The 115343-nt window shown below is 54.6% G+C and carries 107 protein-coding genes and 5 tRNA genes (2 of these 112 running past the window's edge); 73 read left to right on the top strand and 39 right to left on the bottom strand.

Going from position 1 to position 115343, the window contains the following annotated elements:
* The 7 genes from WFL93_RS02505 to WFL93_RS02475 form a co-directional block, all read left to right on the top strand.
* A protein-coding gene (locus WFL93_RS02505) for a DNA internalization-related competence protein ComEC/Rec2 (RefSeq protein ID WP_336777183.1) crosses the window boundary here: on the top strand, positions 1–1889 show its 3' portion. It extends 370 nt beyond the left edge of the window; the window shows 1889 of its 2259 coding nt (coding positions 371–2259); the start codon falls outside the window, past its left edge; its stop codon occupies positions 1887–1889.
* Between the two features lie 34 nt (positions 1890–1923).
* Positions 1924–3672 carry a lipid A ABC transporter ATP-binding protein/permease MsbA gene (gene msbA / locus WFL93_RS02500; protein ID WP_007887429.1) on the top strand — a complete coding sequence of 583 codons (1749 nt, stop codon included), beginning with the start codon at positions 1924–1926 and terminating at the stop codon, positions 3670–3672.
* Positions 3669–4670 carry a tetraacyldisaccharide 4'-kinase gene (gene lpxK / locus WFL93_RS02495; protein ID WP_180823356.1) on the top strand — a complete coding sequence of 334 codons (1002 nt, stop codon included), beginning with the start codon at positions 3669–3671 and terminating at the stop codon, positions 4668–4670. Before msbA ends, lpxK begins: the two co-directional genes overlap by 4 nt.
* Before the next feature lie 22 nt (positions 4671–4692).
* Complete coding sequence (locus tag WFL93_RS02490) at positions 4693–5910, top strand: winged helix-turn-helix domain-containing protein (protein WP_336777182.1); 1218 nt, start codon at positions 4693–4695, stop codon at positions 5908–5910.
* A 90-nt stretch (positions 5911–6000) separates the two neighbouring features.
* Positions 6001–6183 (top strand): Trm112 family protein, encoded by a 183-nt coding sequence (locus tag WFL93_RS02485; protein ID WP_007887424.1) that lies wholly within the window; start codon positions 6001–6003, stop codon positions 6181–6183.
* Positions 6180–6929, top strand: coding sequence for a 3-deoxy-manno-octulosonate cytidylyltransferase (gene kdsB, locus WFL93_RS02480; protein ID WP_336777181.1), 750 nt, complete (start codon positions 6180–6182; stop codon positions 6927–6929). The genes WFL93_RS02485 and kdsB overlap by 4 nt, the downstream gene beginning before the upstream one ends.
* 110 nt (positions 6930–7039) lie before the next feature.
* Positions 7040–7933: a YcbJ family phosphotransferase gene (locus WFL93_RS02475; protein ID WP_180823358.1), complete on the top strand. Its 894-nt coding sequence runs from the start codon at positions 7040–7042 to the stop codon at positions 7931–7933.
* On the opposite strand, the gene elyC is transcribed toward WFL93_RS02475, so the two are convergent.
* Positions 7913–8698, bottom strand: coding sequence for an envelope biogenesis factor ElyC (gene elyC, locus WFL93_RS02470; RefSeq protein WP_336777180.1), 786 nt, complete (start codon positions 8696–8698; stop codon positions 7913–7915). The genes WFL93_RS02475 and elyC overlap by 21 nt on opposite strands.
* Positions 8699–8822: 124 nt before the next feature.
* Here elyC and cmoM point away from each other — a divergent pair, with 124 nt between their 5' ends.
* From cmoM to WFL93_RS02435, 7 genes are all read left to right on the top strand, one after another.
* The gene (gene cmoM / locus WFL93_RS02465; RefSeq protein ID WP_180823360.1) at positions 8823–9608 is read left to right on the top strand and encodes a tRNA uridine 5-oxyacetic acid(34) methyltransferase CmoM; all 786 of its coding nucleotides are present in this window, start codon (positions 8823–8825) and stop codon (positions 9606–9608) included.
* A complete protein-coding gene (gene mukF / locus WFL93_RS02460) occupies positions 9605–10927 on the top strand; it encodes a chromosome partition protein MukF (RefSeq protein WP_007887410.1) in 1323 nt (440 codons plus the stop codon). The genes cmoM and mukF overlap by 4 nt, the downstream gene beginning before the upstream one ends.
* The gene (gene mukE / locus WFL93_RS02455) at positions 10908–11642 is read left to right on the top strand and encodes a chromosome partition protein MukE (RefSeq protein WP_336777179.1); all 735 of its coding nucleotides are present in this window, start codon (positions 10908–10910) and stop codon (positions 11640–11642) included. Before mukF ends, mukE begins: the two co-directional genes overlap by 20 nt.
* Positions 11639–16108: a chromosome partition protein MukB gene (gene mukB / locus WFL93_RS02450; protein WP_336777178.1), complete on the top strand. Its 4470-nt coding sequence runs from the start codon at positions 11639–11641 to the stop codon at positions 16106–16108. The genes mukE and mukB overlap by 4 nt, the downstream gene beginning before the upstream one ends.
* Positions 16109–16264: 156 nt before the next feature.
* Positions 16265–18094: a L,D-transpeptidase gene (gene ldtD / locus WFL93_RS02445; protein WP_049851025.1), complete on the top strand. Its 1830-nt coding sequence runs from the start codon at positions 16265–16267 to the stop codon at positions 18092–18094.
* 187 nt (positions 18095–18281) lie between these two features.
* The gene (locus WFL93_RS02440; RefSeq protein WP_007887399.1) at positions 18282–18833 is read left to right on the top strand and encodes a YcbK family protein; all 552 of its coding nucleotides are present in this window, start codon (positions 18282–18284) and stop codon (positions 18831–18833) included.
* Between the two features lie 36 nt (positions 18834–18869).
* Positions 18870–19502, top strand: a complete 633-nt coding sequence (locus WFL93_RS02435; protein WP_336777177.1) for an MBL fold metallo-hydrolase — start codon at positions 18870–18872, stop codon at positions 19500–19502.
* A gap of 143 nt (positions 19503–19645) precedes the next feature.
* Here WFL93_RS02435 and WFL93_RS02430 read toward each other — a convergent pair whose 3' ends face one another.
* From WFL93_RS02430 to pncB, 4 genes are all read right to left on the bottom strand, one after another.
* The gene (locus WFL93_RS02430; RefSeq protein ID WP_049851027.1) at positions 19646–20836 is read right to left on the bottom strand and encodes an amino acid aminotransferase; all 1191 of its coding nucleotides are present in this window, start codon (positions 20834–20836) and stop codon (positions 19646–19648) included.
* 199 nt (positions 20837–21035) lie between these two features.
* Positions 21036–22148, bottom strand: a complete 1113-nt coding sequence (gene ompC, locus WFL93_RS02425) for a porin OmpC (protein WP_049851028.1) — start codon at positions 22146–22148, stop codon at positions 21036–21038.
* Between the two features lie 299 nt (positions 22149–22447).
* A complete protein-coding gene (gene asnS / locus WFL93_RS02420; protein WP_049851029.1) occupies positions 22448–23848 on the bottom strand; it encodes an asparagine--tRNA ligase in 1401 nt (466 codons plus the stop codon).
* Between the two features lie 147 nt (positions 23849–23995).
* Positions 23996–25201 carry a nicotinate phosphoribosyltransferase gene (gene pncB / locus WFL93_RS02415; protein ID WP_336777397.1) on the bottom strand — a complete coding sequence of 402 codons (1206 nt, stop codon included), beginning with the start codon at positions 25199–25201 and terminating at the stop codon, positions 23996–23998.
* Between the two features lie 253 nt (positions 25202–25454).
* Here pncB and pepN point away from each other — a divergent pair, with 253 nt between their 5' ends.
* Positions 25455–28070 carry an aminopeptidase N gene (gene pepN / locus WFL93_RS02410; RefSeq protein WP_336777176.1) on the top strand — a complete coding sequence of 872 codons (2616 nt, stop codon included), beginning with the start codon at positions 25455–25457 and terminating at the stop codon, positions 28068–28070.
* 68 nt (positions 28071–28138) lie between these two features.
* Here the strand turns inward: pepN and ssuB are convergent, their stop codons facing one another.
* The 5 genes from ssuB to ssuE are packed head-to-tail and all read right to left on the bottom strand — an operon-like array spanning position 28139 to position 32405.
* A complete protein-coding gene (ssuB, locus tag WFL93_RS02405) occupies positions 28139–28930 on the bottom strand; it encodes an aliphatic sulfonates ABC transporter ATP-binding protein (protein ID WP_049851031.1) in 792 nt (263 codons plus the stop codon).
* Positions 28927–29715, bottom strand: coding sequence for an aliphatic sulfonate ABC transporter permease SsuC (ssuC, locus tag WFL93_RS02400; RefSeq protein ID WP_007887383.1), 789 nt, complete (start codon positions 29713–29715; stop codon positions 28927–28929). The genes ssuB and ssuC overlap by 4 nt, the downstream gene beginning before the upstream one ends.
* A gap of 11 nt (positions 29716–29726) precedes the next feature.
* The gene (ssuD, locus tag WFL93_RS02395; protein WP_336777175.1) at positions 29727–30872 is read right to left on the bottom strand and encodes an FMNH2-dependent alkanesulfonate monooxygenase; all 1146 of its coding nucleotides are present in this window, start codon (positions 30870–30872) and stop codon (positions 29727–29729) included.
* 2 nt (positions 30873–30874) lie between these two features.
* A complete protein-coding gene (locus WFL93_RS02390; protein ID WP_336777396.1) occupies positions 30875–31843 on the bottom strand; it encodes a sulfonate ABC transporter substrate-binding protein in 969 nt (322 codons plus the stop codon).
* A 10-nt stretch (positions 31844–31853) separates the two neighbouring features.
* Positions 31854–32405, bottom strand: a complete 552-nt coding sequence (ssuE, locus tag WFL93_RS02385; protein ID WP_007887375.1) for an NADPH-dependent FMN reductase — start codon at positions 32403–32405, stop codon at positions 31854–31856.
* 754 nt (positions 32406–33159) lie between these two features.
* Between ssuE and WFL93_RS02380 the strand changes: the two genes are divergently transcribed.
* From WFL93_RS02380 to WFL93_RS02360, 5 genes are all read left to right on the top strand, one after another.
* The gene (locus WFL93_RS02380) at positions 33160–33987 is read left to right on the top strand and encodes a hypothetical protein (RefSeq protein ID WP_336777174.1); all 828 of its coding nucleotides are present in this window, start codon (positions 33160–33162) and stop codon (positions 33985–33987) included.
* 98 nt (positions 33988–34085) lie between these two features.
* Positions 34086–35603 (top strand): lipopolysaccharide biosynthesis protein, encoded by a 1518-nt coding sequence (locus WFL93_RS02375; protein WP_049851034.1) that lies wholly within the window; start codon positions 34086–34088, stop codon positions 35601–35603.
* Between the two features lie 2 nt (positions 35604–35605).
* Positions 35606–36607: a glycosyltransferase gene (locus WFL93_RS02370; RefSeq protein ID WP_336777173.1), complete on the top strand. Its 1002-nt coding sequence runs from the start codon at positions 35606–35608 to the stop codon at positions 36605–36607.
* A gap of 119 nt (positions 36608–36726) precedes the next feature.
* Entirely contained in the window at positions 36727–37737 is a 1011-nt protein-coding gene (gene pyrD / locus WFL93_RS02365; RefSeq protein ID WP_007887371.1) for a quinone-dependent dihydroorotate dehydrogenase, read from the top strand.
* Positions 37738–37884: 147 nt separating this feature from the next.
* Positions 37885–38427: a cell division protein ZapC gene (locus WFL93_RS02360; protein WP_007887369.1), complete on the top strand. Its 543-nt coding sequence runs from the start codon at positions 37885–37887 to the stop codon at positions 38425–38427.
* 5 nt (positions 38428–38432) lie between these two features.
* On the opposite strand, the gene WFL93_RS02355 is transcribed toward WFL93_RS02360, so the two are convergent.
* The gene (locus tag WFL93_RS02355; protein WP_336777172.1) at positions 38433–39542 is read right to left on the bottom strand and encodes a YcbX family protein; all 1110 of its coding nucleotides are present in this window, start codon (positions 39540–39542) and stop codon (positions 38433–38435) included.
* A 105-nt stretch (positions 39543–39647) separates the two neighbouring features.
* On the opposite strand from WFL93_RS02355, the gene rlmKL reads away from it, so the two are divergent.
* From rlmKL to rmf, 6 genes are all read left to right on the top strand, one after another.
* Positions 39648–41765 carry a bifunctional 23S rRNA (guanine(2069)-N(7))-methyltransferase RlmK/23S rRNA (guanine(2445)-N(2))-methyltransferase RlmL gene (rlmKL, locus tag WFL93_RS02350; protein ID WP_336777171.1) on the top strand — a complete coding sequence of 706 codons (2118 nt, stop codon included), beginning with the start codon at positions 39648–39650 and terminating at the stop codon, positions 41763–41765.
* A 5-nt stretch (positions 41766–41770) separates the two neighbouring features.
* Positions 41771–43681, top strand: a complete 1911-nt coding sequence (locus tag WFL93_RS02345) for an ABC transporter ATP-binding protein (RefSeq protein WP_336777170.1) — start codon at positions 41771–41773, stop codon at positions 43679–43681.
* A 15-nt stretch (positions 43682–43696) separates the two neighbouring features.
* Positions 43697–44980 (top strand): membrane integrity-associated transporter subunit PqiA, encoded by a 1284-nt coding sequence (pqiA, locus tag WFL93_RS02340; protein ID WP_049851039.1) that lies wholly within the window; start codon positions 43697–43699, stop codon positions 44978–44980.
* Positions 44952–46595 carry an intermembrane transport protein PqiB gene (pqiB, locus tag WFL93_RS02335; RefSeq protein WP_049851040.1) on the top strand — a complete coding sequence of 548 codons (1644 nt, stop codon included), beginning with the start codon at positions 44952–44954 and terminating at the stop codon, positions 46593–46595. Before pqiA ends, pqiB begins: the two co-directional genes overlap by 29 nt.
* Positions 46592–47158, top strand: a complete 567-nt coding sequence (pqiC, locus tag WFL93_RS02330) for a membrane integrity-associated transporter subunit PqiC (RefSeq protein WP_336777169.1) — start codon at positions 46592–46594, stop codon at positions 47156–47158. Before pqiB ends, pqiC begins: the two co-directional genes overlap by 4 nt.
* A gap of 269 nt (positions 47159–47427) precedes the next feature.
* Entirely contained in the window at positions 47428–47595 is a 168-nt protein-coding gene (rmf, locus tag WFL93_RS02325) for a ribosome modulation factor (RefSeq protein WP_007887362.1), read from the top strand.
* A gap of 66 nt (positions 47596–47661) precedes the next feature.
* Here rmf and fabA read toward each other — a convergent pair whose 3' ends face one another.
* Together fabA and WFL93_RS02315 are read right to left on the bottom strand one after the other, a co-directional pair.
* Positions 47662–48180 (bottom strand): bifunctional 3-hydroxydecanoyl-ACP dehydratase/trans-2-decenoyl-ACP isomerase, encoded by a 519-nt coding sequence (fabA, locus tag WFL93_RS02320; protein WP_007887361.1) that lies wholly within the window; start codon positions 48178–48180, stop codon positions 47662–47664.
* 67 nt (positions 48181–48247) lie between these two features.
* Entirely contained in the window at positions 48248–50110 is a 1863-nt protein-coding gene (locus tag WFL93_RS02315) for an AAA family ATPase (protein ID WP_007887360.1), read from the bottom strand.
* A 53-nt stretch (positions 50111–50163) separates the two neighbouring features.
* On the opposite strand from WFL93_RS02315, the gene matP reads away from it, so the two are divergent.
* Complete coding sequence (gene matP / locus WFL93_RS02310; RefSeq protein WP_007887358.1) at positions 50164–50631, top strand: macrodomain Ter protein MatP; 468 nt, start codon at positions 50164–50166, stop codon at positions 50629–50631.
* A gap of 72 nt (positions 50632–50703) precedes the next feature.
* Here the strand turns inward: matP and ompA are convergent, their stop codons facing one another.
* Together ompA and sulA are read right to left on the bottom strand one after the other, a co-directional pair.
* On the bottom strand, positions 50704–51774 hold the full coding sequence (gene ompA, locus WFL93_RS02305) for a porin OmpA (protein ID WP_049851043.1): 1071 nt from the start codon (positions 51772–51774) through the stop codon (positions 50704–50706).
* A gap of 350 nt (positions 51775–52124) precedes the next feature.
* On the bottom strand, positions 52125–52616 hold the full coding sequence (sulA, locus tag WFL93_RS02300) for an SOS-induced cell division inhibitor SulA (RefSeq protein WP_007887356.1): 492 nt from the start codon (positions 52614–52616) through the stop codon (positions 52125–52127).
* A gap of 222 nt (positions 52617–52838) precedes the next feature.
* On the opposite strand from sulA, the gene WFL93_RS02295 reads away from it, so the two are divergent.
* Positions 52839–53468 carry a TfoX/Sxy family DNA transformation protein gene (locus tag WFL93_RS02295; protein ID WP_049851044.1) on the top strand — a complete coding sequence of 210 codons (630 nt, stop codon included), beginning with the start codon at positions 52839–52841 and terminating at the stop codon, positions 53466–53468.
* Here WFL93_RS02295 and yccS read toward each other — a convergent pair.
* Positions 53465–55603, bottom strand: a complete 2139-nt coding sequence (yccS, locus tag WFL93_RS02290; protein ID WP_336777168.1) for a YccS family putative transporter — start codon at positions 55601–55603, stop codon at positions 53465–53467. The genes WFL93_RS02295 and yccS overlap by 4 nt on opposite strands.
* 9 nt (positions 55604–55612) lie before the next feature.
* Positions 55613–56056 (bottom strand): YccF domain-containing protein, encoded by a 444-nt coding sequence (locus WFL93_RS02285; protein WP_336777167.1) that lies wholly within the window; start codon positions 56054–56056, stop codon positions 55613–55615.
* Positions 56057–56179: 123 nt separating this feature from the next.
* Here WFL93_RS02285 and helD point away from each other — a divergent pair, with 123 nt between their 5' ends.
* Positions 56180–58234: a DNA helicase IV gene (helD, locus tag WFL93_RS02280; RefSeq protein WP_336777166.1), complete on the top strand. Its 2055-nt coding sequence runs from the start codon at positions 56180–56182 to the stop codon at positions 58232–58234.
* 3 nt (positions 58235–58237) lie between these two features.
* Here helD and WFL93_RS02275 read toward each other — a convergent pair whose 3' ends face one another.
* Positions 58238–58699, bottom strand: a complete 462-nt coding sequence (locus tag WFL93_RS02275; RefSeq protein ID WP_007887351.1) for a methylglyoxal synthase — start codon at positions 58697–58699, stop codon at positions 58238–58240.
* Positions 58700–58767: 68 nt separating this feature from the next.
* Positions 58768–59394 carry a YccT family protein gene (locus tag WFL93_RS02270; RefSeq protein WP_007887350.1) on the bottom strand — a complete coding sequence of 209 codons (627 nt, stop codon included), beginning with the start codon at positions 59392–59394 and terminating at the stop codon, positions 58768–58770.
* 177 nt (positions 59395–59571) lie between these two features.
* On the opposite strand from WFL93_RS02270, the gene WFL93_RS02265 reads away from it, so the two are divergent.
* A complete protein-coding gene (locus WFL93_RS02265) occupies positions 59572–59985 on the top strand; it encodes a CoA-binding protein (RefSeq protein WP_007887349.1) in 414 nt (137 codons plus the stop codon).
* 30 nt (positions 59986–60015) lie between these two features.
* On the opposite strand, the gene hspQ is transcribed toward WFL93_RS02265, so the two are convergent.
* A complete protein-coding gene (gene hspQ / locus WFL93_RS02260) occupies positions 60016–60333 on the bottom strand; it encodes a heat shock protein HspQ (RefSeq protein WP_336777165.1) in 318 nt (105 codons plus the stop codon).
* A 59-nt stretch (positions 60334–60392) separates the two neighbouring features.
* Entirely contained in the window at positions 60393–61583 is a 1191-nt protein-coding gene (rlmI, locus tag WFL93_RS02255) for a 23S rRNA (cytosine(1962)-C(5))-methyltransferase RlmI (RefSeq protein WP_007887347.1), read from the bottom strand.
* An 85-nt stretch (positions 61584–61668) separates the two neighbouring features.
* Here rlmI and yccX point away from each other — a divergent pair, with 85 nt between their 5' ends.
* The gene (yccX, locus tag WFL93_RS02250) at positions 61669–61947 is read left to right on the top strand and encodes an acylphosphatase (RefSeq protein WP_007887346.1); all 279 of its coding nucleotides are present in this window, start codon (positions 61669–61671) and stop codon (positions 61945–61947) included.
* Here the strand turns inward: yccX and tusE are convergent, their stop codons facing one another.
* Both tusE and yccA read right to left on the bottom strand, forming a co-directional pair.
* Entirely contained in the window at positions 61948–62274 is a 327-nt protein-coding gene (gene tusE / locus WFL93_RS02245) for a sulfurtransferase TusE (protein ID WP_049851047.1), read from the bottom strand.
* Between the two features lie 100 nt (positions 62275–62374).
* On the bottom strand, positions 62375–63028 hold the full coding sequence (gene yccA / locus WFL93_RS02240; RefSeq protein WP_007887332.1) for an FtsH protease modulator YccA: 654 nt from the start codon (positions 63026–63028) through the stop codon (positions 62375–62377).
* 222 nt (positions 63029–63250) lie between these two features.
* On the opposite strand from yccA, the gene WFL93_RS02235 reads away from it, so the two are divergent.
* From WFL93_RS02235 to agp, 3 genes are all read left to right on the top strand, one after another.
* A tRNA-Ser gene (locus WFL93_RS02235) sits at positions 63251–63338 on the top strand.
* A gap of 35 nt (positions 63339–63373) precedes the next feature.
* Positions 63374–63461, top strand: a tRNA-Ser gene (locus WFL93_RS02230).
* A gap of 256 nt (positions 63462–63717) precedes the next feature.
* Positions 63718–65340, top strand: a complete 1623-nt coding sequence (gene agp / locus WFL93_RS02225) for a bifunctional glucose-1-phosphatase/inositol phosphatase (RefSeq protein WP_336777164.1) — start codon at positions 63718–63720, stop codon at positions 65338–65340.
* Positions 65341–65395: 55 nt separating this feature from the next.
* Here agp and WFL93_RS02220 read toward each other — a convergent pair whose 3' ends face one another.
* From WFL93_RS02220 to wrbA, 3 genes are read right to left on the bottom strand one after another with little or no spacing between them, the layout of a single operon-like run.
* The gene (locus tag WFL93_RS02220; protein WP_049851049.1) at positions 65396–66769 is read right to left on the bottom strand and encodes an NAD-dependent succinate-semialdehyde dehydrogenase; all 1374 of its coding nucleotides are present in this window, start codon (positions 66767–66769) and stop codon (positions 65396–65398) included.
* Positions 66770–66826: 57 nt separating this feature from the next.
* Complete coding sequence (locus WFL93_RS02215) at positions 66827–67057, bottom strand: YccJ family protein (RefSeq protein WP_007887329.1); 231 nt, start codon at positions 67055–67057, stop codon at positions 66827–66829.
* A gap of 21 nt (positions 67058–67078) precedes the next feature.
* Positions 67079–67678, bottom strand: coding sequence for an NAD(P)H:quinone oxidoreductase (wrbA, locus tag WFL93_RS02210; protein WP_336777163.1), 600 nt, complete (start codon positions 67676–67678; stop codon positions 67079–67081).
* 297 nt (positions 67679–67975) lie between these two features.
* Here wrbA and WFL93_RS02205 point away from each other — a divergent pair, with 297 nt between their 5' ends.
* Both WFL93_RS02205 and WFL93_RS02200 read left to right on the top strand, forming a co-directional pair.
* Positions 67976–68140, top strand: coding sequence for a general stress protein (locus tag WFL93_RS02205; protein WP_007887327.1), 165 nt, complete (start codon positions 67976–67978; stop codon positions 68138–68140).
* Positions 68141–68249: 109 nt separating this feature from the next.
* Positions 68250–69164, top strand: coding sequence for a DMT family transporter (locus tag WFL93_RS02200; RefSeq protein ID WP_049851051.1), 915 nt, complete (start codon positions 68250–68252; stop codon positions 69162–69164).
* Here WFL93_RS02200 and rutG read toward each other — a convergent pair.
* The 6 genes from rutG to rutA are packed head-to-tail and all read right to left on the bottom strand — an operon-like array spanning position 69161 to position 74111.
* The gene (gene rutG / locus WFL93_RS02195) at positions 69161–70486 is read right to left on the bottom strand and encodes a pyrimidine utilization transport protein G (protein WP_049851052.1); all 1326 of its coding nucleotides are present in this window, start codon (positions 70484–70486) and stop codon (positions 69161–69163) included. The two genes, WFL93_RS02200 and rutG, sit on opposite strands and share 4 nt — an antisense overlap.
* 45 nt (positions 70487–70531) lie before the next feature.
* Positions 70532–71053: an NADH-dependent FMN reductase RutF gene (gene rutF, locus WFL93_RS02190; protein WP_007887323.1), complete on the bottom strand. Its 522-nt coding sequence runs from the start codon at positions 71051–71053 to the stop codon at positions 70532–70534.
* A 15-nt stretch (positions 71054–71068) separates the two neighbouring features.
* Complete coding sequence (rutD, locus tag WFL93_RS02185) at positions 71069–71872, bottom strand: pyrimidine utilization protein D (protein ID WP_336777162.1); 804 nt, start codon at positions 71870–71872, stop codon at positions 71069–71071.
* A complete protein-coding gene (gene rutC / locus WFL93_RS02180) occupies positions 71872–72267 on the bottom strand; it encodes a pyrimidine utilization protein C (RefSeq protein ID WP_007887321.1) in 396 nt (131 codons plus the stop codon). Before rutC ends, rutD begins: the two co-directional genes overlap by 1 nt.
* 42 nt (positions 72268–72309) lie before the next feature.
* Positions 72310–73020, bottom strand: coding sequence for a pyrimidine utilization protein B (rutB, locus tag WFL93_RS02175; protein WP_007887320.1), 711 nt, complete (start codon positions 73018–73020; stop codon positions 72310–72312).
* A complete protein-coding gene (gene rutA / locus WFL93_RS02170; protein ID WP_049851054.1) occupies positions 73020–74111 on the bottom strand; it encodes a pyrimidine utilization protein A in 1092 nt (363 codons plus the stop codon). The genes rutB and rutA overlap by 1 nt, the downstream gene beginning before the upstream one ends.
* A 306-nt stretch (positions 74112–74417) precedes the next feature.
* Here rutA and rutR point away from each other — a divergent pair, with 306 nt between their 5' ends.
* Positions 74418–75053 carry an HTH-type transcriptional regulator RutR gene (gene rutR, locus WFL93_RS02165; protein WP_180823387.1) on the top strand — a complete coding sequence of 212 codons (636 nt, stop codon included), beginning with the start codon at positions 74418–74420 and terminating at the stop codon, positions 75051–75053.
* 23 nt (positions 75054–75076) lie between these two features.
* Entirely contained in the window at positions 75077–76051 is a 975-nt protein-coding gene (locus WFL93_RS02160) for a metal-dependent hydrolase (RefSeq protein WP_336777161.1), read from the top strand.
* A gap of 43 nt (positions 76052–76094) precedes the next feature.
* Here the strand turns inward: WFL93_RS02160 and cycA are convergent, their stop codons facing one another.
* Complete coding sequence (cycA, locus tag WFL93_RS02155; protein WP_007887316.1) at positions 76095–77486, bottom strand: D-serine/D-alanine/glycine transporter; 1392 nt, start codon at positions 77484–77486, stop codon at positions 76095–76097.
* A gap of 408 nt (positions 77487–77894) precedes the next feature.
* Here cycA and WFL93_RS02150 point away from each other — a divergent pair, with 408 nt between their 5' ends.
* Positions 77895–78593, top strand: coding sequence for an extensin-like domain-containing protein (locus tag WFL93_RS02150; protein ID WP_007887314.1), 699 nt, complete (start codon positions 77895–77897; stop codon positions 78591–78593).
* Here WFL93_RS02150 and WFL93_RS02145 read toward each other — a convergent pair whose 3' ends face one another.
* On the bottom strand, positions 78594–79268 hold the full coding sequence (locus tag WFL93_RS02145) for a DUF4396 domain-containing protein (RefSeq protein ID WP_007887312.1): 675 nt from the start codon (positions 79266–79268) through the stop codon (positions 78594–78596).
* Positions 79269–79835: 567 nt separating this feature from the next.
* Here WFL93_RS02145 and sdiA point away from each other — a divergent pair.
* Positions 79836–80558 carry a transcriptional regulator SdiA gene (sdiA, locus tag WFL93_RS02140; RefSeq protein WP_007887307.1) on the top strand — a complete coding sequence of 241 codons (723 nt, stop codon included), beginning with the start codon at positions 79836–79838 and terminating at the stop codon, positions 80556–80558.
* 121 nt (positions 80559–80679) lie between these two features.
* The gene (locus WFL93_RS02135; RefSeq protein ID WP_007887305.1) at positions 80680–81291 is read left to right on the top strand and encodes an acyl-homoserine-lactone synthase; all 612 of its coding nucleotides are present in this window, start codon (positions 80680–80682) and stop codon (positions 81289–81291) included.
* A 32-nt stretch (positions 81292–81323) separates the two neighbouring features.
* Here WFL93_RS02135 and WFL93_RS02130 read toward each other — a convergent pair whose 3' ends face one another.
* A complete protein-coding gene (locus WFL93_RS02130) occupies positions 81324–81551 on the bottom strand; it encodes a DUF2594 family protein (protein ID WP_007887303.1) in 228 nt (75 codons plus the stop codon).
* A gap of 430 nt (positions 81552–81981) precedes the next feature.
* Here WFL93_RS02130 and uvrY point away from each other — a divergent pair, with 430 nt between their 5' ends.
* The 6 genes from uvrY to WFL93_RS02100 all read left to right on the top strand — a co-directional run bounded on the left by uvrY (position 81982) and on the right by WFL93_RS02100 (position 85642).
* The gene (gene uvrY, locus WFL93_RS02125) at positions 81982–82641 is read left to right on the top strand and encodes a UvrY/SirA/GacA family response regulator transcription factor (RefSeq protein WP_007887302.1); all 660 of its coding nucleotides are present in this window, start codon (positions 81982–81984) and stop codon (positions 82639–82641) included.
* Complete coding sequence (uvrC, locus tag WFL93_RS02120; RefSeq protein WP_336777160.1) at positions 82634–84466, top strand: excinuclease ABC subunit UvrC; 1833 nt, start codon at positions 82634–82636, stop codon at positions 84464–84466. Before uvrY ends, uvrC begins: the two co-directional genes overlap by 8 nt.
* A gap of 68 nt (positions 84467–84534) precedes the next feature.
* Positions 84535–85083: a CDP-diacylglycerol--glycerol-3-phosphate 3-phosphatidyltransferase gene (gene pgsA, locus WFL93_RS02115; protein WP_007887300.1), complete on the top strand. Its 549-nt coding sequence runs from the start codon at positions 84535–84537 to the stop codon at positions 85081–85083.
* 270 nt (positions 85084–85353) lie between these two features.
* Positions 85354–85429 (top strand) — tRNA-Gly (locus WFL93_RS02110).
* A gap of 42 nt (positions 85430–85471) precedes the next feature.
* Positions 85472–85545: transfer RNA gene (locus WFL93_RS02105), tRNA-Cys, on the top strand.
* 11 nt (positions 85546–85556) lie between these two features.
* A tRNA-Leu gene (locus WFL93_RS02100) sits at positions 85557–85642 on the top strand.
* Positions 85643–86112: 470 nt separating this feature from the next.
* Here the strand turns inward: WFL93_RS02100 and WFL93_RS02095 are convergent.
* Both WFL93_RS02095 and WFL93_RS02090 read right to left on the bottom strand, forming a co-directional pair.
* The gene (locus WFL93_RS02095; protein ID WP_007887296.1) at positions 86113–87612 is read right to left on the bottom strand and encodes a SulP family inorganic anion transporter; all 1500 of its coding nucleotides are present in this window, start codon (positions 87610–87612) and stop codon (positions 86113–86115) included.
* Positions 87613–87764: 152 nt separating this feature from the next.
* The gene (locus WFL93_RS02090; RefSeq protein ID WP_007887295.1) at positions 87765–88022 is read right to left on the bottom strand and encodes a biofilm/acid-resistance regulator YmgB/AriR; all 258 of its coding nucleotides are present in this window, start codon (positions 88020–88022) and stop codon (positions 87765–87767) included.
* A 484-nt stretch (positions 88023–88506) separates the two neighbouring features.
* Between WFL93_RS02090 and WFL93_RS02085 the strand changes: the two genes are divergently transcribed.
* From WFL93_RS02085 to WFL93_RS01970, 24 genes are all read left to right on the top strand, one after another.
* On the top strand, positions 88507–88938 hold the full coding sequence (locus tag WFL93_RS02085; protein WP_007887294.1) for a MarR family winged helix-turn-helix transcriptional regulator: 432 nt from the start codon (positions 88507–88509) through the stop codon (positions 88936–88938).
* Positions 88939–88940: 2 nt separating this feature from the next.
* On the top strand, positions 88941–90611 hold the full coding sequence (locus WFL93_RS02080) for an MFS transporter (RefSeq protein ID WP_082204266.1): 1671 nt from the start codon (positions 88941–88943) through the stop codon (positions 90609–90611).
* Positions 90608–91699, top strand: a complete 1092-nt coding sequence (locus tag WFL93_RS02075; RefSeq protein ID WP_007887292.1) for an HlyD family secretion protein — start codon at positions 90608–90610, stop codon at positions 91697–91699. The genes WFL93_RS02080 and WFL93_RS02075 overlap by 4 nt, the downstream gene beginning before the upstream one ends.
* Positions 91696–93066, top strand: a complete 1371-nt coding sequence (locus WFL93_RS02070) for an efflux transporter outer membrane subunit (protein ID WP_049851060.1) — start codon at positions 91696–91698, stop codon at positions 93064–93066. Before WFL93_RS02075 ends, WFL93_RS02070 begins: the two co-directional genes overlap by 4 nt.
* Before the next feature lie 230 nt (positions 93067–93296).
* On the top strand, positions 93297–93689 hold the full coding sequence (locus WFL93_RS02065; protein WP_336777159.1) for a hypothetical protein: 393 nt from the start codon (positions 93297–93299) through the stop codon (positions 93687–93689).
* Between the two features lie 190 nt (positions 93690–93879).
* On the top strand, positions 93880–94611 hold the full coding sequence (locus tag WFL93_RS02060; protein WP_336777158.1) for a beta-ketoacyl synthase chain length factor: 732 nt from the start codon (positions 93880–93882) through the stop codon (positions 94609–94611).
* On the top strand, positions 94601–95398 hold the full coding sequence (locus WFL93_RS02055; protein ID WP_049851062.1) for a lysophospholipid acyltransferase family protein: 798 nt from the start codon (positions 94601–94603) through the stop codon (positions 95396–95398). Before WFL93_RS02060 ends, WFL93_RS02055 begins: the two co-directional genes overlap by 11 nt.
* 3 nt (positions 95399–95401) lie before the next feature.
* Complete coding sequence (locus tag WFL93_RS02050) at positions 95402–95659, top strand: phosphopantetheine-binding protein (protein ID WP_007887282.1); 258 nt, start codon at positions 95402–95404, stop codon at positions 95657–95659.
* 11 nt (positions 95660–95670) lie between these two features.
* Positions 95671–95925 carry an acyl carrier protein gene (locus WFL93_RS02045; protein WP_336777157.1) on the top strand — a complete coding sequence of 85 codons (255 nt, stop codon included), beginning with the start codon at positions 95671–95673 and terminating at the stop codon, positions 95923–95925.
* A gap of 8 nt (positions 95926–95933) precedes the next feature.
* A complete protein-coding gene (locus tag WFL93_RS02040) occupies positions 95934–96494 on the top strand; it encodes a hypothetical protein (RefSeq protein ID WP_336777156.1) in 561 nt (186 codons plus the stop codon).
* Positions 96491–97819: an AMP-binding protein gene (locus tag WFL93_RS02035; protein WP_336777155.1), complete on the top strand. Its 1329-nt coding sequence runs from the start codon at positions 96491–96493 to the stop codon at positions 97817–97819. Before WFL93_RS02040 ends, WFL93_RS02035 begins: the two co-directional genes overlap by 4 nt.
* Positions 97806–98153: a 3-hydroxyacyl-ACP dehydratase FabZ family protein gene (locus tag WFL93_RS02030; RefSeq protein WP_336777154.1), complete on the top strand. Its 348-nt coding sequence runs from the start codon at positions 97806–97808 to the stop codon at positions 98151–98153. The genes WFL93_RS02035 and WFL93_RS02030 overlap by 14 nt, the downstream gene beginning before the upstream one ends.
* Positions 98154–98203: 50 nt before the next feature.
* Positions 98204–99847, top strand: a complete 1644-nt coding sequence (locus tag WFL93_RS02025) for a glycosyltransferase family 2 protein (protein WP_442955878.1) — start codon at positions 98204–98206, stop codon at positions 99845–99847.
* Positions 99840–100256, top strand: a complete 417-nt coding sequence (locus WFL93_RS02020; protein ID WP_336777152.1) for an acyl-CoA thioesterase — start codon at positions 99840–99842, stop codon at positions 100254–100256. Before WFL93_RS02025 ends, WFL93_RS02020 begins: the two co-directional genes overlap by 8 nt.
* 26 nt (positions 100257–100282) lie before the next feature.
* Positions 100283–100864, top strand: coding sequence for an outer membrane lipoprotein carrier protein LolA (locus tag WFL93_RS02015; RefSeq protein ID WP_336777395.1), 582 nt, complete (start codon positions 100283–100285; stop codon positions 100862–100864).
* A complete protein-coding gene (locus WFL93_RS02010; protein ID WP_336777151.1) occupies positions 100830–103151 on the top strand; it encodes an MMPL family transporter in 2322 nt (773 codons plus the stop codon). Before WFL93_RS02015 ends, WFL93_RS02010 begins: the two co-directional genes overlap by 35 nt.
* The gene (locus tag WFL93_RS02005) at positions 103148–103723 is read left to right on the top strand and encodes a DUF3261 domain-containing protein (RefSeq protein ID WP_336777150.1); all 576 of its coding nucleotides are present in this window, start codon (positions 103148–103150) and stop codon (positions 103721–103723) included. The genes WFL93_RS02010 and WFL93_RS02005 overlap by 4 nt, the downstream gene beginning before the upstream one ends.
* Positions 103720–104877, top strand: a complete 1158-nt coding sequence (locus tag WFL93_RS02000) for a beta-ketoacyl-[acyl-carrier-protein] synthase family protein (RefSeq protein WP_336777149.1) — start codon at positions 103720–103722, stop codon at positions 104875–104877. Before WFL93_RS02005 ends, WFL93_RS02000 begins: the two co-directional genes overlap by 4 nt.
* A complete protein-coding gene (locus tag WFL93_RS01995; RefSeq protein WP_007887263.1) occupies positions 104870–105358 on the top strand; it encodes an ApeP family dehydratase in 489 nt (162 codons plus the stop codon). Before WFL93_RS02000 ends, WFL93_RS01995 begins: the two co-directional genes overlap by 8 nt.
* Complete coding sequence (locus tag WFL93_RS01990; RefSeq protein ID WP_336777148.1) at positions 105355–106086, top strand: 3-ketoacyl-ACP reductase FabG2; 732 nt, start codon at positions 105355–105357, stop codon at positions 106084–106086. The genes WFL93_RS01995 and WFL93_RS01990 overlap by 4 nt, the downstream gene beginning before the upstream one ends.
* The gene (locus tag WFL93_RS01985; RefSeq protein WP_336777147.1) at positions 106083–107318 is read left to right on the top strand and encodes a beta-ketoacyl-ACP synthase; all 1236 of its coding nucleotides are present in this window, start codon (positions 106083–106085) and stop codon (positions 107316–107318) included. Before WFL93_RS01990 ends, WFL93_RS01985 begins: the two co-directional genes overlap by 4 nt.
* Before the next feature lie 197 nt (positions 107319–107515).
* The gene (locus tag WFL93_RS01980; protein WP_336777146.1) at positions 107516–109717 is read left to right on the top strand and encodes a TonB-dependent receptor; all 2202 of its coding nucleotides are present in this window, start codon (positions 107516–107518) and stop codon (positions 109715–109717) included.
* Positions 109718–109847: 130 nt separating this feature from the next.
* Positions 109848–109991: a hypothetical protein gene (locus WFL93_RS01975; protein WP_007893692.1), complete on the top strand. Its 144-nt coding sequence runs from the start codon at positions 109848–109850 to the stop codon at positions 109989–109991.
* 39 nt (positions 109992–110030) lie between these two features.
* Positions 110031–110204 carry a hypothetical protein gene (locus WFL93_RS01970; RefSeq protein WP_007893690.1) on the top strand — a complete coding sequence of 58 codons (174 nt, stop codon included), beginning with the start codon at positions 110031–110033 and terminating at the stop codon, positions 110202–110204.
* On the opposite strand, the gene WFL93_RS01965 is transcribed toward WFL93_RS01970, so the two are convergent.
* Entirely contained in the window at positions 110201–111349 is a 1149-nt protein-coding gene (locus WFL93_RS01965) for a hypothetical protein (protein WP_007893688.1), read from the bottom strand. The genes WFL93_RS01970 and WFL93_RS01965 overlap by 4 nt on opposite strands.
* Before the next feature lie 153 nt (positions 111350–111502).
* Between WFL93_RS01965 and WFL93_RS01960 the strand changes: the two genes are divergently transcribed.
* The gene (locus tag WFL93_RS01960) at positions 111503–112966 is read left to right on the top strand and encodes a phospholipase D-like domain-containing protein (RefSeq protein ID WP_049851074.1); all 1464 of its coding nucleotides are present in this window, start codon (positions 111503–111505) and stop codon (positions 112964–112966) included.
* 30 nt (positions 112967–112996) lie between these two features.
* On the opposite strand, the gene mdoC is transcribed toward WFL93_RS01960, so the two are convergent.
* A complete protein-coding gene (gene mdoC / locus WFL93_RS01955; RefSeq protein ID WP_336777145.1) occupies positions 112997–114121 on the bottom strand; it encodes a glucans biosynthesis protein MdoC in 1125 nt (374 codons plus the stop codon).
* Positions 114122–114399: 278 nt separating this feature from the next.
* Here mdoC and WFL93_RS01950 point away from each other — a divergent pair, with 278 nt between their 5' ends.
* Positions 114400–115343, top strand: partial view of a glucan biosynthesis protein G gene (locus WFL93_RS01950; protein WP_180823737.1) — the 5' portion only. The gene runs 592 nt beyond the window's last position; only the first 944 of its 1536 coding nucleotides appear in the window; the start codon lies at positions 114400–114402; the stop codon falls past the right edge of the window.

Below are 115343 nucleotides of genomic sequence, written 5' to 3'. Positions count from 1 at the left end.
AGTCATTCTGTTCCGGTCAACGCTGGAAAATGAAACTTAAGTTGCGGCCTGTCCATGGAAGATTAAATGAAGGTGAGTTCGATATTCAGCGCTTTGCTATGTCTAATCATATGCCGCTGCAAGGGCGCATCATCGGCCAGCAGTCAGAATCATTATCTTGTAGCTGGCGGACAGCCTTGATCAATTACCATTGGCCCGCATTTGCAACGCTTCAGCATCCCGCGATTATTCAGGCACTGGCGTTTGGTATACGCACCAACATGACCGAAGAGCAGCGACAACTGCTGCGAGAAACGGGTACTGCTCACTTAATGGCAATCTCAGGTATGCATATTGCGCTGGCCGCGAGCGTTGGGTGGCTATTGGCACGTGCTATTCAGGTAATTTTACCCGCCCATCTAATTGGTTATCTATTTCCGCTCATAGTGAGCGTGATCACTGCGGCGACTTACACTTGGGTGTCAGGCAGTCATGCTCCGGCTCAGCGTGCGATAGTTGCGCTGATTCTATGGATCGGGATTCGCGCGGCCGGCTGGCAATTAACTGGCTGGCAAGTATGGACATTATGTATAGGCGGATTACTGGCGCTTGATCCGCTAACTGTATTATCCGAGAGTTTTTGGTTATCGGCACTTGCAGTCGCTATGTTGATCGTCTGGTATCAATGGTTTTCTTTACCGCCTCGTTTTCGCACGCAGCGTCGATGGCTGTTGCTCCAATTGCTGCATTTACAGCTCGGCATGATGATTCTGATGGCACCGTTACAAATTTTCCTGTTCCAGGGCTTAAGCCTGAGTGCGTTAGTGGCCAATTTGATGGCGGTACCGGTGGTGTCATTCATCACCGTACCACTGATATTACTGGCAATGCTGCTGCCTGCGCCGGTTATATCAAGTGGATTATGGAGCCTGGCTGATCTTTCGATTACTACAGTGATGAGTGGGCTGCAGTCGTTACCTGCAGGCTGGTGGGCATGGAGTGATACGCTCCCCGCTATTGTGCTGCTTTGGGTGGGAATGCTGTTTTGGCGTAGCGGGTTGGCACATCGCAGCGTAATGCCTTGCTTGAGTCTGGTCATCGCGATCATCGTCTGGCGCAATAATGCGCAACGTGATGATTGGCAGATAGACATGATTGATGTAGGGCACGGTTTAGCCATTGCTATTACGCAGGGTAATGAAGTGGTGCTGTATGACGTCGGCCCAGCCTGGAAGCAGGATGATGCCGGTGCGCGCGTGCTTCTGCCATGGCTGCAATATCAAGGACGGAAGCTTCATTCACTGATACTGAGCCATAAACATCTTGATCACCGTGGTGGACTACACTCAGTGCTCAACGCGAATCCAACAATAAAAGTTCGCAGTGCATTGGGGGAAGAGGGGCACTTGCCCTGCCATCGTGGTCAAAAGTGGCAGTGGGGAAAACTGCAATTTACGGCGTTGTGGCCGCCGGCAAATCAAACGCAAGGGCAAAATAACGATTCATGTGTTATTCACGTCGATGACGGTAAAATTAGTCTGCTGCTGACCGGTGATATTGAGTTAGAAGCGGAGAGAAAAATCGTCGCACTCGAACATGATGCGCTGAAGGCAACATTTTTACAGGTCCCACATCACGGCAGTCGCACCTCTTCAGGTTCATTACTGTTACGTAATGTTGCAGGTCAGGCTGCACTTGCTTCACTGGCACGTTATAACGCCTGGCGTATGCCGGCACCCGCGGTGGTAGAACGCTATCGTCAACAGGGTTACAGGTGGTACGACACGGGGCAATCAGGGCAGATTCATATCGCTATCAGACAGGGGCATTGGCAAATTAAGGGCTTACGAGAGCAAATAATGCCCCGCTGGTATCATCAGTGGTTTGGCGTCAAACGCGAATCCAGGTAGAATGAGCGGCTATTTCAAACAGCGTGAATAAATAATGCATCAAGATAAAGATCTCTCAACGTGGCAGACATTCCGTCGACTCTGGCCGATGATTGCACCCCACAAGGCTGGCCTGTATGTGTCAGCGATAGCGCTGATTATCAATGCGGCAGGCGACACCCTGATGCTCTCTCTGTTGAAACCTTTACTGGATGATGGCTTCGGTAAAGCTGACAGATCCGTAATGCTGTGGATGCCACTGGTCGTTATCGGCCTGATGCTGGTACGCGGCGTGACCAGTTATATTTCCAGTTATTGCATCTCATGGGTTTCCGGCAACGTGGTCATGAACATGCGTCGCCGTTTATTCGGTCATATGATGGGCATGCCAGTCACCTTCTTTGATCAGCAATCTACCGGTACGCTTTTGTCACGTATTACCTATGATTCTGAGCAGGTTGCCTCTTCCTCTTCAAGTGCACTGGTTACCGTCGTGCGTGAAGGCGCTTCGATCATTGGCCTGTTTATCATGATGTTCTATTACAGCTGGCAGTTGTCATTGATTCTCATCGTGCTGGCTCCCATAGTTTCTTTTGCAATTCGCACCGTCTCAAAGCGTTTCCGCAGCATCAGTAAAAATATGCAAAACACCATGGGTCAGGTCACCACTAGTGCTGAACAGATGCTGAAAGGGCATAAAGAGGTGCTGATCTTTGGTGGGCAAGATGTAGAAGCGAAGCGTTTTTCTCAGGTCAGCAACAGAATGCGTCAGCAAGGCATGAAGTTGGTGTCGGCTTCCTCCATCTCTGATCCGATTATTCAGCTAATCGCATCGCTGGCATTGGCTTTCGTACTTTATGCCGCCAGCTTCCCAAGCGTAATGGAGACGTTAACTGCCGGTACCATCACTGTCGTGTTCTCTTCCATGATCGCTTTGATGCGTCCACTGAAGTCACTAACCAACGTCAATGCGCAGTTCCAGCGTGGTATGGCTGCTTGTCAGACGCTGTTCTCAATTCTCGACAGCGAGCAGGAAGTTGACAATGGCAAGCGTGAATTGGAACGCGCAAAAGGTGATGTTGAATTCCGCAATGTGACATTTACCTATCCTGGTCGTGATATTCCCGCGCTGCGTGATATCAATCTGTCGCTGCCTGCAGGTAAAACCGTAGCATTGGTAGGACGCTCAGGCTCCGGTAAATCTACAATGGCCAGCTTGTTAACGCGCTTTTATGACATTGACAGCGGTGAGATTCTGCTGGATGGACATGATTTGCGTGAATACACCCTACGTTCGTTGCGCAATCAGGTGGCATTGGTTTCTCAAAACGTGCACCTTTTCAACGACACCATTGCTAATAACATCGCCTATGCTCGTAACGGCCAATATACGCGTGAGCAAATCGAACAGGCTGCAACCATGGCGCACGCAATGGACTTTATCCAGAAAATGGATAATGGCCTCGATACGATCATTGGTGAGAACGGCGTACTGCTTTCTGGTGGACAGCGTCAACGTATTGCGATTGCGCGTGCGCTTCTTCGTGACTGCCCAATTTTGATTCTTGATGAAGCGACTTCAGCGCTGGATACCGAATCAGAACGTGCCATTCAGGCTGCGCTGGATGAGTTGCAGAAAAACCGCACCTCATTGGTTATTGCGCACCGCCTGTCGACCATTGAAAAGGCCGATGAGATTGTTGTGGTTGAAGATGGGCGCATTGTAGAGCGCGGCACTCACACCGTTCTGCTGGAACAGAAGGGCGCGTATGCGCAACTTCATAAGATGCAGTTTGGTCAATGATTGAACGCATCTGGAGCGGGCGATCGCCGTTATGGCTGCTGCTTTGGCCGCTAAGTTTGCTGTATGGGGCGATCACCTGGCTGATTCGCCTTAGCTTTATACGCGGATGGCGTAAAAGCTGGCGCGCACCTTGTCCGGTAGTTGTAGTGGGTAACCTTACCGCCGGCGGCAATGGTAAAACGCCAGTGGTGATTTGGCTGGTGCAGGCCCTGCAACAACGCGGATTACGTGTTGGCGTGGTATCGCGTGGTTACGGCGGTAAAGCCGAACGTTATCCCCTGCTCGTCACCGCTGAGACAGCAACGTCGCAAGCAGGCGATGAACCGGTGTTAATCGCACAGCGTACTCAGGTGCCGGTTGCGGTTGCGCCGCAGCGCCGTCTGGCGGTCGAAGGCTTACTTGCTGTGCATGACCTTGATGTGATCATCACTGACGATGGCCTGCAGCATTATGCATTACAGCGCGACCGCGAAATTGTGGTGGTGGATGGCATACGCCGTTTTGGCAATGGCTGGTGGTTACCGGCTGGACCGATGCGCGAGCGCGCTTCCCGTTTGCGTGAGGTCAACGCGGTAATCGTCAATGGTGGTGATACGCAAAGCAACGAAATTGCCATGACATTACAACCCGGGCTGGCTGTTAATCTGATTAGCGGCGCCACCGCCTCGCTGGAACAGCTGCCAGAAATTGTGGCGATGGCTGGTATTGGACATCCACCGCGCTTCTTCAATACCCTTAAACAGCAAGGCGTTAAGCCGGTGGCAGAAATTGCTTTCGCCGATCACCATGCTTATAGCGAAGACGAATTGCGTCGTTTGACTCAGGCAGAACAGTGCTTGCTGATGACGGAAAAAGATGCAGTGAAGTGCCGCAGCTTTGCTCGCCCCAATTGGTGGTATCTGCCAGTCGATGCGCATCTGCAAGGAGCGAGTGTGGCAACCCTGTTAGACGATATCACCCAACTCGGCCTCACCGCACGCGAAGCCCGTTCGCGCTAAACATCTGAAAGGGAATTAAGCCATGAACCTTTCCGCTTCCCTCTCGCTGCAAACTGCTCGTCATCTCCATTTGGCCGCTCAGGGACTGCTGCGTCCTTTGGGCCGCCGCGCGCGCTTTGCCGATATTCACGCGACCGTGCGTCAGATGTCGCTGCTGCAAATTGACACCATTAATGTTGTCGCGCGGAGCCCTTATCTGGTGCTGTTCAGCCGGCTTGGTAACTACCCCGCCAACTGGCTGGAAGAGGCGCTGGCGTCAGGGGCGTTGTTTGAATATTGGGCGCATGAAGCCTGTTTTATTCCCTTCGAAGATTATCCTTTGCTGCGCCATCGTATGCTGCAGCCACAGCGACTTGGCTGGAAATACAGCGCCGATTGGGTGGCAAAGCATCAGCAGGAAATTGCTGATCTGTTAGAGCACATTGCCACCAACGGGCCAGTTCGTGCTGCCGATTTCAGTAACGACAAACAGACTAAACCTGGCTGGTGGGCATGGAAGCCGCATAAACGTCATCTGGAAAACTTGTTCAGTGCGGGTGAATTGATGGTAGTCGAGCGGCGCAACTTCCAAAGGGTTTATGATCTGCATAGCCGTGTCATGCCAGACTGGATTGACGAACAGCATGCGCTGAGTGAAGCAGAGGCTGTTATGCAAATGTTGAATCACAGTGCACGCAGTCTCGGGATTTTCCGCGGCAGTTGGTTAGCGGATTACTATCGCCTCAAGCATGCACCGCTCAAGTTGTGGCTAGCCGATGCCGCAGCACGCGGCGAGATTGTCCGTGTTGAGGTGGAGCAGCTGGGCGAAATGTGGTTACACCACACATTATTGCCAATGCTGGAAAAGCCGCTTTCTGCTACACATACGGCTCTGCTATCGCCCTTTGATCCTGTGGTTTGGGATCGGCGGCGCGCGCTGGAGCTGTTTAATTTTGATTACCGCATTGAGTGCTATACGCCAGCAGATAAGCGCAAATATGGTTATTTTGTCCTGCCAGTTTTGCACCGCGGAGCACTAAAAGCGCGTATTGACGCCAAAATGGATCGTCAGGCACAGCAATTAGTGATTCGTACATTCTGGCTGGAACAGGGCACGCGCGTTAGTAATGCTTTTCTCAATGATGTACAAAAAGCCATTAATCGCTTTGCTCATTGGCAAGGCGCCAATGAAGTGATGATCGAAAATGCGCCTGCAGAACTTCTGGCGGCTTGGTCAAATCGCTGGTCGATCAGCGAATAAATCCGCAAAGAGTCTGGCTTTAGTGCGTCATTAACGCGCACGCTATTATGATATGCTAACCGCCTGAAGCGGTCCTGAAAGGAGAAGATTATGGATCACCGTTTACTCGAGATCGTTGCCTGCCCGGTTTGCAACGGAAAACTGTATTTCAACAAAGAGCAGCAAGAGCTGATCTGTAAACCCGACGGCCTGGCCTATCCAGTACGCGATGGTATTCCGGTGTTACTGGAAGTGGAAGCGCGTACGCTGTCTGTTGAAGAGATCCATCCATGAGTTTTGTGGCCATTATTCCTGCGCGTTACGCTTCAACGCGTCTGCCAGGCAAGCCGCTGGTGGATATTCAGGGCAAACCGATGGTGCTGCACGTGATGGAACGCGCGCGCGAATCGGGCGCCGATCGTGTGATTGTCGCCACCGATCATCCGGATGTCGCTGCGGCGGTGACGGCGGCGGGCGGAGAAGTATGCATGACGCGCGTCGATCATCAATCCGGCACTGAACGCCTGGCAGAAGTGATCGAGAAATACCAGTTTGCTGACGATACTATTATCGTCAACTTGCAGGGCGATGAGCCGATGATCCCGGCGGAAATTGTACGCCAGGTGGCGGGTAATCTGGCGCAGTCTGAAGCCGGAATGGCTACGCTGGCGGTGCCAATTACCGATGCTGAAGAGGCCTTTAACCCAAACGCGGTGAAAGTGGTTATGGACGCGAAAGGGTATGCACTGTACTTTTCACGCGCCACCATTCCCTGGGATCGCGAGCGTTATGCTCGTTCGCGTGAGCAGATCGGCGACACGCTACTGCGCCATATTGGTATCTATGCCTACCGCGCCGGTTTTATCCGTCGCTATATCGCGTGGGAGCCCTGCCCGCTGGAGCACATTGAGCTACTCGAACAGTTACGCGTGCTGTGGTACGGTGAAAAAATTCACGTCGCGGTGGCAAAAACTATCCCAAGTGTTGGAGTAGATACGCCGGATGACCTTGAGCGCGTTCGTCTCGCTATGCAGGGTTAATCTCCGACCGGCCAGCGGCTCTCGCTGGCCTAAAAGTTTGATCTGGCGCTAAGTTTCGCGTCGCCATCACCTCCAGCATATTCTAGCCCTTTGACATCGGAGGATATCGCATGGAACAGCTCCGTTCAGAACTTGCCTTGGTGCTGGGTGAAAGCATCAGCCGTCTCGAAACCATTAGCGAGCAGGCGCAAACGCGGCTGTACGCACTCTATGATGACGCCGGTAAACCGATGCCGCTGGTAGCGAAGTATTTTCGCCATCAGGGACGTGCTGCGCTGGAAGCCAAAAAACTCACCATGCTCGGTCACGATGGTTTGATCGCTGTGCCAGCGGTATTTGGCTTGGTGCTAAGTCAGCAGAAGCCCGCGCATGAGATGTTGCTGATGGCGCGTTTTAATGGCGTGTCGGCAGAAGCTCCAACGCGCAATGCTGCGCGCTGGGAACAACTGTGCGAACAGATTGTGGAAGGTGTGTTGGCCTGGCATCGCATCGACAGTCAGGGCTTAGTCGGCAGCGTAGACAGCGTGCAGGAAAACAACTGGCCAGCGTGGTATCGCCAACGGGTTGATGTGTTGTGGTCGACGTTGGGTTATCTGTCGCCACCGTTTTTCACCATGGAAGATCGTCAAATATTGTTCCGCAGTCGCCAGCTGCTTCCACGTTTGTTCAACGGTTTTAACGATGCCTGCGTGTTGATGCACGGTAATTTACGTTTGGCCAGCGTGTTAAAAGATGCGCACAGCGACCAACTGATTGCGATGATGCAGCCGGGAAATATCCTTTGGGCGCCGCGGGAATACGATCTTATGCGGCTGGCAGATAGCGGGGCAGAAGCTTCGCTGCTGCAACACTATTTGCAGCGTGCGCCTGTGGCGGAGGGTTTTCTTTGGCGACGCTGGTTGTATCAGCTGTGGGATTGCGTCGACACGCTGGTCAGCAGCGGACAGTTTGATCGTCCGCGCTTTGATCATGCCCGCGCGCAATTACTCCCCTGGCTGGGTTGAGGTGAGTTCGTCACCGCGCAGCTGCTGCCAGATCTGTCCCAGCGATTCATAAACGGCACGCTCACTGTGGGCGAGCCAAACTGGCGATGGAATAACGCGTTCCCACCCGTTTAACGGCGATGTTATTGCCAGCTGATTTGCCGGTGCTGCCAGCGGATTCATGCCTGCGCGCTGGAAAAAGTGCATCGCACGCGGCAAATGGTTAGCAGATGTCACCAGCAAAAACGGATGTTCACCAATCGCCTGTTTTACCGCCCGCGCTTCGCCAAGCGTATCTCGTGGTTGATCCAGCTGAATAATCGCTTCACGAGGAACGCCAAGGCTCTCTGCTACCTCGGCAGCCACGCTGGCACTGCTGCGTGGGTTTTTGCCCGCTGCTGCGCCAGTAAAGATCATTTTCGCCTGCGGATAGCGCTTCCATTGCCGAACACCTTCCGTCACGCGCGGCAAGCTGTTGTTAATAAGATTGGAACTCGGCGCCCAATTCGGATTGAAGGTGTAGCCGCCGCCGAGCACCACGATATAATCGACCGGCTCGTTACCGTTCCAGGTGGGATAGTGGTTTTCCAATGGTAACAACAGGCGATCGGCGATCGGCTGCAAACTTAGCAGTAGCAGTAACAACCAGCTACAAGAGATGATAATTTTGCCGCATTTTTGCCAGCGACTGAACCAGAGCAGCAAAAGTCCCGCTGCCATGAGCAATAACAGCAGTGGCAAGGGTAGCAACATCCCGCCAATGACTTTTTTAACAGTGAAAAACATCGAAAATTGCTCCTTTTGTCCGAAAAAACAGCAGCCAAACAGTTACGGTGGCATGAAAGGTTCATTCTTGTTGAGCCTGTGACAAAATAGCACAAGTTGAATGCAGCAAAGCGGAGCCATCATCATGCAGGATCGTAACTTTGACGATCTGGCGGACAAATTCTCACAGAACATTTATGGCACGCGCAAAGGCCAGGTGCGCCAGGCGATCGTCTGGGATGAACTGGAAGCACTGTTACCCACGCTGCCCGCTGGACCGCTCGCGGTGCTGGATGCCGGTGGCGGTGTGGGACAAATCTCAAGCGGCCTGGCTGCACGTGGTCATCAGGTGCTGCTGTGCGATCTCTCTGCCGAGATGCTGAAGTTGGCCGAAGCACATGCGCACAACGCGGGTGTGAGCCACAACATGCAATTCAAACAAATTAGCGCCCAGCAGGTGGGCGAACATTTGGATACGCAGGTTGATCTGGTATTGTTTCACGCGGTGTTGGAATGGGTCGCACAGCCGGAAGAGGTGCTGCAAGCGTTGTGGCACACGTTGAAGCCTGGCGGCGTGCTGTCGCTGATGTTCTACAACGCGCATGGCTTAACTTTCCGCACCCTAACGCTCGGTAATTTCGGCTATATGCGCGCCAATATGAGCAAACGCAAAAAGCGCACGCTGTCGCCGGATTTCCCTCGCGATCCCGATGATGTGACGCGTTGGCTGACAAACTGCGGATTTGAAATTGAACGGCGTGCGGGCATTCGCGTCTTCTGTGATTACATGAAGCCGCAACCCGGCGCAGGGAAGAGCGTTGAGGAAATCATTGAGATGGAACGGCGTTTCTGTCGCCAGGAGCCCTTTTTGAGTTTAGGGCGCTATATCCACGTGACCGCGCGCAAACCCAGTCAGAAGGATCAACTATGAGCGAATTTTCCCAGACGGTCCCCGAATTGGTGGCATGGGCGCGCAAGAACGACTTTTCGCTTGCGTTGCCGGTAGAACGTCTGGCCTTTTTGCTGGCTATCGCCACCTTAAACGGTGAGCGCATGGACGGCGAGATGAGCGAAGGCGAGCTGATTGACGCGTTTCGTCACGTGAGCAAGGCTTTCGAACAAACCCATGAAACCGTGCAGGTGCGTGCCAATAACGCCATTAATGACATGGTGCGCCAGCGCTTGCTCAACCGCTTTACCAGTGAGCTGACGGAAGGCCACGCCATCTATCGTCTGACGCCGCTCGCCATCGGCATTACCGACTACTACATTCGCCAGCGTGAATTCTCCACGTTGCGTCTCTCGATGCAGCTGTCGATTGTGGCGCAGGAGCTTAAACGCGCGGCGGATGCGGCCGAAGAAGATGGTGACGAATTCCACTGGCATCGCAACGTCTTTGCGCCGCTGAAATATTCGGTGGCGGAAATTTTCGATAGCATCGACATGACGCAACGTCTGATGGATGAGCAGCAACAGGCGGTGAAAACCGATATTGCCGATCTGCTTAACAAAGATTGGCGTGCGGCGATCTCCAGCTGTGAAATGTTGTTGTCAGAAACCTCCGGCACCCTACGTGAGCTGCAGGATACGCTAGAAGCGGCGGGCGATAAGCTGCAGGCCAACCTGCTGCGTATTCAGGACGCCACGCTGAGCAGCCCGGATCTCGGCTTTGTCGATAAGCTGGTGTTTGATCTGCAAAACAAGCTGGATCGCATCATCAGCTGGGGCCAGCAGGCTATCGATTTGTGGATCGGCTATGACCGCCACGTACATAAGTTTATTCGTACCGCCATCGACATGGATAAGAACCGCGTTTTTGCGCAGCGTTTACGCCTGTCGGTGCAGAACTATTTCGACCAGCCGTGGGCGCTAACCTACGCCAATGCCGATCGTCTTTATGATATGCGCGATGAAGAGATGACGCTGCGCAATGACGAAGTGATGGGCGAGCTGCCGCCGGAAATGGAATATGAAGAGTTTAATGAGATTCGCGAACAGCTGGCCGCGATGATCGAAGAGGCGCTGCAGATCTACAAACAGGAGCAGAAACCGCTCCATCTGGCGACGGTTATGCGCGACTACCTGTCGCAGTATCCGCGCGCGCGCCACTTTGATTTGGCACGTATCGTCATCGATCAGGCGGTACGACTCGGCGTGGCCGAAGCTGATTTAGCCGGCCTGCCTGCGCAATGGCAGGCCATTAATGATTACGGAGCCAAGGTGCAGGCACATGTCATCGACAAATATTGAACAAGTGATGCCAGTCAAACTGGCATTGGCTCTGGCAAATCCGATTTTCCCGGCGCTCGATAGCCAGTTACGCGCGGGTCGCCACATTGGCATTGAAGAGCTGGATAATCACGCCTTCCTGATGGAATACCAGGAATACCTCGAAGAGTTTTACGCGCGCTACAACGTTGAACTGATCCGCGCGCCGGAAGGCTTTTTCTATCTGCGTCCGCGTTCAACCACATTGATTCCGCGCTCGGTACTGTCCGAGCTGGATATGATGGTGGGCAAAATTCTTTGCTACCTCTATCTCAGTCCGGAACGTCTGGCCAATGAGGGAATTTTTACCCACCAGGAGCTGTACGACGAGCTGCTGTCGCTGGCCGATGAGAGCAAACTGCTGAAGCTGGTGAACCAGCGTTCCACCGGTTCCGATCTCGATCGCGCTAAGCTGCAGGAAAAAATGCGCGCCTCGCTGAGCCGTCTGCGTCGTCTTGGCATGGTGTGGTTTATGGGCAATGACAGCAGCAAATTCCGCATCACCGAATCGGTGTTCCGCTTTGGTGCTGACGTGCGCAGCGGTGACGATGCGCGTGAAGCGCAGCTGCGCCTGATTCGTGACGGTGAAGCGATGACGCTGGAAAGCGCGCCGGCTGCGACAGAGAACGATGAAGCAGATAATGATATTGACGCTGAAAGCGACGCGAGTGATAACGCGGAGGATGAGCAAGCATGATTGAACGCGGTAAATTTCGTTCGCTAACGCTGATCAACTGGAACGGCTTCTTTGCCCGTACTTTTGATCTCGATGAGCTGGTGACCACGCTATCGGGCGGTAACGGTGCCGGTAAATCTACCACCATGGCGGCCTTCGTCACGGCGATGATCCCTGATCTAACGCTGCTGCACTTCCGAAACACCACCGAAGCTGGGGCGACATCGGGTTCGCGCGATAAAGGGCTGCACGGCAAACTGCGCGCCGGCGTCTGTTATTCGGTGCTGGATGTGGTCAACTCACGCCATCAACGTGTGGTGGTTGGGGTGCGTCTGCAGCAGGTGGCCGGGCGCGATAAAAAGGTCGATATCAAGCCATTCAGTATTCACGGTTTACCGACGGATTCGCAGCCAACCGACATGCTGACTGAAATCCTCAACAACCGCCAGGCGCGCGTCTTGCCGCTGACGGAAGTGAAGGAGCGCGTTGAAGCGCAGGAAGGCGTGCAGTTCCGCCAGTACAACTCAGTAACGGACTATCATGCGGTGCTGTTCGAGCTCGGCGTAGTGCCGCGTCGTCTGCGTAATGCCAGCGATCGCAGTAAGTTCTATCGCCTGATTGAAGCTTCCTTGTATGGCGGTATTTCGAGCGCCATTACCCGCTCACTGCGCGACTACCTGCTGCCGGAAAACGGCGGCGTGCGTAAGGCTTTCCAGGATATGGAAGCCGCGCTGCGTGAAAACCGCATGACGCTGGAAGCGATTCGCGTCACCCAGTCCGATCGCGACCTGTTTAAGCATCTGATCTCTGAAGCCACCAGCTATGTTTCTGCCGACTACATGCGCCACGCCAACGAGCGTCGTATTCACCTCGACGGTGCGCTCCAACTGCGTAATGAATTGTTCACCAGTCGCAATCAGCTGATTTCCGAGCAGTATCGTCACATTGAGATGGCGCGTGAGTTGTCTGAGCACAACGCTGCCGAGAACGACCTGGAAACCGATTATCAGGGTGCCAGCGATCACCTGAATCTGGTGCAAACCGCGATGCGTCAGCAGGAGAAAATCGAGCGATACGATGCCGATTTGGAAGAGTTGACCTATCGTCTGGAAGAGCAGAACGAAGTGGTTGCTGAAGCGCGTGACGTGCAGGAAGAGAATGAAGCGCGCGCCGAAGCGGCTGAAATCGAAGTGGATGAGCTGAAAAGCCAGCTTGCTGATTTTCAGCAGGCACTCGATGTGCAACAGACGCGGGCGATTCAATATCAGCAGGCATTGCAGGCGTTGGAAAAAGCGCGTACGCAGTGTCAGCTGCCCGATTTGAGTATCGATAATGCTGCCGAATGGCAGGAAACCTTCCAGGCGCGGGAAGAAGAAGCCACCGAGCGATTACTGCGTCTGGAGCAGAAGCTGAGCGTCGCCGAAGCGGCACACAGCCAGTTCGAGCAGGCGTTAAGCCTGGTCACCAGCATTGCCGGTGATGACGTCGGCCGTCAGGATGCCTGGCAAGTGGGGCGCGAATTACTGCGCGATGCGGCTAATCAGCGTCATCATGCCGATCAGCTGTCATCGCTGCGTTTGCGTCTCAACGAGCTGGAAACCCGTCTGCGTGAGCAGCATGATGCCGAGCGCCTGCTGGCGGACTTCTGTAAACGTCAGGGCCAGCAATACGATGCGGATGCACTGGACGGTTTGCAGCGTGAACTCGAAGCGCAAATCGAACAGCTTAACGAAAGCGTCTCGGATGCGGGTGAACGCCGCATGCTGATGCGTCAGGAGCTGGAGCAGCTGCGTGAGCGTATTACCGCATTGACCGCGCGCGCGCCACATTGGCTGGCAGCGCAGGAGATCCTCACCCAACTCAGCGAGCAAACCGGCCAGGAGCTGACCAGCAGCCAGCAAATCACCGAGTTTATGCAGCAACTGCTGGAGCGCGAGCGCGAAACCACCGTTGAGCGCGATGAGCTGGCGGCGCGTAAGCGTGAAGTCGAACAGCAAATTGAACGACTGAGCCAGCCGGGCGGAGCGGAAGATGCGCGCCTGACGCAGCTGGCGGAACGCTTTGGCGGCGTGCTGCTGTCGGAAATTTACGACGATGTCACGCTGGATGACGCGCCGTACTTCTCGGCGTTGTATGGTCCATCGCGTCACGCCATCGTGGTGCCAGATTTGTCGCTGGTGCGCGAACTGCTCGACGGTTTAGATGAGTGCCCGGAAGATCTCTACCTGATTGAGGGCGATCCGCAAGCGTTTGACGATAGCGTCTTTAGCGTCGAAGAGCTGGAAAAAGCGGTGGTGGTGAAAGTGGCTGAGCGTCAGTGGCGCTACTCACGCTTCCCGAAAGTGCCGCTATTTGGTCGTGCGGCGCGTGAAAATCAGCTTGAGCTGCTCAACAACGAACGTGAACAGCTGGCTGAGCGTTACGCCACGCTGTCGTTTGATGTGCAGAAAACGCAACGTCTGCATCAATCCTTCAGCCGCTTTATCGGTAGCCACTTAGCGGTGGCGTTTGATGAAGATCCGGAAGCACTGATTCGCCAGCTCAACAGCCGCCGTGGCGAACTGGAGCGTGCGTTGGCGCAGCATGAAAACGACAATCAACAGCAGCGCGCACAGTTTGAGCAGGCAAAAGAGGGCGTGAGCCAGCTGAACCGCCTATTACCGCGCGTCAATCTGCTGCTCGATGATACTCTCGGCGATCGTTGTGAAGAGATTCGCGAGCGCGTGGAAGAGGCGCAGGAAGCCGCGCGTTTCCTGCATCAGCACGGCAGCAAACTCAGCAAACTGGAGCCGTTGATTGCGGTACTGCAAAGCGATCCGCAGCAGCACGATCAGTTGCAGCGCGATTATCAGCAGGCACAGCAACAGCAGCGCGATGCACGTCAGCAGGCCTTTGCCCTGACCGAAGTGGTGCAGCGCCGTGCGCATTTCAACTATGAAAGCTCGGCTGGCATGTTGGGCGGCAACAGCGATCTCAATGAACAACTGCGCCAGCGTCTCGAGCAGGCAGAAGGCGAGCGCAGCCGCGCGCGCGAACGTCTGCGCGGGCATCAGGCGCAGCTGACGCAGTATTCACAGGTGCTGGCGTCGCTAAAAAGTTCTTACGATGCTAAGCGCGACATGCTGAAAGAGCTGCAGCAAGAGATGCAGGATATCGGCGTGCAGGCGGATGCCAGCGCGGAAGAGCGGGCGCGCATTCGTCGTGATGAGTTGTACAGTGCGCTTAGCCATAACCGTGCGCGTCGCAATCAGCTGGAAAAACAGATCACCTTCTGTGAAGCCGAGATGGACAGCCTGCAGAAGAAACTGCGCAAGCTGGAGCGCGATTATCACCAGATTCGTGAGCAGGTGGTTACTGCCAAAGCGGGCTGGTGCACGGTGTTGCGTCTGGTTAAAGAGAACGGCGTTGAGCGTCGTTTGCATCGTCGCGAACTGGCGTATCTCAGCGGCGATGAGCTGCGATCCATGTCGGATAAGGCGCTGGGTGCGCTGCGTCTGGCGGTGGCGGATAACGAACATCTGCGCGATGTGCTGCGCATGTCTGAAGATCCGAAACGTCCGGAACGCAAGATTCAGTTCTTTATCGCGGTGTACCAGCATCTGCGTGAACGTATTCGTCAGGACATCATTCGTACCGATGATCCGGTCGAAGCTATCGAACAGATGGAAATTGAGCTGAATCGTCTGACTGAAGAGCTGACCGCGCGCGAGCAAACGCTAGCCATCAGTTCACGCAGTGCGGCGAACATTATTCGCAAAACGATCCAGCGCGAGCAGAACCGTATCCGCCAACTGAATCAGGGCTTGCAGGCCGTAAGCTTTGGTCAGGTGCGCAGCGTTCGCCTGAACGTTAACGTACGTGAAGCGCACTCAACGCTGCTGGATACGCTGTCAGAAGAGCATGAGCAGCATCAGGATCTGTTCACCAGTAATCGCCTGACCTTCTCAGAAGCGCTGGCGAAACTTTATCAGCGCCTGAATCCGCAGATCGATATGGGCCAGCGCACGCCGCAAACCATTGGTGAAGAGCTACTCGACTATCGCAACTATCTCGAGATGGAAGTGGAGGTTAACCGTGGTTCTGATGGCTGGCTGCGTGCGGAAAGTGGCGCACTTTCTACCGGTGAAGCGATTGGTACCGGGATGTCGATTCTGGTGATGGTGGTCCAGAGCTGGGAAGAGGAGTCGCGTCGTCTGCGTGGCAAAGATATTTCGCCGTGCCGTCTGCTGTTCCTTGATGAAGCGGCGCGTCTGGATGCACGTTCAATCGCTACGCTGTTTGAGCTGTGCGAACGTCTGGAGATGCAGCTGGTTATTGCAGCACCGGAAAACATCAGCCCGGAAAAAGGGACCACCTACAAGCTGGTGCGTAAGGTGTTTAACAACACTGAGCACGTGCATGTCGTTGGTCTGCGCGGTTTCTCAGCGGACCCATCGCCGGTGAAAAATGAAAATTCCAGGCTCGGTCTGGAAACGGAAAATAGCTAACGCTGAATCTGGTTAAAAAACAGCACTGCGTTTAATCTATAAGCGGCATTTGCACTGAGAGGCAGATGCCGTTTTTTATTCGTATACTCAACATTAAGAGTATGGCTGTACATGGCGATCACAGGGCGCTGTGTCATTGGTGAGAAGGGGGCAGGGATGTTGCTAAACAATAAGAGCAAAATGAGTCGTGCTGCAGTAGCACTCGGTTTGTCATTGGTATTATCGCCGTTGACGGTAAGCTATGCGGCCATCACCTCCACGCTACCCCACTCTACGCACAGTACAATGTCAGTTGCTGCCAGCCAGCAACAAATTCAGCAGGCCTTTAGCGCCACTGAGCAACCTTTCTACTTGCCGGGCTTAGCCGGCATTTACGCATCGCGTGACATGGCACCGCTTTGGCAAGACCCTCAAGCGGTGCAGGCGTTTCAGCAACAGCTGGCGGAAGTGGCGCTCTCCGGCGTGCAGCCACAATTTACCCGCTGGGTGGAGCGGCTGACCAACCCTAATATCAAAGGGCTGGCGCGCGATATCGTGCTGAGTGATGCCATGCTAGGCTACCTGCAATTCGTTGCCAACGTGCCGACGCAAGGCGAAACCTGGCTCTACAGCAATGTGCCGTATAAGCTGACCATGCCAGCGCTAGCGGCGATCAATCAATGGCAGAATGCGGTTAACGCCGGTGGTAGCCGCACGTTCGTGTTGTCATTGCAACCACAGCATCCGCAATACCTGCCGATGCATAACGCACTGAAAGCCCTGCTGACTGATAATAATCCATGGCCGCAACTGCGCGACAGCAGCACCCTGCGCCCGGGCCAGATCAGTAATGATGTGCCGGCGCTGCGTGAGATTCTGCAACGTACAGGCATGCTCACCGCTAGCCACAGCAGCACGCCAACACCTGCAGAAGATGCAGTACCCACAGCGCCGGTTCCCGTAAGCCAGAGTAATCAACCGGTGGCGGTGAGTCCGTCCGCTGCAAACTTTGATGATATTGATGCAGCGCCTGCTCTCGCTGCTTCTCCTGACGTGGCCAATAATAATGTGGCTGCTACTCCGACGGCATCCGGTCCCAATGTCTATGACACTGCGCTGGTCGAGGGGGTCAAGCGCTTCCAGCATTGGCAGGGATTAGCTGATGACGGCGCGATTGGTCCGCGTACGCGTCAATGGTTGAATGTGCCGCCGCAGCTGCGTGCCTCGCTGCTGGCACTGAACATCCAGCGTCTGCGCCTGCTGCCGGATGATATGCATAACGGCATCATGGTGAATATCCCGAACTATTCACTGACCTACTACAACAACGGTGCCACCATTCTGTCATCCCGGGTGATTGTGGGACGTCCTGACCGCAAAACGCCATTGATGCGCAGCGCACTGAATAATGTGGTGCTGAATCCACCGTGGAACGTTCCGACTACTCTGGTACGCCAGGATATTGTGCCAAAAGTGAAGCAGGACCCGACTTACCTGTATAAGCATGGCTACACGTTGCTGTCCGGCTGGAGCGCTGATGCCGAAGTGATTGATCCGTCGATGATTGACTGGCATATGGTGTCGGCAGCGAGTTTCCCATATCGCATTCGCCAAGCGCCAGGCGCGACCAACTCACTTGGGCGTTATAAGTTCAATATGCCAAGTTCGGATGCCATTTATCTGCACGATACGCCCAACCACACGCTGTTCCAGCGTGATATTCGGGCGCTTAGCTCGGGCTGCGTGCGCGTGAATAAAGCGTCAGAGCTGGCCGATCTCTTGCTGCAGGATGTGGGCTGGAACGACGGACGTATTTCGGACACATTGAAAGAGGGCAACACGCGTTATGTGTCGATTCGCCATCGGATTCCGGTCAACCTCTATTATTTAACCGCCTGGGTCGCCGATGATGGGCAACCACAGTATCGTACAGATATTTACAATTATGATAATCCCGCGCGTTCCGGCAGTCAGGTATTGCATAAAGCAGGACAATTACTGCTTTAGTCATTGATTTGACGCTCCTCCTTTTACATTTCATTAACCAAGACCAGTCGCGAAAATTTGATTTTGCGCTGGTTTTGGCCGTCTGCGCCATATTCTGGGTTGACTGAGCTTTTGCCTGCGGTTAATGTTCGGCCTTGTGTACTTTTCGCACATATTTTATCCGCTTTAGATTAGGTAACCCCGTTTCATGGCTAATTTTGATTCTCAACGTCGTCGATTACTCTTGATTGGAGGCGCAGCAGCAGGTTTGGCGATGCTTCCAGGCTCCGCTCTGGCTTCGCTTTCCACTGCCCGCCCACGAGTATTGACGCTTAGTAACCTTCATACCGGTGAAACCCTCAAAACAGAGTTTTTTAACGGTAAGCGTTATGACAAGGATGAGTTAGCACGTTTAAACCACTTCTTCCGTGATTTTCGCGCCAATCAGGTGAAGAATATCGATCCCCATCTTTTTGATCAGCTTTATCGTTTGCAGACATTGCTGGATACGCGTAAACCGGTGCAGCTGATCTCGGGTTACCGTTCTCTGGCAACCAACAATATGTTGCGTGAGTCCGGTCCGGGCGTGGCGAAAAAAAGCTATCACACTAAAGGACAAGCGATGGATTTCCATATTGAGGGAATTTCGTTGAGCAATGTTCGCAAAGCGGCGTTATCTATGCGCGCCGGTGGTGTAGGATATTACCCGCGCAGCAACTTCGTACACATTGATACCGGGCCTGCAAGGCACTGGTCCTGATACCGGCAGCGCTGCGTGTGTCGGTCATGGAGCGCTATGAATTACCAAATTATTCCGGTTACGGCCTTTTCCCAGAACTGTTCAGTTATCTGGGATGACGATACGCAACAAGCCGCACTGGTCGATCCCGGCGGTGATGCGGAAACTATCAAAGCAATATTGGCTGAACGTGGTTTAACGCCGTCGCAAATATTGCTCACTCATGGTCATCTCGATCATGTTGGGGCCGCTGCAGAATTGGCTGCACACTATCAGGTCCCGATCGTCGGTCCCCATCCGCTTGATGCTTTCTGGTTAGATAATCTGCCGACGCAGAGCCGTATGTTTGGCTTACCGGAATGCGCACCGCTGACGCCGGAACGCTGGCTGGAAGAGGGCGAAACCGTGCAGGTTGGCAATGTCGTACTGGAAGTGCTGCTTTGCCCCGGCCATACGCCAGGCCATATTGTGTTCTTCGACCGTGCGGGACGTCTGCTGATTTCGGGGGATGTGATATTTAACGGGGGCGTTGGACGCACCGATTTCCCGCAGGGCAGCCACAGCGACTTGATTAATGCGATTAAAACCAAGCTGCTGCCATTAGGCGATGATGTGACATTCGTGCCGGGTCATGGACCAGTCTCGACGTTGGGGCGCGAGCGCGTTAGCAATCCTTTCCTGCAAGAATAGAAAATGGGCCATTCCGGCCCATTTTTTATCCGTTTCATGTTGCAGGCGCGTTTGCTGCTCTCGTTCGCCCAATCGCTTACTAATGTAAGCTCATCGGGACTCTCTCGTTTGCCGCCTGCCTGCATCATGAATTATTTAACGGATTATAAAACCGCGACTATCGCCTCGCACAGCGCCGACATATTGTCTGGCGTCATACCAGCCACGTTAACGCGACCAGAATTCACCGCATATACACCGAACTCCTCACGCAGACGCACCACCTGATCTTTAGTCAGCCCGCTGAATGAGAACATGCCGTTCTGCTTAATGATAAAGCTAAAGTCTTGGTTAGCCCCTTTCTCCGCCAGGGTATTCACAAACAGCTGACGCATGCGCTGGATGCGCTGACGCATATCGGTCAGTTCCTGAATCCAGATAGTACGCAGCGCATCATTGCTGAGAATGGTGGCGACTACCGCAGCACCGTGTGATGGTGGATTCGAATAGTTGGCGCGAATGGTGTATTTAACCTGACTGAACGCGGTTTTCGCCACGTCGCTACTCGCTGCAACCAGCGTCAGGGCGCCGACGCGCTCATTATACAAGCCGAAGTTCTTAGAGTAGGAGCTGGCAACAATCAGTTCCTGATGTGACGCTGCAAAAATACGCAGGCCTTCAGCGTCTTCATCCAGACCGCGAGCAAAGCCCTGGTAGGCGAAATCGAACAGTGGCAGCCACCCTTTTTCTTGCGACAGTTTCGCCAGTTGTTGCCACTGATCGGCCGTTGGATCGACGCCGGTTGGGTTATGGCAGCAGCCATGGAATAACACTACATCGCCCGCTTTGGCTTCCTGCAGTGATGCCACCATGCCGTCAAAATCGAGGCTGTGACTTGCTGCGTCATAATAGTGGTAATCACACACTTCGAGGCCCGCGGCGTTGAACACATTATTATGGTTCGGCCAGGTTGGATTACTCACCCAAACGCGCTTCACGTCAGTTTGATTTGCCAGGAAATCTGCCGCTACGCGCAGGGCGCCGGTGCCGCCGGGCGTCTGTGCTGTGCAGGCGCGGCCCGCTGAGATCAATGGGCTCTCTTTTCCGAATAGCAATTCCTGCGTACAACGCGCGAAATCCGCCAGACCATCAATGCTCAGATAGTTTTTGGTGGTTTCGTTTTCCAGCAGATACTGCTCAGCTTTTTTAACACTGGTGAGTACCGGCGTTTTACCGGTTTCATCTTTATACACACCAATGCCAAGATTGATTTTCGTCGGGCGGTCATCGGCGCGAAAAAGGTCAGCCAGTCCCAGAATAGGATCGGCGGGTGCGGCAGAGATCGATTCAAACATGAGTCAGTTCCGTTTGGGTGAACTTTAGCGAAATGAGCTATCAGGTTAGCGTTAGACGGCACGCTTGCCAACCGTTGATATAAAAAAGAAATAGGGCGGGTGCTGAAAGTAGAAAAGCTAATTGCGAAGCCGATCACTGAAATGCAAAACGGAGCCCGAAGGCTCCGTTTTTAGGTATTACGCAACTCTAATCGGATGATTAGAACTGGTAAACCAGGCCAACGCCAACTACGTCGTCGGTGCTTACGCCCTGAGCACGGGTGTAATCGTTGTCATCCAGCAGGTTGATTTTGTAGTCAACATACGCAGACATGTTTTTGTTGAAGTAGTAGTAGGTGCCCACTTCGATGTATTTAACCAGGTCAGCGTCGCCACCAGCGAAGGTCGCACCGTTGTCGGTGTTAGTGTTGCCATTCAGCTGCTTGCCTTTAGACTGCAGGTAAGCGATGGATGGGCGCAGACCGAAATCGAACTGATACTGTGCAACCACTTCGAAGTTCTGAGTTTTGTTAGCAGTCTGACGAGCGAAGCTACCGTAAGCAGTGGTGTTACGTGATTCACCGTAGAATGCTGCCAGGTATACGTTGTTCGCGTCATATTTCAGACCGAAACCGTATGCGTCAGCTTTGTCGCCGTTGCCATCTGCAACTTGATCGTTGGTACGGTCAGAAGAGAAGTAAGAACCGACAGCGCTGATGCCCATACCGGTGTCATACGCTACAGAAGTACCCCAGCCGTCGCCGTTCTGTGCCAGTGGGTCACGAGAACCTTCGTTTTTGCCCTGGTACTGTGCTGCGAAGCTCAGGCCTTCAACCAGACCGAAGAAGTTGCTGTTACGGTAAGTAGCCAGACCGCTTGAACGACCAATCATGAAGTTGTCGTTGTCTTGATACAGGGTATCATCACCGAACACTGGCAGTTGGTCAGTGTAAGACATTGCGTCATAGATAACGCCGTAGTTACGACCGTAGTCGAATGAACCTGCATCACCAAATTTCAGACCGGCGAAGCCCAGACGGGTTTTGTTGCCGTCTTGCGCATCAGCGCCTTCAGTGTTGTTAGCCTGAACGTTGTATTCCCACTGGCCATAACCGGTCAGCTGGTCGGTAATCTGAGTTTCACCCTTGAAGCCGAAGCGAACATACGTTGCATCGCCATCATTACCAGCGTCATCAGAGAAAGTGTGACGTGCATCAACTTTACCGTACAGGTCCAGTTTGTTGCCGTCTTTGTTATAAATTTCTGCTGCGTTTGCTGCGCCTGCAGCTAACAGAGCTGGGATAACCACTGCAAGAATGTTGCGCTTCATCATTTTTTATTACCCTCATTGGAGTTATTTGGACATCTGCCACTGCTGCCAAGAAATCTTTACAGAACCTTGAAAGAAGTTTGATGTCTCCTGTGTCTGCACGCATCTTTCCATCACGGGGTTGCTAATTCTAGCCCGAAGATGATTCAAATCTCGCAATTGAGTATCAAAAGGAAAAATTGTATTACAATTTGTAAAATATCGGGAACTTTGTGAGAGAACTCTAAATTTACAAAAATAAAAAAAGGCCGGCTAGGCCGACCTCTTTATATATATGAATTACTTATAATTAATCGCTAATTTTAGAAATTCGCATTGCGTGGGGTACGTGGGAAGGGGATAACATCCCTTACATTTTGTACGCCGGTGACATAGGCGATTAATCGTTCGAAACCTAATCCGAAGCCTGCATGTGGAACGGTGCCGTAACGACGCAGGTCACGATACCACCAATAATCTTCTTTATTCAGGCCCATTTCTGCCAGACGCGCATCCAGTACATCCAGACGCTCTTCACGCTGCGAACCACCGATGATTTCGCCGATACCCGGCGCGAGAACATCCATCGCTGCCACGGTTTTGCCATCGTCGTTCATACGCATATAGAAAGCTTTGATGTCTTTCGGATAGTTTTTCACTACCACCGGTGCTTTAAAGTGCTGCTCGGCAAGGTAACGCTCGTGTTCAGATGAGAGATCCACGCCCCATGACACGGGGTTCTCGAAGGTTTGGCCGCTTTTCAGCAGGATCTCTACCGCATCGGTGTAATCTACCTGTGCAAAATCGGTCTGAACAAAACGTTCCAAACGGGCAACTGCATCTTTGTCAACGCGCTCCGCAAAGAAAGCCATGTCATCCGCGCGCTCATTCAACACCGCCTGGAACACGTATTTCAGCATGGCTTCAGCCAGGGCTGCGGCATCATCCAGCGTTGCGAAAGCCACTTCTGGCTCAAGCATCCAGAATTCCGCCAGATGGCGGCTGGTGTTGGAGTTTTCAGCACGGAAGGTTGGGCCAAAGGTATACACCTTAGAGAGCGCACAGGCATAGGTTTCGGCATTGAGCTGACCAGATACGGTCAGGAACGCTTCTTTGCCGAAGAAATCTTTATCGAAATCGATTTTGCCCTGCGGATCGCGCGGCAGGTTTTCCATGTCGAGCGTCGACACGCGGAACATCTCGCCAGCACCTTCCGTATCCGAAGCGGTGATCAGCGGAGTGGAGACCCAGAAATAACCGTTTTCGTGGAAGAAGCGATGCAGCGCCTGCGCCAGCGTATGACGTACGCGAGCCACGGCGCCAACCAGGTTGGTACGCGGACGCAAATGCGCCACTTCGCGCAGGTATTCGATGCTGTGACGTTTTGCCGCCATGGGATAGGTATCTGGATCGTCAACCCAGCCGGTGACTTCAACCTGGGTCGCCTGCAGCTCAAATGCCTGGCCTTCGCCCGGTGATTCCACCACTTTGCCTGTAATGATCACGGAACAGCCGGTGGTCAGACGCAGCACTTCATCCTGATAATTATTCAGAGAATTATTGACGACGGCCTGAACGGGATTAAAGCAGGAACCGTCGTAAACGGCGATAAAGGAAAGACCAGCTTTGGAATCTCTTCGGGTACGCACCCAACCACGTACGGTGACTTCACTGTCAACCGCGACACGGCCGTGCAGTACATCCGCTACAGGCACAACGCTCATAAAGTTCTCTCTATATATATAGTGGATAAAAGCCCTTTTTCGGGGTTTTGCTATGTTACTTGCGAGCCAACAGGAAACAAGCAAAATTGGCAGGTGAAAGGGAGATTTGTTGACGAGAAGCAGGGTGCAAGCACCCTGTAGTAGGAATCAGCTGGCTCTTTTGACCAGCGGCAGATCGAAGGCTTTGCGCAAGGCACGCACGAAGGCTTTATCCTGGCATATGGTTTTGCCAGGGCTATCAGAAAGTTTTGCCACCGGTTTGCCATTGCAGCTCACCAGTTTGATCACGATATTCAGTGGCGTAACGCCGGGAATATCGCAGGACAAACGCGTACCTATGCCGAATACCACGTTGGCGCGTTGACCAAAATGACGATAGAGCGCCAGCGCTTTGTCCAGATTGAGGTTATCTGAGAACACCAGCGTTTTGCTTTTCGGGTCGATATCCAGACGCTGATAGTGCGCAATGGCTTTCTCGCCCCATTCCACCGGATCGCCGGAATCGTGACGCAAACCCTGATAACGATGGGCGAAGCCTGGCCCAAAGTCGCGCAGGAAGGCGTCCATCGTGATGCAGTCCGTGAGTGCGATGCCTAACTGATCATCGTACTCATCCAGCCACGATTGCAGCGCGGCGCGTTGGCTATTCGCCAGCACCGGGCTAATCTGCTGATGCGCCTGGAACCATTCATGCGCCTGAGTACCCACCGGATTAAGCTGCAGACGGCGCGCCAAATCGTAGTTACTGGTGCCAACCAACCACGGGAATTCGGCTTTTAGCGTGCTGACAATCGCTTCCTGCACCGCTTTGGAGTAGCGGCGACGCGTGCCGAAATCCATCAGTTGGAAGCGCGACATATCCAAATCACCCACCTGCTGACGGAACGCCACCAGCTTGTCATGCAAGTGCGCTACCGCCTGGTCCACACCCATCTGCGGCGTGCGATGACGATGCACGACTTCACTGATCAACGCCAGCAACGGCACTTCCCACAGAATCACTTCACGCCACGGACCATGAATCTGAATCGTCAGATGGCCATTGTCGTTGCGGACATTTACCTGTGATGGATCGAGGCGGAACTGGCGCAGCCAGTTGAGGTAATCGGTTTGAAAGAAGGGTAGCCCGCTAAGGTAGTGATACTCATCGTCACTAAGGGCAAGCGTTTGCAGGGTTTCAATTTGTGCGCGGATCTCGTCCGCATAAATACCCAGCAGTTCATCGCCACGGCAGCGAAATTCCGCCGTAACCGGGACATCATAATAGCGATGATAGACGGCCTGCTGCATATGAAGCTTGTACGCATCGGTATCAAGCAGCGTGGTCAAAATCGGGGAAGCATGTCCAGTCATGGTGCGTTTCAGCATCCTCTTCCGCGGAGCAGAGCCCGGTGTTCAACAAAGTCATAAAGACGCAGGAGTATAAAACAGTAATGACCGCGATCACACCATAATTGCGGGTGGCAGGTCGAGGGTCATTTGTGCCATTGTTAATGAATTGTAGCCTTTTCAACGAAGGTACGCATTGTGCGTGGCAACGAAGGCACAACCCGCTTAGACTTTGACGGGTCAACATATTAACGATTAAAAGATGCGAGAAGGACTTATGACGCAACAGCCGCAAATTAAATATCGCCACGATTACCGTGCGCCGGATTACACCATTACCGACATCGACCTGACGTTTGATCTGGATGCCGCCTCGACGCGCGTTACGGCGGTCAGTCAGGTCAAGCGACTGGGTGCTGCGGATGCGGAGCTGCGCCTTGATGGTGAAGACCTCACGCTGGTGTCGCTGGCGGTGGATGGCAATCCATGGTCGCATTATCGCGAAGAAGAGGGCGCGTTGTTCATTAGCCAGGTGCCGGACAACTTTACCCTGACCATCATTAATGACATCCATCCGGATAAAAACACCGCGCTGGAAGGGTTATATCAATCTGGCGAAGCGCTTTGTACCCAATGTGAAGCCGAAGGTTTCCGCCACATCACCTGGTATCTCGACCGCCCGGATGTGCTGGCGCGCTTTACCACCACCATTATTGCCGATGCCGCACGCTATCCTTATTTACTCTCGAACGGCAACAAGCTGGAGAGCGGGCGCCATGAAGATGGCCGTCATTGGGTGAAGTGGCAAGATCCCTTCCCGAAACCCTGTTACCTGTTTGCGCTGGTGGCCGGTGATTTCGACGTGCTACGTGACAGTTTCACCACCCGCTCAGGCCGCGATGTGGCGCTGGAGATCTTTGTCGACCGCGGCAATCTGGATCGCGCCGATTGGGCGATGACCTCGCTGAAAGCCAGCATGAAGTGGGATGAAGAGCGCTTCAACCTCGAGTATGACCTCGACATTTTTATGATCGTTGCGGTGGATTTCTTCAATATGGGCGCGATGGAGAACAAAGGTCTCAACGTCTTCAACTCCAAATATGTGCTGGCGAAAGCCGAAACGGCCACCGACAAAGATTATCTCGGCATTGAAGCGGTTATTGGACATGAGTATTTCCACAACTGGACGGGTAACCGCGTCACCTGCCGCGACTGGTTCCAGCTCAGCCTGAAAGAGGGCCTGACGGTGTTCCGCGATCAGGAGTTCAGTTCAGACCTCGGTTCACGTGCGGTCAACCGCATTGATAATGTGCGCGTGATGCGTGGTGCGCAGTTTGCCGAAGATGCCAGCCCAATGGCGCATCCGATCCGTCCGGATCAGGTAATCGAGATGAACAACTTCTACACCTTGACGGTATACGAGAAAGGTTCGGAAGTGATCCGCATGATGCACACTTTGCTCGGCGAAGAGAATTTCCAGAAGGGCATGCAGCTCTATTTCGAGCGCCACGATGGCAGCGCCGCCACCTGTGATGATTTTGTGCAGGCGATGGAAGATGCCTCCAACGTTGATCTTTCTCAGTTCCGCCGCTGGTACAGCCAGGCGGGCACGCCGATCCTGACGGTGCGCGATGACTACAATCCTGAGCTTGAGCAGTACACGCTGCATGTCACCCAGCGTACGCCGGCCACCGCCGAGCAGAAAGAGAAACTGCCGCTACACATTCCGCTGGATATCGAACTGTACGATAACGAAGGCAACGTGATCCCGCTGCAGCACAACGGACATCCGGTGCATCACGTGCTGAACGTCACCGAAGAGTTCCAGACTTTTATTTTCGACAAAGTCTATTTCCAGCCGGTGCCCTCACTGCTGCGTGAATTCTCCGCGCCGGTGAAGCTCGACTATAAATGGAGCGATGCGCAGCTCACCTTCCTGATGCGTCACGCGCGCAACGATTTCGCTCGCTGGGATGCGGCACAGAGTTTGCTGGCCACTTATATTCGTCTGAATGTGGCGCGCCATCAGCAGGGGCAGCCGCTGTCGCTGCCGCTGCATGTCGCCGATGCATTCCGCGCGGTGCTGCTGGATGAGCAGGGCGATCCGGCGCTGAAAGCGTTGATTCTGTCGCTGCCCTCTGAGAATGAAATTGCGGAACTGTTTGATGTCATCGATCCGCTGGCGATCTCGGCGGTGCGCGATGCGCTGGTACGTACGCTGGCTAAAGAGTTGAGTGATGAATTCTTTGCCCTCTATCTGGCCAACCAAAGCAGCGAATACAAAATTGAGCATGCAGAAATTGGCAAGCGCACGCTGAAAAACGTCTGCCTTGGCTATCTGGCGTTTGCCGATGCGATACAAGCAGACAAGCTGGTGCAGGCGCAATATCAGCAGGCGAACAACATGACCGACGCGTTAGCGGCACTGGCCGCGGCCGTAGCGGCGAATCTGCCGTGCCGCGATACCTTGTTAGCCGCATACGACGAGCGCTGGCATCAGGATGGTTTGGTGATGGATAAATGGTTTGTGCTGCAAGCCACCAGCCCGGCGGCGGATGTGCTGAGCAAGGTGCGCGAACTGCTGCATCACCGATCATTCACCATGGGCAACCCGAACCGTATTCGTTCGCTGATTGGGGCATTTGCTTCTGCTAATCCGGCGGCATTCCACGCCAAAGATGGCAGCGGCTATCAGTTCCTGGTGGAGATGTTGACCGATCTCAATACGCGTAACCCGCAGGTGGCCGCGCGGATGATCGAGCCGTTGATTCGTCTGAAACGTTACGATGCTGACCGTCAGGCGTTGATGCGCAAGGCGCTGGAGACGTTGAAAGGGTTGGATAAGCTGTCTGGCGATCTGTACGAGAAGATCACTAAAGCATTGAACGCGTAATCATAGTGGTCGCCATAAATGGCGACCCTACGCGTATTTCACAGGGTGCGCATTTATGCGCACCTTTTTTAACTCTGCTGTGCAAACTTCAGCGGCTGCTCCGATGAACCTCGCTTCATCACGCGATCCAGCACTTCGGCCTCCAGTTCCGCCAGACGCGCAGATCCGCGACGGCGCGGACGCGGCAAATCGACCAGCAAATCCAGCCCAATCTGTCCCTCCTCAATCAGCAGTACGCGATCGGCGATCGCCACCGCTTCGCTAACATCGTGCGTCACCAGCAGCACGGTGAAGTTATGCTGCTGCCATAGCGACTCAATCAATCCCTGCATTTCAATACGCGTTAATGCATCCAACGCACCCAGCGGTTCGTCGAGCAGCAGCAAACCGGGACGGTGAATCAGCGCACGCGCCAGCGCCACGCGCTGTTTCTGCCCGCCGGACAAGGCTGCGGGCCACTCATTGGCGCGGTCGGCCAAACCAACGGCATCCAGCGCTTCTAGTGCGGCGGCACGCCATTCGCGGCCTTTCAGTCCCAGTCCAACGTTATCAATCACCTTTTTCCACGGCAGCAGGCGTGAATCCTGGAACATCAGCCGCGTGTCTTCACGTGCTTGCGATAACGGCGCATTTCCGGCCAGTAAGGCACCGCGCGTGGTGGATTCCAGGCCAGCTAACAGGCGCAGCAGGGTACTTTTGCCACAGCCGCTGCGGCCAACAACTGCAACAAACTGTCCGGACGGAATGTGCAGATCAATATTGTTCAGGATGGTGCGATCGCCATATTGCTTGCTGACGCCCTTTACGCCAACCGGTGTACCGCGATTCAGGCGCGCCGGATTTAGGGTTGCGTTGCTCATGCGTTCTCCTTCAATTGATAGGCCGGATGCCAGCGCAGCCAGACGCGCTCCAGCAGTTGTGCCGCGACGTCAGCCAGTTTGCCGAGCAGGGCATAGAGAATGATGGCCACCACCACCACATCGGTTTGCAGGAATTCACGGGCGTTCATTGCCAGATAACCAATGCCGGAGTTAGCGGAAATGGTCTCGGCGACAATCAAGGTCAGCCACATCAGGCCGAGAGCAAAACGCACGCCGACCATAATGGACGGCAGCGCACCCGGCAAAATCACCTGAATGAATAAGCTCCAGCCGGATAAACCATAGCTGCGCGCCATCTCCACCAGACCACGATCAATGTTACGAATACCGTGATAAGTGTTGAGATAAATCGGGAACAGAGTACCCAGCGCCACGAGGAAAATCTTGGCGGATTCGTCAATACCGAACCACAAAATCACCAGCGGAATCAGTGCCAGATGCGGTACGTTACGCAGCATCTGCACCGAGGTATCCAGCAAGCGTTCACCCACGCGTGAAGTGCCGGTAATCAAACCCAGAATCAAACCAATCGAACCGCCAATGGAGAAGCCGATAGCGGCGCGCCAGCTGCTGATCGCCAGGTTCTGCCACAGTTCACCGCTTACCGTCAGCTTCCAGAAGGTGATGAGGATATTTTCCGGTGACGGCAGAATGCGCGTCGACAGCCAGCCCACCTGCGATGCAAGTTGCCACACCGCAATCAGCACCACCGGCAAAACCCAGGGCAGTACCGCATTCGTCAACCTGGTTTTAACGTTCGCCATCATCTGCTCCTTTAGCTCTGCGACACTTTTTGTGGCGTGAAATCATTGGCTACCGCTTCCCCATGCGCTTGCACCACGCGTGGTTGCGGGACGTCCGGAATGGCCAGATCGAGGTGCGGGAACAGCAGCTCACCCACGCGATACGCCTCTTCCAGATGCGGATAACCGGAGAGAATAAAGGTCTCGATGCCGAGATCGCTGTACTCCCGCATGCGCGCCGCCACGGTTGGACCATCGCCCACCAGTGCGGTGCCGGCGCCACCACGAACTAAACCTACGCCAGCCCACAGATTCGGGCTGATCTCCAGCTTGTCGCGGCGGCCACCGTGCAGCGCGGCCATACGTTGCTGACCGACCGAATCAGTGCGTGCAAACGCCGCCTGCGCTTTGGCAATGGTGGCATCGTCGAGATGGGCAATCAGGCGATCTGCTGCCTGCCACGCTTCTTCATTGGTTTCACGCACAATGACGTGCAGACGAATACCGAAGCGAACGGTGCGACCTTGTGCCGCCGCTTTGGCCCGCACCTGCTCAATCTTCTCTTTTACTAAGGCTGGCGGTTCGCCCCAGGTGAGATAAACATCGACCTGCTCGGCGGCCAGATCCTGGGCCGCATCCGACGATCCCCCAAACCACAGCGGTGGACGCGGCTGCTGCACCGGTTTAAACATCAGGCGCGCACCGCGCACCTTCACGTGCTTGCCATCGTAATCGACGGTTTCGCCTTCGGTGACCCGACGCCAGACGCGGGTAAACTCAGCGGACTCTTCATAGCGTTCACGGTGATCAAGGAACACGCCATCGCCGGCGAGCTCTTCCGGATCGCCGCCGGTGACCAGATTAAACAGCGCACGACCATTCGACAGACGATCGAGCGTGGCCGCCTGACGCGCAGCCTGAGTTGGTGATATCACGCCCGGACGCAGCGCGACCAGGAAGCGCAGGCGCTGCGTGACCGGAATTAAAGATGCCGCTACCAGCCAGGCATCTTCACAGGAGCGACCAGTGGGAATCAGCACGCCGCCGAAACCGAGGCGATCCGCCGCCTGCGCAATCTGTTGTAGGTAGCCGTGATCAACCGGGCGCGAGCCTTCCGCCGTGCCGAGATAGTGACCATCGCCGTGAGTCGGGAGAAACCAGAATACGGATACGCTCATGATTAATTTCCTTTAGGCTGGGCGGATTGTGGCTGCCAGATGCGATCGGCGATATTCACTTTTACCGGCATCAGATGATTGGCATAAAACAGATCGGCCGTTTGCTGTTGGGCCTGCGCGGTATGGGCGCTGACCGGCGTAATGGTGGTCGGTGGACGATGGTCGAGATAGCTGGCAATCACCGGCTTCGGTAAGCCCATCGCCTGCGCCAGCAGATCGATACTCTGGTCGCGCTGGCTGTGGGTTAATGCATCGGCATCGCTGAAGGTGTTTAGCACCTGCTGCACGAATGCGCCGTTAGCCTCGGTGTATTTGCGCGTGGCTAGATAGAAGGAACCGGTTTGATTGAGCTTGCTGCCATCGACCAGCACACGCACGTTGCCCTGCAGCAGGGCGGCAGAGTAGTAAGGATCCCAAATCGCCCAGGCATCCACGTCACCTTGCTGGAAAGCCGCGCGCGCATCGGCGGGGGTTAAATAGGTGGGTTGAATGTCTTTAAAACTCAGTCCGGCTTGTTCCAGGGCGCGCAGCAGAAGATTGTGCGAGCTGGAGCCTTTCTGGAACGCCACCTTATGGCCTTTCAGATCGGCTACGCTGTGAATCGGGCTCTCTTTCGGCACCAGAATCACTTCCGCCTGCGGTTTTGGTGGTTCAGATCCGACATACAACAGATCGGCGCCAGCAGCCTGGGCAAACAGTGGCGGGATATCGCCGGTGCTACCCAAATCAATACTGTCGACGTTGAGCGCTTCCAGCATTTGCGGCCCAGCCGGGAATTCCACCCACTTTATCTGCGTGTGGGGAAAGCGCTGCTCCAGCAGCTTATGGCTTTTCGCCAACACCATGCTGACCGAACCCTTTTGATAACCAATGCGTAGCTGTTCCGGTGCATTAGCGGCCTGGGCTGTAACGCTTAAAGCCAGTAGTCCCGCTACAGCGGGGAGCAGCAAGCCCGTCAATATCCGTTTCATCATGCTTCCTTTATACCGCTTGTGCGTAGGGTTGATGGCGACGATGCAGCGCGTGCCAGAAGGTATCCAGCGCCTCATCAATGCGTTGCGACAGCAGCGGATCTAACAGCGGCTGGCGATCGTAATCGGTAATCTGGCCGTCAGTGGCGAATACGCCGTGCAATACTTCCTGCGCTTTCAGCGCGTTGAGCACCGGCTTCAGCGCATAATCGACCGCCAGCAGGTGTGATGAACTTCCGCCGCTCGCCAGTGGCAGGACCACTTTGTGTTCCAGTGCGCGCTCGGGCAGCAGATCAAGCAAGGTTTTCAACGCACCGGAAAACGAGGCTTTATAGATAGGAGTGGCGACGATTAATCCATCTGCCAGCGCCAAATCAGCTTTCAGAGCGGCTAACGCGGGGGAGTCGAAGCGTGCATACAGCAGATCTTCCGGCTGGAAGTTGTGAATATTCCATGGAATGACGTCAACACCGCGTGCCTCCAGCGCGTGCTGGCACAGGCTGAGTAGTGCAGTAGAGCGTGAAGGGAAGCGAGGGCTGCCCGCCAGCGTAATAACCCGCATAGTCACTCCTTATAACTGAAAGTTATTGATTATCTAATATTCAGAACCGATCTGTTCAATACTGTCAGAGCGGGGGGCGAGGCTTAAATGATTTATCTGGTAATCCTAAGTCGTAAAATGGGATAGCCAGAGACATATAAAGGAAGACGAATACAGGCCGGTTAGCATGCTTAGGGTTAATCCGAAAAGCCGGGAAAAAACGGCGTAGTTATATTAACCAGCACAGCGTGTTTATCTCGGTTAATGGTTAAACACATTGATGAAAGGGTTTAATAGAGGCGTTAACGCGGATACAGATTTGCACAGATGGCAACATGATACCGCGCTGGCGGACACTGGCATTGAATCACAAGAAGAAAAATGCCGATTCAATCTTATTCTACCCATCTGGAATCGGAATTAGCTTAGGAGGAGCCTACTATTTCCTATTAATGAATGGTTTTTATTTAAGCGGGTGGTTGCGAAAAAGCCTACAAAGATTAATTACAAGACGGTTCTTATCTCTAGTAGCAAAACTTATTGTTACTTTTTGCCCGGCGATTTACTTTTTACTCAAGTTATATTGAACAATTATGAGCTTCATAAACGCAACGTAAAAGGTCGACGATGGAATTAAATCTCTCAGCCTGTTTATAATTGGTTGAGCTAATTTCCGCTAGAACTCAATAACGATACTGCGCTTATTTAATTAACAGCCACCTTTTGTGGCGTGTAATGCCGTTGTGGCAAACCAATTTTCCCCAGGGAGATGAATATGGAAAGAGCATCACGTGCTCAGGAATTTACTGAGCAGCAGGCTGCGCCTGTCACGTTTAATCGCCTCACGCCATCCAGTAAAATTGCAGAGGAGTTGGTGTGTTATTGGCTACAGGCTGATGCTGCGTCAGCCCATTTTACCTCTTCGCTGTTGCCCACCTTTCCGCACAGTACACCGTCCGACGATGATTTTCTGCTGTTCAGTGCAGAGCGCGGTGCCTTGCCCGCCAGCCTGCTACAGGATGTCGCGAAACTCAGCGATCAACGGCCTGAGCTAAACTGTTTCATTGTCTCTCTGGCAAAGCGCGAGCTGGCTGCCGGCTTGCATTCGTCTACCCAGCTGTTTCAGCAACTCCATGAGCAGCGCTGGTGGCAACAAGGCGCCTTTGCTGTGGTCTTGCGCGCGGGCCTGGCCCGGAGCGGTGCGCCACTAAACCGGATTCAGGATGTGATGCTGGCGGGATTACTCCATACCCAAACCGCATGGGTGCTCGACTACGCCAGTGAAACGGCGCTTGCAGCGAACGTAAATGCCTCTCAGCCCTTCACTTATCAGCAATTTATTACTGATTATGAAAAACTCACACGTTTGTCACACTTTATTCCGGAGCGAAACCGCTACCGTGAAATTTATTTACGCAGCGGTTTATTACAATTAGTCCAGCAGGAGTTGAGTAGCGCAGATAAATTCTCAGATAATATCCGTCATGCGTTGACTTACTTTGCAGATAATTTTCCAGTGCAGGGTGCAATGGAAAAACTTATGTTGAAACAACCTGACATCTATTTCTCTATTATGAAAATGAGAAAAAGGCTGGGCGCTTAGCGCCAACTTTAATTTTAAGAATAACTCCGGTGTGCGCGTGAATGCTTTTATGTCACGCTTAAGGCCACTGAGATAAATCCCCAGATGCCAAAACACCTATGTCTATAAAACGTAACGCGATTGCCAACTACGTTGGCCAGATCTATCTGACGCTGTCAGGTATTTTGGTTGTACCCCTTTATATTCAACACTTAGGAATGGAAGCCTATGGATTAGTCGGCTTCTTTTCGATCTTATTAACCTGGCTGCAATTACTGGATGCCGGTGTTTCCACGACCTTAATGCGCGAAGCGGCGCGCTACCGGGCTAACCAGGCGGAATTTGTCTGGTTTCCTGCGCTGTTTGCCACCCTCACCAAATTCTTCCTGTTCTCGACCATCGTGCTGGTGGTGTTGGGCTGGCTGGCAACGCCATGGATAGCGACCCACTGGCTGGATGCAAAGCATCTTCCGTCAGGTGATGTGGTGATTGCGGTGGCAATCATGGTGATCACTGCTGCAATCCGCTGGCGCACCAGTCCTTATCGCAGTGTGATTGTCGGCTTTGAGCATCAGGTATGGCTGAACGGCGTTAACCTGATCATCACCACGTTGCGTACCTTCGGTGCGGTGCTGGTCATTCAGTTCTTCTCTAATCCGGTATTGGCCTTCTTTGTCTGGCAACTGCTGGTGTCGATTGCCGAGGCGGCCTGCTGCATTTACAAATCCTGCCAGCTGATCCCCCGAGCGGCACGCAAAGAGAAGCGCGGCGATCTCAAAGAGGTGCTTAAACCCTTCATTCGTTTTGCCCTCAGCGCGGCATTTTCCAGCGCGGTGTGGACCTTTATTTCGCAAATCGACCGTTTGGTCCTGTCCAAGACGCTGCCGTTGAGCGAATACGGTTCATTCACCGTGGTAGCAACCGCGGCTACCGGGATTCTGCTGCTGAGTAGTCCGATTATGCAGGCCATTGTGCCGCGCATGACCGGCATGAAAACGCGTAAAGAGGGCGATGCGGAGTCGCTGAAGCTCTATCGCTACACCACGCAAGCGGTAGCGATCTTCATGGCGCCGCTCAGCATTACCATTGCCTGCTATGCCGGGCCGCTACTGTGGGCGTGGACGCAGAAGAGCCAGATTGTTGATGAGATGTCGTTTGTCCTCAGCCTGTACGCGTTGGGGAGCGGTATTCAGGCAATCTGTGGCTTGCTCTATCACCTGCAGTACATCAACGGCAATCTCAAGCTGCATATGAAAGGGTTCACCTGCTTTGCCGTGCTGCTGGTGCCGCTCAATATCTGGTGCGCTATTCACTATGGCGCGTTGGGCACCGGTTGGCTGTGGCTGGGCCAGAACATTTTCTATCTGGTGGGTTGGGCGTGGCTGGTGCATCGCCGCTTCGCACCAGGCATTCATTTCACCTGGTTAACCCGCGACGTGATGCTGATTTGGGCGGTTTCTGCGGCAATTGCCTGGCTGAGTACCTTGTTGCCTATCGAGTGGAATCAAAATCGCTGGATCAACCTGCTGTGGCTGGCGGTGATAGGTGCCTTCAATCTCGGCGTGTGCTGCTTACTGCATAGCGTAGTGTTGAAGCGCCTCAGAATTCCGTTGTTTAACGTTGAGGAAAGAGGATGAGCATGATGTCATCTCACCGTATCCCTACGGTTTCGGTCATCATTCCGAACTGGAATTGCGCGCCCTGGCTGCCAGAGGCGATGAGTTCACTGCTGCGTCAGTCATCGCCGCCGGAACAGATCATTGTTATCGACGATGGCTCCAGTGATAACAGCGTTGCCTGGTTAACGGAATTTGCTGAGCAGCACCCGCAGGTGGTACTGCTCAGCGGCGAACGCGGTGGCGTCAGTGCGGCACGCATGAAAGGGCTGTCTGTCGCCACCGGCGATTTCGTTTACTTTATGGATGCGGACGATTTTGTCTCCACCGATCTGTTCGCCGATTTCCGCCGCGTACAGGCGCGCCATGACGATATCGATCTGTTCTGTTTCGGCGCGAAGATGTTTTTTGATCTGCCTGCGGCACAGCGGCACTATCAAACCATTCATCAGCGTCATGTTAGCGGGCTGTTGCCCGGCGGCAGCACCAGCTTGCGTACCTTGATGCAGCATCAATCGGCACATCGCGTGGTGTGGAGCAGCATTATTTCCCGCCGGTTGATTGATCAGCTGGCGCTACAGTTTCTGCCGATCCAAAACCATGAAGATGCACCATACATGTTTGCGCTCTATCTGCAGGCGCGCAACATCTACTGCACCAGCCAAAGCTACTACTACAAACGCTTTATGCTGACATCGCTGTCGCAGAGCACCCGCGATTTTTCCTATGTGAAAAACTACTTTATTGCGCGCGCCAGTAGCGAGCAGTTCTTACGCGATCATCAACTGGCGGTCGATGCAACGCTGCTGGATAGCTATTACCAAACGGTGATGCAAAGCTGTTTAGCGCAAATTCGCAAAAATCATATGGTGATTCCCACAGATTGGCAGCCGCAGGTGAATCAGCTGGTGCGCAATGTGTTGCAGCACAGCGCGCGTCTAAAACTGATGTGGTACTGCCCAACGATTTACAGTGGGCTACAGGTGTGTCGCGAGCAGCTTGGACGCTATTCTGCCCGGCGCTGATACCGATCAATTAGTGATGCAGTAGAACAATTTACTTTTGCGCCAGAGCACCTTACCATTCTGGCGCACAAATTCCCGTGCACCCCGACTTCCCTGATATCCGTCTTTGAGGAGAGTGCATGTTATATCCTATCGTCCGGCCGGCGCTGTTTAAGCTTGATCCTGAGCGTGCGCACGAACTCACCTTTCAACAACTGCGTTTTATCAGCGGTACGCCGCTGGAAGGGCTGATTCGCCAGTCGCTGCCTTCACGTCCGGTTACCTGTATGGGATTGACGTTCCCGAACGCACTCGGTTTAGCCGCCGGTCTCGATAAAAATGCGGAGTGCATTGACGCCTTCGGTGCAATGGGCTTTGGTTTTGTTGAAGTCGGAACTGTGACGCCACTTGCCCAGCCGGGCAACGACAAACCGCGCATGTTCCGTCTGGTGGCGGCGGAAGGGATTATTAACCGCATGGGCTTTAATAATCACGGTGTTGATCATCTGATTGCGAACGTTAAAAAGTCGCGCTTTAAAGGCATTCTCGGTATCAATATTGGTAAAAATAAAGATACGCCGGTCGAAAAAGGCAAAGACGATTATCTCATCTGCATGGAAAAGGTGTATGCCCACGCCGGTTATATTGCCATCAATATCTCCTCGCCGAACACGCCAGGATTACGCACGCTGCAATATGGCGAAGCGCTGGACGATCTTCTTTCCGCCATCAAATTAAAGCAAAAAGAGCTGCAAGAACGGCACCTTAAATATGTGCCAGTGGCGGTTAAGATCGCACCGGATCTTTCAGAAGAAGAATTGATTCAGGTGGCGAACAGTTTGGTGCGCCATGAAATTGACGGAGTGATTGCGACGAATACCACGCTCGATCGTTCGCTGGTAACCGGCCTTAAATATGCCGACGAGGCGGGCGGATTAAGTGGCCGTCCGGTGCAGTCGCGCAGCACCGAAGTGATTCGCCGCCTGGCGCAAGAGCTTCAGGGACGCTTACCTATTATTGGCGTAGGTGGCATTGATTCGCTGGTATCTGCGCGTGAAAAAATCGCCGCGGGTGCAACATTAGTGCAGATATACTCCGGATTTATTTATAAAGGCCCGGGTTTAATTAAAGATATCGTGACTCACCTCTAAGACATTTCCCACTTTACTGCGCCGAGGGGTTTATTTATCCCTTCGGCTCGTTTATATTTTGTCCTGCTGGTGCATTTTCAGCCTTTTCTCAGATTTATTTTTTTAATTAAGCGCCATTTAGCGCAGCGATAAACCACAGGGCAGATCATGAAAATCAAACCTGATGACAACTGGCGTTGGTATTTCGACGCCGAGCATGACCGCATGATGCTGGATTTAGCGGATGGTATGTTATTTCGCTCGCGCTTTTCGCGTAAAATGCTCACGCCCGATGCCTTTAATGTCAGCGGTTTTTGCGTTGATGACGCCGCGCTCTATTTTACTTTTGAGGAGCGCTGCCGCCAAAGTGGATTAAAGGGCGATCAGCGCGCTGAATTAGTTTTAAACGCCTTAGTCGCGAGCCGTTTTCTCAAACCGTTAATGCCTAAGAGCTGGCATTTCACCAATCATGCGCACAGCTGGCAGCCAGCCGCGGGTGAGATGGTTGCCGTGACGCTGGCCGATAGCGGTGAACAAGCACAGCTGTTTGTGGTTGAAAGCGGTGAGAATGCGGCGCTGTGCTTAGTCGCGCAAAACGCGCTAACCGTGGCAGGTAAAGGTATGCAGTTGGGTGATGCGATTAAGATCATGAACGATCGTTTACGTCCGCAGCAGCAGGAGCAAACCGCCCACTTTGCGCGGGCGGTATAATCGGCTTAGGCCAGTTCGATATCGCCTGCGGGAATACAGCTGCAGCTCAGGATAGTGCCATCTGCGCGCACCGCGCTTTTCTTTAATGCCTTCACTTCGCCCGCCACCAGCTTTACTTTGCAACTGCCGCAAATGCCGGCACGACACGAGTAGGGAATGCGAAATCCCTGCATCTCTAACTGCTCCAGCAACACTTGCTGATTGTCGCCGCTAAAGGCGGTGCCCTGATAATCAATGGTCACTTCGCTGTGGCTGCTGGTGGTCGGTGCCAGGGTTTCAACGACCGCACCGGCACCATACGCGCGCGGCGTTTGCTTCTCTATAATGGTCACCGCATCGCCGACGCGAATAATACCGCTATTCAGCGCGATCAAATTCAGGCCGAAATCGATATCACCGCTGCCATCCTGCGCACTGCGAAAACGCTGTAAAGTGCTGAGCGGCTCGCCCTCAGGATGTTTACGGCCGCTTTCGGTGCCCACGGTAGTAAACACGCAGCGACTGCACGGCTTCGGCATCTCAAAAACGATTTCGCCAATCTGCAGACGTTTCCAGCTGTCCTCTTCCCACGCGGCTGCGCCGCTCACCACCAGATTGGGGCGAAACTGCTCGACGCGCACGCTGGCCGGGCAACGCTGCTGCAGATCCTGCAACGAGGCCATATTCACCAGCAGGAACGGAAAACCATCGGCAAAACTCAGCGGCACGTGATCAAAGCGCTTTACGCGACGCGTGGGTTCCACGCCGGTCCAGCGCAGTTGTACCGGACGCGGGAAGAATGCGCTCAGCCAGCTGTTGATCTCTTCGGGAGCGATACGCGCGGTAAAATGGTTGCCCCATACTTCGGTTGGCGCCTGCTCAGTGGTGAAGTCGGCAAAGCGGATCAGCGCTTGTGTTCCATCGGGCGCCTGCAAAAACAGGCCGTCCGGCAGCAGCGCCGGCGTAAAGCGCACCATCTCCGGATACTGACGTGCCGTAATAAAGGTGCCGTCCAGCTCGGTCACCATAAAGATGCGATCAAAACCCAGACCGCTCTCCAGCACCTGCGCATGCGACAGCTGCAGGCCGCGCATCGATTTAACGGGATGGATAAAAAGGCGAGATAACGTGATCATGGCGTTCCCGATAAAGGTATTTGTCAAAAAGAAGCTAACTTTATGACATAGCACGCTGATTCGCTATAATGCGCAGCAATTTAAGCAAGAGTAAAAAGTGACGATATGAATTCTCTGTTTGCCAGTACGGCGCGTGGGCTCGAAGAGCTGTTGAAAAGTGAGCTAGACGCGCTGGGTGCGCAGGATTTGCAGGTGGTGCAGGGCGGCGTCCACTTTCAGGCCGACGACCATGTAATGTACCAAAGCCTGCTGTGGAGCCGTCTGGCTTCACGCATTTTGCTGCCGCTGGGAGAATTTGGCGTCTGGAGCGATCTCGATCTTTACGTGGGCGCGCAAAGCATTCCCTGGACCGAGATGTTCGATAGCAACACCAGTTTTGCCATCCACTTTAGCGGCACTAACGAAGTGATCCGCAACAGCCAGTTCGGTGCACTGCGTATTAAAGACGCCATCGTCGACAGCTTCACCCGCCAGAACCTGGAGCGTCCGAATGTCGATCGTGAACAGCCGGGCATCCGTATCAATGCGTGGTTGAATAAAGATCGCGTCAGCATCGCCCTGGATCTGAGCGGTGATTCTCTGCATCAGCGCGGCTATCGCCAGCAAACCGGCGCCGCGCCGCTAAAAGAGACCTTGGCCGCGGCGATTGTGATGCGTTCCGGCTGGCAGAGCAGCACGCCACTGGTCGATCCAATGTGTGGTTCCGGTACGCTGCTGCTGGAAGCTGCGTTGATCGCCTGCGATCGCGCACCTGGCCTGCTGCGAACCCATTGGGGCTTTAATCGCTGGAAGAAACACAACCAGGCGGTTTGGCAGGAAGTACACGCGCAAGCGAAGGAGCGCGCACGCGTCGGTACCGCCGCGGCGACCGCCCGTTTCTTTGGCTATGATAACGACAGCCGCGTGCTGGAATCTGCGCGCGCGAACGCCCGTCGTGCAGGCGTGTTCGAGCTGTTCACCTTTGCGCAGCAGGATGTCATCAAGCTGAAAAATCCGCTGGCTGGACAGGAGATTACCGGCACGGTATTGAGCAACCCGCCGTACGGTGAGCGTCTGGAAAGTGAGCCGGCACTGATTGCGCTGCACAGCCAGCTCGGTCGTATCATGAAGCAGAATTTTGGCGGCTGGAATCTGTCACTGTTCAGCGCATCGCCAGAGCTATTAAGCTGTCTGCAACTGCGTGCCGATCGCCAGTTTAAAGCCAAAAACGGGCCGCTGGAGTGCGTACAGAAAAACTACCAGCTGGCCGCGACCAGCGCCGAAGGCGGCGCGCAGATTGCCGAAGATTTTGCTAACCGTCTGCGTAAGAATCTTAAGAAGCTGGATAAGTGGGCGCGTCAGTCAAATATCGACTGCTATCGTCTGTACGATGCCGACCTGCCTGAATACAACGTGGCAGTTGATCGCTACGCTGATTGGGTGGTGATCCAGGAATACGCGCCCCCGAAAACCGTGGACGCCAACAAAGCGCGTCAGCGTCTGTTTGATGTGATCAGCGCCACGCTGAGCGTGCTGGAGATCCCGGCAAACCGTCTGGTGATGAAAACGCGTGAACGTCAGAAAGGCAAAAGTCAGTATCAAAAGCTGGGCGAGAAGGGCGATTTCTTTGAAGTGCAGGAATTTGATGCCCGCCTACTGGTGAATCTCACCGATTATCTGGATACTGGCCTGTTCCTCGATCACCGTATTGCGCGTCAAATGCTCGGCAAAATGAGCGCAGGTAAAGATTTCCTTAATCTGTTTGCTTACACCGGCACCGCCAGCGTGCACGCCGGTCTGGGCGGAGCGAAAACCACCACCACCGTGGATATGTCGCGCACCTATCTGGAGTGGGCTGAGCGCAACCTGCGTCTAAACGGGTTGACCGGACGTCAGCACCGCCTGATGCACGCGGACTGTTTGAGCTGGCTGCGCGAGAGTGACGAACAGTTCGATTTGATCTTTATCGATCCGCCGACGTTCTCTAACTCTAAGCGTATGGAAGACGATTTCGACGTGCAGCGCGATCACATGATGCTAATGCAGAACCTAAAACGTCTGCTACGTCGCGGTGGCACCATTATGTTCTCCAACAATAAGCGCGGCTTCAAAATGGATCTCGACGGTTTAGCTCGTCTTGGTCTGCAGGCGCAGGAAATTACCCAAAAAACGCTGTCGCAGGATTTCGCGCGCAACCGTCAAATTCACAACTGCTGGCTGGTTAGCCACGCCGGTAAGGAATAAGTTTTATGTCACTGATCAGTATCCATGGCGCTTACCTCTCATTCAGCGATGCGCCGCTGTTGGATAACACCGAACTGCATATCGAAGAGGGCGAACGCGTCTGTCTGGTTGGCCGTAACGGCGCCGGTAAATCGACGCTGATGAAAATCATCAACGGTGAACAACCGCTGGATGACGGCCGCATCATTTATGAGCAGGATTTGGTGGTAGCGCGTCTGCAACAGGATCCGCCACGCAACATCACCGGTTCTGTCTACGACTTCGTTGCCGAAGGCGTAGCCGAGCAGGCTGAACATCTCAAGGCTTATCACGCTATTTCCCATCTGGTGATGGAAGATCCGAGCGAGAAGAACCTGAACGAGATGGGTCGTCTGCAGACCATTCTGGATCACCAGAACCTGTGGCAGCTGGATAGCCGCATCAACGATGTGCTGCTGCAGATTGGCCTCGATGCCGATACGGAGTTGTCTTCACTCTCCGGCGGCTGGCTGCGTAAAGCGGCATTGGGACGCGCGTTGGTGAGCAACCCGCGTGTGCTGATGCTTGACGAACCGACTAACCACCTCGATATCGAAACCATCGACTGGCTGGAAACTTTCCTCAAGACCTTTAGCGGCAGCATTGTCTTCATTTCGCATGACCGTTCGTTTATCCGCAACATGGCGACGCGCATTGTCGATCTCGACCGCGGCAAGCTGGTTTCCTGGCCGGGCAATTACGATCTGTTCCTGACCGGCAAAGAAGAAGCGTTGCGCGTGGAAGAGATGCAGAACGCAGAATTCGACCGCAAGCTGGCACAGGAAGAAGTGTGGATTCGCCAGGGCATCAAAGCGCGCCGTACGCGTAACGAAGGCCGCGTACGTGCTCTGAAAGCGCTGCGTAACGAACGTTCTGCGCGTCGCGAAGTGATGGGCAAGGCCAACATGCAGGTCGGCGAAGCGGCACGCTCGGGCAAAATTGTGTTTGAGATGGAAGATGTCAATTACAGCGTGGGTGGCAAAACCCTGGTGAAAGACTTCTCAACTCAGGTGCAGCGCGGCGACAAAATCGCCCTGATTGGCCCGAACGGATGCGGTAAAACGACCTTGCTGCGTTTGATGCTGGATCAGCTAGAAGCCGACAGCGGCCGCGTGCATTGTGGCACCAAGCTGGAAATTGCTTACTTCGATCAGCATCGCGCTGAGTTGGATCCGGATCGTACCGTGATGGATAACCTCGCCGAAGGTAAGCAGGAAGTGATGGTAAACGGTAAGCCGCGCCACGTGCTCGGCTATCTGCAGGACTTCCTGTTCCACCCGAAACGTGCCATGACGCCGGTGCGTGCGCTGTCCGGCGGTGAGCGTAACCGCCTGCTGCTGGCGCGTCTGTTCCTTAAGCCAAGCAACCTGCTGATCCTCGATGAACCGACCAACGACCTCGACGTCGAAACGTTGGAGCTGCTGGAAGAGCTGGTGGATGGTTATCAGGGTACCGTGATGCTGGTGAGCCACGATCGTCAATTCGTTGACAACACCGTGACGGAGTGCTGGATTTTTGAAGGCAACGGCGAGATCGGCACCTTTGTCGGCGGCTATCACGATGCACAGCAGCAGCGTGCGGCTTATAAACAAGGTAAAGCCTCTCAGGCGAAATCCGCTGCACCGGTGAAAACCGCAGAGAAAAGTGAAGCCACCAAACGTCCCGCCAGCAAGCTAAGCTATAACCTGGCACGTGAACTGGAACAGCTGCCGCAAAAGCTGGAACAACTGGAAACACGTATCGGTGAATTACAGGCCAAAATGAGCCATCCGGACTTCTTCAGTCAGCCACATGATGAAACCCAGCCGGTATTGGATGCGTTAGCGCAGACCGAACAGGAGCTGGAAGTGGCGTTTGAACGTTGGGAAGAGCTGGAAGCGCTGAAAAACGGCGCGTAATCGGAAGGAGTCAGCATGTGTGCAGCGGATCAGGCGCATCAGTGGAGTCTTTGTCCACAGTGTGATTTAACAGTAAAGCTGCCCGCTGTCCCGGTCGGCAGCCGTGCGCGTTGCCCGCGTTGTCACACCACGCTGCTGGCCAACTGGCAGGAGCCGCGTCGACGTCCGACCGGCTACGCCATTTCGGCGTTATTTATGCTGGTGCTGGCCAATCTGTTTCCTTTCATCAATATGCACGTCGCGGGTTTGAGCAGCCAGATATCGCTGCTCGAAATCCCGCAAGTCATGGATCGCGAAGACTATCGTAGCCTCGCGACCCTGTTTCTGCTGTTTGTGCAAGGCATCCCCGCCTTCTGCATGATCACCATTATCCTGCTGGTCAACAACGTCCGCATGCCGCATAACCTGCGGTTGGGTTTAGCGCGCATTCTATTTCAGCTGCGTAGCTGGGGCATGGCCGAAATTTTTATGGCGGGCGTGCTGGTCAGTTTCGTGAAGCTGATGGCTTACGGTGAGATTGGTCTCGGCAGCAGTTTCTGGCCGTGGTGTCTGTTTTGCGTGCTGCATTTGCGCGCGTTTCAGTGTGTCGATCGTCGCTGGGTATGGCAGCGCATTGATCCGATGCCGCCGTTGCCCAAGGTTCCGCAGGCTGGAATCAGCGGCCTTAAGCAAGGTTTGCGCAGCTGTCCTTGCTGTACTGCCATTCTGCCGGCTGCCCAACTTGCTTGCCCACGTTGTGGGGTAAAAGCGCATGCACGCCGCAAGCACAGTTTGCAATGGACGCTGGCGCTGTTGATCACCTCGGTGATGCTCTACATTCCCTCCAATATCATGCCGATCATGGTGACCGAAACGCTCGGTTCGCAATATCCTTCGAACATTATGGCCGGGGTGATTTTGCTGTGGAGCGATGGATCATGGCCGGTGGCTTTGGTGATTTTCATCGCCAGTATTATGGTGCCATCGCTGAAAATGCTGGCGATTGCCTGGCTGTGCTGGCACGGCAGCGGACGCGGTGGGCGCGATGATGAAAAGATGCACGTGGTTTATGAGGTGGTTGAATTCGTTGGCCGCTGGTCAATGATTGATGTGTTTGTAATCGCCGTTCTCTCCGCATTGGTGCGGATGGGAAGGTTGATGAGTGTGTATCCTGCGCCGGGCGCGTTACTGTTTGCCATGGTGGTGATTCTTACCATGTTTGCAGCAATGACCTTTGATCCGCGCCTGCTGTGGGATCGACAACGGGAAACTGAACGTAAGGAGCCGCGTCTTGACGGACAACCATCACGAGACTGCTAAGGTCGACCAGATTAAACGCTGGTCACCGGTGTGGATTGTACCCATCGTTACGCTGTTAATCGGCGGATGGATTCTTTTTTATCACTTTAGCCATCAAGGCCCGGAAGTGACGCTGATTACTGAAAATGCCGAAGGCATTGAAGCCGGTAAAACGACCATCAAAAGCCGCAGCGTAGACGTTGGGGTGGTGGAGAGTGCGGTGCTTACCGATGATCTTCACCATGTGGAAATTACGGCACGCCTGAACTCCGGCATGGAGAAGTTGTTGCAGGGAGACAGCGCTTTCTGGGTGGTAAAACCTCAGATCGGACGCGAGGGCGTTACCGGTCTTGGTACGCTACTTTCGGGCGCCTACATTGAGCTGCAGCCAGGCTCTAAAGGCGTTAAACCAGAGCGTTACCAACTGCTGGATGCTCCGCCGCTGGCACCCCCTGATGCAAAAGGTATTCGCGTCACGCTCGACAGTAAAAAAGCCGGTCAGCTTAATGCGGGCGATCCGGTGCTGTTCCGCGGTTATCGCGTCGGTACGGTAGAAGCCAGTAACTTTGATACCGATAAACGCATGATGACCTATCAACTGTTTGTCGCCGCGCCTTACGATCGCCTAATTACCACTAACGTACGTTTTTGGAAAGACAGCGGCATTGCCGTGGATATGTCGGCTTCCGGTATGCGGGTGGAAATGGGATCGCTCACCACGCTGTTTAGCGGAGGCGTCAGCTTCGATGTGCCGGACGGCGCTGAACTGGGTCGAGCTGCGGAGAACAAAGCGGAATATCATCTGTTCGACGATCAACGCAGCATCCAGGATTCGCTGTATACCAATCACACCGATTTCCTGCTGTTCTTCACCGATTCGATTCGTGGCCTGCAGGTTGGCGCGCCGGTTGAGTTCCGCGGCATTCGTCTGGGTACCGTCTCGCAAGTTCCGTATATGATTCCTGGCGTCAATCAGGCGCTTAATAACGACTATCGCGTGCCGGTGTTAATTCGCATTGAACCCGACCGCTTTGTTAATCGTCTGGGTGGAGATTTCAATCTTGAGCAGCATCTGCAGGAAGGTAAAAAACGCGGTCTGCGTGCCACGCTGAAGACTGGTAGCCTGTTGTCGGGCGCGCTGTTTATCGATCTCGATTTCTACGATAACGCGCCGGCTTATAAAGGTCCGAACGAAGTTGCCGGATTGGAAGTGATTCCAACCGTCAGCGGTGGCCTGGCGCAGATTCAGCAGAAACTGATGGCGGCACTGGATAAGATCAACGGCCTGCCACTCAATCCTGTGCTGAATGAAGCGACCGGAACCTTGAAAGAGAGCCAGCGTACCCTGCAGCAACTGCAAAAAACATTGGATAACCTCAATCAAGTCACGGCGAATCCAGCAATGAAAACCTTGCCTTCAGACATGCAGCAAACCCTGCGCGAACTGAATCGCAGCATGAAAGGGCTGCAACCGGGATCGCCGGCTTACAGCAAGCTGGTGGGCGATATGCAGCGGCTGGATCAGGTGCTACGTGAATTGCAGCCGGTGCTGAAAACGCTGAATAGCAAAAGTAATGCGCTGGTGTTTGAAGCCAAACCGGGCCAGGATCCACAGCCAAAGAGGGCGAAACAGTGAAAAAAGGGCTAATTATCGGTGCGTTGCTGCTGTTAGCAGGGTGCAGCAGCACCATTGAAAACACCTATTATCAGCTGCCTGCGGGCAGCAATGTGGCGCGCGTTGAGAGTGCTGGAGGAACTGGCCAACCCATGATTTGGGTCGAGCAGGTAACGGTGCCGGATTATATGGCGGGTAACGGTTTGGTTTATCAGACCAGCGATGTGAAATACGTGATTGCTGCCAATAACCTCTGGGCCAGTCCGCTCGACCAACAGCTGCAGCAAACGCTGATCAGTAATCTCAGCAAAGCGCTGCCCGGCCGACTGGTCGCCGGTTCGCCGCTTGGCGAAACTCACGACACGCTTTCAGTCAACGTTACTGGTTTCCAGGGACGTTATGATGGACAAGTGGTGGTGAGTGGTGAGTGGTTGTTGCAGCATCAAGGGCGCCTAATCAAACATGGCTTTAATCTGACACTGCCGCAAACTGAAGATGGCTATGATGCGCTGGTGCGCACTTTGGCTCTCGGTTGGCAGCAAGCAGCGCAACAAATTGCGAATAGTGTCGTTTCGCTAAATTAAGATTTGTTCGAAGCTTATGCTAAGTCCTTGATTTGCTGTAGTGTGATCGCAGTCAAATCAGGGGCTTTTTTTATTGGCTAATCAGCCAGATATACAATCAACTGACAATTCCAGATGTCGAATTGACGTCAAATTCATGACATTGGCGTGAATTTTGCGCATTGACCTTTCTTCTGCATCGGGTTAGAACATTACTGTGGTTGAACATTATATCGCCACTCTTTCTTTCCACCCAGATTCCACCAGACCTGAAATGAGGGAAACGAGGCATGAAGAGACAGAAGAGAGACCGCCTGGAACGAGCACATTCACGAGGCTATCAAGCCGGTATTACGGGCCGCTCGAAAGAGATATGCCCTTATCAAATGATCGATGCGCGGTCTTACTGGTTGGGAGGTTGGCGTCAAGCCATGGAGGACAGGTCGGCGGTGGCCTAGCATTGCCGGATGTCTATCATTAAGGAAGAAACCTCCGCTGCGTGCGGAGGTTTTCGTTTGGAAGGATTAGAAAGCTGACGTGTCTTTGAACAGACCCACTTTCAAATCAGTCGCGGAGTAAATCAGGTTGCCGTCGACGAACACTTCACCATCTGCCACGCCCATTACTAGCTTGCGGTTAATGACACGCTTGAAGTGAATTTTGTAGGTCACTTTTTTAGCGGTCGGCAGAACTTGTCCAGTGAACTTCACTTCGCCCACGCCCAATGCACGGCCTTTGCCTTCAGCACCCAGCCAGCCGAGGTAGAAACCAACCAGTTGCCACATGGCATCGAGGCCGAGGCAGCCAGGCATTACCGGGTCGCCAATGAAGTGGCAGTCAAAGAACCACAGGTCAGGGCGGATATCCAGTTCGGCTTCTACGAAACCTTTGTCGAATTTACCGCCGTCTTCGGTCATCTTGACCACGCGGTCCATCATCAACATGTTGTTGGATGGAAGCGGCGGTCCATTTTCGCCAAACAGTTCGCCGCGACCCGAGGCAACCAAGTCTTCTTTACTATAGGATTCGCGTTTATCTACCATGTTCTCAATATGCCTTCTTTTAGTGAAGCCCGAATATTAGCGAACAGTTGTACGCTGAGCAATGTTATCAGCTGTGGTTGAACCAGTTGAGCCAACGCAGTGGCCACGGACGCAGGCGTGCTTCCTGCTGATTCAACTGCGTAATACGTTCCTGAATGGTGCTAAGCAGTGATTCGCCGCTTTCACTTTGCCAGGCAATCCCGGTCAGTAGCGGCAGCGCTTCATCTACACTCTCAATGGCCCAGAGATGGAATTGTCCGGCCTTCACCGCTTCCACCACTTCCTGATTCAGACTGAGATGGCGCGCATTACTGGCAGGGAAAATCACACCTTGCTTGCCGGTCAACTCACGGGAATTACAGATGTGGAAGAAACCTTCAATTTTTTCATTCAGGCCACCGACCGGCTGCACGTTACCAAACTGATCGACTGAACCGGTTACCGCAATCTGTTGGTTAACCGGCTGGTTAGCCAACGCACTGATTAGCGCGCACAGTTCAGCCAGCGAGGCGCTGTCGCCATCCACTTCTGAATAGGATTGCTCAAACACCAGCGAGGCGGAGAAGGGCAGCTGCTGCTCCAGTTCCAGTTCAGCAATCAGGTAGGCCTGCATAATCATCATGCCTTTCGCATGAATATTGCCACCCAGTTCGGCTTTACGCTCCACGTCAGTGAACTCGCCATCGCCTGGATGGACCACACAGGTAATACGCGACGGTTCGCCCCACGGACGTGGATGGCCCGGAAACTCAACCACGGAGAGGCCATTGATTTGCCCAACCACTTCGCCTTCCGTTTCAATCATGATCTGATTGAGCAGGATTTCATCACGCATGCGGTCGGCAAGGAAACCTTCACGCCACTGGCGCGCTTCCAGCGCTTCTTTTAACGCTTCACCATTCAGGCTATCGCCATGCAGTGCGGTTTCCTGCAACTGGCGGCGCAGCCAGCGAGGGCACAGTGGCAAGGTGTCCTGATCGCCCGTCATTCGCGCCGCTTCCGTAATAAGGACTGGCCAGAAATCCGCTTCGGGCTGTGCTAAACCAGCCTGCTCGGCTTGAGTCAGCGTCCACTGGCACCATGACGTCATGTCATCTTCGTCCAGCACCTGCAGACTCTCTTCGAATTCGCTATACAGTGCCATCTCGTGGACTTCAACATCCAGTTCCTGGAAGGCGGCCAGTGCATCACGATCGCCGCATAACACCAGGCGCAACTGCAGCGGAAGCGGTGGAATAGCCACCGGTAGCGGTTGACGTTCATCCTGCGAATACCAGTCGAAGCGACCTTGTTCGATACACTTGCGCAGGCGCAACCAAAGCAGCGGTTGTGCCAGAAGGGTGTTCACAGCGAGGATCAGCGTGCCGCCATTGGCGCGATGCAGCAAACCAGGTTCAGGTTGCACGCGGTCTTTATATTGGCGGACACAACCAAAAAGTTGTTCATACTCAATCCAGTCGGCAAAATGTACACCGCCCTGGCTGGTGAACGGGCGATTGCTATCGCTCGGTGGCAGCAAACTTACGGTATCGCCCATTACATGGTAGTCACCGCCGTATAGCGAAACCTCGTCTGGCTGGAAGCGTTGCGCAGCCTCGGCGATGCAGGCAAGGTAATCGCTGTTTTCCTGACTGCGCAGTAACAGCAGGGGAAAACCTAACGTTTGGTGATGTAAATGCGCCAGCGCATTCAGCAGACGCGGCTGAACCGCGGCAAGGCTATCGCAATCTTCCAGTGAGACATTTGAGAAAATGGATTGGTAGCGGTCGCTATCCGGCTGCAGGGCTTGCCACGTAATTTGAGTGCTGGTCAAAATATTCGCATTAGTCTGTTTTAGGAAAAGCGCGATTATACAGGATTCGACCCGGTTAATCACGGCGGAGTTCTGGCCCGAATTGTGACACCAGCAACATGTTTTTCCTTGCTGCATCCAGGAAAAAAGCTGTTATTCTTAGTTTGTTACGTGATCACGATGAGATTCCGATGAAATACCAGCAACTTGAAAATCTTGAAAGTGGATGGAAGTGGAAATACCTGGTGAAAAAGCATCGGGAGGGTGAACTGATCACTCGTCATCTTGAGCTCAGTGCGGCGCACGCTGCGGTGGATGCGCTATTGTCGATGGAGAATAGTCCGGTTGATGTTAACGAGTGGATCGCGCAGCATATTCATCCCGATCTTGAGAATCGCCTAAAGCAGACGATACGTGCCCGCCGTAAACGACACTTTAATGCTGAGCATCAGCACACGCGCAAGAAATCGATCGATCTGGAATATTTGGTTTGGCAACGTCTGGCGGGATTAGCACAGCGTCGCAGCAGTACGTTGTCAGAAACCATTGTGCAGTTAATTGAAGATGCAGAACGCAAAGAGAAGTACGCCAGCCAGATGTCCACTTTGAAGCAAGATCTGCAGGCAATTCTGGGAAAAGGCAGCTCGGACGGCGAGTAAAACTTCTCGCTGCCACTGATTTTCAGCCATAAAAAAACCCCGCCGAAGCGGGGTTTTTTATTGCGTGATAACTTAAGCCTGTGGCTGAGTTACAACGTCTTTGATACCTTTCACGTCAATTTCAACGCGACGGTCTGGCGCCAGGCAGTCGATCAGGGCATTACGGCCTTTCACGCTGTCACAGGTGTTGCCAGTAACTGGGTTAGATTTGCCCATACCGCGTGCAGAGATCTTGTTAGACGGGATACCTTTAGATACGAGGTAATCGACAACAGACTGAGCGCGTTTCTCAGACAGTTTCTGGTTGTACTGCTCTGAACCGATGCGATCGGTGAAGCCCAGTACTACAACAGAACCGTCTTTCGGATCCATTGAGCTCAGCTGGCTGTACAGCTGATCCAGAGCCTGCTGACCTTCTGGCTTCAGAGTTGCCTTGTTGAAGGTGAACAGAACGTCAGACTTCAGGGTGAAACGCTTGGTTTCAACAACTGGAGCTGGAGCTGGAGCCGGAGCTACAACTGGTGCTGCATCATCTTCCTGACCGAAGCGGTAAGAAACGCCGACACTCAGCATGCTGTTGTCTGGACGTGCACCAACGGTACCTGCGTCACCGATGTTGTTAACCCACTGATAGTCCAGGCGAGTTGCCCAGTTTTTGGTCAGTGCGTATTCAACACCAACAGCAGCCAGCGGAGAAACGCCGGTGTCATGGTCGCTGATGCGGCCAGTAGTTGGGTTGGTCTGAGTAGAGTCAGCACGCCATACCATACCACCCAGACGGGTGTAGACATCGAAGTCTTCGGTGATTGGGTAGCTCAGTTTAGCAGCCAGCTGAACGCCTTGTGCTTTGAACGCGCCATTGGTCACGCTGCCTTTGTTAGGCATGCGGCCTAACCAGTCGTAGCCCAGCTCGAAGCCCAGGTACGGGTTAGCCTGATAACCCATGAACGCACCAGCACCCAGCTGAGATTCGTGAGTTGGACCGTTGTTGTTCTCGTAACCGTTACCGTAGTAACCAGTATCGTGATACTGAGACCAGCCCAGTTTAGCACCGGTATACCAGGTGTTATCTTTAGGTGCGGCCTGCGCTACGGTAGCGAAGCCAGCCAGTGCCACTGCAATTGCGATAGCTGTCTTTTTCATTTTTGCGCCTCGTTATCATCCAAATAGGCAATGAGCAAAAAGGTTGCTCTTTGTGTTAATCCTTCGCCGGGTCTAAACGCTCGCTTTTGACTCTACCGAAAAAACGGAGGTTATTGAGCACCCTGGCGAGCTAAAGTCTACAACGAGATTGGAAACTTACAAGTATGATGTGACGCCGTGCAGCAAAAAAACAGGGATTTATACACACATTTTAACAAATCGCATGGCAAAATCTTCGCCATCAGAAAAGAAAAAAGCGGCTAAACCATTGTCATAGCTGGCGGGAAAAGAATCAGTGGCTTAGCGGCAACTTATGCAAAAAAAATGCTGAGAAAATTCCTGGAATTTACTTAATGAAACAAATCTGACGGAATTTTTGCGGCTTTGGGTTGTCTGGAGAGAGCATATTGGTGTCCCTGAGGACGCAAAATCAGACCAAGCGCTTCACCTTCGGCCGCTGCTTGTTCCAATTCCAGGCGCTCTTCATCACTCAATTCGTACGGAATCCAGGCTAGAACCACGCTATAATTACCCGTGCGCAATGCTTTCACCATACTTTCTACCGTATTAAAGCGCTCAGATTCAGTGATATGCATACTCTTTTCTAACGGCAATCCCGACTGCTGCATCCAGCTGCGGTTCAGTTTATGAGCTGGCGTTAGCCATAACTGCCAACGTGATTGTTCGCTCAGCTGTTTTAACACCGGCAGCAGCATAAGTTGCATCATTCCAGGCTGTTCGCTGGAACGCAGTTCAGTGATTCCACCCAGCGAAGGCTTCGCTAAACTTGATGAAGCGTAACGATGAGAACGATCAGCAGGGCCAGAGAAATGAGTACGCATAATTTAATCACTCAGTAATGAACTGTATGAATATACAGTAATGGCTTCCTGGATAAAGATCAACCTCAATTTCTGAAAACGCCTCGCAATTTCTGCACAAGATTCCTTTCACACGCTTTTATTCATTGAACAGCTAAATCGTTTTTCATATCTTCTAAGCAGATGAATCAAAGAGCTTTTATAGGAAATTTCCCGTCCATGGAATGAAAATAAGGGAGAGTTATGAAAAGAAATAACCCGGTAGTTGAACAATCAAAAGCACAGTTAGCTGCATTAGGAAAAATCGAATCACGAACCCAGTTCGGTGGTTATGCACTGACTGTTGAGAAGGTGATCTTTGCCTATATCAATGAGGATGCGCTCTATTTACGAGCCAGCGAGGCGCTTCACGTCTACAACGCACAGCGTTCACTCGAACCCCTGGTATACCGCAAACGTGGCATGCCGGTGACCTTAAGCTACTTCAAAGTTGATAAGCAATTGTGGCAAGACTCTGAGCGATTACTGCAGTTATCGGCCAGCTCTCTTCGGGCTGCTCAGGATGAAGCCGCGACAAGACTTGTCTCGCTGCGGTTGAAAGATCTGCCCAATCTTAGCCTGCGACTGGAGCTCATGCTGCATAAGGTGGGGATCTGCTCAGTGCGGCTACTTTGTGAAACGGGATCGCGGCAAAGCTGGCTGAAACTGCGAGCGTTGAATAAGCATATTGGGTTGAAAACGCTGCTGGCGCTGGAAGGCGCGATATCAGGACATCACGAAGCAGCACTGCCCAGTGAAATTAGAGAGGAACTCTACGCCTGGTATTTAAAAACGCTCCGCCAGCATGCGGCGGCGGAGCATTTACAGCGTTAGTTATTGACAAGGGTACGGCGCAGCCGGGCAATCTCAGGCATTAATGCGACCAACAATCCCAATTGTTGAATGACAAGGGGTGCGCGTGTATCGGGGCTGGTTTTCATCTCGCTCAAGCGCATCATTAATTTGTGCTGCATATCTGTGGCTTGAGCATCTGTGACACGTTCAATCTGCAGCACATCTTCAATGAAGCAGACCGCATCATCCAGCAAAGTAAGCAGCGTATTATCCGCCAGACGCTCGCGATGCGCTCCTAGCGCAGAGATATAGCTTAGGAAGGAGTGATTCAGGCATAACAGCCGAAACGCATTTTCACGTAGTGGTTGTTGAAGCTTGAGCTCACCACTGATGTTGGAAACCACGGAGGCGAGCTCAGCATCGGCATTGTGCGCATCGCGACGCGCCACACGATAATCGAGGCGATTATCTTTACCTTGATGGTATTGCAGCATGATCGCATCCAGATAGCGGCAATTGGCGTCAAGTGTCCGGTCGGCCACGGCGGTAATTTTACGAAAGCGCCAATCGGGCCAGACAAACGCAACAGCCAGCCATGCCAGTCCGCAGCCTAGCAAGGTATCGACTACGCGCGGTAACGCTACTTCAAACCCTTCACCCAGTAGGTTAAAGCACAGCAATACCAGCAGGGTGATAAACAAGGTGGCTTGAGCATACTGAATCTGGCGAAAGGCGAAGAACAACACGCCGCTCAACACAATCAGCACCAGTTGGCCTTCGATGGACGGCACCAGCCACAGCACCGGTAAGCCAATAGCGATACCGGCGAGTGTACCGCCGATACGCAACGCCAGGCGCCGTCGGGTCGCGTTGTAGTTAGGTTGGCAGACAAACAGGCTGGTGAGCAATATCCAGTAGCCGCGATCAACACCGGTGATTTGAATAAAGGCATAGCCGACACAAAGCACCAGTGACATGCGCACCGCATGGCGAAACAGCGCGGAATGCGGACTGAGATGACGACTTAGTCGCAAGCGGATATCGGCCCAGCCGCTGAGTCCTTCACGTGAAAGATGGTTATCACTTTGCGGTGAAGGCTCCGCCAGCATCTGCTCCGACTCAATGGATGCCAGTTGCGCATCAATAGCCCGCAGATTACGCAGCAGCCAAAACAGCGCATGGATGTGCGGGTCCTGTGGCTCATTTTGCTGCAGCCGTTGCAGGGCGGTTTCCAGTCGTTCGAAGGTGCGTTCAAAATGGCTGTCGTGATGCCAAGGCTGACGCAGCAGAATGGTTTCTGCCAGTTGACGACAGGCCCGCGCCTGCATATTCATTAAACGCTGGAAACGGAATAGCACTTCATTGTAACGCCAGTTATCGCGCAGCAGATGGTATTGCAGATGCGAGGAGCTGGCACGTTCATGAATATCCTGCGCGACAAAATAGTAATGCAGGCTGCGGCGGGTGCTGCGTGAACCACGGTCGCCGCGGAGCCGACTCTGAATGGTGCTTTTGGTGAGGTTAAGCTGTGCTACCAATTGGCTATTGACCATCGCGGTGGCGACTAAAGTGGCATCATCATGCTCACCGCCATCGGGATCAAACAGGTTAGCTTTAGCTTCGAGATAACGCGCCAGCTGTGAAAAGCTAGCCGCCAGTTGTTCCTGTACCGGACGCACCGGGAACATTAAATGGCCGATGAAGGTTAACAGGTTGTACCAAAGGGCCCCAATCAATAGCAGCGACGGTTGCATCCACCATTGCGGGAATAAGCCAATACCCAACATGGTGTAAACCGCAATTAACAGAGCGCCGAAGGCGATGGTGGCATAACGCTGCCCCAGCGCACCGAGCAAAATGAAGCCCCAGCTGGAGAGTGCTAAACCCAAACCGAACGCCCAGGGATGCGGAAACAACAACTCCACCGAAACGGAGGCGATGCAGAAACACACTAATGTGATTACAAGATTGCGTACGCGCCCAACCCAGCGATCGTCGAGGTCGGCCAGCGCTGCAGCAACCACGCCAAGGGTCAGCGGGATCGTCCACTCGATTTGGTGTAGCCACCACGGCACTGCCGCGCATCCTGTCAAAGCAAAGAAGATGCGCAGCAGATAGCGCAAGCTGCTGTTAAACAGATAACGTCGCCAGCCTGGCAAAGCGTCATGCATCATTGAACGGCCTCAGTGACGGCGACGCGCATTGGCTTCACGCGCGGCCTGAGCTTCTTCAACGGATACCACGCGACGGCCTACTGGCCACAGCGCAATGGCAGCGATTTTGAAGTTAGCGATGCCAACCGGAATGCCGATGATGGTCAGACATTGCACAATACCTGCTGAGATGTGGGCCAGACACAGCCACCAGCCAAACAGCAGCAGCCAAAAGATATTCAGGAAAGTGCCGCCGGTGTTCATCACGTGGCTTTTGCTGTCTGGACGCAGCACATCAACATGTACCGCTTCATTGCCGAACGGCAGCAGCGATAATTTGGTGATTTCCCAGCAGGAGCGCGTCAACGGCAGCGTAAAAATCAGCACAATGCTGACTAATGTGGCAAACAGCCAGCTCAGCGTGGTGAAAAAACCACCGAGAATGAAATTCAGAATATTTAAAACGGTACGCATAACGCGATTTTCCTTTTGCAATCCGCAATATGTGGCGCCAAGTTTAGCCTGTTTTAAGGCTGGAGCGCCAAGAGTCTGACAGGTAAACTGCGCGATAATCGAATTCCTCATGACGGTGCGGACATGGAACTGAAAGCAACATCAATGGGTAAACGTCTGGCACAGCATCCCTATAACCGGGTTCGCCTGTTGGCGGCTGGCGTAGAAGTCAGCGGCGATCGCCATGAATATCTTATTCCGTTCAATCAGCTGCTCAACATTGCCTGCAAACGCGGCATGGTGTGGGGCGAGCTGGAATTTTTGCTGCCAGAAGAAAAAGTCGTGCGCCTGCATGGAACTGAATGGCAGGAAACTCAGCGTTTTTTCCACTACTTACAACATGCCTGGCAGCATTGGAGCCAGGAGATGAGCGAGGTAAGCGCTGAGGTGCTGGTGGCGTTGGAACAGGAAATCCTCGCCTTTACGGAGCAGGACCGCTGGCTAAAACGCAGTGAGCTCAGCGCGGTGAAAGAGAGCATTAGCCGTCAGTTCTCCGCCTTACCATTACCTCTCGAACGGATTGCCGAGTTCGATAACTGCCGTGAACGCTGGGCGTTCTGCCAACAATGGCTGGAGCAAGGTGAAACGGCCATCCGCCAACGCAATCGCGCATGGACCAGCAAGATCCTCAAGGATTATCAGGAATTCTTCTCCACGATCGAAACCACGCCGCTCAATCCATCGCAATGTGAAGCGGTGGTCAACGGCGAAGATGCGCTGCTGGTGCTGGCGGGGGCGGGCAGCGGCAAAACCTCGGTGCTGGTGGCACGTGCAGGCTGGCTGCTGAAGCGCAAGCTGGCGCAACCCGATCAAATTCTGCTGCTGGCGTTTGGACGCCAGGCGGCGGAAGAGATGAATGACCGCATTCAAACTCGCCTTGGCGAAAGCGCCATTCAGGCGCGTACTTTCCATGCGCTGGCGCTGCACATCATCCGCGAAGGCAGCAATAAACAACCGGTGATCAGTAAACTGGAGAGCGACAGCAAAGCGCGTCGACAGTTGCTGATCGAGACCTGGCGTGAACAGTGCAACAGCAAGAAGGCGCAGGCCAGCGGCTGGCGCCAGTGGTTGCAGGAGGAGTTGGAGTGGGAAATCCCCGAAGGCCCATTCTGGCAAGATGACAAACTGGCGCAGCGTATCGCCTCGCGTATGGAGCGTTGGCTCGGATTAATGCGCATGCACGGCGGCGCGCAGGCGGCAATGATCGCGGATGTGGCGGAAGAGCAGCGCGACAATTTCAGCAAGCGCGTCAAACTAATGGCACCGCTGCTAAAAGCGTGGAAAAGCGCGCTGAAAGAGGAGGGAGCGGTCGATTTTTCCGGGCTGATTCATCAGGCGATTGCCATTCTGGATAAAGGGCGTTTTATCAGCCCGTGGAAACATATTCTGGTCGATGAATTTCAGGATATCTCACCGCAGCGCGCCGCACTGCTGACGGCACTGCGTCAGCAAAATAAGCGTACCAGCCTCTACGCAGTAGGCGATGACTGGCAGGCGATCTATCGCTTTAGCGGGGCCGAGATGAGTCTGACCACCGCGTTCCATCACTATTTTGGCGATGGCGACCGTTGTGTGCTGGATACCACTTATCGCTTTAACGATCGCATTGGTGAGATTGCCAATCGTTTTGTGCAACAAAACCCGCATCAACTGCGCAAACCGCTTAATAGTCTGAGCAAAGGTAATAAGAAATCGGTGACGTTGCTGCCGCACGAGCAGCTGGAGCCGCTATTGGATAAATTAAGTGGCTATGCCAAATCGGATGAGCGTGTGCTACTGCTGGCGCGGTATCACCATTTGCGTCCCACTGTGCTGGATAAAGCCAAAACGCGCTGGCCGAAACTGCAACTGGATTTCATGACCATTCACGCCAGTAAAGGTCAGCAGGCAGATTTCGTCATTGTGCTGGGCCTGCATCAGGGACGCGACGGTTTCCCGGCAGAAGCGCGTGAATCGATCATGGAACAGGGTTTGTTGCCGCAGCCGGAAGATTTTCCGGATGCGGAGGAGCGACGTTTGGCGTATGTCGCAATGACGCGTGCACGCCAACAGGTGTGGCTGATGTTCGATAAAGATCGGCCTTCGGTTTTTGTCGAACACTTCCGCGGGCTGGGTGTACCGCAAAGCCGCAAGGCCTGATGATTACGATTTCAGGCGATCGGCGAGGTAACGCTGATAGTCTGGAATCTGGATCTCAATCTGCTCGGCAAACTTCGGTGACTGGATAATAAAATCTGCAGTGGTGCGATTATTGGCCACCGGGATGTTCCACACCGTTGCCAGGCGGAGCAACGCTTTTACATCCGGATCGTGCGGCACAGCGTTCAACGGATCCCAGAAGAAAATCAACACATCAATTTTGCCTTCCGAAATCAACGCACCAACCTGCTGATCGCCACCCATCGGCCCGCTCAGCATGGCGTTAACATCCAAACCGGTATGACGATTTATCAGGTTACCGGTCGTACCGGTGGCGTACAGCACATGAGTTTGCAAGGTACTTTGGTTGATTTGCACCCACTCCAGCAGCGAGGCTTTACAGTGGTCATGTGCAACGAGGGCGATATGTTTTTGAACCTGAAGGGTACGAACGGTCTGCTCCATAGGGCTTCCTGTTTCTTCTCATGCATTATTTGTTAATGCAGGAGTTTACCCCTGGCGTTTCGTTACTATCAACTTGCGCGTAAGGTTTTCATCCAGCTAATAAAACGCAAACGGGTTGCAGCATCAAAACGCTTGAACCAGCCTTGCAAAGCGGGTAGATCGCTGACGTCTTGCCAGGCGTAATCGAGATTCAGCTGTGCTTCATTAGCACTGAGCGAATGGAGGGCAAAGCGTGGCACCGAAGCTGCGTGCGCATCGCGATTGTAATTCACCATCGCTTTTTCAAAATCGTTATCACTTGCCCGCGGCAGGTGGTCGCGCAGGCTAGTAATTTCGATGCCTCGCTCATCAATCAGTTGAAAGTTCAAGGTTTTATCAAAAGCGTTGCGCTCACGACGGTTATTTAAGGCAGGTAAGCGGATAGCAACAGAATGGGCGTTGGCATTAAAAGTGACAATCATGGGCACCGACTGAAAATGCGTGGCATCGGCAGCGGGTTTTTCTACACGGAAGAGAAACTGATGCTGTCCACGTTCCAGCTCAAGACTTCCAGCGCCTTTCAATAATGAGCCGGAAATTTTTCGACCGTCTAACACTAAAAGTTCGATCTCGGGATCGAGCTTAAGCGTAATGGCATGACAGGATGCTGATACGAGCAACATGAGTAAACCCGTAGCAGTAAAGGACAGCTTCATTGCAACTCCCGGCAAAAGGGGGGTAATCGAATATGTGTAGCAAAGTATTACATTATGGCAGTAAATTTACATTTTTACATATTTATTCGTGCGGCTGCGCAAACTTCTGGTGCGCAGCCTTAGCAGCGTAAAGTGCAATGCCAACTACACTTAGGCGAATGAACCAGGAGAAAAAAGATGAATGATCAAACAATTCGCGATGTGCTCACCAAAACTAAACGTATCGCATTAGTAGGCGCCAGCGATCGCCCCGACCGACCAAGCTATGGCGTAATGAAATATCTGCTCGATCAGGGCTACGAGGTGATTCCGGTCAGTCCGAAACTGGCTGGTCAGCAGCTTCTGGGCCAAACGGCTTATGCCACGCTGGCAGATGTTCCGGGAAAAGTGGATATGGTAGATGTGTTTCGCAATGCCGAAGCGGCATGGGGCGTGGCGCAGGAAGCGATCGCCATTGGTGCGGATACCTTGTGGCTACAGCTGGGCGTGATTAATGAGCAGGCTGCCGTATTAGCGCAGGACGCGGGTATGACGGTGATTATGGATCGTTGTCCGAAAATTGAAATTCCGCGATTGGGAATAACGCACTAAAAGTAACGGCGACCTGAGTCGCCGTTTTGATTAATGGCGCAGGCTGGGTGCCTGTAGCTGCTGCCGAATTGAAGCGGCCAGCTCATCCATGGAAGGTTGTTCAGGATGTTCGAACGAGGTTTCACCTGCCAGCTGAACCTCAGCCACGTAAGTGTGCACTTGATCGCCTTCTTCATTTTCCATCACCACGTGATACCAAGGCGCGGCGCGTAATGTTTCGCTAGAGGCGACATCATCCACCTCTGGCTCATCAAGCGAAAACTCCGGATCGACATCCACAATAACGCCGAGCACCCCGGAGAGACGGTGTCGGACCTGCTGTCCAATTCCAAATTTAGTCGTAATCATTGTGACCTCCCAAAAGACTGCCCTGTTACCAATATGGAGGCAGGGACAGCGTTTTCAAGTCACAGCACGCGGCAGGCAAAACCTTTCAGATAAAGCCCTTCAGGATAGCTGGCAATCACTGGATGGTCGGCTGCCTGACGGAACTGCTCTATAAATTGTACATCACGACCGGCATCAACGGCGGCGTCAGCGATGATTTTCTGGAACAAATCGGTTGGCATCAAGCCGGAACAAGAGAAGGTGAGCAAGACGCCGCCGGGATTCAACAGCTGGATCGCCAGCATGTTGATATCTTTATAACCGCGGCACGCACCCATCAGTTGGTTCTTATTCTCGACGAATTTCGGCGGGTCCATCACGATCACGTCGAACTTCTCACCGCTGTCGCGATAGCGGCGCAACAGTTTAAATACATCGTCGCGTACAAACTGCGCGCGCGACACATCGAGGCCATTCAGCTCAACGTTTTGTTTTGCCACATCGAGCGCATCCTGCGAGGTGTCGACGCTGATCACTTCACGGCAGCCGCCCAGCAATGCTGAAACCGCAAAACCACCGGTATAAGAGAAGCAATTCAGTACGCGGGCGTTCTCTGCGTAGCGACGTGTCGCCAGGCGGCTGTCACGCTGATCAAGGTAATAACCGGTTTTATGACCGCCCTGAATATCCACCAACAGCTTCATGCCGTGCTCAGTGATAGGCAGCAGCGGCGGCGGCAGTTCACCTGAAACTGGACCTTGCGCCAGTTCCAGTCCCTCTTTTTTACGCACCGCGACGTCTGAACGATCGTAAATAGCGCAGTCAGGGAAGCACTGTTGTAAAGCGGAGACGATGGCTGGACGCTGATACTCTGCGCCCGCTGACAACAGTTGCAGCACGAGGAAGTCACCGAAGCGATCGATGGTGACGCCCGGCATGCCGTCGGACTCACCGGCGATCAGACGATAGCTATCCAACCCATCGCGTTTTGCCAGCCAGTCGCGCCATAGCTGTGCTTGCTCAAAGCGGCGCACGAAGAAGGTGATGTCGATTGACTCATCCTGCTGCCAGCTCCAGACGCGTGCGCGAATTTGTGATTGCGGAGAGTACGCGGCGCGAGCCAGCCATTTGCCATTGCTGTCGCAGACATCAATGGTCTCACCAGACTGGGCTTTACCTTCCATACGTGCAACGGCACCTGAGAACACCCACGGATGGCGGCGGAGCAGGGATTTTTCACGTCCCTTTGCGAGAATCAATCGAACGGTCATAGTTTGCTATGCTTACCTGAAAAAATGAGGCGCCATTTTCCGGCGGATGGCCGCAAATTGCAACGCACAGTGATGGGAGAACGTAATGGCAACCACTTGCTGCAAAATCTGGGTGCACGGCATGGTGCAGGGCGTGGGATTCCGTTATCACACGCAAACGCAGGCCAGAGCATTGAATATCAACGGCTATGCGCACAATTTAGCGGATGGCAGCGTTGAAGTGCTGGCGTCCGGTGATGCGCAACAGGTCGATGAATTAATCAGCTGGTTAAAAGCGGGTGGGCCGCGCAGCGCGCGCGTCGACAAAGTGCTGGTGGAACCGCATCAGCCGGCGGAGCTTCCCACCCGGTTTACCACTGGATGATTACAAACATTTAGCCGGTTTTGGCAAACCCGCAATTTTAGTCGCCTGTTTTGCTGGACCTTCAGGAAACAGGCGGAATAGGTAGCGGCTGTTACCTTTCTCCTCGCCATATTTTTGCGCCATGGCTTTTACCAGCATGCGTACCGCCGGTGAGGTATTAAATTCCTGATAAAACGCCCGGACAAAGTGCACCACTTCCCAGTGAGCTTCACTCATTACGATCGCTTCCTGCTCCGCGATGGCGACAGCCAGCGGCTCGCTCCAGTCCGCGCTATTTTTTAAATAGCCTTCCGCATCGGTGGCAATCTCTTTACCGGCAAAAATCACAGTTCTTCCTCATCACGTTAATCGGCACATTGTAAATTCGCCCGGCCATAAAAAGCAAAAACCCTGCCGAAGCAGGGTTTGAAAGACTATTGCGAACAACTTAATCGCGGTTAGCGAAGCCCAGAAGGCTGAGCAGGCTAACAAAGATGTTATACAGCGAAACATACAGGCTTACGGTGGCGCGAATGTAGTTAGTTTCGCCGCCGTGAATGATGTTGCTGGTTTCCCACAGGATGGCACCGGCAGAGAACAGGATAAACAGAGCGCTGATCGCCAGATGCAGCGCAGGCAGTTGCAGGAAGATGTTAGCAACAACCGCTACCAGCAACACCACGAAGCCCGCCATCATCATGCCGCTCAGGAATGACATATCGCGACGCGTGGTCAGCACATATGCCGAGCAACCAAAGAACACCAACGCGGTACCGCCCAGCGCCATGGCAATCACATCACCCATGCCTGCGGTCAGGAACGAGCTGAGGATCGGGCCAAGGCAATAACCGAGGAAACCGGTAAAGGCGAAGGCAGCCAGAATACCTGCCGGGCTGTTAGCCAGTTTATGCGTCAGGAACATCAAACCATAAAAGCCAACCAGCATCAGAATCAGGCCCGGCGAAGGCAAGGCAAACACGGTGCTGAGTGTGGCGGTGACCGCCGAGAAGGCTAGTGTAAAGCCAAGTAACAGATAAGTATTGCGCAGCACCTTGTGGGTGCTGACTAACGATTGCTGCGACGAGCTAAAAATTCTTTCCATCATGCGCTCCTTAAAGAGAGAAACACCAAATATGGCACGAGGATACGCAGCGTCTGAAAGACAGAAAAGGCGTTTTACCCATCTTTACGCGATAAATTGCTGTTTCGCTGAGCAGAATGGCGAATTTGACGCCGAAAAAATAAAATTTGGCTGTTTTTCAGCCGAACGATTCAATGCAGGCTTTACATCGTTCGGGGGGATGTTTATAGTGCGCCTCATTGCGGAGGGGTGGCCGAGTGGCTTAAGGCAACGGTCTTGAAAACCGTCGATGGGAAACCATCCGAGAGTTCGAATCTCTCCTCCTCCGCCATTCACTCTTGCAGAGTGACGCAACACAAAATCCCCGGAGGGATGGCCGAGTGGCTTAAGGCAACGGTCTTGAAAACCGTCGATGGGAAACCATCCCAGAGTTCGAATCTCTGTTCCTCCGCCATATTAAAGAAGCCCGCAACAATGCGGGCTTTTTGCTTTTCAGCATTCACAGATTCCGAAAAACATCGCGTTGCTTTTCAATCTGCTGCCGTTACCCGACGGCACGCGCGTTTACTGCTATATTCCATTCACGGTTTTTGCAAACATCTGGCGATTTTCCGATGCAAGCTGGGTTACACTGTGCGGTAATTCGCTCTTTGGCGTGCTAATCGCTTGAAAGCCAGAGTGTTTCACTGATGAATTATGGAATAGGCACAATGATCAAGAAACTGAGTCTTTGCGCGTTGTCAGTCATCGCTGCGCTCCCGATGGGCATGTCCGCGTACGCGGCGGATGGAGATATGCAACTCCAGCAGGTGCTGATGTTAAGTCGGCATAACCTGCGTGCGCCGTTAGCCAATAATGGTAGCGTGCTGGAGCAATCCACCAAAAAAAGCTGGCCGCAGTGGGATGTCGCGGGTGGCGAGCTGACCACCAAAGGTGGCGTGCTGGAAGTCTACATGGGTAACTACACCCGTCAGTGGCTGGCACAGCAGGGGCTGGTGCAAAACGGCACCTGCCCGGACAGCAGCAATATCTTCGTTTATGCCAACAGCCTGCAGCGCACCGTCGCTACCGCGCAGTACTTTATCACTGGCGCCTTCCCGGGCTGCGATATCGCGGTAACCCATCAGGATGCGATGGGTACCATGGATCCTATCTTTAATCCGGTTGTTACCGACGGCAGCGATGAGTTCAACAAAAAAGCGCTGGCTGCCATGACCGCTGCCAATGAAAAACTGGCGTTAAAGCCGGCCTTCCAGCATCTGGAAAAAATTGTTGATTACAAATCTGCTCCTGCCTGTAACGGCAAAAAACAGTGTGATCTGAGCAGCGGCGACAACACGTTCAGCGCAGATAACGGCAAAGAGCCGAACGTCAGCGGCCCGCTGAAGATTGGCAACTCGCTGGTGGATGCGTTCACGCTGCAATATTACGAAGGTTTCCCGGCCGATCAGGTGGCGTGGGGCCAGATCAAAACGCCTGAGCAGTGGAAAGAGTTGGCGTCGATCAAAAATGGTTATCAGGATGCGTTGTTCGCCTCGCCTGAAGTGGCGCGCGAAGTGGCCGCACCGCTGGTGGATTATATCCGTAGCCAGTTAGTCGATCAGGATAAAGCCAACGCGCCGAAAGTGACGTTGATGGTCGGTCATGACTCCAATATCGCCTCCTTGCTCAGTGCGTTGCAGGTGAAGCCTTATGAGCTGCCAGGCAATGATGAGAAAACGCCCATTGGCGGCCAGGTGGTATTTGAACGCTGGCACGATGTGAAGAACAACAAAGATCTGCTGAAAATTGAGTACGTTTATCAAACCGCCGATCAGCTGCGCGATGCCGATGTGCTGAGCCTGAAAAATCCGCCGAAACGCGTCACGCTGCAGCTGGCGGGTTGTGAAACAGATGCCAACGGCTACTGCAGTTGGGATCAGTTCACTGGCGCGTTGAATGGCGCTCTGCAAGGTACGCCACTGCAGCCTGCAGCTGCACCGGCTCCGACAGAACAGCCAGCCCCAGCCGCTGCAGCACCTGCTGCCGATGATGCTAAGCAGAAAGCCGATCAGGCCGCTGCAGACAAAGCGGCTGCAGACAAAGCGGCTGCAGAAAAAGTCGCAGCGGATAAAGCCGCGGCGCAGAAAGCGTCTGATGCGAAAGCCGCTGACGAGAAAGTGAAAGCGGATAAAGCGGCAGCGCAGAAAGCCGCTGACGAGAAAGCTAAAGCGGAGAAAACCACTGCTCAGAAAGCAGCGGATGACAAAGCCAAGGCCGATGCGGCAGCCGCGCAGAAAGCGCAAGCGGATGCGACGCCAGCAGAACCGGCTAAACCGGCGACCAGCAATTAAGATTGACGCAAAAGAAAAACCCCGCCGCGGCGGGGTTTTTTGTATCTGTTAACCGTTAACCGGCGACCACCACCAGTTTTTGGTTGGCAAACTCTTTAATACCCAAATCCGACAGTTCGCGTCCGTAACCGGATCGCTTCACGCCACCAAACGGCAGCTCTGCGGAGGTATCGCTCTGCGAATTGATGAATACCATGCCAGTTTCAATTTGCGATGCCATCTTACGACCACGTGCAATATCTTTGGTCCAGACTGAACCGCCAAGGCCATAGTTCGAGTCATTCGCCAGCGCGACGGCAGCACGATCGTCGGCCACCACATACACTTGCGCCACCGGACCAAAGAACTCTTGATAGTAAGCCGGGTTATCCGGCGTCAGACCGGTGAGCACCGTTGGCTGGTAATAGCAGCCGACGCCTTCAATCGCACGACCGCCAAACTCCAGGCGTGCGCCGTGCTTAACCGCATCATCAACCTGCTTCACTAAACGATCGCGTGCATCTTTAGAAGATAGCGGACCCAGCGTGGTTTTCTCATCCAGCGGATCGCCCGGCGTGGCCGATTGCAGTGCCGCGCTGAATTTCGCCATAAAGGTATCGGCGATTTTTTCATGCAGAATAAAGCGTTTGGCCGCAGTACAGACCTGGCCGCAGTTGCTGAGGCGGCCCTGAGCGCCCTGGCGAACCGCTTCATCAATATCGGCATCGTCCAGCACCACGAACACATCATTACCGCCCAATTCCAGCGTTGATTTCTTCAGATGTTTGCCAGCTTGCTCTGCTACCGCGCTGCCGGCACGTTCGGAACCGGTCAGCGCCACGCCCTGCACCCGTGAGTCGGCAATCAAATCCGCGACCTGATCGGTGGAGATAAACAGATTGGTCCACGCACCTTTTGGCGCGCCAGCTTCTGCCACCAATTTTTCAAACACGTCTGCACAGTGCGGCACGATATTGGCATGTTTCGCCAGTACCGGATTGCCAAGCGCCAGGTTTGGCGCCAATACGCGCATCAGCTGGTAGTAGGGGAAGTTCCACGGTTCAACCGCGACGATCACGCCAATCGGATGATACTCAAGCCAGGCGTCGCCCACTTCGCTGGCATAAGGTTGCGGCTGCAAAAAGGTGGCAGCATGTTCAGCGTAATAGCGGGCAATCTGCGAACAAATTTTCACTTCACCACGGCTTTGCCCAATCAGCTTGCCCATCTCTTTACTGGCGATAGTTGCCAGCTCTTCGGCACGTTGGTCGATCAAATCGGCTAAACGATGCAACACCTGTAGACGTGGCTGAATATCGCCTTTGCTCCAGCTGGAGTGATAAAGCTCATCCGCGGTTTTCAGCGCCTGTTGCGCATAAGCATCATCGTGTTCGTCCCAGGCTTTGAGCAGTTGGTTGTTGGCCGGATTGATACTTTGATAAGTTGACATATATGGCTCCCTGAAAATCTAAAAGATAGCGAAGGCGGGACAAGGCCCGCCTGCAATTCAAACGTTTTTGCGCTCAACGGTTTTGTCGTCCCAGGTCAGAACGTCCTGGTCGGTCTTTTTGAAAGCGCGAATCAGCACTTCATCACTGCCTTGCTGACTCCAAATCTGCTCTGCCAGACGTTCGTCGTAGTTGGCTACCTCAAAAATGGCTTCAGCAATTTCGCGCGATGTATGGCGCAGTGAAGCCCATTCGCCCACGTGATGCTCTTTCGACTGTTCTGTTGTCATAAAGGTCTCCTGTTGTGGATTTTATCCTTGCAGCTTTACCGCCAGTCCGGCGACGTGTTGGCCCTGATAACGGGCTATATCCAGTTCTTCCGCCGAGGGTTGACGCGATCCATCTCCGCCAGCCAGCGTGGTTGCGCCATAAGGCGTGCCGCCGCGCGCATGCGAGATGTCGAAAAGTTCTTTGGTGCCGTAGCCGATGGGAACAATCACCATGCCGTGGTGGGCGAGGGTGGTCCAGACAGAGGTGATGGTTTGTTCCTGGCCGCCGCCGGTACCGGTTGAAGCAAAGACGCTGGCGATTTTGCCGTACAGCGCGCCCGAGGCCCACAGTCCGCCGGTGCGATCCCAGAAGTTACGCATCTGGCCGGCCATATTGCCAAAACGGGTTGGGGTGCCGACGATGATGGCATCGTACTGAGGCAAATCCTCCGGTTTAGCCTCAGGCGCCGCCTGATTCACTTTGCCGCCAACCTGGGCGAAACGCTCCGCATCCATGCTTTCCGGCACGCGCAAAATGGTGACTTCTGCGCCACTTACGCTCTTTGCTCCTTCGGCCACGGCCTGCGCCATGGTTTCAATATGTCCGTACATCGAATAGTAGAGCACCAAAATCTTTGCCATAGTTTTCATCCTGCTGGAGGTGATGAGTAATCAGAAGTATAGAAGAGCCTGCGCAGGCTGCTGTACAGAGCTTGAGCAGGTGCTAATAATTGGCGGATAACTCGTTGTAACGCGGCGGTAAATTTGGTTTTTTGCAGCTAAATGAGTGAATTATCTGTTTCAAAATATGAACAGCAGGCGGGTTTATCGGTGGGTTGTCTATTCTTTAAGCAGGTGAGCGGAACATTCGCCACCCTGCTTTTCACAGTTGCAACGTGATGAGTCCTCAAACTGGATGCTCAATCTCTGGAGGAAATGATGGCACAACATCGTGGAGGTTCCGGCAATTTCGCAGAAGACCGTGAAAGAGCTGCAGAAGCGGGCCGCAAAGGCGGTAAAAACAGCGGGGGTAATTTCAGAAACGACCCACAGCGCGCTTCTGAAGCCGGTGAAAAAGGGGGACGCAGCCGCGCTAAAAAATAGTGCTCCTGCCCATTCATCCCCGGCCGCCGGGTTCGCCCGGCGGTAACAAGCATTGCAATTTCCCATATCTCTGCGCAAACTGACCGCCAATTGACTATTTTGGTGCGTTATGTCCGCTTCATCTTCCCGTCTCAGCCTGCGAATTTCGCGTCAGGAGCTGGTACTCATTTTCATTACCATGGTCTGGGGTGGCACTTTTTTGGTGGTGCATCGGGCGATGGCTCATTCCGGCCCGTTTTTCTTCGTTGGGCTGCGTTTTGCCACGGCTTCACTACTGCTGGCATTTTTCTTCCGTCGTTACCTTAAACAGGTAACCTGGCTGGAAATCAAAGCTGGCGCGCTGATTGGTTTGTCGATCGCTGGCGGCTACGGCTTGCAGACCTGGGGCATGCAGACCATTTCCAGCAGTCAGTCAGCGTTTCTCACCGCGCTGTATGTGCCGGTGGTGCCGTTATTGCAATGGGTGTTTCTGCGGCGTCCGCCGGGATTAATGGCGTGGCTGGGTATTCTGCTGGCATTTACCGGCTTAGTGCTGGTGGCGGGTCCACAGGATGGCAGTTTGACGCTGAATGCCGGCGAAATCGCCACCTTACTCAGTACGCTGGCGATTGCGGCGGAGATCATCCTGATTAGCCGCTATGCCGGGCAAGTCGATGTGCGCCGTGTGACGCTGATTCAGCTGATGGTCGCATCCGCCTGTGCCTTTGTCTTGATGATCCCGAATGGCGAATCGGTTCCTGCCATGTCCACGCCACTGCTGCTCAGCGCGCTGGGTTTAGGTGCGGCCAGTGCATTAATCCAGGTGACGATGAACTGGGCGCAACGTAGCGTATCGCCAACGCGTGCCACGGTAATCTATGCCGGTGAACCGGTTTGGGCGGGTGTAGTAGGGCGTATCGCGGGGGAACGTTTGCCTGCCGCTGCGCTGTTGGGCGCGGCACTGATTGTGTGCGGGGTCATCGTTAGCGAGCTGCGTATTCGCCGTAAGAAAGCGGTGCCCGATGAGGCACCGCTCGAACCTTAAGGATGTTGCCGTGCCGCCTGGTTCACCCGTGCGGCACCGCGTCGTTGCAGAATGGCGTTGAGGATGATGGCACCAAAGGTCGCGGTGCCAATACCGCCAATTGTGAAGCTACCAATCTTCAGCGCAAAATCACCGGCACCGAGCACCAGCGTGGTCGCCACCATGATCAGATTACCGTTCTGATTGAAGTCCACATGGTTCTGCACCCAAATACGTGCCCCTGCCACCGCAATCAAACCAAACACCACAATTGATGCACCGCCAATCACCGGGCCGGGAATGGTGTGGATCAGCGCGCCAAATTTTGGTGAGAAGCCGAGCACCAGTGCAATGACTGCCGCCGCGACGAATGCTAAGGTCGAATAGACTTTTGTCACCGCCATCACGCCGATATTTTCCGCATAGGTGGTTACGCCGCTGCCGCCCATCGAGCCGGATAGCATGGTTGCTAATCCATCGCCGACGAATGCGCGGCCCATCCACGGATCGAGGTTGCGTCCGGTCATACCCGCCACCGCTTTAATGTGACCGAGGTTTTCCGCCACCAGAATGATCGCCACCGGTGCAATCATCACGATGGCCTGCATATCAAAGATCGGCGCGGTGGTGTGCGGCAGACCAAACCACGGCGCATTGGCAAGACCGCTGAAATCCACCGGCTTGCCAAAGCCCATCACGTTGGTCAGCAAGGCGTAGATTGCCCATGCCACTATCAGCCCGACCAGGATCAGCAGGCGCTGAATCATCCCACGGGTAAACACCGCCACCAGGCCGATGCACAACACCGTCATCACCGCCATCCAACTGTCGAACATCGAGCCGGAGACGCCGTGCACGGCTATCGGGGCCAGGTTCAGACCAATCGCCATCACCACCGCACCCGTCACCACTGGCGGCATCAGGCGCTCGATCCAGCCGGTGCCGACTTTCATCACCACCAGACCAATCAGCGTATAGAGCGCACCGCAAGCGATCACGCCGCCGAGCGCCAGCGCCAGATTAGGATTAAGTCCCTGGCCGTTAAAACCGGTTACCGCAATTATCACACCCACAAACGCCGCGCTGGAGCCGAGATAGCTGGGCACGCGTCCGCCGGTGACGACAAAAAACAGCAGCGTACCGATGCCGGAAACCAGAATCGCCAGATTGGGGTCCAGTCCCATCAGCAACGGCATCAATACCGTTGCGCCAAACATTGCCACAGCATGCTGCAGGCCAAGGACGACCGTCTGCGCAAACGGCAGCGTTTCATCCGGCGCAATCAGCCCATCATCGGTCAAGGCTGACTTTTTCTGCCAGCGGGGGAACCAGGAACTCGCCATCGTCATCTCCAGGGTGTCAGTGAAAGCGGGCCGCACAGCGCGGCGTTAGCGGGCGTCCTGCCGTAAAAGGTGATGATATCCACGGTCAAACCATGCCAGGCCGTGCGTTTCATCATTGCGCACCAGCGCCAGCACTTCGCAAAACAGGATGTCGTGTGTCCCGACGCTGACCACCTGCGACACTTTGCAATCAAACGACACCAGCGCGCCGTCTAACAGGGGGGCACCGCTGGCAAGCGTCTGCCAACCGGCGGCGGCGAAGCGTTGATCCATCGGCGTTTTGCCACCAAACAGCGTCGAAAGTTCTTCATGCCCGGCGGCCAGCGTGTTGACGCACAGATAGCCGTTATCGCGAAAAATCGGCCATACCGACGCTGAGCGGTTAAGGCAGACCAGCAACGTCGGCGGCGTATCCGTCACGCTGCACACCGCTGAAGCGGTAAAACCGGCGCGTCCGGCGGGGCCATCGGTGGTGATGATATTCACCGCTGCGCCTAGGCACGCCATGGCGTTACGAAACGCATCGCGCTCCACAAGGGGTAAAACAGGCAGTTCGTGCACGCTCATCAGCGGCTCCTGTGATTAGCTGGCCGCACGTTGGGCAGGCGCAGCCGTATCGGCCAGCCAGCGCAACAGCAGCGCGTTAAAGTTGTCGGCATCCGTCACGCTCATGGCGTGTCCACCCCAGGCCATCTCAATCAGGCTGCCGTTAGGCAATGCCTGCGCCAGCTGCGGCGAGCAGCTCCACGGCACCAGCAGGTCGTCCTGACTGCAAATCGCTAATACCGGCTGCGTGATACGCGCTATCTGCGCACGGAAGTCGGCGCTTTTCAGCGCGTGCAGACGACGCAGCAGATTTTCCATACCCTGAAAATGGGCCACATGGTGCGCATCTTCCGCCGTAATGCGCGCCTGATTACGCGCCAGCCATTCGGCAGGATAGAGGAACAGCGGCTGAGCGCGTACAAAGGCTTCAACGCCAACGTTCATCAGCAGATCCTGACGCACCTGGAAGCAGCGTTGCGTATGCGCATCCAGCGACAGCCAGCCGTTGATCACGACCACGCGGCCAACGCGTGCGGGGAAATCCAGCGCCAACTGCAGGCCAATCAAACCGCCCAGCGCATGGCCGATAACGTCGTAATGTTCAATGCCCCGTTGTTCCAGCGCAGCGGCCAGTTCCGCCGCCATCATCGCCATGCTGTAGCCTTCCGGCAGCGTGTCGGCACTGCGACCGGTACCGCGCTGATCGTAAGTCACCACGCGAAAGTGTGGCGTCAGCGCCGCCAGCTGCGGCTGCCAGAAACCGGCAACGCCGCCTAAGCCAGAAGCCAGCACCAGCGTCGGCGCATCTGCGGCGGTTAACCCCTGAATCTCCAGATGCATCACGCCTCCTGCTTGCCGATATGGGCAACGGTGGCGATTTCAATCAGCGCATCCGGTTTCACCAGCCCACACTGAATGCAGAAGCGCGCCGGTTTATCGCCGGGGAAATATTCGGCATAAATCTGGTTAATCGCCGCGTAGTTGCTCCAGTCGGTGAGAAAGATCGAGTTGAACGTGACGTCATCCATGGTGCCGCCTGCGGTTTCAATCACCTTTTTGATGGTGTCCAGCACGTGGCGTGTTTGCGCTGCCGCATCACCGACATGCACTACATTGTTGTTAGCATCGAAGGGCAAGGTGCCGGAGACGTACACTACGCCATCGGCTAAGGTGCCGGGCACGAATGGAGCGATGGGTGTTCCAGTGCCGGGCGGAATAATCACACTTTTAGGCATGGCGAAATCCTCTTCTTATCGGTTTGCAGGCGAAGCGGTACGTTAGCTTTTTAGCGCTTCACAGAACGTGTCGGTATTGCTGACCCAGCCAAAGAACGTCTCGATATTAAAAATGGCCGCCTGCTGGGCAAACGCAGGTCCTGCCTGATAAGTGGCGTCTTCCAAAACCACGCCGAAATACTCGAGGAAGAAGCCGTCACGCAGCGTTGATTCCACGCAGACGTTGGTAGCAATACCGGTAAACACCAGATGGCGAATACCTCGGCTGCGCAGCATGCTGTCGAGCGGGGTATTGAAAAAGCCGCTGTAACGCGGTTTCGGCAGCACAATATCGCCAGCCTGCGGCACCAGTTCATCCACCAGCGCATAATCCCAGCCGCCTTTCGACAGCAGCGTGCCCTGCAGCTCCGGGCGCTTGCGCATAGTTTTCAGTGCATTGGATTTGTGGAAATTGGGTGAACCGGCATCCCCGGCTTCAACGTATTGATCGTCCCAGCCATTCTGGAACCAGATAATCTGCATACCTGCTGCTCGCGCAGCGGTCACCGCCTGATGAATTTTGGCAATTACCGGTTTAGTGGCAGAGACATCAAAGCCCGCCAGGTCGAGATATCCGCCTTCGGTGGCGTAAGCATTCTGCATATCCACCACAATCAGCGCACTTTGCGCGGCGGGCAGCGCGATAGCTTCCGGACGCGCGGGCAAGGTGATGTTAGGTAAACTTTCGCTATGGGCACAAACAACGGTACTCATCAGGCAACCTCCTGCTGTGATGCAATTAAATCGTGACGGCACTGCATTAATGGCTGAATACGCTCACCGAAATCTTCAATGCCTTGCAGGAAGTCATCAAAGGTCAGCAAGACGCCTTGGGTGCCGTCGACTAATGCAACTTCATCCAACATTCGTGCCACATTGGCGTAAGAGCCAACCAGCGTGCCCATATTGATGTTGACCGCTGAGGTCGGATCGGCCATCTGGCGCACGTTGGTGTCGCTGCCGGACTTGGTGTCCTGCTGACTTTGCGTGGTGAGCCAGGCGAGCGCCTCTTCATCGGCACCGGCTTTGTAGTGCTCCCATTTGGCGCGTGCGGCTTCGTCGCTTTCGGCGGCGATAATCATAAACAGCACATAGGAACCAACATCGCGACCGGCTTTATCGGCGGCCTGTTTCATGCGCGCGGCGGTCGGGGCGAAGGCGGTTGGCGTGTTGACGCCTTTGCCGAAGCAGAAGTTGTAATCGGCGTGCTGCGCCGAGAACGCCATGCCGGCATCGCTCTGACCGGCGCAAATCACCTTCATCGGTTTTTGTGGCTGCGGGCTGACGCGGCAATCGTTCATGGTGAAGAATTCACCTTTGAAATCGCTCTGGCCGGTGCCCCATAAATCGCGCAGCACGGTGACGTATTCGGTCAGATATTGGTAGCGGCTGGAGAAGTAGGCATCGCCTGGCCACAAGCCCATTTGTTCATACTCGGGTTTCTGCCAGCCGGTAACCAAATTGACGCCAAAGCGGCCATTGGAGATGGAATCAATGGTGGATGCCATGCGCGCGACAATCGCGGGCGGTAAGGTCAGCGTGGCGGCGGTAGCGTAGATCTCAATGCGTGAGGTCACTGCCGCGAGGCCCGCCATCAAGGTGAAGGATTCGAGGTTGTGATCCCAAAACTCGGTTTTACCGCCGAAGCCGCGCAGCTTGATCATCGAAAGCGCAAAGTCGAAATGATAATGCTCCGCTTTCAGCACGATCTCTTTGTTCAGTTCAAAGGTGGGCTTGTACTGCGGCGCATGGGTGGAGATCAGCCAGCCGTTATTACCAATCGGGATAAAGACGCCAATTTTCATGTGAAACCTCTCTGCATTAGACGGGGATTGCTTCACGCGCTGCGCTGCTTCCTGCACGCATCCTGCGGGCGGCGCTCCATCACAAATCTGCAAAGCCTGTGCCACATTTTAAAAGGGCTTATATAACAATGCGTTAAAATTTACGTGGCGTGTAAACTGGAGTAATTGGTCCAAATCAGACCGTTTGGTCAAAACGGCTGCACGTTTTTCATGCGCGGCGTGGTCAAAAAAGGTGCAGGCGGCGAATTAGGCAGGAAAGGAGGCCTTTGTTATGATGCGGTTAAGCAGGACGGATGAGGTAACAGTGTGAAAAGCGATGAAAAAAAACCGGGACGCCGTTCGCGTGCGGTCGCCGCTAAGCGGGCAGCTATTCTTGAAGCGGCTTTAGCCTTCTTCTCGCAATACGGCATTCACGGCACCAGCCTGGATAAAGTGGCCGAACGTGCCGATGTCTCCAAAACCAATCTGCTCTATTACTTTCCGTCAAAAGAAGTGCTGTATGTGGCGGTTCTGAAAGAGATTCTTGATGTGTGGCTGGCGCCGCTGCGTGCGCTGCAGCACGATCACGATCCGCTGACGGCCATTCGCCAATACATTCGTCTGAAACTGGAGGTCTCGCGCGACCATCCGCAAGCCTCGCGCTTATTCTGCCTCGAGATGTTGCAGGGCGCGCCGCTGTTAAAAGGCGAACTGGCCGGTGATTTAAAGGCGCTGGTGGATGAAAAGGCGGCGATTATCGAACAGTGGATCGCCGAAGGTCGACTGGCGGGCGTGCAGCCACAGCACCTGTTTTTCCTGCTGTGGGCCACCACCCAGCACTATGCGGATTTCGCCTCGCAGGTTGAAGCGATTACCGGCCAAACGTTGAACGATGCGGCGTTCTTTGAACAGACGCTGGAAAACGTGCAGCGCATGATTATTGAAGGGATCCGCGTGCGCTGATCCCGCTTTTTCAAGGAGAGTGCATGGATTCATTATCGCAACTGACGTTAGGCGCGGCGGTAACCGTCGCCGTGATGGGCAAACGCGTGCCGGTGTGGCAGGCGGCGCTGGTGGGCGCGGTCGCCGGCACCTTGCCGGACCTCGATGTGTTCATCGATCACGGCGATGCCATCCGCAATATGACGCTGCATCGCACCGAAAGTCATGCGCTGATATTTCTCACCTTGATTGCGCCGCTGCTCGGCTGGCTGGTGGCGGGCGCGATGCGCAGTCGAACTCACTGGCGCGGCTGGACGCTGGCAATCTGGCTGGCGCTGGTGACGCATCCGCTGCTGGACCTCACCACGGTGTATGGCACGCAGCTGGGTCTGCCGCTCACCGATTTCCCTTATGCCATTGGCAGCATGTACATCATCGATCCGCTGTATACCTTGCCCCTGCTGATTGCACTGCTGGTCGCCTTATGGCGGCGCGATGCCCGAGGCTTACGCTGGAATCAGGCGGGGCTATTGGTGAGTACGCTGTATCTCGCCTGGAGCATGGTGATTCAAAGCATGGCGACGCAGCATATTGAGCAACAGTTGACGCAGCAATCGGTGCAACCTGAACAGCTGTTGGTGACGCCGACCGCGTTCAATACGCTGGTATGGCGCACGGTGATTATCACGCCAGATCGCTATGGCGAAGCCTATTGGTCGCTGCTGTCGTCGCAGCGTCCGCTGCAGATTAGCTGGCACGATCGCAAACCTGAGTTGTTTGCCCCGTTTAAAGGCCAATGGCATGCCGAACGCGTGGCGTGGTTTAGCCATGGTTTCTACGCGATGCAGCAGCAGGGCGATGATACGTTGATTAGCGATTTGCGCATGGGCGAAGAGCCGAATTACACCTTCACCTTTAATCTGGGATCGCCGCAGTCGCCTGAGGTGGCGCCACAACGTGAACCTTCGCTGCGTCCCGCGTTAGGTGAAGCGTGGCGAAAATTGCTGGAGAGGTTATAACGAGAAAGGCCCGGTGAAATCACCTGGCCTTTGGCTGTGCAAATCAGGCCTTACGACGACGCAACAACCATCCCATCGTCAGAATCACAAACCATAATGGTGTGATCATCAGCGCCTGGCGGGTATCTTCCTGTAGCGTCAGCAGTACCAGCACAAAGGCGAAAAACGCCATGCACACCCAGCACATAAACTTGCCCAGCGGCATCTTGAATTTCGATTCCGCATGACGCTGTGGATGCTGCTTACGGTAAGCCAGATAGCTGCACAGGATGATCGTCCAGACGAACATAAACAGAATCGCCGATACGGTGGTGACCATGGTAAATACGGTCATCACATCCGGAATCAGGTAAATCAGCGCCACGCCAGCCAGCAGGCACAGGCAGGAGAAGAACAGTCCGGTCGTCGGCACCGCACGCGCCGAGAGGCGACCAAAGGATTTATGCGCCACGCCCTGTTCTGCAAGGCCATACAGCATGCGGCTGGTAGAGAAGATACCGCTATTGGCAGACGAGGCCGCCGACGTCAGCACCACAAAGTTAACAATGCTGGCGGCTGCAGGCAGGCCAATCAGCACAAACATTTCTACGAACGGGCTGCGATTCGGCAGCACCTGATTCCACGGCGTCACCGCCATGATCACCATCAGCGCCAGCACGTAAAACATAATGATACGCAGCGGAATGGCATTAATCGCACGCGGTAAAACTTTGTGCGGATCTTTAGTTTCTGCCGCGGCGGTGCCGACCAGTTCAATGCCGACAAAGGCGAACACGGCAATCTGGAAGCCGGCAAAGAAGCCACTCAACCCTTTCGGGAACATGCCACCATGATCCCAGATATTACTCAATGCTGCGCTGCCGCCGTTCGGAGACGGATAATGCATGCTCACCAGCACAATACCGGTGATGATTAGGGCGACAATGGCGACGATTTTGATAATCGCAAACCAGAATTCCATCTCGCCGAACAACTTCACCGTGGCAATATTCAGCGCCAGGAAGACGAAGACGCACAGCAGGGCGCTCATCCAGATGGAGAAGTCCGGGAACCACAGTTGGAAATAGGCGCTAATGGCAACCACGTCGGCAATACCGGTCACCACCCAACAGAACCAATAGGTCCAGCCGGTAAAATATCCCGCCCACGGGCCAAGGAGATCGGCAGCAAAATCGCTAAAGGATTTGTATTCGAGATTCGACAGCAGCAGCTCGCCCATGGCGCGCATCACGAAGAACAGCATAAAGCCAATGATCATATACACGAAGATGATCGATGGGCCGGCAAGGCTAATGGTTTTTCCCGAACCCATAAACAGTCCGGTGCCGATGGCGCCACCAATGGCAATGAGCTGGATGTGACGATTATGCAGATTACGCTGGAGTTTATCCGGCTGTTCGGCCTCGTTGAGCGCCTCTTTAGATTGATCAACCATAAATTTTTCTTTCCTGTCGGGGATGTTGTGTCAGCTCTAATGGCTGATTTGCCCGTCATACTTCAAGCCGCAGATGCGTTGGCTGCGCATGTTCACCCCAGTCACTTACTTAAGTAAGCTCCTGAGGATTTACATACTTGCCGCCTTCCTGCAGCTCGAATTATTTAGGGCATTGTTAGGTGCCCTTTATAGGGCAAGGGGCATAAGATAGTGGAAAGGCAGGCAGTTTCGATAATGGTTTTTCCCCCTTTGTGACCTTTTACGCGCTTTGCTCTGTCAGTAATTATTTACAGTGTTTAAAGCGCAGTCATTTTGCGTAAATCTTCAGCAATTAAGCCATTTACGTCACTCTCCCCGCGCGCGACCTCTACACTTGTTAGTTCATTTCATCAGGAAAAGTGAGGCATTGTGCGCGCTTTGTTAGCCGTCGCGTTGCTGGCCGTTTGCGGCTGGTTAAGTCTGCCGTGGTTGAAAACCCATCTGCCACCGCAGTGGAATCCGTTTACACCACTTAAAGTGACCGACCCGCCGGGTTGGATGACGCGTTATAAGCTGAAGAAGTTGAGTGGCGATCCTGCGGCCTGCATGGCGGTAATGCGTCAGGCAAGTGAACAGCGGCTGGTGCAGTTCCGTGCGTTGCCGCCGATGCAAGGCGGTTGCCCGCTTGAGCAGCCGCTGCGCATCAGTGGCTACGGCGACGTCACGCTCAGCAGCAGTTTTCTCGCCAGCTGTCCAATGGCAGTCACCAGCACCATGTTCGTGATCAATAGCGATAGCGCATTGCGCCAGGCGGGAATTAATAGCTCGCTTAAGCGGATTTCTCACGTTGGCAGTTATGCCTGCCGCAATATTTATCATCGTCAGGAAGGTCGCTTGAGCGAGCATGCCAGCGCCGATGCCTGGGATGTCACTGGGTTTCAACTCGCGAATGGGCGCTGGTTACAGGTGGGAAAGAACTGGCAGCAGCCGGAAGAGGCAGCGGCAGGACTGCATGCGCTGTGGCGTAATGGTTGCGCCACTTTTGGCAACGCGCTGGGGCCCGACTACAACGCGGCGCACGCCACTCATTTTCATCTTGGCATGCGCGGCTCGGGTTACTGTCGATAACTACACGGCGGGATTAAGTCCACGTTTTATCAGGAAATGATTAGCTGGCCACGAGAAAACAAAGCCAATCAATATTGCTAATTGCAGCATAAACCAGAATGCTGCCAGCAGCGGGTCAATCTGCTGGTTTAGCACAAATTTTAGGGCCAGCGCCATAAAGATAAAGATCCCTAATTGGTAAATGAGTAAGGGAAAAATTTCGGTTTTCAGCGCGAGTAATAATGCGCGGACGAATGAAAGTTTTTCACGTTGGCGAATAGCCAGAAATTGAAAGAGTAATCCGATAAACAATGAAACGATCACGCAAATAATTGCCTGCATCCATAGCGTCGGATTAATAGCAAATTGTTTTAGTAAGGTGATTATCGGGATTGTGATGATATCGCCGAATATACAGGCCGCAGCGGATAATGAAGTGGAAATAAATATGGTTTGCCAGCCGGCATTGCCCGCTATTTTTTGCGAAACCAGCAGCGCAAGTTTTTGCTGGCGCGAAGGTTTACGGCCCAGGTACCACCAGGCGATCCAGCCAATAAATGGCATATACAACCCGGTTACAGGCCAAATAATATTCATCACCCGCACAGGATGTGGATGGCGAAAAAGATCTTTTAAAATCATCAGGGCAGTGCAGCCACCCAAGACAAGGAAAGGTAATGCAAACTGGTTCAACATAGTCAGTTCCGCTAAAACGCCAACCTACGTGCGACAATGCGCCTGATGAGTGCTGCGCCACTGTCTCCCCTTGCAAACTCGCCGTGCATGATTCTGCTCTCACCGATTAAGCGTAGCCGGAAAAGAGCCTGAGAGAGATCATACCGCAGCGTATTACATTATCTTAACCGCATAAATAAGTGGGATTAAGATTAAGTCGAAACTAATTCACCCCCTATAATCCTTTCATGACAAAAGAATCTGCTCTGACCATGACTAATTTTAGTTAATGTCGATGCTAAAAATTTATCAATCTAATGATCATTTTCGATGAATAGGGTGATTGAAAGTACTTCAGAAAAATCCTATTCTAATATGCTGAGGAATTAACGTTGTGAACCTGTTAAAAAAATAGCGCGAACTCACACTCTCCCATTAGGTTAACGCATTGACATTAAGAGAGTTATGCTTGCTGCTAGTAGATTTGCTCTCTTTTCAATCAATATTTTTTGTCTGACTAATTTATTTTTTTGCGTTAGCAACAATGAATTTCAGGATGTAAAAGCGTGAAACAGCGCTAAGGCAATAATGACGACCGATAATTATTTCGTCTGGCGAGGCGAAATGGAAAATGAATTTCTGGCGCTCAAAGAAGTGATGCAATTGAAATCGCTATTGCAAAAGCAGATTGAAGCGTTGGGTTTTGATTACTTCGCTTTTCTGGTTCAGCATCCGGTGCCTTTTACCCGGCCGCGGCTCTTTTTGTTTAGTAGTTATCCAGAAAGCTGGGTAAAACGCTACGAAAGTGAGAACTATTATGCAGTCGATCCGGTGCTATTACTTTGCCAGCGACCAGGCCGCGGCGTGGAGTGGACGCGCGATTTATTTACCGGTGCGGGTAATTTATGGGCGGAAGCCAACGCGGCAGGATTAATGAGTGGCTTTTCCTGCTCAGCAATGGCGCCAAATCGTACCATTGGTATATTATCTATTGCATCGAAGCTTCACAGTAAGACCCAACACTTACGAATCCAGCTAGAGGTGAAACTGCATCTTCTGGCGGAACTGAGTTTGCGCGTGCTGGAGCGTCTGAACGATAGTTCAATGGTGGTTTTATCTAATGATTTTAGTCAGCGTGAGTTGGAAATTCTGAAATGGACGGCAGAAGGGAAAACCTCTGCGGAAATTTCACTTATTTTAGCCATATCTGAACATACGGTGAATTTTCACCAAAAGAATATGCAAAAGCGTTTTAATGTTTCCAATAAAACGCAGATTGCTTGTTACGCCGCAGCGGTTGGCCTGATATAGCGAAAAGGCAACTACTAATTTTAGTAGTTCCTTCTGCCGTGTCAGTTGTCTACCCTGCGCGCAACGTTGCCAGGCTGGCTCAAAGAAATCATTGCATACATGAGGATGTCAGAGGCGCATGATGAAAGTAATTCAAACACAGCTTAAGGATATGCCGTCCTCACTGTTGGCAGAACTGGGAACGTATCGTTACAGCGTATTTGCGCGTGGCGAAGGGTGGTCAATTCCACCACGATTGAGTACCCCGGGGCAGGAGTATGACCGTTTTGATCGCTCGGATGTCACATGGCTGATTGCCTGGAACGCGCGACAGGGTATTTGCGGTTGCGCGCGTTTATTACCCTGGCATGAACCTGAAGTGCCTGAAGGCTTTGTTCTGCCTTTTGATCAGGAAAAGGTCTGGGAGATGTCGCGCTTTTCGGCGCGCCTCGAAGTTGATGCGGAGCTGCCGCTGAGTATTTTGTGGCACTCGGTGCAGTTAGCCGAATTGAACGGCATGGAGTATTTGATCAGCTCGGCCACGCCGATGCTGGAGAAGATGTTTGAGCAGCATCAGGTGGTGTACGAGCCGCTGTCGCCAGGCTTGATCCAATCTGAAGATAATCTGTTCGCCATTCGCATCCCGGTTAATCAGCCGGCGCTGGCGGAGAAGTATCGTGGTACGCGCCGCTTTAGTCCGGAAGAGGTATTGCCGTCGCTGGGCGTATCGGTGAACTGGCAATCACACAGCTAACTACCCCGCGCATCGCGCGCGGGGCATAGCGCTTATTGACGGTAAGCGGTTTTGATCTGACGAATAGTATTGTTAAATACTTCCGCCTGCGGCTTATCGCCTAACGAAGCTTGCACATAACGCTCCATGTTGATGATCACCTTACCGGCATCGGCTTGACCCATCCCTTTCAGAATCAGCGTCACCATCATTTTCAGACAGGCTACTTCGTCTGCCAGCGCCTGCGTGTCTCGTGAAGTTGCAAAATCTTCATCACTCATCATTGACTCCTTGGTGGTGTTACTCAGTGTTGACACATTCTTCCTGTGCGTAAAAAAGAGAGTATATCATATGGTTGTCAGCCGAATTTTAATCAAGCCGAAGCGGTTAACGGAGATTGCTTTTTAATTGTTCATTGCGCTATTTATCTGCAAACAGAAAAGACGTTTACGCGTTATTTATGCGGCAAATCGGCTAAACGAATGAAAATGAGCTATAAATTATAACTTAATGATATTAGTCACAATTTCACATTTGGGTTTTCGCATGTTATTGCCATTTGTTAAAAAAACAGGATCAAAGCAATCTAATTGATTTGTATCATTTCATTTGAGATTTATCTGTGGCGATAGATGTTTTTTCCACCTGAAAACCGGTAAGATAACGGCTCTGTAATATATTTCCCTTTCTTAACCTGCGGAGTACGTCCCGTTGATCAGCCTGCTTCTTGTTGATGACCATGAACTGGTACGCGCCGGTATTCGCCGTATTCTTGAAGATATGAAAGGACTTGTGATTGCCGGTGAAGTGGCCTGCGGTGAAGACGCGGTAAAATGGTGTCGTAACCATCCCGTCGACGTGGTGCTGATGGATATGAACATGCCGGGTATCGGTGGTCTGGAAGCGACGCGTAAAATCGTCCGTTTTAATCCCGATATCCGTATCATCATGCTCACTATCCATACTGAAAATCCACTGCCTGCCAAAGTGATGCAGGCGGGAGCCGCCGGTTATCTCAGCAAAGGCGCCGCGCCGCAGGAAGTGGTAAGCGCCATCCGCTCGGTACACTCAGGTCAGCGCTACATTGCTTCGGATATCGCCCAGCAAATGGCGCTAAGCCAGATCGAGCCGCAAAAAGCCGAATCACCGTTCAGCTGTTTGTCGGAAAGGGAATTGCAGATTATGCTGATGATCACGCGCGGGCAGAAAGTGACGGAAATATCCGAACAACTTAGTCTCAGCCCGAAAACCGTTAACAGCTACCGTTATCGCATGTTCAGTAAGCTGAATATCAGTGGTGATGTAGAGTTAACGCATTTAGCCATTCGACATGGTCTATTCAATGCGGAGCCGTTAATCAGTAGTGAGTGACGTTTTCAATTCCAAAGCCTTTCTCAGCACCGTGACCAGTCAACCCGGCGTCTACCGCATGTACGATGCGACCGGCACGGTGATCTATGTTGGTAAAGCCAAAGACCTCAAAAAGCGCCTAACCAGCTACTTCCGTACGCAGGTGGGCAGTCGCAAAACTGAAGTGCTGGTAAGCAACATCCACAACATTGACGTCACTGTGACGCACACCGAAACAGAAGCGCTGCTGCTGGAGCATAACTACATCAAGCTCTACCAGCCGCGCTATAACGTGCTGCTGCGCGATGACAAATCGTATCCCTATATTTTTCTTAGCGGCGATAGTCACCCGCGTCTGGCGATGCATCGCGGGGCGAAGCATGCCAAAGGCGAGTACTTTGGGCCGTTCCCCAATGGCTACGCGGTGCGTGAAACGCTGGCGTTGCTGCAGAAGGTGTTTCCAATACGACAGTGCGAGAATAGCGTTTACCGCAACCGTTCGCGCCCATGTTTGCAGTATCAGATTGGCCGCTGCCTTGGCCCGTGCGTCGCGGGTTTGGTGAGCGAAGAAGAGTATGCGCAGCAAACTGAATACGTGCGGCTGTTTCTCGCCGGCAAAGATGATCAGGTGATCAATCAGCTGGTTAACCGCATGGAAATTGCCAGTCAGGAACTGCGATTTGAAGAGGCGGGAATTTTACGCGATCAAATCCAGGCCGTGCGACGCGTCACCGAGCGACAGTTTGTCTCCAATCAGGGCGACGACCTCGATGTCATGGGTGTGGCGTTTGATGCCGGAATGGCCTGTTTGCACGTGCTGTTTATTCGTCAGGGCAAAGTGCTGGGGAGCCGAAGCTATTTCCCTAAAGTGCCAGCCGATACCGAACTGACCGAAGTGGTGCAAACTTTTGTTGGGCAATTTTATCTGCAGGGGAGTGAAGCGCGCACCTTGCCGGCGGAAATCTTGCTGGACTTTACTCTGCCAGAACGTGAGTTACTGGCCGAATCGCTCAGCGTTTTGGCGGGACGCAAGGTGAACATTCAAAGTAAGCCGCGTGGTGACCGTGCGCGCTATCTGAAACTGGCGCGCACTAACGCGGCAACCGCGCTGACCACCAAGCTTTCGCAGCACTCGACTATCCAGCAGCGTCTGGCGGCGCTGGCGACGTTCCTTGAGCTCGACACCATCAACCGCATGGAGTGCTTCGATATTAGCCATACCATGGGCGAGCAGACGATTGCGTCGTGCGTGGTGTTTAATCGAGATGGTCCGCTGCGTTCCGATTATCGTCGCTACAACATAGAAGGTATCACGCCTGGCGATGATTATGCTGCGATGAATCAGGTGCTGCGTCGTCGTTACGGTAAAGCGCTGGAAGAGGATAAAATCCCCGACGTGATCATCATCGACGGCGGTAAAGGTCAGTTGGCCCAGGCGAAACAGGTTTTTGCTGAGTTAAATGTTCCCTGGGATAAAGATCGCCCAATTTTACTCGGTGTTGCTAAAGGCAGCGATCGTAAAGCCGGGCTGGAAACGCTGTTCTTTGAAGCGGAAGGCGAGGGCGTTTCCTTGCCGCCTGACTCGCCTGCGCTGCATGTCATTCAGCATATTCGTGACGACTCTCACAATCATGCGATTTCAGGTCATCGGAAAAAACGCGCCAAAGTGAAGAACACCAGTGCGCTGGAAAGTATCGAAGGCGTAGGACCAAAACGCCGCCAGCAGTTGCTTAAGTACATGGGCGGCCTGCAACCATTGATGAATGCCAGCGTGGATGAAATCGCCAAAGTGCCGGGGATTTCTACCGCCCTGGCGGAAAAAATATACTACTCACTGAAACACTAACGTTGAAACAGGGTGGGCAATGTAGGAACATACGTGAAATCCTACTCACACCAGACAGTTACTGGCATATGCAATTTAACATTCCGACGTGTCTTACCCTGTTTCGAGTCGTACTTATTCCCTTCTTTGTCCTGGCGTTCTATTTGCCATTTCAATGGGCTCCCTTTGCCACTGCACTGATCTTTGTGATCGCTGCGGTAACTGACTGGTTTGATGGTTTTTTGGCGCGTCGCTGGAAGCAAACGACGCGTTTTGGCGCGTTCCTCGATCCGGTTGCGGATAAAGTGCTGGTGGCCATTGCGCTGGTGCTGGTCGCTGAGCATTTTCATGCGTGGTGGATTACGCTGCCCGCAGCAACCATGATTGCGCGTGAAATCATTATCTCTGCACTGCGTGAGTGGATGGCGGAGATTGGCAAGCGCAGCAGCGTGGCGGTGTCGTGGATCGGTAAAGTGAAAACCACCGCGCAGATGTTCTCGCTGTTTGCGTTGTTGTGGCGTCCAGAAGCTACGGTGGTGGGCGTTGGGGTGATTGCGCTGTACATCGCGGCAGTGCTGACTTTCTGGTCAATGTTCCAGTATTTGAGCGCGGCGCGCGGCGATTTGCTCGATAGCTGATCGATGCGATTTAAAAAGCAGCAAACGGACGCAGTGTGTGGATAATTCTATTGACTCACTGCGTCAGATAAGTAGAATGCATCGCATCGAACGGCAGCGAGTCTGCAAGAAGCTGAATAAAATCAGCAAGTTTGATAAAGAAATACCAAAACCGAGTAGTTGAGTTGGTAATAACGCGGCAACTAAACAATTCCCTGAAAGCTTACACAAGTAAGCGGTCTGGATGAGTGAAAGAAGCTATGCAGTGACAAACTCAAGTGCGATGGTAATGCGGGAATAGCTCAGTTGGTAGAGCACGACCTTGCCAAGGTCGGGGTCGCGAGTTCGAGTCTCGTTTCCCGCTCCAAATTTAGTGATTCGTATTCAACGGATTACATACCAGATTAAAGGCGCGTTGGCAGAGTGGCCATGCAACGGATTGCAAATCCGTCTACCTCGGTTCGACTCCGGGACGCGCCTCCAATTTACACCCTGCCCGGGTGGTGAAATCGGTAGACACAAGGGATTTAAAATCCCTCGGCTTATGGCTGTGCGGGTTCAAGTCCCGCCCCGGGCACCATATTCGCAGTTGATAAAACGAATAAAATAAAGCAATAAGCAGCAATGTCGTGACCGCCTAAGGGCGGTTTTTTTGTTTTTGTCGTTTACCCATAGCCAATAAAAAACCCGGCGAAGCCGGGCATATCATCAAGACTGAGGTTGTCCTACTGGACCCGCGCCTTCGCTGGCGCCCGGCACCGGTTGGTTACTTGGAGCATGTGGGCGTCCATCACCGCCTACAGCGTCACTTTTATGCATACAGCCGGCAAGCGATACCAACGTCAACGTTACTAATACTGCTTTTGTTAAAACCTGCATCTGCTACTCCCCATTATTAAGCGATTAAGTAATCAATCTCAAAGAGATCAAGGCATTGACCTAGAGGTAAGCAAAGACAGCAGCAGCCTATTACGCAAGCGAAGCGGCAGTGCATTGATGAAAAACACCCCCTTTTCTGCGTTTTTCATCTCAATCCTAAGCGAAATCGACTTAACCTAAATTCCCGCTCAGCCGATCGCGGAAATCGCTGCTGCGGTTATCCAAACCAATAAAGGTTACGGTCGCGCCGTGGCGTTGATAGCGGTACTCGATAGCATCGAGGGCCGCGACGCTGGATGCATCCCAAATTTGCGCGTGTGTCAGATCGATGGTGACAGCTTTAGGATCGTGGCCGTAATCAAAGTGTTCAAACAAATCATTGCTGCTGCCGAAGAACAGCGGGCCACGCACGGTGTAATTAACCTGCTCGCCATCGTCGCTCAACTGACGCTCTGCATGAATCACATGGGCGATACGGCGGGCAAACAGCATCATCGCCAGAATCACACCGATCAGTACGCCAATTGCCAGATTGCCGGTCCATACGGTAACAGCGACGGTAATCACCATCACACAGGTTTCCGACCACGGCATACGCTTCAGCGTTGCCGGTTGCAGGCTGTGCCAGTTCACGGTTTTTACCGCCACCACCATCATAATGCCTGCCAGCACCACCATAGGAATCTGCGCCATAATTTGGCTCAGTCCGGTCACCAGCAGCAGTAAAACAATACCTGCCGCTACAGTGGAAACGCGCGTACGCGCTTTGCCCAGCTCAACGTTAACGATGGTTTGCCCAATCATCGCGCAACCAGCAATGCCGCCATAAAAGCCCGCCAGAATATTGCCGATGCCCAGCGCCCAGGATTCGCGACGTTTGCCGGACGGCGTATCAGTGATGTCATCCACCAATTTTGCCGTCAGCAATGACTCCATCAGACCAACAAAGGCGATACTCAGCGCGGTTGGCCAGATAATTTGCAGCGTCTGTAGATTGATCGGCACCAGCAGCGTAGTGAAACCTGGAAGACCGGCCGTCATTGGGCCTTCATCGCCCACGTTCGGCACGCGATAACCCAGCAGCAGCGCCACGGCGGTCACCACCACAATCGCGACCAGCGGAGATGGCACACTTTTCAACACTTTCGGCAACAGCAGAACAATCGCCAGCGTCACGGCAAACAGCACCCACACCAGGCTGGATTGCCCCCACACGTGTGGAACCTGCGCGAAGAAAATCAAAATGCCGAGAGCATTAACAAAACCGATCATCACCGAGCGCGGGATATAGCGCATCATGCGCGATAAGCCAGCGAAGCCAAAAATGATCTGGATGATGCCGCCCATGATCACCGCCGGCAGGATGTATTCGACGCCGTGCGCGTGCACCATTGGGCCAATCACCAGCGCCACGGAACCGGCAGCGGCGGTCACCATCGCCGGACGACCGCCCAGAATCGACAGCGTCAGACACAGCACCACCGAGGCAACAAGACTGACTTTGGGATCAACCCCCGCAATCACCGAGAAGGAGATAACTTCAGGAATCAGCGCCAGGGCAGTAATGATCCCTGCCAGACATTCGCGCGTGAGCAGGGCAGGCGAGCGGAGTACGCGCCCCACGGTAATATCGCTCTCCACCGCAGTGGCGCGATCGGTTGGTTGGCTCATAGATTGTGCAGGCTCTTTTATTATTGTGCGCATACCGTCACGGTACGGCAGTAACCAGTTGGAATAGTGCGAGGGAGGATGTTACCGGGCAATAAGCGAAGACGCTAGCGTGATGGGGGAGGTGAGAGTGATTCCATCCCTGGAATCCGGCTTTAGACCGCGAGATCGTCAGGTGTTTTATTCACGACCAATTCAAGCAGGTGGCGATAAATGTCCAGCTGAATCACATCGCTTTCCATTTCAAGGCGGTTAATCAGAGAGGAAATAATCGCTTTATTAGAAACCGGCATACCGGCTTGCAGGATTTCGGCAATGATCTGCCCGAAAACTTCCATCTCAGCGCTATCGCTGTTACCTGCCAGTTTGAAGTAGTCAGCAATGGCGTTGTTACTGGTTGCGGCGTTTTGCATATGTGAAGCCCTTAAGATCGGCCTGAGGGCGATGTGCCTTCAGCTCCATGATGAAAAAACTCACGCGCGGACAGGCGCGCTAGACCCAACTCATCAACCAACGCAAAAAGACACCTCTGAAGGTGGAAATCCATAACACCTTCAGAGGCGACGCAAAGTGCATCATTCGTTACGGAGCCATCAGCTGGCTCACGGGACGTAAACTTATACAATCCAGCTCAACTTGTACAACAAGGTTTTTAAGCAATTAGTGCTAATCCTTATTTAACAATGAGTTGTGATTTGTAATGTTTTCTAAAAGCTATACAAGAAAGTGAATTCCTGGCAAAATTTGCCCAAGGTTGTACAACTGATAAAGAAAATTGGTGAGTGTTAATCGCGTCAACTACGTTTGTTGGTATAAGCAAACTTTTCATTGCTATGCGGCTTCGCATATAATAACGCCCCCATTTAGTTAGATACCTAACCATTAGGCCACTACGTTTTGAGCGACTATCCGCAACCCTTTTCTCGTTTACTGCATCTCACCGCGCACGCATGGCGGCTGGCGGTTGATCGTCGCTTAAAAGAGAGCGGACTGAGTATGAGCAGCTGGATGGCGATTGCCAGCGTTGCCACCGCAGCCGAACCGCCGACGCAGAAAGCGCTGGCACAGCTACTCGGCCTGGAGGAGGCAAGCGTGGTGCCGCTGGTCGATCGATTAGTGAAGCAGCAGCTATTAGCGCGCGTCCAGCCACCGGAAGATCGCCGCAAGCGTCTGTTGATGCTGACCGAGCAAGGCCGCGTAGCGTTTGCTGAAGTGAAAACGCAAGCCGATGCGCTGCGTGCGCAGTTGCTGGCAGATATTGATGCGGAATCGTTAGCCATCACTGAAAAAGTCTTACAACAGTTGCTCACCCGACTAGGAAGCGTCTGATCGTGGCCAAACGTAATCCCTACGCCCAACGCGAATGGCTGCCGCATGAAAAACCGATGCTGCCGGGCTCGCCCTCTACGCCGCTGCATTCGCCCTCTAAACGCATCGCCTTTGGCATTATCGGCCTGCTGATCTCGATTACCGGTGCGCTGAGTAACGCGCTGGTATCCGCCAATCTTACCAATCTGCAAGGCACCTTTGCCGCCTATAGCAATGAGATCGCCTGGCTGCCCGCGGTGTATGTGATGGGCAACATCTCCATCAACCTGCTGTTGGTGAAGTTTCGCCAGCAGTTTGGTCTGCGACTCTTTACCGAAGCCTTTCTGGTGCTGTACGTCATCGTGGCGTTTTTCCATATTCTCGCCAACGATCTCAGCTCGGCGATTATTGTGCGCACCGCGCACGGCATGGTGGGCGCCGCGCTCAGCTCGCTCGGCATCTATTACCAGATTCAGGCATGGCCGGCGAAGCATCGTCTTAAGGCGTTAGTGATTGGCATTACCGCTTCGCAGCTGGCGATCCCGCTGGCGCGTCTCTTTTCTACCGAACTGCTGCAGCTGGAAGCATGGCGTGGCCTGTACCTGTTTGAACTCGGTCTGGCGCTGATCTCGTTGGGTTGCGTGCTGTTAGTGAAGCTGCCGCCCGGCGATCGCATCAAAGCGTTCGAGAAGATGGATTTCCTCACCTTTATGCTGATGGCGCCGGGCATGGCGCTGCTGTGCGCGGTACTGTCGCTTGGCCGTATCGAGTGGTGGTTCAGCACGCCGTGGCTCGGTGTGGCATTGGCGCTGGCGCTGGTGTTGATCGTGGCGGCGATTGTGGTTGAGCATAATCGTAAAAATCCGTTGCTCAACACGCGCTGGCTCAGCAACGGCACGATTGTGCGCTTAGGCATTGTGATGATCATGATGCGTATTCTGCTGGCCGAACAGAACACCGGCGCGGTGGGGTTCCTGCAGCAGCTTGGCTTGCTTAACGATCAGATGCGCGGCCTGGCGTTTGCCATCATTGCTGGGGTGATTTGCGGCATCATTGCCAGCGCCTTAACCATTAAACCAACGCATTTGAGCTGGCCGATTGTGGCCTCGCTGGTGGTGATGATCGTCGCCTCGCTGATGGATGCGCAATCCAACCCGTTGACGCGCGCTCACAATCTCTATTTCAGCCAGTTTTTACTCGGATTCGGCAGCGCCTTCTTCCTCGCGCCGGCCATGCTGTTGGGGATTGGTGGCGTGGTCACGCAGCCGAAGAACCTGGTCAGCTTCTCGGTGCTGTTTGGCATGAGCCAGAACTTAGGCGGATTGATTGGCGCGGCGATTCTCGGCACCTTCCAGACGTGGCGCGAAAAGTATCACTCCAGCCTGCTGGGCGATCAGCTGTCACAGCTCGATCCCAATGTCACTGAACGACTGAGCCAGTACAGTTCATTATTCAGCAGCCAGCTGCCCGATAACGTGTTGCTCAGCGCGCAAAGTAGCGCTCAGCTGCAAGCGGTAGCCACGCTGCAGGCCAACGTGCTGGCCTATAACGACACCTATCTTCTTACCGCTGCGCTGGCGTTCGTCACCTTAATTTGGGTGCTGTATCGCCTGACGCGTTTACGCTATCTCAACTGGCGTCAGACAAAAATGAATGCGGCACAACCCGCAGTAAACCCGACGGAGAATTCATGAGCCAACAGGACGACATTCAGGCTGCGGAGCGCGAGCGCACCAACCGCCGACGCATTCTTTCCATCGCTGCCGGTAGCGGTATTGTCATCGTCGGCGTGCTGGTGATTTTATATGCCTGGCAGCTGTGGCCGTTTACCAGCACCATCCAATCCACGGAAAACGCCTACGTGCGTGGTCAGGTGACCTTTATCAGCCCGCAGGTCAGTGGCTATCTCACCGAGGTCAAGGTCGTGGATTTGCAGCCGGTGACAAAAGGCCAGCTGCTGATGACCATTGACGATCGTATTTATCGTCAGCGAGTGCATCAGGCGCAGGCGCAGCTGGATATGAAAATCGCCGCGCAGAACAATAACCAGCAGCAGCGCAAAAGTGCTGAAGCCACTATTCTCAGCAATAAAGCGGCGCTGGAAAATGCTAAAGCTCAGGCGCTGAAAAGCAGCCTCGATCTCAAGCGCGTGGAGAATCTGGCAGCCGACGGTTCGCTGTCGGTGCGTGAACGCGACGCGGCGCGTGCGGCCAACGCCCAGGCTCAGGCGCAGCTGCGTCAGGCGGATGCGCAGGTTGCGGTAGCGCAGCAAAATCTGCAAACCGTGGTGGTTAACCGCGGATCTCTGCAAGGCGATGTCGCCAGCGCCCAGGCGGCGTTGGAGCTGGCGAATATCGATCTGGCAAACACCCGTATTATCGCGCCAGATAGCGGCCAGCTCGGTCAGCTTTCGGTGCGCAAAGGGACCTACGTCACCGCCGGCACGCGTTTAACGTCGGTGGTGCCAGAGAACAAATGGATCATCGCCAACCTGAAAGAGACCCAGCTGGCACGCGTGCGTCCCGGCTTGCCGGTGAGCATTCGCGTCGATGCGCTGGACGGCAAGCATTATGACGGTCGGGTCGAGTTTATTTCCCCTGCAGCCGGCTCCGAATTCAGTGCCATCTCGCCAGATAATGCCACCGGCAACTTTGTGAAAATTGCCCAGCGCATTCCGGTGCGGATTAAGATTCTTAACGACGATCTGCACGCGCTACGTCCAGGTATGTCGGTAGAAGTACACATTGATACCGCCGCTGAGCCACACAAGGATGCGCCATGAAGCGCTTACTGTTAGCCACGGTTGTGGCGTTGATGGTGAGCGGCTGTGCGACAGAAGTCGAAAAGGCGCCGTCATCATTGCCGATTCCCGATAGCTGGCGTCAGCAGGTGGGGCCGCAGGCCGCACCAGAGGCGCAGTGGTGGCAAAACTTTGGTGATGCCAACCTCAATCGCCTGGTTAATCAGGCGCTGCAGCACAACAGCGATATCCTCACCGCACGTTCGCGCGTCGACCAATACCGCGCTGAGTTGCGCGCCGCGCAGGGCGATAATTTTCCGACCTTGTCAGCCGGCGTCGCGGCGACGCATCAGCGCGCGCTGTCGGCGGCAACCGGTCAGCCGTATGAAAGCGCGGTGTTTCAGGGGCTGTTGCAGGCCAACTATGACGTGGATTTATGGGGCAGCCGCAGCAACAGCATTCGCGCAGCCGAAGCCACGCTGGATGCGCAGCGTGCCGCCGCCTCGGCTGCCGAGTTAACCGTTGCCAGTTCAGTGGCATCGGGCTATCTCAGCCTGTGCGCGCTGGACGAACAGCTGCGCGTCACCGAAGCCACGCTGGCGACGCGGGAAAACTCACTTAATCTGGCACAGCGTCAGTTTGAAACCGGCTATACCTCACGCCTTGAGTGGATGCAGGCGGCATCGGAATACCAAACGGCCAAAGCTCAGATTCCCCAGCTGCAGCATCAGATCGAGCAGCAGGAGAATGCGCTCAGCGTGCTGGTGGGCATGAATCCGCGTGAAATTGCGCGCAGCAGCCAGTTCGATCATATCAAGCCGCAAACCTTGCCCTCACTGCTGCCTTCGCAGTTGCTCAATCGTCGGCCAGATATTGTGCAGGCGCAGCGCCAACTGCTGGCAGCGGATGCTTCACTGGCGTCAACGCAGGCGAACCTGCTGCCGTCACTTAATCTCACCGCTAGCGGCACGTTACAAAGTAGCGAGCTGCATCAACTGCTGGATAACCCGTTCCGCTTGTGGAGTATTGGCGGCAGCATTCTGGCACCGCTGCTGAATCGCGAAGCGCTCACCGCACAGGTGGATGTGGCGATGGCGACGCGCAATCAGGCACTCTACGGCTATGAGAAAGTGGTACGCAACGCGTTCTCCGAAGTGGATAATGCGCTGGACGCGATTCGCCGCAGCCAGCAGCAACTGACGGAGTTGCAGAAGCAGGAAGAGTATGTGACAGAAGCCTATCGTATTGCGCATAACCGATATCAGAACGGTTACGCCTCCTATCTTGACGAGCTGGATGCCCAGCGCACGCTGTTCAGCACCCAGCTGAATATCGTGTCGGTGAAAAACACCTTACTGCTGGCGCAGATCGATCTTTATCGCTCCCTCGGCGGCGGCTGGCAGGGTTAAACATCATGCCGCAAGGCCATTTTTCGGTAGAAATTCCGCTGTAAAATGGCCGGCGTCTGGTTTTAAATCGGCCTTAAACCCTTCTTAAGTGATTCATGCTTCTTTTTACTTGTCTTTACAAATAATGTTATTATCCGCCCGCTTTACACAGTCTGAACGGAACAGTGCTGGTACCTATAACAGCGCAGTCGCCAACCTGGGCGGCTGATAAGACAGGGGAAAAAAAGGAAATGATGAATAAAAAAATCGGCTTAATGTTGTTGGTTACGGCGGCACTGTTAAGCGGTTGCGCACCGCGCACCGCGCCGATTAAAAATGTTAGCCAAACCGTTGCTCAAAGCTACTCTGATGAACAGATGAAGCAGGCGATTATTCAGGCTGGCACGACCAATAAATGGACCATGACGCCAGTTGGCCCTGGCGCTATTGATGGCTACCTGGCCGCGCGCGGCTACAGTGCAGATATTCGCGTTAACTACACCGCGAACAGCTATCAAATCCTCTATGTCAGCAGCCAGAATTTAAAAGCGGGTAGTGGTCAGATTCACCGCAATTATAATGTCTGGATTGATCGGTTGGATCGCAGCATCCAAACACGTTTAAAGGCTAATGCCTACAAATAAGCGCGAAGCGTGCTGACGGACATAATGTTGTAAAGTTAGCCGCAACGCTGCCGAAATAGAAAACAGGCGGGCCATGTGCCCGCCTTGTTAATCGGCGACATCCGCATGGGATGACGGGTATAGAGAGCAAGGAAGGGATGCCGGACAGTGGAAATCTGACCCGCCCTGAGGCTGAAGAAAGAATACAGGTATGAAACTCGCTTACTCCCTTGTTGACTGGCATGCCATTGCGCCGGGTCACAGCACCGCAGAAGAGTGGCAGCACTGGGCGCAACAGGCGCCAGTGCTGGACGCCACACAACCCATCGCGAAACCCCAATTTTTGCCGATGATGACCGCGCGTCGTCTCAGCGCGGGCAGCCGAGCGGCTGTAGAGTGCGGGCTGGCGCTATTGGCGCGACAAACGGTTGATGCCATCGTCTTTACCAGTCGCCACGGTGAGCTCGAGCGCAACCTGCGTATTCTTAGCGCGCTGGCCGAGCAGCAAGCGCTGTCGCCGACCGACTTCGCCATGTCAGTCCACAACTCTGCGGTGGGGAGCTTAACCATTGCCGCGCGTCAGCCGCTGGTGTCAACGTCGATCTCGGCGGGCATCGATAGCTTCCAGCAAGGTTTACTCGAAGTCGCGGCACTGCATCAGGCCGGCTATGCGCAGGTGTTACTGGTGGATTTTGACGGCAGCGTACCGCCGTACTATCGTCCGTGGCTGCCGGAGATCGATCATTTCAATGCGCCCTATGCGCTGGCGTTGCTGCTGCGCGCGGGCGACGAGTGGCGCTGTACGGCGCAGGCCGCTCCACCCGCAGCGCACCCGCTGCCGCAAAGCCTGCAGGTACTCTCGGCGATATTGCGTGATGCGCCAGCGTTTAGCGTACCAGGTGAGCGCCACCATTGGATGTGGGAGCGTCAGCATGGTGGATAATTCGCTGGTGCAGTCGCGTCCCGGTTTTAACTATTACTGGCGACTGGCGATGACCGCCGTCAGCTTCACGCTGTTCAGCGTCGGCGGCCTATTACTGTCGCTCATCTGGTTTAATGTGCTGCTGCTGGTGCAGCGCGATGGCCTGCGTCGTCGGCAAATCGCGCGCAGCAGTATCGCCTGGAGCTTCCGCTGCTTCCTGCGCTTCTGCCGTTTTGTCGGTGTTTACGATTACCAGATTATCGGCGCAGAACAGCTGCGCCAGGATCGTGGCTGCCTGATCGTCGCTAATCATCCGTCGTTGATCGATTACGTGATGATTGCCTCGGTGTTGCCGGAGATGGATTGTCTGGTCAAAGCCGAGCTGCAGCACAACATCTTCTTCCGCGGCGTGATTCGTGCCGCCGATTATCTGATTAATAGCGAAGCCGATACGCTGCTGCCGGATAGTCAGCAGCGGCTGGCGCGCGGCGATACCATCCTGATTTTTCCTGAAGGGACGCGCACGCGCTACGGCGAGCCACTGAAGCTGCAGCGCGGTGCCGCCAATATTGCGGTGCGTGCCGGATGCGACCTGCGCGTGGTTCATATCACCTGCAGCGAACGCATGCTTGATAAGCAAAGCCGCTGGTATCAGATTCCGCTGGTTAAACCGCTTTTTACTGTACGCGTACAATCGCGTATCGCTAGCCAGGCCTTTAGTGAAGCCGAAGAGGATGCGCAGCCGCTGGCCGCCCGTCGCCTGACGCGACATCTGCAACAGGCGCTGGTGCCTGAAGAGACTAACTAAGTTATGCAAGTACTGATCAACGACATCAAACAGATGATTATCGACACGCTGAATCTGGAAGATATCAGCCCTGACGACATTGAAACCGATGCGCCGCTGTTTGGCGAAGGGCTGGGACTCGATTCTATCGATGCGCTGGAGCTGGGACTGGCGGTCAAAAATCGCTTTGGCGTACAGCTCTCCGCCGAGAGTGAAACGCTGCGTGCGCACTTTTTTTCCGTGGCTACACTGGCCGCGTTTGTTGAACAACAGCAAGCCTGAGAACAGTCAACATGATGAACAAAAACGAAATTTACCAGGAAGTGGCCACGCTACTCACTTCGCTGTTTGAAATTGAGCCGGATGCGATTCGACCAGATGCCCGTCTGTATGAAGATCTCGAGCTGGATAGCATTGATGCGGTGGATATGGTGGTGCATTTGCAAAAGCGCACAGGCCGGAAAATCAAACCGGAAACCTTCCGTGCGGTGCGTACCGTGCAGGACGTGGTTGACGCCGTCGACCAGCTGATGCGCGACCAAGCCTGATTTCTGTCATGCGCACGCTTCTACGGCTGCTGAATGGCGCGGCGCTGTTGGCCTGGCCTTTTCTGGTGTGGTTAACCCTCACCCAGCCGCAGTGGCGCGGCATCACCGGCCTGCTGGCGCTGCTGTTTGTGCTGCGCGTCTGGAGTTTACGCCGCGCAGCGGGCCCGCTGGGCCGCGTGATGCTGCTGCTGGCGCTGGTTGGCACCGTGCTGTGTCTCACCAGCCTGCTGCTGCGCTCGCAACATCTGCTGCTGTGGTATCCGCTGGTGGTCAACGTTTTGCTGCTGCTGCTGTTTGGCGCGTCGCTGTGGAGCCCGATGCCGCTGGTGGAACGCCTGGCGCGACTGCGTGAAGCAGATTTACCCGCGCGCGCGGTGCGCTACACCCGCCGGGTAACGCAAGTGTGGTGCGGCTTTTTCATCTTCAACGGCAGCGTGGCGCTGGTCACCTGTCTGCTCAATGATGTCACGCTTTGGACACTCTGGAATGGGTGCATCAGCTACCTGCTGATGGGCACGCTGATGGGCGGCGAATGGCTGCTGCGTCAGCGCATAAGGAAACAGACATGAAGCTACGCAGCATCCGCGACTGGCTCACTGCGCCGGATCGCACGGTTGCCTGGCACGGCACGCAGCACACTACGCTGCACACCCTGCGCCAGCAGGTACAGGCGCTGGTCGAGCGGCTGCTCCAGCATCCAGGCCAGCATTGGGCGCTGTGCTTTGACAACAGCTATGCGTTCACCGCCGCGCTGCTGGCGCTGTGGTATGCGGGAAAAACGCCGGTGATCCCCGGACACTGCCGCGCGGCCCAGTTGGAAGAGATGGCCGACAGCCTCGACGGCGTGCTTTGCGATATGCCGCTGGTGGTGTCGTTACCGCAGCTGCGCTGGGACGGTAGGCTGGTCAGCGGCAAGCTGCCGCCAATCGCCGATGATGCTCACCTGGTGCTGTTTACCTCCGGCTCGACCGGCACGCCGCGCCGGGTAACGAAATCACTGCGCGCGCTCGATCTCGAAGCCAGCTGGCTCCACAGCTTGTGGGGCGATCGGTTGCGCGATTGCCATGTGATTGCCTCGGTGAGTCATCAACATCTGTATGGTCTGAGTTTCCGCATTATCTTGCCGATGGCGCTGGGTTTACCGTTTGCCGCGCAACAGATTTTTTACGGCGAACAATTGGCGGACCAACCCAGCGACCGTCGCTACGCTTTTATCAGCAGCCCGGCGTTTCTCCGTCGGCTGGATACGTCGCTTGCTGCACCGCGCTGTGAGCTGATTGTCTCTGCCGGCGGTGCGTTGCCGTGGACGGCGGCACAGCAGGCGCAACAGACGCTGAGCTGTGCGGTGGATGAAATCTATGGCAGCACCGAAACCGGGGTAATTGGCTGGCGCTGCGCTACGGCGGAAAACGTGCTGTGGCACTGTTTTCCGCACATCACCCTGTGCGAGCAGGAAACCGGTCGCTGGCGGGTGTTTTCCGCCTTGTTGGACACCGAAGAGGGTTGCGCGCTCGACGATCGCATTGTGCAGCAGCCGTCCGGCCAGTTTCAGCTGGCGGGACGCCAGGATCGCGTGGTGAAGATTGAAGATAAACGCGTGTCGCTGAGTGAAATTGAACGGCGCTTGCTGGCACTGCCGGGTGTAGAAGATGCCGCCGCGCTGGCGATTCAGCGCCATGGACGTCACGCCATCGGCGTGGTGCTGGCGTTAGCCGAGCAGAGGGATGCGGCGACGCTGCATCAGCTAAAAATCGCGTGGAAGCGCGCGTTGCAACCCTGGCTGGAGCCGGTGGCGATGCCGCGCTATTGGCGCGTGGTGACGTCGATTCCTGTCACGGCGCAAAGCAAGCGCGCGTGGCCGCAAATTGAGGAGTTGTTTGATGTTGCCGGTTGAATTAGATGCCCAACAGCAGGGCGATGCGCTGACGTTGCGTCTGCACGCTGCCGCCGATCTGTTTTGGTTTCGTGGTCACTTTCCCACCTTGCCCATTCTGCCTGGCGTGGCGCAGCTCGACTGGGCGCTGCATTACGGTCTGACGCGTTTAGCGCCGGGAAAAAGCTTCGCCTCGATTGATAATATTAAATTCCAGCAGCCGGTGCCGCCGGATGCCGAATTAGAGTTGCAGCTGCAGTGGCAGGCGGAAAAATCGCTGCTCAGTTTCAGCTACAGCCTGATCAATGGCGAGATGGCGACGGTGGCCAGCAGCGGGAAGATTCGCCTGTGTTGAGCCCTCACTTCACGCCCTGCGTATTGATTCCCTGCTATAACCACGGCGCGATGCTGGCCTCGGTGCTGGCGCGGCTGGCACCGTTAAACTTGCCGGTGCTGCTGGTGGACGATGGCAGCAATGCCGAGACCAAACGACAGATCGCCGCGCTGGCGGCGCCGCAGCTGCAGCTGCAGGTGCTGACGCTGCCGCACAATCAGGGCAAAGGCGCGGCGGTGATCGCCGGCATGCGCGCGGCGGCGGCGGCGGGCTATACGCACGCGCTGCAGCTGGATGCCGATGGTCAGCATCAGGTGGAAGATGCGCCGCGCATGTTGGCCGAAGCGCAACGCTATCCGCACTGTTTGATCTCCGGTCAACCGATTTACGATGATTCGATCCCTAAATCACGGCTGTATGGCCGCTACATCACCCATTTCTGGGTGTGGGTGGAAACGCTGTCGCTGTCACTGAAAGACAGCATGTGCGGCTTTCGCGTCTATCCGCTTGCGCCGTCGCTCAGGCTCTGCGATCGCCGTCCAATTGGCCAGCGTATGGATTTCGATACCGAGATCATGGTGCGTCTCTATTGGCAGGGCACGCCGAGTCGTTTTCTCACCACGCGCGTTATCTACCCAGAGAGCGGCGTGTCGCATTTCGATGCGCTGCGTGACAACCTGCGTATCTCGTGGATGCATACGCGCCTGTTCTTCGGCATGTTGCCGCGCATCCCGCAGTTGCTGCGCCAGCGTGGTGATGCACAGCACTGGTCGGCCACGCCGGAGCGCCGTGGGCAGAGCGGTATGCGCTTTATGCTGTGGCTCTATCGCCGTGCTGGACGTTTGCCCTTTGTGCTGCTGCTGTGGCCGATAGTGGCGGTTTACTGGCTAACCGGACGCGCCGCGCGCGCCGCATCGCAGCAGTGGCTGACGCGGGTGCAAGCGGTGGCGCAGCAGCAGAACATCACGCTGCCTGCACCGGTGAATAGCTATCATCACTTTTTGCGTTTCGGCTACAGCATGCTGGATAAAGTGGCCAGCTGGCGCGGCGATCTGCAGTGGGGTCGCGATATCGATTTCGCGCCCGGCGCTGAAGCCACCATTCGTGCCGCCGAAGGCAAAGGCCATCTGATTCTGGCATCGCATTTAGGTGATATCGAAGCCTGCCGCGCGATGGCCAAACAGGTCAGCGGGCTGGTGATTAACGCGCTGGTGTTTACCGACAACGCGCAGCGTTTTCGTGAGGTGCTGGAGAGCATTGCGCCGCAGGCGGGCGTGAATTTGATGCCGGTGACCGATATCGGTCCGGATACCGCCATTCTGCTGCAGCAAAAACTGGATGCCGGTGAATGGGTGGCGATTGTTGGCGATCGCACGGCGATCCATCGCCAGCGCGGCGGTGAGCGTCGCGTAGTGTGGAGCGAATTTATGGGCGGTCCTGCGCCGTTTCCACAAGGGCCGTTTGTGCTGGCGGCCGCGTTGCGCTGTCCGGTGCTGCTGATGTTTGCCCTGCGCGAACAGGGCCGCCTGCGAGTGCATTGTGAAGCCTTTGCCGATCCGCTACTGCTGCCACGCGCCCAGCGCCAGCAGGCGTTGCAGGCCACGGTGGATCGCTATGCCGAGCGGCTGCAACAGCATGCGCTGATGGCACCGCTCGACTGGTTTAACTTTTACGATTTCTGGACGTTGCCCGAGGAGAAAAGCCGCGATGAGTGAAAGCAACTACCGCGCAGAGGTGGAGATAACCGTGTCGTTTCACGACTGCGATCCGATGGGCGTGGTGTGGCACGGCAACTACTTCCGCTATTTTGAGGTGGCGCGCGAAGCCTTGCTGCGCAGCATCAACTACAGCTACAGCGAAATGGCCGCCAGCGGCTTCGTCTGGCCGGTGGTCGATACCCACGTGAAATATCGCCAGCCGCTGCGCTGTGAAGAGGTGGTGCGCGTGGCCGCCAGCATCAGTGAATATGAAAACCGTCTGCGCATCGATTATGTGATTCATAACGCGGCAGGGCAGGTGACCACCAAAGCCCACACGCTGCAGGTCGCCGTCAACGCCGCGACGCAGGAGATGTGTTTTGTCTCGCCTGACATTCTGTTTGCCCGCCTGGGAGTGAAGCCGTGATTCGAACCTTTTGTCTGTTGCTGCTGATGGTGTGTGCCAACGCCAGCGCGGTAACGCTCGAGCAGCTGCAACAGCGCTTCGCCAGCCAGCCGGTGATTCGCGCCAATTTTGTTCAGGTGCGCACCATTGCTGGCATGGCGCAGCCGCTGGTGTCGCGCGGTCAGCTGTTGATCGCCCAGCAGCAGGGCTTGTGGTGGCAGCAAGCGACGCCGTTCCCGCTGATGCTGATCCTCGATGATAAACGCATGGTGCAGAGCATCAGTGGCCAGCCGCCGCAGGTGATCACCGCCGACAGCAATCCACAGATGTTCCAGTTCAACCATCTGCTGCGCGCGCTGTTCCAGGCCGATGAGAAAGTGCTGCGCGAGAATTTTGTGCTCGATTTCCACGATCGTGGCAATGACCGCTGGCAGCTGGGTCTGACGCCGAAAGCCGCGCCGCTGAATAAGATCTTTAACCGCATCGATCTGCAGGGCGATAAATTCCTCAATCGCATCACGCTGGATGATAAGCAGGGCGATAAGACCGATATCACCCTGAGCGATACCCGCACCGAACCGCAACAGTTGACCGATGAAGAGCGAGCGCGTTTTGCCCCAGCGCAGTGAGAAAACCGTCGCGCTGGTGTGGCTGGCGGTGTGCCTGACGTTAGCGGTAGCGCTGGCGATCCTGTTGCCGCGCAGTCAGCTCAATAGCAGCGTGCTGGCGCTGTTGCCGCAGCAGAACCTCGGCCAGGCACCGGCGGAGATTCAGCAGGGCTTTATGCAGCGCCTCGATCGTCAACTGGTGTGGCTGGTGAGCGCCAACGATCAGGAGGGTGATGCGGTCGCAGCCTGGTGGCAAACGCAGTTACAAGCCCTGCCGATGCTGAAACAGGTGAGCGGCGAGCTGGATGACGATCAGCTGCAGCGCTGGGGCGCGTATGCGTTTCAGCATCGCAATGGCCTGATCGATCCCGCCACGCGCGGCCGACTGCAAAACGGCGGCGATGCGCAGGCCGACTGGATTCTGGCGCAGCTGTTCTCGGCGTTCGCCGGCGTCGGCAGCAAGGAGATCGGCAACGATCCGCTGCTGCTGGTGCGCGGTGCGCAGCTGGCGCTGCAGCAAAGCGCCAACAAAATGCTGCTGCATAACGGCTGGCTAACGGTGAAGGATGCGCAGCAGCGTCGCTGGTATTTCCTGCACGGTGAACTGGCGAGCAATGCCTTCAGCATTAAAGAGAGCCATCAGCTGGTGACGGCGCTCAATCAGCTGCAATCCCAGCTCAAAACGCGCTGGCCGGATGCGCAGCTGCTAACGCGCGGCACGGTATTATTCAGTGATGATGCCAGCCAGCGCGCGCAGCATGATGTGGAAACCCTCGGCAGCGCGACGTTGGCAGGATTGCTGCTGCTGGTGTGGCGGGTATTTCGCTCACTGCGGCCGCTGGCGCTGTGTGCGCTGTCGGTGGCGATAGGCGCGATGGCGGGCACGGTGCTGACGCTACTCTGTTTTGGCGAACTGCATCTCACCACCTTAGTGATGAGCCTAAGCATTGTCGGCATCTCGGCCGATTATACCCTCTACTATCTGACGGAGCGCATGGTGCACGGCGAGCAAGCCACGCCGTGGCAGAGTTTGCACAAGGTGCGCGGCACGCTGCTGCTGGCGCTTGGCACCACGGCGATTGCCTGGCTGCTGATGCTGCTGGCACCGTTCCCCGGCTTACGCCAGCTGGCGGTGTTTGCCGCCAGCGGATTGAGCGCCTCCTGCCTGACGGTAATCTGCTTTTATCCGTGGCTGGTACGTGGCTTACCGGTGCGTCCCATTCCGGCGATGGTATGGCTGGCACGCTGGCTGGCAGCCTGGCGGCGCAATAATTGGCTGAAGCGCGGATTGCCGGCGCTGGTGGCGATCTATGCGCTGAGCGGCATGCTGCAGCTGCAGGTCGACGATGATATCGCCCATCTGCAGAGTGCACCGGCGCGGCTGCTGGCGCAGGATCGTCAATTGGCGCAACTGACCGGCCAGCAGGCCGATCAAACCTGGTTTGTGGTGTGGGGCGATGATGAGCAGCAAGCGCTGCAGCGGCTTAGCGCGCTGGCACCGCAGCTGCAGCAGGCGCAGCAGCAAGGCTGGCTGGCCGGTTATCGCATCTTGCCGCTCAGTTCGCTGGCGCAGCAGCAGCAGGATGTGGCGCTGCTGCAGCAGGCGGCGCCGAACATTCTGCAACGCTTGCAGCAAGCGGGCATTAGCGTGGCGAACGCCCATCTTAGCGCGATGCCGGTAAGCGCCGCCGACTGGCTGGCAAGCCCTCTGAGTGAAGGCTGGCGGCTGTTATGGCTGTCGCTGCCGGACGGGCGCAGCAGCGTGCTGGTGCCGGTCACCGGCGTGAAAAACAGCGCCGCGCTGCAACAGCTGGCAGCCCAGCAGGCAGGCGTGAGCTGGGTCGATCGCAAGGCCAGCTACGATGAACTGTTCCGCTTCTGGCGCACCTTGCTGAGCAGCTTACTGGCGCTGGCGCTGTTGCTGATTACCGCCAGCTACATGCTGCGGCTGGGGGTAAAAGCCGGCATGCGCAGCGCGCTGCCGTCGTGGTTGTCGCTGGCGGCGGCGCTGGCGACACTGGGCTGGATCGGCGCGAGCCTCAATCTGTTTGCTCTGCTGGCGCTGATTCTGGTGCTCGGCATTGGCATCAACTACACGCTGTTCTTCAGCAATCCGCGCGGTACGCCGTTAACCTCAATGCTGGCGGTAACGCTGGCAATGATGACCACGCTATTAACGCTTGGCATGCTGGTGTTCAGCAGCACCGCCGCCATCAGCGGCTTTGGTACCGTGCTGTGTAGCGGGATTTTTTGTGCATTTTTGCTGGCGCCACTGGCGCTGGCGCCGGGGAAAAGGAAGCAACGATGAAAAGGGGTGCGCTTGTGCTGATGTTGAGCCTGCTGCTAAGCGGTTGTGCTCAGCATGCCAGCGAAATTAATCGGCCAACCGCCTGGCTGAAACCGGGCGTACGCGTGACGCTACCGCCGCCAGGGATTTCGCCCGCTTTTCAGCAGCAGCAACTGCTGACCGGGCACGTCAAAGGGAAAACCCAGTCGCTGCTGGTATTACTCAGCGCCGATGCGCAGCAGCTGAGCCTGGCGGGATTGTCGTCGCTCGGCATTCGTCTGTTCCGCGTCACCTATGATAAAAACGGCATTCACACCCAGCAGATGATGGCGCTACCGGAAATGCCGCCCGCCAGTCAGGTGCTGGCCGACGTGATGCTGAGCCATTGGCCAATCAGCGCGTGGCAGCCGCAGTTGCCGCGCGGTTGGACGCTGATCGATATTGATGATCGCCGCGAGCTGCGCGATCCGGCCGGCAAGGTGGTGACGTTGATTCGTTATTTACAACGCGGTGCGCAGCGTGAGCCGATCAGCATCGATCAACGCGCCTTTGGTTATCAGATTCAAATCCAACAACTGGATGCGTCATCATGATCTACATTTCCGCCTTTGGCATGGTCAATGCGTTGGGCAATAACCTGGCGCAAATTGCTGTGCAGCTGCAAGCGGGCCGCGCGCCGGGCATGCAGCCGCGTGACGGCTGGTTGCAGGCAGGCAAACGCTGCTGGCTGGGGCAGGTGCAGGGCGAGTTACCGGCGATCCCTGCCGCGTTAGCCGCGCACAACACGCGTAACAATCAGCTGCTGCTGGCGGCGCTGGCACAACTGCGTCCAGCGCTGGAGGCGGCCATCGCGCAATACGGGCGCGATCGCGTGGCGATTGTGCTCGGCACCAGTACGTCCGGCGTGGATGAAGGCGATCGTCAGGTCGCTGGCGGCTTGCCGGGCTACGATTACCGCATGCAGGAGCTGGGCGATCCGTCGCGCTTCCTTGCCCACTTTTTAGCACTGGAGGGCCCGGCTTATACGATTTCTACCGCTTGCTCCTCCAGCGCGCGCGCAATGATCAGCGGCCAACGTTTGATTGATGCCGGGTTAGTGGATGTGGCGCTGGTGGGCGGCGCGGATTCGCTGAGCCGCATGCCGATCAACGGCTTCGCCAGTCTTGATTCGCTCTCGGATCGCCACTGCGCACCCTTTAGCGCCGACCGCGACGGCATTTCGATTGGCGAAGCCGCGGCGCTGCTGTTGCTGACGCGGGAGAAGCAGCCGCTGGCGCTGCTCGGCTGCGGTGAGTCATCGGATGCGTGGCACATGTCGGCACCGCATCCGGAAGGCGTCGGTGCGGAGCGCGCGATGCTGATGGCGCTGCAGCAGGCGGGATTACAGCCGCAGGATGTCGGTTACATCAACCTACACGGCACCGCGACGCCGCTCAACGATCGGGTGGAATCTGCGGTTATCCATCGCCTGTTTGGCGAGCGCGTGCCGTGCAGCTCGACCAAACATCTCACCGGCCATACGCTGGGCGCGGCGGGTGCCACTGAAGCGGCGCTGGCGGCGCTGATTCTGCAGCAGAATTTGCCGCTGCCGCCGCAGGATTTCTCTGTGGCAGCACGTGATGCCACATTGCCGGAATGCGGCTTGATCACCACGCCACAACCTTTGCAGCGTCCGATCATCGCTTCAAACTCATTTGCTTTTGGCGGGAACAATACCTGCCTGATTGTAGGAAAGCCTCATGACTGATTTTCTGCCGGTCGCGGCTTATTTGCCGCACCGCGCGCCGATGCTGCTGCTCGACCGCGCTATCCTGGTCAGCGATGACAGCGTGATCTGCGAAGTCAGCATCAACGCTGACGGCGTGCTGGCGCCGTTCCTTACACCACAAGGTGATTTGCCGGCGTGGTACGGCGTGGAGATCATGGCGCAAACCATTGGCGTCTGGTCTGGCTTTCATGCCCGCCAGCGCGGCGAGAGCGAGATTCATCCCGGCATGCTGCTCGGTGGACGTGGCTATCGCGCCAATAGCGCCACCTTTGCCGCCAATAGCACGCTGTGCGTTGAGATGCGTCTGCTGATGCGTGACGACCGGCTGGGCAGCTTCGAAGGGGAGATCCGCTGCAACGACGTAATGATCGCCAGCGGGCGGCTGAACACCTATCAGCCCAATCAACAAGAGTTAATTCAATTGCAACAAACGCCGTTAAAACAAGGAGTTCAGCCATGACACGCAGCGTATTAGTCACCGGCGCCAGTAAAGGGATTGGCCGCGCCATTGCGCAACGTCTGGCGCTGGACGGTTTTGAGATTGTGGTGCATTACCATCGCGATGCCAGCGGTGCGCAGCAAACGCTGGCCGGGATTGAACAGGCGGGCGGACGCGGACGCACCTTGCAGTTTGACGTGGCGCAGCGTGAAGCCACGCGCAACGCGCTGGAACAGGATATCGCCGCGCACGGCGCCTATTACGGCGTGGTGAGCAATGCGGGTATCACGCGCGACGCGGCGTTTCCGGCATTGACCGACGATGAGTGGGACAGCGTAATTCACACCAATCTCGACAGCTTTTACAATGTGATTCATCCGTGCGTGATGCCAATGGTTGGCCTGCGCCAAGGCGGACGCATTATTACGCTCTCCTCAGTATCGGGAATAATGGGCAATCGTGGTCAGGTCAACTACAGCGCGGCCAAAGCTGGCATTATCGGCGCCACCAAAGCGTTAGCGATTGAGCTGGCAAAACGCAAAATTACCGTTAACTGCATCGCGCCGGGTTTAATTGATACCGGCATGACCGAGCTTGAGCCGTTGGTGATTGATGAGGCGATGAAGCTGATCCCGATGAAGCGCATGGGCGCGGCGGAGGAAGTGGCCGGACTGGCCAGTTATCTGATGTCGGACATCGCCGGCTACGTCACGCGTCAGGTGATTTCAATCAATGGAGGTATGCTGTGATTCAGCGCGTAGTGGTAACCGGTATGGGTGGCGTAACCGCCTTTGGTGACAGCTGGAGCGCGGTGGCCGAGCGCATTAAGCAGGGCAAAAATGCCGTGCGTCACATGCCGGAGTGGCAGGTTTACGATGGCTTGCACACGCTGCTGGGTGCGCCGGTGGATGACTTCACGCTGCCTGCCCATTACACGCGTAAGCGCATTCGCTCGATGGGTCGCGTCTCGCTGATGGCGACGCGCGCGACCGAACTGGCGCTGGAGCAGGCCGGCTTGATCGATCATCCGGTGCTGACCAGCGGTGAAACCGGCATTGCCTACGGCTCCTCAACCGGCAGCACCGGCCCGGTGAGCGAGTTCGCCACCATGCTGACGGAAAAGCACACCAATAACATTACCGGCACCACCTATGTGCAGATGATGCCGCACACCACCGCCGTTAATGCCGGTCTATTCTTTGGCCTGCGCGGCCGGGTGATACCGACGTCCAGCGCCTGCACATCGGGCAGCCAGGCGATTGGCTACGCATGGGAAGCGATCCGCCACGGCTATCAAACCGTGATGGTCGCCGGTGGTGCGGAAGAGTTGTGTCCTTCCGAAGCGGCGGTGTTCGACACGCTGTTCGCCACCAGCCAGCGCAACGATGCGCCACACAGCTCGCCTGCGCCGTTTGATCAGCAGCGCGATGGTTTAGTGATTGGCGAAGGCGCGGGCACCTTGATCCTCGAGTCGCTGGATCATGCACAGGCGCGCGGTGCCAACATTTACGCCGAGCTGGTGGGTTTCCACACTAACTGCGATGCCGCGCATATCACCCAGCCGCAGCGCGAAACTATGCAGATTTGTATTGAGCGCGCACTGAAAACGGCCGATGTCACGGCGGATCAGATTGGCTATATCAACGCCCACGGCACCGCTACCGATCGCGGCGATATCGCCGAGAGCCAGGCAACGGCGGCGATCTTTGGCCGCAGCACGCCAATCTCCTCACTGAAGAGCTATTTTGGCCATACGCTGGGTGCCTGCGGAGCGCTGGAAGCGTGGATGAGCATCGAGATGATGCGTGAAGGCTGGTTCGCGCCGACGCTGAATCTGACACAACCGGCAGCGGAGTGCGGTGAGCTGGATTACATCATCGGCGCGGCGCGGCAGGTGGAAACCGATTACATCCAATCCAATAACTTCGCGTTTGGCGGCATCAACACCTCGCTAGTGTTTAAACGCTGGCGCGGTGCCTGATAGCAGGTCGCCATCAATGGCGACTCTACAAAACCGCTCAAGATCATCGTAGGGTCGCCATTCATGGCGACCGAATGCCTTTCCCCTCCATAAAGTGAATGCAGAAAGTGGGATTTTTCTTGCTTTCGCGCAACGACTGCGCATAATCGCAAACCGCAATAATAATGATTATCACTTCGTTTGCATTAGGGGATCCCATGCGCGCTATGCCTTTCAATCCCGGACTGAAACCGACGCTGTTGGCCGTAATGGTCAGCGCCGGTTGTTTGCCAGTGATGGCTGCTACTACCAACACCACAACCTCAACTAACGCGAAAAACGAACAGCAGACGCTGACCGTGACCGCAGCACCACCAACCGATTTCAAGCCAGGCGGCAATGATTTAGTGCCTGCGTTTCTGGATGGTCAAATCGCCCACGGCGGCCGCCTGGGCATGCTGGGTGAGCAAAACGCGATGGACGTGCCGTTCAACGTGATTGGCTTCACCTCGAAAATGATTCAGGACCAGCAGGCGCAAACCATCGGTGACGTCATGCGCAACGATGCCGGCGTGCAGAATCTGAAAGGCTACGGCAACTTCGCTGAAAGCTATCGCATTCGTGGCTTCAAGCTGGATGGCGATGCTATGACCTATGGCGGTCTGGCCGGTATCGTGCCGCGCCAGGTGATGGATGCTTCGCTGATTGACCGGGTGGAAATTTTCAAAGGTGCCAACGCGCTGCTGAACGGCTCAGCTGAAAGCGGCGTCGGCGGCATGATTAACCTTGAGCCAAAGCACGCTGATGACACGCCACTGACGCGTATCGGTGTGGATTACACCTCCGGTTCACAGGTGGGCGGCAGCGCCGATATTGGTCGTCGTTTTGGCGACAATAACCAGTTTGGCGTGCGTCTGAATGCGGTCAACCGCGAAGGCGGCACTGAAGTCGACGGCGAGAAAAAACGTACCACCGCCGCCTCGCTGGGGTTGGATTACCGTGGCGATCGTCTGCGCACCTCGCTCGACGTCGGTTACCAGAAGAAGACCTTCCACGACGCGCGCAACGGCATCAACATCAGCGGCATCGATTTCATTCCTGATGTGCCCTCTAACTCGAAAAACTACAGCCAGAATTGGGTGTTCAGCGATATTGAGTCGGAATTTGGTCTGGCGAAAGCCGAGTACGATCTGAACGATCAATGGACTGCCTATGCCGGCCTGGGTGCGCAGCATACCCATGAAGTGGGCAACTACGGTACGCCAAAGATTCTTGATAGCGCTGGTAATGCCACCATCGGCCGTTTCCGTACCAATCGCGTGCAGGACAACATGAGCGGCATGGTTGGCCTGCGTGGTGATTTCACCACCGGCCCGGTGACGCACAAAGTGAACTTTGGCTATTCGGCGATGACGGCAAATGCGAAAAACAGCTATCGCATGTCATCAGGTAACGATGCTGACATCAATATCTACCATCCGCAGGATGTGGCAGAGCCAGACAGCGTGTTCGCCGGTGGCGACAAATTCAGCGACCCGCTGACCACTTACCGTTCGCGCTCGCAGGGTTATCTGCTGAGCGATACGCTGGGCTTCTTTGATGACACCTTGCTGGCAACGGTGGGCGCGCGTCACCAGAAAGTGGTGGTGCGTAACTACGGTTATGACGGCGCGGAAGATACAGCGACACGTTTTGACAGCAGCCGTTGGTTACCGGCGTATGGCTTGCTGTATAAAGCGACGCAAAATATCTCGCTGTATGCTAACCACACCGAGTCACTGACGCCGGGCACCGCCGCGCCATATACCGCCATAAACTACGGTAGCGTCACCGGCATTGTGCACGCTAAGCAGAACGAAGTCGGGGTGAAAGCGGACTTTGGTCGTGTTGGCGGTTCGCTGGCGTTGTTTGAAATTAAACAGCCGGTCGGTGTGTTGAATAATTCGATCTACAAGTTGAATGGCGAGCAGCGTAACCGCGGGGTTGAGCTGAATGTGTTCGGTGAGCCGGTGTTGGGTCTGCGTCTGAACAGCAGCGCCACCTGGATCGATCCGGATATGACCAAAACCGGCGATAGCGGTCAGGATGGCAAGAACGCCATTGGCGTGCCGCGCTTTACGGCGGCGCTGGGTGCTGAGTATGACATCAAGCCGGTTGAGGGTTTGACCGCCACGGCATTGCTGAACTACACCGGTTCCCAGTACGCCAACCTGGCAAACACCACCAAGCTGGATGACTACACCACATTGGATTTAGGTCTGCGTTACCGCATGAAGGTTAACCAGAATGATATGGTGTGGCGCGTGGGCGTTGAAAACGTCACCAATGAGAAATATTGGGCCAACGTGGATGACAGCGGCACCTATTTGTCGCAGGGTGAACCGCGTACGGTGAAAGTCTCGCTGAGCTACGATTTCTAATCTCCTCCAGACGGGGCGTGCACGCGCCCCGTTATTTCTCTGGCAGAAATATTCCTGTAACTTACGGCGCATTGCATTACACTCTGTGCGGCAATCCTGCTCGAAAACTCGCCTTTATGTTTGAGTCATCATGAGTTCACCTGCACCACCAGACGATCACGACGAACCCTATCGACAGCCGCTCGACGACGCGCTCTTCGCCATTGTGGTACTTGCAGTGACGTCGGTTACGCTTATAATCTTCGTCCTGATGATTACGCTGTGGATGAGTTAACGTCAGCAACGGGAAACGGAAGCCGGTAAGGAGATGTCGATGGAAGCCAGAGATGACAAACTGATCGCCATAATTGGCCTGTTATCCGCCTGCCTGATTGGTGTGGTGTTTCTCTTCACCATGACCTGGCTTACCGATGTGCGGCATCCAGCCGATCCCTCGCTTGATGTACAAACCTGCCCGCAACAAAGCGTCACCACCCAACACTCTTAATCTTTTGTCTGCCGGTTCTGCCACTTAATCTGTTGACTGCGCAACTCCAGCGCCAGCGCCTCATGTAAGGTGCGATTACCGTTGGGATCGCCGAGGCCAAACAGCGCGCCTGGGGAACGCCGATCGTCGGCCCATGCCGGATACTCCACCACCGGATAGAGCGAAATCCCTTCCAGCGCCACACCTTGCTCTAGCGCCAATCGCGCTTCTTCACTCACCTGACGCAGCCAGGGCGCGCGCGCATCGCCTTCGGCGCCGGTTTCCGCCAGGATCATCGGCCGCTGGTAGCGCTGCCAGCACTGCAGCAATAAACGGTGCAACGGTTGCCGCGTGGGATGATCGAGCGGAATAGTGTCGCCGGAGAAGAACCAGTGATTATCCGGATAGTAGTTCAGGCCGAGAACATCGAGAAAATCTTCGCGTCCACCCAGTTCAGGCGCATCGCGTCCGGCAAGCCAGTCCCAGGCTTCAAACTGGGCCTGATGCTGGGCATCAGCATAAGGTTTGCTGTCGGGATTATCGGGATGGGTGGCAACTTGCACCAGCGGATCGGTCAGCACAAAGCGCGCATCGGGATAAACCTCACGAATCGCATGCATCGCCGCCAGCGAGGCGCGCACCAGTTGGCGCTTTAGCTCACGCCCGCGATCGCTGGCGTAGGGATCGAGCCAGGAGACATCGGCACCCGCCCATGACCAGAATGAAATTTGATTGATCGGTGTGAAAAAGGGTTTTTCGATACCTTCATCGCGCATCAGCTGCGCCATGGCGCGTGCGAAACGTTCGAAATGGTCAACAAAACTGGCTTTCCAGATATCAAGGTGATCGGGATAGCCAAAGTGCGCCAGCTCCCAGATAATCTGCATGTCATGGCGCGCCGCGGCATGCACCATCGGTAGAAAGGTGCGCCAGTCATATTCGTTGGGCACGGCTTCGATCAGGTGCCAGCGTGCGCCATCGCGCGCGGTGTGCAAACCCTCTCGCGCCAGGGCGGCATAATCTTTCTCCAGCAGCATATCGTGGCCGCTGCTGATCACCATATCCAGCCGACGTCCGCCCGCGCGACATGCGGTGGAACAGGGAAAACTGCCTTGAAAAAAGCTTCGGAACAGCTGAGGGTGATGGCGCAGGGATTGCTGAGTCATAATCCTCTCCTCACGGTGAACGCCGGATGCAGAACGCTTGGCTAAGTCTAGACTAAATTGACGACGCGCCATTTGGCAGATGAGGAAGGCTCCGATTGCCATTTATCGCGCCGATACTAACAATAATAGGTCCACAGCTTTCAGGGATTCACTATGAGTGAAGCAGCACAATCTTTGCCGCCCGAGGAGCATCCGGGCAAAGGGCTGAAACCGAATGTTGATGCGCGCTGCGCACAGCATCCTGGCATGAGCGGTATTCATCCGCTCAACGATGGCTTAGACGCTTTTGCTGCGCGCTATCAGATGATGAGCAGGGCGCAGCACAGCATTGATGTGCAGTACTACATCTGGCACAACGACATGTCCGGCCGCTTGCTGTTTAGCGCGCTGCTGGATGCCGCCGAGCGCGGGGTGAAAGTGCGTTTGCTGCTCGATGACAACAACACGCCGGGTTTGGATGAGACGCTGGCCCAACTCGATCGCCATCCCAACATTGCCGTGCGCTTGTTCAATCCCTTTTCGTTTCGCACATTGCGCGCGCTGGGTTATCTCACCGATTTCTCGCGTCTTAATCGACGCATGCACAATAAAAGTCTGACGGTCGATGGCGCGGCCACGCTGGTGGGCGGACGCAATATCGGCGATGAATATTTTGGCACGGGCGATGAACCGCTGTTTACCGATCTTGATGTGCTGGCGATCGGTCCGGTGGTGGACGAGGTGACGCAGGATTTCGAGCGCTACTGGCGCAGTAAAGCGGTATCAACGCTGCGCAAGGTGGTTGACGTCAGCGGCGAGGCGCATCAGGCGGTGCGCTTGCCGGTGGAGTGGCAGCAGAGTGAAGCGGTGGAACGCTATCTGGCGCGGCTGGAGCACTCCTCATTCATCAACCAGATGGAGCAGGGCGAGCTGGAGATGACGTGGGCGGAGTCGCGCTTACTGAGCGATGACCCGCGCAAAGGCCTCGGCAAGGCGAAGCGGCGTAATTTGTTGCCGCAGCGCATGCTGGAGGTGATCGGGATGCCGCAGCAGCAGTTCGATATTATCTCCGCCTATTTTGTTCCTACGCGTTCTGGCGTGGCGCAGCTGCTGGCGCTGAAGCGGCGCGGGGTAAAAATCGCCATACTCACCAACTCGCTGGCGGCTAATGACGTTACGGTGGTGCACGCCGGTTATGCGCGCTGGCGTAAAAAACTGCTGCGTCATGGCATCGCGCTGTATGAGCTGAAGCCACAGGATAATCCGCAAAGCGCGCCGCACGACCGCGGTTTAACCGGTAACTCAGGCTCCAGTTTGCATGCCAAAACCTTTACCGTGGACAATCGTAAAGTGTTTATCGGCTCGTTTAATTTCGATCCGCGTTCGGCGATGTTGAATACCGAAATGGGTTTGGTGATTGAGAGCGAAGCGTTGGCACAGCAAACCCACCAACGTTTTATTGCCGGCATGCGCGATCGCGCCTGGACGCTGCGTCTCGATAAGTGGGGGCGCGTCAACTGGGTGGAGTATGCTCATGAGCAGGGCGAAGTGGTGCACAAGCATGAACCGCAGTGCACGCTGCTGCAGCGCTTGCTGGTGCGCCTGGTGTGGCGTCTGCCGGTGGAGTGGTTGCTCTAAAACAACGGGCCAGCTTAGCTGGCCCGTTGTTTATTTGCGCTGTGGCTTACCGGAGAACAGGAAGCGCAGCAGTGGAATGCGCAGATGAATTTCGTACAGCGTAAAGGCCACGCCAAACACCATCAATAAACCGAGGAAGAAGCCGAGCGTGTTATTACCAATGTGCGGCGTAATGTAGATGCCATACAAAATGGTCAGCGGATGGTGCACCAGATAGATAAACAGCGAGGCATTAACCAGATACATGATGCGCGGTGAATGGCTGTTCAGCAGCTTGTGACCGAAGCTAAAGCAGACGTTGAGCATGCACAAACCCATGAGCGTGGTGATGATCATATCAATCTCATACAGCCAACCTTCGCCACTGCTGTAACGCTGATTCAGACTGTAGGCGATAAACACGGCAATGGCGCCAAAGCACATCACCGGATTAAAGCGCACAAACAGCGCTTTCAGCTCCTGATGCTTCCAGCTCAACGCGCCCAACATAAAGAACGGCAGGAACGTCAACATTTGCATCACGGCAATGCTGAACAGGCCATCGGCAAAAACCGCCGGGACGAAATAAAACAGCACGCGGCGGAACGCACACCATATCAAGGCATAAATCAGCAGCGCCAGCGTCAGTTTCCCCCAGCCGATTTGCTGATAATTGATAACGCGCTGCTGTTTGTTCAGCCAGCGAAACGTCAACATGCCGAGCGTGGTGAGAATGACCAGGACCAGTAAAAACCACAGATGCGAAATCAGCTCCCACATCAGCGTATTGTACTTGTCGTACAGTGAGAAACTGTTCCAGTCGCCGATTTTATCGGTGAGATTTTTGGTTATGAAAAACTGCGGCAACGTAATCAGCGGAACGGCTGTCAACATGGGAATGCCGACGCGCTCCAGACGCACTTTCAGCCAGCGCTGGGGCTGATAGCGTAAGTAGAGCATGTAGGAAAAATAGCCAGAAATAACAAAGAATACCTGCATGCGGAAGGCATGAATAAAGTCGTTAAGTATCGTCAACCACATCGAGGCGTCATGGCTGTTCACCGCCCATTTTTGCGTGGAGTAAATCAGTGAGACGTGAAAAGGCACGCCTAATAACATTAAATACGCTCGAATCGAATCGAGGAAATATTCACGTTCGGGTTTAGCTGAACTCATAATCTTCCAATAGTCAGTTTACTTGCCGGTTTCGCCCTGAAACCAGATTATGCCGAAGGAAAATTCTACCGGCTGTAAACAGGGTATACTATCAGGTGAATCTGTATGTGATTTTGCAGGGTTTAATTATCCGAAAAGCACACTTTCAGCTTACAAATCAGCGGAACAATCTATTACATACGCTGTCGGAAAACCGAATAATCCTTTAAGATAATCGGGTTTGATCTAAGCACACGAAAGGGGGGGATGTGCTGAATAATGTGAATAATAAAGTGGGACTGGTAAAGATGCGCTGGGTAGGCGCGGCAGTTCTGCTGGCTTTGTATGCCAACAATAGTTGGGCGTTTAACATCGATGATGTAGCAAAACAAGCCAAGGCGTTGGCAGGGAAAAGTTTCGAAGCGCCAAAGAGCAATTTACCCTCTCAGTTTCGTGAAATGAAGTTTGCTGACTATCAGCAGATCCAGTTTAACCACGACAAAGCTTATTGGGGCAAACTGCGTACGCCGTTTAAGCTTGAGTTCTACCATCAGGGTATGTATTTCGATACGCCGGTGAAAATTAACGAAGTCACGGCGTCTTCAGTACGTGAAATTAAATATGACCCTGACTATTTCAATTTTGGCAACGTTAAGCACGATGCTGATTCAGTCAAAAACCTCGGCTTTGCTGGGTTTAAGGTGTTGTATCCTTTAAATAAAAAGGGCAAAGACGACGAGATCACCAGCTTCCTTGGTGCCAGCTATTTCCGTGTAATTGGCGAAGGCCAGGTTTACGGACTTTCGGCGCGCGGTCTGGCGATTGATACTGCATTACCGTCAGGTGAAGAGTTCCCGCGCTTTAAAGAGTTCTGGATTGAACGTCCAAAACCGCAGGACAAACAGCTGGTGATTTATGCGCTGCTGGATTCGCCACGCGCGTCCGGTGCGTATCGCTTCACCATTCGTCCGGGCAAAGAATCAACGGTTGATGTGCAGTCCAAAGTTTATCTGCGTGATAACGTTGGCAAATTGGGCGTTGCGCCGTTAACCAGCATGTTCCTGTTTGGGGCTAACCAGCCTTCGCCGGTAACTAACTTCCGTTCAGAGCTGCACGATTCAAACGGTCTTTCGATCCACGCCGGTAACGGTGAGTGGATTTGGCGTCCGCTGAATAACCCGAAACATCTGGCGGTAAGCACTTTTACCGTTGAGAACCCGAAAGGGTTTGGTCTGCTGCAGCG

The sequence above is a fragment of the Pantoea sp. USHLN256 genome (genome assembly GCF_037149875.1).
Taxonomy (GTDB): Bacteria; Pseudomonadota; Gammaproteobacteria; order Enterobacterales; family Enterobacteriaceae; genus Pantoea; species Pantoea nemavictus.
The sequence above is the reverse complement of the archived record's forward strand: the minus strand, read 5'-3'. Positions and strand labels throughout refer to the sequence as shown.

Bases quoted from the DNA above. Each gene is read 5' to 3' on its own strand.
- sulA (WP_007887356.1), bottom strand. From the start codon at position 52,616: ATGCGTACTCATTTCTCTGGCCCTGCTGATCGTTCTCATCGTTACGCT.
- ssuD (WP_336777175.1), bottom strand. From the start codon at position 30,872: ATGAGCGTATCCGTATTCTGGTTTCTCCCGACTCACGGCGATGGTCAC.
- mukF (WP_007887410.1), top strand. From the start codon at position 9,605: ATGAGCGAATTTTCCCAGACGGTCCCCGAATTGGTGGCATGGGCGCGC.
- WFL93_RS02095 (WP_007887296.1), bottom strand. From the start codon at position 87,612: ATGAGCCAACCAACCGATCGCGCCACTGCGGTGGAGAGCGATATTACC.
- WFL93_RS02075 (WP_007887292.1), top strand. From the start codon at position 90,608: ATGAGCCAACAGGACGACATTCAGGCTGCGGAGCGCGAGCGCACCAAC.
- WFL93_RS01970 (WP_007893690.1), top strand. From the start codon at position 110,031: ATGGAAGCCAGAGATGACAAACTGATCGCCATAATTGGCCTGTTATCC.
- WFL93_RS02475 (WP_180823358.1), top strand. From the start codon at position 7,040: ATGGAACAGCTCCGTTCAGAACTTGCCTTGGTGCTGGGTGAAAGCATC.
- WFL93_RS02435 (WP_336777177.1), top strand. From the start codon at position 18,870: ATGAATTACCAAATTATTCCGGTTACGGCCTTTTCCCAGAACTGTTCA.
- WFL93_RS01980 (WP_336777146.1), top strand. From the start codon at position 107,516: ATGCGCGCTATGCCTTTCAATCCCGGACTGAAACCGACGCTGTTGGCC.
- WFL93_RS02430 (WP_049851027.1), bottom strand. From the start codon at position 20,836: ATGTTTGAATCGATCTCTGCCGCACCCGCCGATCCTATTCTGGGACTG.
- pgsA (WP_007887300.1), top strand. From the start codon at position 84,535: ATGCAATTTAACATTCCGACGTGTCTTACCCTGTTTCGAGTCGTACTT.
- ssuE (WP_007887375.1), bottom strand. From the start codon at position 32,405: ATGCGGGTTATTACGCTGGCGGGCAGCCCTCGCTTCCCTTCACGCTCT.
- wrbA (WP_336777163.1), bottom strand. From the start codon at position 67,678: ATGGCAAAGATTTTGGTGCTCTACTATTCGATGTACGGACATATTGAA.
- WFL93_RS02005 (WP_336777150.1), top strand. From the start codon at position 103,148: ATGAAAAGGGGTGCGCTTGTGCTGATGTTGAGCCTGCTGCTAAGCGGT.
- mukB (WP_336777178.1), top strand. From the start codon at position 11,639: ATGATTGAACGCGGTAAATTTCGTTCGCTAACGCTGATCAACTGGAAC.
- rutB (WP_007887320.1), bottom strand. From the start codon at position 73,020: ATGAGTACCGTTGTTTGTGCCCATAGCGAAAGTTTACCTAACATCACC.
- WFL93_RS02040 (WP_336777156.1), top strand. From the start codon at position 95,934: ATGCGCACGCTTCTACGGCTGCTGAATGGCGCGGCGCTGTTGGCCTGG.
- WFL93_RS02060 (WP_336777158.1), top strand. From the start codon at position 93,880: ATGAAACTCGCTTACTCCCTTGTTGACTGGCATGCCATTGCGCCGGGT.
- yccX (WP_007887346.1), top strand. From the start codon at position 61,669: ATGGCAACCACTTGCTGCAAAATCTGGGTGCACGGCATGGTGCAGGGC.
- WFL93_RS02015 (WP_336777395.1), top strand. From the start codon at position 100,283: ATGGTGTGTGCCAACGCCAGCGCGGTAACGCTCGAGCAGCTGCAACAG.
- WFL93_RS02145 (WP_007887312.1), bottom strand. From the start codon at position 79,268: ATGTTGAACCAGTTTGCATTACCTTTCCTTGTCTTGGGTGGCTGCACT.
- lpxK (WP_180823356.1), top strand. From the start codon at position 3,669: ATGATTGAACGCATCTGGAGCGGGCGATCGCCGTTATGGCTGCTGCTT.
- WFL93_RS02160 (WP_336777161.1), top strand. From the start codon at position 75,077: ATGGATTCATTATCGCAACTGACGTTAGGCGCGGCGGTAACCGTCGCC.
- WFL93_RS02050 (WP_007887282.1), top strand. From the start codon at position 95,402: ATGCAAGTACTGATCAACGACATCAAACAGATGATTATCGACACGCTG.
- mukE (WP_336777179.1), top strand. From the start codon at position 10,908: ATGTCATCGACAAATATTGAACAAGTGATGCCAGTCAAACTGGCATTG.
- pyrD (WP_007887371.1), top strand. From the start codon at position 36,727: ATGTTATATCCTATCGTCCGGCCGGCGCTGTTTAAGCTTGATCCTGAG.
- WFL93_RS01960 (WP_049851074.1), top strand. From the start codon at position 111,503: ATGAGTGAAGCAGCACAATCTTTGCCGCCCGAGGAGCATCCGGGCAAA.
- WFL93_RS02070 (WP_049851060.1), top strand. From the start codon at position 91,696: ATGAAGCGCTTACTGTTAGCCACGGTTGTGGCGTTGATGGTGAGCGGC.
- WFL93_RS02090 (WP_007887295.1), bottom strand. From the start codon at position 88,022: ATGCAAAACGCCGCAACCAGTAACAACGCCATTGCTGACTACTTCAAA.
- asnS (WP_049851029.1), bottom strand. From the start codon at position 23,848: ATGAGCGTTGTGCCTGTAGCGGATGTACTGCACGGCCGTGTCGCGGTT.
- WFL93_RS02020 (WP_336777152.1), top strand. From the start codon at position 99,840: ATGAGTGAAAGCAACTACCGCGCAGAGGTGGAGATAACCGTGTCGTTT.
- matP (WP_007887358.1), top strand. From the start codon at position 50,164: ATGAAATACCAGCAACTTGAAAATCTTGAAAGTGGATGGAAGTGGAAA.
- WFL93_RS02135 (WP_007887305.1), top strand. From the start codon at position 80,680: ATGAAAGTAATTCAAACACAGCTTAAGGATATGCCGTCCTCACTGTTG.
- WFL93_RS02045 (WP_336777157.1), top strand. From the start codon at position 95,671: ATGATGAACAAAAACGAAATTTACCAGGAAGTGGCCACGCTACTCACT.
- WFL93_RS01965 (WP_007893688.1), bottom strand. From the start codon at position 111,349: ATGACTCAGCAATCCCTGCGCCATCACCCTCAGCTGTTCCGAAGCTTT.
- yccA (WP_007887332.1), bottom strand. From the start codon at position 63,028: ATGGAAAGAATTTTTAGCTCGTCGCAGCAATCGTTAGTCAGCACCCAC.
- rutD (WP_336777162.1), bottom strand. From the start codon at position 71,872: ATGCATCTGGAGATTCAGGGGTTAACCGCCGCAGATGCGCCGACGCTG.
- ldtD (WP_049851025.1), top strand. From the start codon at position 16,265: ATGTTGCTAAACAATAAGAGCAAAATGAGTCGTGCTGCAGTAGCACTC.
- elyC (WP_336777180.1), bottom strand. From the start codon at position 8,698: ATGTTTTTCACTGTTAAAAAAGTCATTGGCGGGATGTTGCTACCCTTG.
- hspQ (WP_336777165.1), bottom strand. From the start codon at position 60,333: ATGATTACGACTAAATTTGGAATTGGACAGCAGGTCCGACACCGTCTC.
- WFL93_RS02490 (WP_336777182.1), top strand. From the start codon at position 4,693: ATGAACCTTTCCGCTTCCCTCTCGCTGCAAACTGCTCGTCATCTCCAT.
- msbA (WP_007887429.1), top strand. From the start codon at position 1,924: ATGCATCAAGATAAAGATCTCTCAACGTGGCAGACATTCCGTCGACTC.
- WFL93_RS02035 (WP_336777155.1), top strand. From the start codon at position 96,491: ATGAAGCTACGCAGCATCCGCGACTGGCTCACTGCGCCGGATCGCACG.
- WFL93_RS02390 (WP_336777396.1), bottom strand. From the start codon at position 31,843: ATGAAACGGATATTGACGGGCTTGCTGCTCCCCGCTGTAGCGGGACTA.
- WFL93_RS02130 (WP_007887303.1), bottom strand. From the start codon at position 81,551: ATGAGTGATGAAGATTTTGCAACTTCACGAGACACGCAGGCGCTGGCA.
- WFL93_RS02025 (WP_442955878.1), top strand. From the start codon at position 98,204: ATGCTGGCCTCGGTGCTGGCGCGGCTGGCACCGTTAAACTTGCCGGTG.
- WFL93_RS02440 (WP_007887399.1), top strand. From the start codon at position 18,282: ATGGCTAATTTTGATTCTCAACGTCGTCGATTACTCTTGATTGGAGGC.
- WFL93_RS02375 (WP_049851034.1), top strand. From the start codon at position 34,086: ATGTCTATAAAACGTAACGCGATTGCCAACTACGTTGGCCAGATCTAT.
- agp (WP_336777164.1), top strand. From the start codon at position 63,718: ATGATCAAGAAACTGAGTCTTTGCGCGTTGTCAGTCATCGCTGCGCTC.
- ssuB (WP_049851031.1), bottom strand. From the start codon at position 28,930: ATGAGCAACGCAACCCTAAATCCGGCGCGCCTGAATCGCGGTACACCG.
- pepN (WP_336777176.1), top strand. From the start codon at position 25,455: ATGACGCAACAGCCGCAAATTAAATATCGCCACGATTACCGTGCGCCG.
- fabA (WP_007887361.1), bottom strand. From the start codon at position 48,180: ATGGTAGATAAACGCGAATCCTATAGTAAAGAAGACTTGGTTGCCTCG.
- rmf (WP_007887362.1), top strand. From the start codon at position 47,428: ATGAAGAGACAGAAGAGAGACCGCCTGGAACGAGCACATTCACGAGGC.
- WFL93_RS01975 (WP_007893692.1), top strand. From the start codon at position 109,848: ATGAGTTCACCTGCACCACCAGACGATCACGACGAACCCTATCGACAG.
- WFL93_RS02265 (WP_007887349.1), top strand. From the start codon at position 59,572: ATGAATGATCAAACAATTCGCGATGTGCTCACCAAAACTAAACGTATC.
- WFL93_RS02000 (WP_336777149.1), top strand. From the start codon at position 103,720: ATGATCTACATTTCCGCCTTTGGCATGGTCAATGCGTTGGGCAATAAC.
- WFL93_RS02200 (WP_049851051.1), top strand. From the start codon at position 68,250: ATGTCCGCTTCATCTTCCCGTCTCAGCCTGCGAATTTCGCGTCAGGAG.
- rutC (WP_007887321.1), bottom strand. From the start codon at position 72,267: ATGCCTAAAAGTGTGATTATTCCGCCCGGCACTGGAACACCCATCGCT.
- pncB (WP_336777397.1), bottom strand. From the start codon at position 25,201: ATGACTGGACATGCTTCCCCGATTTTGACCACGCTGCTTGATACCGAT.
- WFL93_RS02275 (WP_007887351.1), bottom strand. From the start codon at position 58,699: ATGGAGCAGACCGTTCGTACCCTTCAGGTTCAAAAACATATCGCCCTC.
- cycA (WP_007887316.1), bottom strand. From the start codon at position 77,486: ATGGTTGATCAATCTAAAGAGGCGCTCAACGAGGCCGAACAGCCGGAT.
- WFL93_RS02215 (WP_007887329.1), bottom strand. From the start codon at position 67,057: ATGACAACAGAACAGTCGAAAGAGCATCACGTGGGCGAATGGGCTTCA.
- WFL93_RS02380 (WP_336777174.1), top strand. From the start codon at position 33,160: ATGGAAAGAGCATCACGTGCTCAGGAATTTACTGAGCAGCAGGCTGCG.
- mdoC (WP_336777145.1), bottom strand. From the start codon at position 114,121: ATGAGTTCAGCTAAACCCGAACGTGAATATTTCCTCGATTCGATTCGA.
- WFL93_RS02030 (WP_336777154.1), top strand. From the start codon at position 97,806: ATGTTGCCGGTTGAATTAGATGCCCAACAGCAGGGCGATGCGCTGACG.
- WFL93_RS02360 (WP_007887369.1), top strand. From the start codon at position 37,885: ATGAAAATCAAACCTGATGACAACTGGCGTTGGTATTTCGACGCCGAG.
- WFL93_RS02345 (WP_336777170.1), top strand. From the start codon at position 41,771: ATGTCACTGATCAGTATCCATGGCGCTTACCTCTCATTCAGCGATGCG.
- WFL93_RS02370 (WP_336777173.1), top strand. From the start codon at position 35,606: ATGATGTCATCTCACCGTATCCCTACGGTTTCGGTCATCATTCCGAAC.
- ompA (WP_049851043.1), bottom strand. From the start codon at position 51,774: ATGAAAAAGACAGCTATCGCAATTGCAGTGGCACTGGCTGGCTTCGCT.
- WFL93_RS02205 (WP_007887327.1), top strand. From the start codon at position 67,976: ATGGCACAACATCGTGGAGGTTCCGGCAATTTCGCAGAAGACCGTGAA.
- yccS (WP_336777168.1), bottom strand. From the start codon at position 55,603: ATGATGCATGACGCTTTGCCAGGCTGGCGACGTTATCTGTTTAACAGC.
- WFL93_RS02220 (WP_049851049.1), bottom strand. From the start codon at position 66,769: ATGTCAACTTATCAAAGTATCAATCCGGCCAACAACCAACTGCTCAAA.
- WFL93_RS02285 (WP_336777167.1), bottom strand. From the start codon at position 56,056: ATGCGTACCGTTTTAAATATTCTGAATTTCATTCTCGGTGGTTTTTTC.
- WFL93_RS02295 (WP_049851044.1), top strand. From the start codon at position 52,839: ATGAAAAGAAATAACCCGGTAGTTGAACAATCAAAAGCACAGTTAGCT.
- rutF (WP_007887323.1), bottom strand. From the start codon at position 71,053: ATGAGCGTGCACGAACTGCCTGTTTTACCCCTTGTGGAGCGCGATGCG.
- pqiA (WP_049851039.1), top strand. From the start codon at position 43,697: ATGTGTGCAGCGGATCAGGCGCATCAGTGGAGTCTTTGTCCACAGTGT.
- WFL93_RS02055 (WP_049851062.1), top strand. From the start codon at position 94,601: ATGGTGGATAATTCGCTGGTGCAGTCGCGTCCCGGTTTTAACTATTAC.
- rutG (WP_049851052.1), bottom strand. From the start codon at position 70,486: ATGGCGAGTTCCTGGTTCCCCCGCTGGCAGAAAAAGTCAGCCTTGACC.
- ompC (WP_049851028.1), bottom strand. From the start codon at position 22,148: ATGATGAAGCGCAACATTCTTGCAGTGGTTATCCCAGCTCTGTTAGCT.
- kdsB (WP_336777181.1), top strand. From the start codon at position 6,180: ATGAGTTTTGTGGCCATTATTCCTGCGCGTTACGCTTCAACGCGTCTG.
- cmoM (WP_180823360.1), top strand. From the start codon at position 8,823: ATGCAGGATCGTAACTTTGACGATCTGGCGGACAAATTCTCACAGAAC.
- helD (WP_336777166.1), top strand. From the start codon at position 56,180: ATGGAACTGAAAGCAACATCAATGGGTAAACGTCTGGCACAGCATCCC.
- rlmKL (WP_336777171.1), top strand. From the start codon at position 39,648: ATGAATTCTCTGTTTGCCAGTACGGCGCGTGGGCTCGAAGAGCTGTTG.
- rlmI (WP_007887347.1), bottom strand. From the start codon at position 61,583: ATGACCGTTCGATTGATTCTCGCAAAGGGACGTGAAAAATCCCTGCTC.
- WFL93_RS02485 (WP_007887424.1), top strand. From the start codon at position 6,001: ATGGATCACCGTTTACTCGAGATCGTTGCCTGCCCGGTTTGCAACGGA.
- WFL93_RS02315 (WP_007887360.1), bottom strand. From the start codon at position 50,110: ATGCAGCAAGGAAAAACATGTTGCTGGTGTCACAATTCGGGCCAGAAC.
- WFL93_RS01995 (WP_007887263.1), top strand. From the start codon at position 104,870: ATGACTGATTTTCTGCCGGTCGCGGCTTATTTGCCGCACCGCGCGCCG.
- WFL93_RS01990 (WP_336777148.1), top strand. From the start codon at position 105,355: ATGACACGCAGCGTATTAGTCACCGGCGCCAGTAAAGGGATTGGCCGC.
- WFL93_RS02065 (WP_336777159.1), top strand. From the start codon at position 93,297: ATGATGAATAAAAAAATCGGCTTAATGTTGTTGGTTACGGCGGCACTG.
- WFL93_RS02355 (WP_336777172.1), bottom strand. From the start codon at position 39,542: ATGATCACGTTATCTCGCCTTTTTATCCATCCCGTTAAATCGATGCGC.
- sdiA (WP_007887307.1), top strand. From the start codon at position 79,836: ATGACGACCGATAATTATTTCGTCTGGCGAGGCGAAATGGAAAATGAA.
- rutA (WP_049851054.1), bottom strand. From the start codon at position 74,111: ATGAAAATTGGCGTCTTTATCCCGATTGGTAATAACGGCTGGCTGATC.
- ssuC (WP_007887383.1), bottom strand. From the start codon at position 29,715: ATGGCGAACGTTAAAACCAGGTTGACGAATGCGGTACTGCCCTGGGTT.
- WFL93_RS02270 (WP_007887350.1), bottom strand. From the start codon at position 59,394: ATGAAGCTGTCCTTTACTGCTACGGGTTTACTCATGTTGCTCGTATCA.
- WFL93_RS02010 (WP_336777151.1), top strand. From the start codon at position 100,830: ATGAAGAGCGAGCGCGTTTTGCCCCAGCGCAGTGAGAAAACCGTCGCG.